Raw genomic sequence first — 92,169 nt, 5'->3', positions numbered from 1 at the left:
GTTGTGCTCGACGGCGGGCCAGAACTGCGGGTTGTTGGTGAACAGTTCCCGGAAGTTGTCCAGCCCCACCCAGTGGATGGAGTCGAAGCCGATGCCGTCCCAGGTGGTGAAGGCCAGCGCGATGGAGGCCAGGGCGGTGACCCAGACGAGGGTGACGTGCAGGATCGTCGGCAGGCCGGCCATCAGGGCGAGCGTGATCCGGTCGCGACGGGTCAGCAGGCGCTGGTGGCCCTGTGGAACCCGTCTTTTCGGCTTCGTGGCGCCCGGAGGCGGCGCCGCGGCCGCCTCCGGGGTCTTCGTGGTCGTTTCGGAGCTCATGGTGTCGGTGTTCATCCGCTTCGGAAGGGGGCGGTCTCAGCCGGACGCGAAGATCGTCTTCTTCTGCCGCTCGATCGAGGACAGCAGGCTGTCGATCCCCTTGGGGTCGCGGATGAACTTCTGGAGCGCGGGCTGCATGACCGTCGAGGTGAAGTCCGGGCGGCTGTCGCGGTCCATGAACTGGGTGAGATGCTTCGCCTGGCTGATCATCTCGAAGCCCTTCTTCTGAAGGGCGCTGTAGCCGGAGGTGTCGGCCTTCGTGGAGGCGGCGATCAGGCTCGGGTCGGCCTTGAGGTAGATCTCTTCGGCCTGGGCCGTACCCAGGAATTCGAGCAGCTTGACGGAACCGGCGTGGTTCTTGGGCTTCTTGCTGAGCATGATGCCGTCGGTCGGCGCCTCGACGGTGTCCTGCCCGAACTGCGGGTCGATCTCGGGGAAGGCGAAGAAGTCGAGGTCGTCCAGGTCCGCCTTGTTGGCGAACTGCTGGGCCACGAACATGCCGAGCATATACATGCCGGCCTTCTTGGCCACCAGCGTCTGAGCGGCGTCCTGCCAGGTGCGGCCGACCGCGCCTTCCTGGTGGTAGGGGAGGCTCTCGGCCCAGGTGTCGAAGACCTTGCGGACCTTCGCGTCGGTCCACGAAGCCTTGCCCGCCATCAGCTCGACGTGGAAGTCGTAGCCGTTGAGGCGGAAGTTGATCTGGTCGAAGGAGCCCATCGCCGGCCAGGCGTCCTTGTCGCCGTACGCGATCGGGACGAGGCCGTCCTTCTTCATCTGCTTGCACAGGGTGATGTACGCGTCCCAGGTGGTGGGGACCTCGTAGCCGTACTTCTGGAAGACGCTCTTGCGGTAGAAGACCGCCCATGGGGAGGTGGTGAGGGGCACCAGGTAGTACTTGCCGTCCTGACCCTTGCTCAGGTCATGCATGGCGCTGGGGAAGTTGGCGCCGATCGTCTTCCACACGTCGTCGATCGGGGAGGCGAGTCCCTTGGCCGCGAAGAACTGCATCCGGTAGCCGGCGAACCACTGGAACACGTCGTCCGGTGTGCCCTGCAGATAGGTGTTGATCTGCTCCTGGAACGTGTTGTGGTCCTTGGTGTTGATGTCGACCGCGATCCCGGACTGCTTCGTGAAGGCCGCGTACATGTCGCCGTATCCCTTCTTCGGGACGGCGTCGGACGCGTTGGAGCCCACGGTGACGGTCTTGGTGTCCGACGAGGCGGAACTGCCGGCGCAGGCACTCAGCAGGGGGATGCCGGCACCCAGCAGCGCGGCTCCGCCGAGTCCGCGCAGCACGGTGCGGCGGCTGGCGCCAGGCATGGGCAGATCGAGGGATGAATGGTGCATTTCGACTCCTGACAGAGCTGGCGGTACCCAGGGTTGGCACGTCAGCCGGAAGAGGGTTGGCGGAGAGGCGGCCGCCGAGTGACCAGAACCAAACACGATCAAACAAACACGATCGGTGGACGCCAGGAAGCGTGGACGCTCTGTGTGCTCGATGTCAAGACTCCGCGTCCGGCAATTCGTGATGGTTCAGGTTCGGTCAGGAACTCGGTGCGCGGGTAATCGGAGTCGGCGGACTGGGCTGGTTCGGCTGATCGTCGAGTTGCGCGGTACGGGAGAAAACACCACTTGACCTGCGTGAATTCACGCCGGTCGCGTTTCCTGGAGCGCCTGTGAAACCCCCTGCGCCCAGCTGCCGGCCCCGACCGTCCGCTCGCTCCGAAGCCAAGTGGCGCTGCGAGAACTCTTGACGAGCGCTCGGCGGATGCGTACACATTGACCGCGCGGTCAGACCGCGCGGTCATACAATTGACCTCGTTCGATGACGAACACACGGCCCTAGGGAGACTTCATGACGACAGGGGCGGAGCGCGGTGCCGGCTCCTCCACGCCGCGCAGTGAGGACGTGGCCAGGCTGGCCGGCGTCTCACGCAAGACGGTCTCCCGGGTCCTCAACAACGAGCCGTACGTCTCCGAGGACTCCCGCCGACGCGTCCTGGCGGCCGCCGAGGAACTCGGCTACCGGCTGAACAACGCCGCCAGGGCACTGGCCTCCGGCCGTACCCGGTCCATCGGTGTGGTCGCCCTGGCGACAGCCGGGTACGGAACCGCCTCCCTGCTGGTGGGCATCGAACAGGCCGTACGGGACGCCGGTTACGCGCTGCGTGTCGTCAACACCCCGGACGGCGACCCGCAGAGCATCACCGGCGCGGTGGAGTCACTCCTTGACCAGGGCGTGGACGGCATCGTCGTCTCCGTACCCATCGTCGAGGGTGAGGTCCCACTCGGAGTCGACGTACCGGTCCTCTTCGTCGGAGCGCCACCCTCCTTCGCCGCTGCCCGGGCACTGACTGTCGGCGTGGGCGCACATGAGCTGGCCCGCGCGGCCACCGAACACCTGCTGGACCTGGGGCACGCGACCGTCCACCACCTCGCCGGTCCGCGCCGGTGGTACGCCACCAAGGACCGCATCGAGGGATGGCGGGCGGCGCTGGCGGCCCGGGGCGCGCATGAGCCGCCCGTGCTCAACGGCGACTGGTCGGCGGCCTCCGGGTATGCCGCGGGCCTGGGGCTGGCCTCGGACCGCTCGGTGACCGCGGTGTTCGCCGCGGGCGACGAGATGGCCATCGGGCTGATCCACGGCCTGCGGGAAAGCGGCCGTCGTGTGCCCGAGGACGTCAGTGTCGTCGGTTTCGACGGCAACCCCGTCTTCGCCTACGTCTCCCCGACTCTGACCACCGTCCGTCAGCCCTTCGAGGAGGCGTCGAGCGAAGGGATCCGGCTTCTCCTCCACGCCATCGAGAAGCCCGACACCGAACTGCCGCCGGCGAACGACCCACCCGTCGAACTGATCGTCCGCGGTTCCACCGCGCCGCCGCCCTCCGTCTGATCCACCCCACACCTGTGGCACGGCCCCGGCGCACTCACCCGCCGGGGCGCCCCGCCCCAGTCTGCGGACGTCGCGCTCGCGACCCGCACCCGGCTGCGTCGCCCGGCCGTCCCCCGGGCGACGCGCCCAACGCACTCCGCCGCATCACTCTGGGCCGTTCCGAGTCGGCGGACATCGAAACACCCCTTCCCCTTTCCCCTGGGAGCCGCAATGTCCCCAACGCAGACAGGCGCCAGATCCGGCGCCGCTCCGCGTTCCCGTCCCCTCTCTCTGCTGTCCCTGGCCTTCGTCCTGCTCGTCGCGGCGATGGCCATGGTCCTGCCCGCCGATCGGGCGGACGCCCTGGCTCGTCCCGCGCAGACGATGTACACCCCGCCGTCGGGTGCGCCCTCGCCCGGATCGCTCTACCCGCGTGCCATGCGTATGCAGCACAACGGCTCGGCCAACGGCACGATGCTGGCGACGTTCGAGCAGTACACCTCCGGCACACCGGTCTTCCCGATCTACCGCAGCACGGACAACGGCGGCTCCTGGTCGAAGATCTCCGAGGTCGCCGACACTCAGAACGGCTGGGGCATGCGCTGGCAGCCCGAGCTGTTCGAACTGCCCACCGCCGTCGGTGACTTCCCGGCCGGCACCATCCTGGCCGCCGGCGCCTCGGTCCCCGCCGACCGCTCCGCCATCAAGATCGATGTCTACGCCAGCACCGACCGCGGCCAGACCTGGACGTTCGTCAGCAACATCGCCACCGGCGGCCCGGCGTACGACCAGAACGGCAACGGCAACACCCCCGTGTGGGAGCCCTTCTTCCTCTACGCCAACGGCAAGCTGATCGTCTACTACTCCGACCAGCGCGACCCCGACCACGGCCAGAAGCTCGTGCACCAGGTCACCACGGACCTCCACACCTGGGGTCCGGTCGTGGACGACGTGGCGATGCCCACCTACAGCCAGCGCCCGGGTATGGCCACCGTCGCGAAGCTCCCCAACGGCAACTACGTCATGACGTACGAGTACGGCGGCTCGCCCTCGGGCAACTTCGCCGTCTACTACAAGATCTCCGCCGACCCGGAGGCCTTCGACTCCGTCACGGGCATTCCCCTGCGGTCGACGGACGGCGCGGTCCCCACCAGCACCCCGTACATCACGTGGCTGCCCACCGGCGGCCCGAACGGCACGCTAGTCGTCGGCGCCTACAGCACCAGTGACTTGTTCCTCAACACCCAGAACGGCGCCGCGAACACCTGGACGCGGATCAACTCCAACGTGGCCAACGGCTACAGCCGGGGCATGGTGCCGCTGTCCGACGGGCACAGCCTGCTCGTGCTCAGCGGCGGCAACGGAGGCAGCAACCTCTCCAACCCCGTCACCTACAGCACCATCGACCTGGGCGGCGGCATCTCGGACGGTGCCACCTACACCCTGTCCAACGCGAACAGCGACCTGAAGCTCACCATCGCGGGCGGGTCCACCACCAACGGCACCAACGCGACCCAGCAGAACGCCGACAACGCCACCGACCAGCAGTGGCGCTTCGTGCAGCAGGCATCCGGCTACTTCAAGATCTTCAACGTCGCCAGCGGCAAGGTCCTCGGCGTGGAGAACCAGTCCACCGCCGACGGCGCCAAGATCCTCCAGTGGGACGACAACGGCACCCTCGACCACGAATGGGCCGTCTCCCCGCACCAGGCGGGCGGGTTCACCATCACCAACCGGGTGACCGGCAAGTATTTGGAGATACCGAACGCCTCCACCTCGGCCGGCACCGCCGCCGTCCAGTGGAGCGGCACCAGCTGCGCCTGCCAGCGCTGGAACCTCACCCAGACCGCCCTGCCACCGCTGGGCACCGGGCAGTACGTCCTCGTCAACAAGAACAGCGGCAGGTACCTGGACATCCCGCAGGGCTCGACCGCCACGAACACGGCAGCCCAGCAGTGGCAGAACTCGGCCTGCTTCTGCCAGCTGTTCACCTTCCAGGCCGCCGGCGGCGGAGCGTGGACCATCAAGAACGCCAACAGCAACCTGAACCTGGACATCCGTAACGGCTCCACCACCGCCGGAGCCGCGGTCGTCCAGAACACGCCGTCCAGCGCGAACTCGCAGAAGTGGACCCTCACCGACGCGGGCAACGGCTACTACGAACTCAAGAACGTGGGCAGCGGCTTCAACGCCGGCGTCGCCCAGTCCTCCACCAGCAACGGCGCGGCAGTCGTGCAGTGGAACGACCTGAACATCGACGACCAGTACTGGAAGATCGTCCGCATCAACTGAACGGTTTGACGAAGGGCCTCCTGCCGGCTCGGGATTCGCGATGCGGACCGAGTGGCAGGAGGCCCTGGCGGTTGACATCAGGCCGTGTGTTCAGGGTGCGGTGACACGGGCGTTGACCCGTCGCATCCAGTCCCGGTCGGAGTGCCACATGGGGTGGTGCGGGGCCGCGTTCGAGGTCAGGACGACGCCACGGAAGCCCGCGGCGAGACAGCGGTCGACGACGAACTCCGCGATGTCCTTGCCGACGGCGTCCTCCTCGAAGCGGGTGAGCAGCGGGGTGTATCCGACGACTCCTTCGCCGAGGACGGCGGGGATGCCGCGGCGGCCGGCGAACTCGGCCACGGAGTCGACCCACCCGGCCAGCGTCTCCCGCATGGCCTGCCGGTGCGCCGGATAGTTCTCGTAGAGCCACAGGTCCCAGCGGTCGGGGTCGACCCAGTCATGGGCGTAGAACAGTTCGCGCGGGATGCCGGTGGCGGCCAGTCGCCAGGGCTCGTCCGGCTGGTAGTCGGCGAAGGCGGGGGCGTCGGGGCGCAGCATGGCGGCCAGTTCGGGGGTGGGCCAGGCCGCCGTCTCGGGCGCCGCTTCGGTGCCGTGGCCGAGTCCGACCGCCTCGTACAGGGCGCCGAGCACGCCGTAGACGTAGAAGTGGAAGTGCGCGATCTGCGCCCCCTCCGGCAGGTCGTCGATCTCGCTCGGCCAGGGCTCGCCCAGCGAGTAGGTGACGGGGATGGCGGGGTGCCGGGCCCGCAGCAGCTTCACGGCGCGGTCGAGAGGGCCGTGCAGGTAGGCGTAGTGGGTGACGTTGTCGCGCGGTACCAGGGAGCAGTTGTCGACCTCGTTGTGCACTTCGACGTAGGCGACCTGGTCGGTCAGGCCGTGCTCGGTGAGGAAGTCGAGGAGGTTGGCGAGGGCTTCGGCCACCGCCTCGGCGCGGTCCGGTCCTGGGACCTCGGCGAGGGCGCGGTGCCAGGCGTCGGTGTCGGCGAAGCTGGGGGACTGCTGGTACTCCCAGGACGACACGATCACCTTGCAGTCGTGGCGGGCGGCTGCCTCGAACAGCTCGACGAGCCGTCGGCGGCCGTCCAGCGGATAGCCGCCGCGCACGTCGTACCAGCGGGTGCGTTGTCCGAACTCCTTGCCGAGGCCCCGGACCTGGATGGAGTCCGGGTCGGGGACGCGTCCGGAGAACAGCAGGAAGGGCATGGCGCAGACGCGCACGGTGTTGAAGCCCCGGTCCACCGCCTCGGCGAAGGCGCGGTCGAGGTCGGCGAAGGGCTCGCCGGGTCCTGCCTGTGTGTACCAGCTGAAGTCCCACAGGGTGATGGCCATTGCTTGCTGCTGTGTCGTCATGAGGGCACCGTAGCTCAATTCATTAATTATGAATAATGCTTGACAGGTGTCGTGGGACTGCCCAGGCTCATGTGCCATGACCGAACCCATCCACCTGTCCCGGCGCACCGTCGTCACGGCACTCGGAGCGGCCGCCGTCGTCGCCCTGCCCGCCTGGCCGGAGACGGCACGAGCGGCGGACGGCACAGCCGCGGCAGCCACCAACGGCCCGGTGCTCGACACCCACCCGGCCACCGAGCCCTCCGGCACCCATGTGCGCGACGTCGGCGGCACCAACGTCGTCTTCCAGTACGGCGGTGTGCTTCCCTCCTTCGACGGCTGGCGCACGCACGAGCCCACGCGCGACTACCTGTCCCTCGACAAACGGTGGCGTTTCCGCTTCGACCCCGCCGACCAGGGACTCGACAAGGGCTGGCACTCCCGGCACTTCGACGACAGCTCCTGGGGCCGCATCGACGTCCCGGCGGCCTGGGACCTGCTGGACACCCCCGACTTCGGCTCCGAGACCGGCCCCTTCGGCAAGGGCACGGCGTTCGACGACGGCTACGCCTGGTACCGCACCACCGTCACCGTGCCCGCGTCCTGGCGAGCCCGACACGTACGCATCGCCTTCCTGGCCGCCGGGTACAGCGCCGAGGTATGGCTCGACGGCACGCACCTGGGCAAGCACGAAGGCGCCAACTCGCCCTTCGCCCTGCCGGTGGCGGGGGCGCTCCGGCCGGGGACCCGCCAGATTCTCGCCGTGCGCGTCTTCCGCCGGGCGACCTACACCGACTACCTGGCAGCGCCACCGCAACCGGTCACCGACGACCACGAACTGCCGTACAAGCCCGTCGACTACTGGCCCTACGCGGGACTGACCCGATCCGCCTGGATCGAGGCGGTCCCGCAGGTCACCGTCGCCAAACTGCTCGTGTCCACCGTGAACGGGCGCCTGGAGGCACACGCGGTCGTCGAGAACCACGGCGCCACCGACTTCGACGGCCGGCTCACCCTGGACCCCGGCCGGGGGAGCGGCGGCCGGCCCGTCGTCGTCGCGGCCCGGATCGCGGCCCGGTCGGCAGGCGTCGTGCGCGCCTCGGTCCCGATACCCCACGCACCGCGCTGGAGCCCGGCCGCGCCGCACACGCTCACCGCCCGCGCCACCCTGAACGCCGGGAGGCATGCCGGCCCTCGGGTGGACACGCTGTCCACCGTCTACGGCGTACGCGAACTGGCCGTCGCCGAAGCCCAGTTGCGCCTGAACGGCAAGCCGCTGTTCCTCAAGGGCCTCAACTGGCACGAGGAGACGGCCGCCCACGGCAGGGCCATGACGCCGGCCGAGTACGACCGGGAACTGGGACACATCACGGCACTGGGCGCCAACCTCATCCGCAACTGCGTCTACAACCGCGACCCATACGTCTACGACTGGGCCGACGAACACGGTGTGCTGGTGATGGACGACATCGACACCATGTGGCTCAACACCGCCCAGGAGAAGCTCCAGACCGAGCGCTACGGCCTCGCCCGCGCCCTGGCCCTGACCATGGCGTGGAACCAGCACAATCACCCCTCGGTGATCCTGTGGGGCCTCCAGAACGAGTCGGAGATCGACGCCGGCGGCGCCCCCGTCTACCGGGCCTGGCTCGCCGACATGAAGGCGGCCGTGAAGTCGGTGGACCTCACCGCCCGCCCGGTGACCTGGGCCTCCAACACGAGCAACGACCCCGCGTTCGACCTCGCCGACGTCATCGGGTTCAACGAGTACTTCGGTTACTTCTACGGCAAGGACGCCGACCTCGGCCCCACGCTGGACGCGGTCCACGCGAAGTATCCCGACAAGCCGATCCTGATCACCGAGAACGGCACCTGGTCCGTGGCCGGCACCCACGGCCCCGCGACCACGCAGGGTACGGAGGAGTGGCAGGCGGCGAGCTTCACCGCGCACTGGGAGCAGGTGACCGCGCGCAGCGAGTTCGTCCTCGGGTTCACCTACTGGGTGCTCAAGGACTACAAGCAGCGGGCCGGATACAACCAGGACTACAACGGCATCTCCGTGATGGGTCTGGTCACCTTCGCCGAGGAACGGCCCAAGCTCGTCTACGACGTGTTTCGCAAAGCGGTGAATCCGCGAGGCAGGTGAACAACCATCGGTGCCCCGGCCGGAAGGTGAGAGTGAACCTTCTGGCCGGGGCCTTTTGGTGTCCTGACGGCCGGTCAGGCCTTGACGCTGCCCTCGGTCAGTCCGCTGCGCCAGAAGCGCTGCAGGGCGACCATGGCGATCATCAGAGGGACGACGGAGACGAAGGCGCCACCCACGGTCATCTGGTAGAGCTGCGGTTGGCGGTCGGCGAAGGACTGCCACGACGTCAGACCGAGGGTGATGGGGTACAGCTTGGAGTCGGACAGCATGACCAGCGGCAGGAAGTAGTTGTTCCAGATGCCGACGAACTGGAAAAGGAAGATCGTCACCAGGGCGGGGGACATGATGCGCAGCGCGACGACCCGGAAGATGCGGAACTCGCCCGCGCCGTCGATGCGGGCCGCCTCGAGCAACTCGTCCGGTATGGATGCCGCGGCGTAGATCCGGCACAGGTACACGCCGAAGGGGCTGACGAAGCTCGGCAGCAGGACGGCCCAGTAGGTGTTGGCCAGGCCCGCCTCGCTGAACAGCAGGTACATGGGCAGTGCCAGCGCCGTGGCGGGGATCAGGACACCACCGAGCACGATGTTGAAGATCGTGTCGCGGCCGGTGAAGGAGAACTTCGCCAGCGCGTAGCCGGACATCGCGGCCAGCAGCGTCGCCACGCCCGCGCCGACCCCCGCGTACAGCACGCTGTTGGCCGCCCAGCGCAGGTAGATCGCGTCGTCGTAGGTGACCACCCGGTGCAGGTTGCTCAGGAACTGCGGGTGGGAGAACCACAGTCCGAAGCTGCCGAACAGGTCGCCGGTGGACTTGGTGGACGCCACCACCAGCCAGTACACCGGGAGCAGGAAGTACCCGGCGGCCGCCACGAGCAGGCCGGTGACCAGGATGCGACTGCGTGTGGTGACGCCGGTGATGTCGCCGCGCGGCGTCGAGCCGTCGTCGTCGGAGGCAGGCTTCCCACCCTTCGGCGGGACCGTGCGGTCCGCTGTCTGGAGACTCACGCGTCCCCACCCTTCTTGTTGACCAGCCGCAGGAACCCGAAGGAGAGCACGAACGCGGCGAGGGCGAGCAGGACTGCCTCGGCGGCGGCGAGGTGGTAGTTGTCGTTGGTGAACGCCTCGTTGTAGGCGCTGAGGTTGGGCGTGTAGGAGCTGTCGATACTCGACGAGACGGGCTTGAGCACCAGTGGTTCGGCGAACAGTTGCAGCGTGCCGATGATGGTGAAGACCGTGGTGAGGATCAGCGCCGGGCGCAGCAGCGGCAGCTTGACATGCCGGACCGTCATCCACGCACTGGCGCCGTCGATGCGGGCCGCCTCGTACAACTCCGTGGGGATGGTGCGCAACTGGGCCACCAGGACCAGGACGTTGTAGCCGGCGAACTCCCAGGTGACGATGTTCGCGATGGACCACAGGACGGTGTCTCCGCCCAGCAGGTCCACCGATATTCCCAGGTGGCGCATGCCGTCCACGAGAGGGCTGACTCCCGGGACGTACAAGAAGCCCCACAGGATGGACGCGATGACCCCCGGAACGCCGTAGGGCAGGAAGTAGGCGGCGCGGAAGAACCGCACGCCTCTGGCCGAGGCGCTGTCCAGCAGCAGCGCGAGGCCGGCGGCCAGCACGACCATCAATGGCACCTGCACGACGGCGAACAACAGCACGCGACCGATGCTGCGCAGGAAGGCGTGATCGGACAACGCGTCGGAGTAGTTGCTCAGCGCCACGAAGACGGTACGGCTGCCGCCGAGCCCCAGCGGCCCGGTGTGCTCGACGTCCATGACGCTCTGGTAGACGGCGTAGCCGATGGGGACGACGAAGGTCAGCAGGAACAGCAGGAGGAAGGGCGCGACGAACGCGAGGGGCGCCAGTTTTCCGCGGCGGCGGGGTGCTCGGGTGCGGGTGGGCATCAGGGTGCTTTCTGGAGTCCGGAGGGGAGAACGGCGGCGGCCGTGTCGCGCCCTCCGGAGGCGGTCACTGGCCGGTGGAAACCTTCAGACCCTTCTTCTTCAGGTCCTCGACGGTCTGCTTCTGTGCCTGCTGGACCGCGGAGACGAACGAGCCCTTGCCCGCCACAGCGGCCTGGAAGCCGTCGTTGAGGTGCTGGTAGGTGGCGTCGATCGTCGGTATCCACTTCCACGAGGTGTCGATGTTCTTGTCCGCCTCGGCGAAGACCTCGTTGTACTTCTGGCCTCCGAAAAACTCCGACGGCTTGTCCAGCGAGGAGCCCTTGTACGCGTCGGCCCCCGCGGGCCAGCCGTATCCGCCCTGCAGCAGCAGGTCGACGCTCGCGGGGTCGGTGTTGAGCCACTCGGCGAACTGCAGGGCCTCGGGGATGTGCTTGGCACCCTTGAGGACAGCCGTGGAGGAGCCACCCCAGTTGGCGGAGACGTTCGCGCCCTCGGTCCACTGCGGCATGGGCGCCACCGACCACTTGCCGCTGGTCTTGGGGGCGTTTCCGCTGATGATGGCGTCGCCCCACTGGGCACTGACCCATGAGGTGATGGCACCGGACTGGAGGTCCTTGTACCAGCCGTTGGCGAAGTCGGGTTCGGTCTTGATCAGCTTCTTGGTGCGCAGTTCGTCCCAGTAGGCGGCGACCTTGAGGGTCTGGGGGGAGGCGATGTTCACCGACCAGGTGTCGCCGTCGACGCCGAACCACTTGGCGCCGGCCTGCCAGGCGAGCGCGGTGAACCAGGCCGAGTTGCCGGGCGGGAAGGTGCCGATGTAGGCCTTCGGGTCCGACTTGTGGATCTTCTCCGCGGCCTGGGCGTACTCGTCCCAGGTCTTGGGCGGAGCGATGCCCCACTTCTTGAACAGGTCGGAGCGGTAGAACAGGCCCATCGGACCGGACGCCTGGGGGATCGCGTAGACGGCCGAGCCGAAGACTCCCTGCTGCCACTGCCAGTCCACGAACTTCGACTTGTCCTTGTCCGCGCCGTACTCGGACAGGTTCACCAGGCCGTTCTCCAGCAGGAACGAGGGGATCTCCTGGTACTCGACCTGGGCCAGGTCGGGCGCGTTGCCGCTCTTGAGGGCGGCGCGCATCTTCGCGTAGCCGCCGCTGCTGCCCGACGGGATCTTCTCCAGTTTGACGTGGATGTCCGGGTGGGTGGCGTTCCACTTGTCGACGGCCTTGTCGACGCCGGGGACCCACGACCAGAAGCGCAGGTCGACCTTCTCGCCGGGCTTGGCGGGCGCCTGCGCCTTGTCCTGCGCATCGCTCGAACCACTGCAGGCGGAGATGAGCAGGGAGAGGGCGACAAAGGTCGTCGCGAGTGCGCCCCGGCTTCTGCGGCGGGGTGTGGTGCGGCTCATGGGAGGAGGTCCTTCCTGGCTTCGTGCTGAAGGTGCCTGTTGCGTGCCGGTCAGTCTCGGAGCGTCACCGTCGCGCCGTCAAGATATATTCATAATTAATTGAAACAGCTATGGTGGGCCCGTAGGCAGCAGCGAGGGAGGACGCACGTGATGACGGAATGCCGCAGGATGACGGGCCGCGTGGCGGTGATCACCGGGGCGGCGCACGGAATCGGCGCGGCCACGGCCCGCCGGCTCGCGGCCGAAGGGGCGGTGGTCGTGGTCACGGACGTGGACGACACGGCCGGCAAGGCCGTCGTGGCGGACATCGCGGACAGCGGCGGACACGCGGAGTACGTGCGCTGCGACGTGACCTCGGCCGCCGACTGGGAGAACCTGGCCCGCCACGTCGAGGAGCACCACGGCCGGCTGGACGTGCTGCACAGCAACGCCTTCGCCCAACTCAACAAAGCAGCACACGAGTTGACCGAGTCCGAGTGGGACGGCCAGATGGCCGTCCTGCTCAAGCCGGCCTGGCGCGGGATGAAGACCTTCGCCGCCCTGCTCCGCGAGTCGAAGGGCTCGGTCGTCCTCACCTCCTCGGTGCACGCCGTCATCGGCCTGCCCGGCCACGCCGCCTACGCCGCAGCGAAGGGCGCCCTGTGCTCACTGGGACGGCAGCTGGCCGTCGAGTACGGTCCCGACATCCGGGTCAACACGGTCCTGCCCGGACCGATCCTCACCGCCGCCTGGGAGGGCATCCCGGAGTCCGACCGGGCGCGCAGCGTGGCGGCCACCGCGGCCAAGCGCTTCGGGCAGCCGGAGGAGGTCGCCTCGGCCGTCGCCTTCCTGGCATCAGAGGATGCCTCCTATGTGACCGGTGCGAGCCTGGTGGTCGATGGAGGATGGAGTGTCATGAAGGAGTCCTCGTGAGGGACGCGCACCGCGCGGCAGTCGATGCACAAGGACCGATACGGAAACGGAGAACGTGGTGACCCATCCCGGTAGGGGGCTGCACGGCCAGGCGGTGGAGGAACTGGGCCGGCGCATCATCCGCGGCGACTACCCCCCGGGCACCGTCGTGGACCCGGTCAAGTTCGAGACCGAACTCGGCGTCAGCAAGACCGTCGTGCGCGAGGCCATGCGCGTGCTGGCCGCCAAGGGCCTGCTGGAGTCGAAGCAGAAACGCGGGACGACCATCCGGCCCCGCGCCGACTGGAACCTCCTCGACAGCGACCTGCTGCGCTGGCAGGGCAGCAGCGCTCCCACCGACGGGTTCCTGGACGACCTCGCCGAGGTCCGCGCGATCGTCGAACCCGCCGGAGCCCGGCTCGCCGCGGCCCGCCGCACCCCCGCCGACCTGGACGCCCTGCGCCAGACCCTCGACGCGATGGCGGCGGCCGGAACGGACGCGGACGCGATGGTCGAAGCGGACCTGGCCTTCCACCGCGCCCTGCTGGACGCCGCCCACAACGAACTGCTCAGCCGGATGGAAGTCGTCATCGAGGCCGGCCTGCGCGTGCGCGACCGCATCGTGCACGGCGCCCGGCACTTCTCCGACTCCATCCCCGTCCACCAGGAACTGCTCGACGCTGTCGAGGCGGGCGATCCGGACGCCGCGGTGGCAGCCGTCGAATCCCTGCTCGCCCAGGCGTCCCACGACCTGGCCGCCGTACAGGCCCAAGAAGACGACGACGACACCGCGACCGGCCCGCTCCCTGAGGAAACTCCTTGAAGATAACCGGACTTGAGACGTTCCTGGTGGCCCCGCGCTGGCTGTTCCTGCGCATCGCCACCGACGAGGGCGTCACCGGATGGGGCGAGCCCGTCATCGAGGGCCGCGCCGAGACCGTACGCGCCGCGGTGCACGAACTGGCCGACTACCTCGTCGGCCGCGACCCGCTACGCATCGAGGACCACTGGCAGGTGCTCACCAAGGGCGGCTTCTACCGCGGCGGCCCCATCCTCTCCAGCGCCGTCGCCGGCATCGACCAGGCCCTGTGGGACATCGCCGGCAAGACCTACGGCGTCCCGGTGCACCGCCTCCTCGGCGGCCCCGTCCGCGACCGCGTCCGGATGTACGCCTGGATCGGCGGCGACCGTCCCAGCGAGGTCGCCGAACTGGCCGAGGAACAGATGAAGGCGGGCTTCACCGCCGTCAAGATGAACGGCTCGGCCGAACTCGCCCCCATCGACACCCCGGCCCGCACCGCCGAGGTCGTCGCCCGCGTCGCGGCCGTCCGCGAAGTGCTGGGCGACGAGCGCGACATCGCCGTCGACTTCCACGGCCGGGCCTCCACCGCCATGTCACGCCGACTGCTGCCCCAACTGGAGGAGCTGCACCCGCTGTTCGTCGAGGAACCCGTCGCACCCGAACACTCCGGCAACCTGCGCAGCCTGGCGGAGTCCACCAGCATCCCCCTCGCCACCGGCGAACGCCTCTACTCCCGCTGGGACTTCCGCGAGGTCATGGCCAGCGGCATCGCCGTCGCCCAGCCCGACCTCTCACACGCAGGCGGGATCTCCGAGGTCCGCCGCATCGCCGCCATGGCCGAGACCTACGACGTCACCCTCGCCCCGCACTGCCCCCTGGGCCCGATCGCCCTGGCCGCAAGCCTTCAGATCGCCTTCTCCGTACCGAACTTCCTCATCCAGGAACAGAGCATGGGCATCCACTACAACCAGCAGTGCGACCTGCTGGACTACGTGATGGACCCCGAACCCTTCCGCTTCCAGGAGGGATACGCGGTCGCGAGCACCCGCCCCGGTCTCGGCGTGGACATCGACGAGAAGGCCGTACGCCGGGCCGCCGAGACCGGACACCGCTGGCGCAACCCCGTATGGCGGGGAGCGGACGGGGCGTTCACCGAGTGGTGAGCACCATAAGCACCATCAGGCCCCCCGCACCGCGAACCGAAGGAGAAACCGCACCCATGAACCTGGTGGAATCGCTGCGCGCCCACCGCCTGTTGGCGATCGTACGAGGCAAGGATCCCGCCGCCGCCCTGCGCACTGTACGCACCCTCACCGAGGAGGGCGTCGCGGCCATCGAGGTCTCCCTCACCACCGCCGACGCCCTGTCCGTCATCAGGCAGGCCCGCGCCGAACTCGGCCCCGACGCCCTCCTCGGCGCCGGAACCGTGCGCTCGGCGGCCGACGCGGCTCGCGCCGTGGAGGCCGGAGCGTCCTATCTCGTCACCCCGGCACTCGTCGACGGACTGGCGGCTTACGGCGTACCCGTGCTGATGGGCGCCCTGACCCCGACCGAGATCGAGACCGCCCTCGCCCGAGGCGCCGACGCGATCAAACTCTTCCCCGGCACGCTCGGCGGCCCCGGCTACCTGCGGGCCCTGCGCGACCCCTTCCCCGAGGTGCCCTTCGTGCCCGTCGGCGGAGTGGACGCGCAGGCGGCCCGCGACTACCTGGACCGGGGGGCCATCGCCGTCGGCGTCGGCTCACCCCTGGTGGGGGACGCGGCCGACGGCGGCGACCTCGACCAACTCCGGGTCCGCGCCGCCGAGTTCCGCAGGGTGGCCGCAGGGGAGACGTCGTGACGACAGCGGCCGCACCCGAGGTCGTCACCTTCGGCGAGACCATGGCGGCGCTGCGCGCCCAAGGCGCGCTGCGGCTCGGCGGCAACCTCGGCCTGTCCGTCGCGGGAGCCGAGTCCAACGTCGCCATCGGCCTCGCCCGGCTCGGACACCGGGTGCGCTGGGCCGGCCGGGTCGGCGCGGACGAACTCGGCGCACTGGTCCTGCGCACCCTGCGCGCCGAGGGCGTCGACATCGACCACGCGGTCACCGACGACACCGGCCGCCCCACGGGACTGCTGCTCACCGAACCCCGCCTGGGCACGCTCACCCGCGTCAGCTACTACCGCGCCGGTTCCGCGGGTTCGGCCGTCGCACCGGCCGACGTCCTGCCCGCGCTGGCTCCGGCACCCCGCGTCCTGCACCTGACCGGCATCACCCCGGCGCTGAGCCCGACAGCGGCCGACGCCGTCCTGGCCGCCGCCACCCACGCCCGCGAAGCCGGCATCACCGTATGCCTCGACGTCAACCACCGCTCCCGGCTGTGGACCGCAGACCGCGCCCGTACCGCGCTGCGGCCGCTGCTGGCCCACATCGACCTGCTCATCGCCTCCGAGGACGAACTGCCACTGGTGGCGGAACACCCGGGCACGGACGAACCGGAGTCGGTGCGCAGCGTTCTGGCGGAAGGGGTCGGCGAAGTGGTCGTCAAACGGGGTGCGCGCGGCGCGACCGCCTTCACCAAGGACGGGACTTGCGACCGTGCGGCGCGCGAGGTCGACGCCGTCGATCTGGTCGGCGCGGGCGACGCCTTCGTCGCCGGATACCTGTCCGGGCTCCTCGACGACGTGGACATCCCGGCCCGACTGCACCGGGCCGTCACCACCGCGGCCTTCGCCGTCGCCACCCGGGGCGACTGGGAGGGCCTTCCCACCCGGGACGAACTCGGCCTGTTCGACCAGCCCGACGGCACGACCATCCGCTGATCCAGGAGACGGAACATGACCTCAACGGCAGCGTCGGCGACGGTTGTCGTGGACGGAGCGTACGAACTCGCCGAGGGCGGCCGCTGGTTCGACGGCCGGTATGTGTACGTCGACATCCTCAGCGGCCGCCTCTTCGAACTGCGCGCCGACCGCGACGACGCCGGGCCGACCGAACTCGCCCGTCTCGACGTGCCGTTGGGCGCCGTGGCGCCGGTGTCCGGCCGGCCCGGCACCTGGATCGCCGCCGCGGGCACCGGCATCGCGCTGCTCACCCCCGACGGCGCCCTGCAATGGCTGGACCGACCCGAGGACCGCACCCCGGCCCCCAGCCGGATGAACGACGGCGTCGCCGACCCGGCTGGGCGCTTCTGGGCCGGCAGCATGGCCTACGACGCCACCCCCGGCGCGGGCTCCCTCTACCGCACGGACCCCGACGGCACGGTGGTCCGCGTCCTCGACGGACTGACCATCGCCAACGGCCCCGCCTTCACCGCCGACGGCACGACCATGTACCTCGCCGACACGGCGGTCGGCACCATTCTGCGCTGCCGGGTCGATCCCGTCTCGGGTGACCTCGTGGGCGGCCCGGAGGTCTTCCTCCGCCTGAGGGACGACGAAGGCAGCCCCGACGGCATGACCGTCGACGAGGAGGGCTGTCTGTGGGTCGCGCTGTGGGGCGCCGGCGCGGTCCGCCGCTACCACCCCGACGGCCGTCTGCTGCACACCCTGACCGTCCCCGCCCCGCACCCCACGTCGGTGTGCCTGCCCCCCGACACCAACCGCCTCCTCGTCACCACGGCCCGGTACGGAGTCACCGATCCGACCGCGACCTCCGGCGCGGTGCTCAGCCTCCCGGTGACGATCAGGGGAAAGGCAGCCTGCTCCTGGCAGGGACGGCTCTGAGCCACCCGCCGGCCTGGGCCTGCGCCAACAGAGCGGGAGGCCTGCGCCGGTATTGATAGGCCCGCCCTATACGGGGCATCGATTTTTGGTCGTGGACCCCTCATCCGCGGCCCGGTTCACTGTGGCGAAAGTCCGCGCGGACCGATCGGGCTCGGTGCCGCGCGATCAGGGAGGCTGCAATGACGCATACCCCGGGCAACGGACGAGCCGAACAGGCCGCGCGTATCGCGGCCAAGCCGTGGTACCGGCAGTTGTACGTCCAGGTGCTGGTGGCGATCGTGATCGGCATCGTGCTGGGCTGGCAGTGGCCGGATCTGGCCACCGACATGGAGCCGATCGGCACGACGTTCATCACCGCGATGAAGATGCTCATCGGCCCGATCGTCTTCCTGACGATCATCGGCGGCATCGCCGGCGTCGCGGACCTCAAGAAGGTCGGCCGTACCGGCATCAAGGCCCTGACCTACTTCCAGGTCGGCACGATCGTCGCCCTGCTGACGGGCCTGGTCGCGATCAACATCTTCCGGCTCGGCGACGGTGTGCACGCCGACCCGTCGACGCTGCAGACCTCGGGCGACGCGAGCCAGTACGTCGAGCAGGGCGAGCACCAGCACTGGTGGGAGTTCCTCACCAACATCGTGCCGGACAGTTTCTTCGGCCCGTTCGTCGAAGGGAAGATCCTTCAAGTGATCTTCCTGGCCGTGGTCTTCGGCATCGCGATCAAGCTGGTCGGGAAGACGGGCGAGCCGATCATCGCGGCCGTGGGACGGCTGACCGAGGTCGTCTTCAAGGTCCTGTCCTTCGTCATGAAGGCCGCCCCGCTGGGCGCCTTCGGCGCGATGTCGTACGCCATCGGAAAATTCGGCCTGTCCACCCTGACCAGCCTCGGCTCCCTGATCCTCCTCTTCTACGTCACCTCGGCCCTGTTCGTCGTGGTCGTGCTCGGCGGGGTGCTCGCCCTGTACGTACGGCTGAACATCTTCCAGCTCTTCCGCTACTTCAAGGAGGAGTTCTGGCTGATCCTCGGCACCTCGACCGCCGAGCCCGCGCTGCCCGGACTGATGCGCAAGCTCCAGTTCATGGGCGCGGAACGGCCCACGGTCGGCCTGGTGGTGCCGACCGGCTACAGCTTCAACCTCGACGGCGCGGCGATCTACCTCTCGCTCGCCACCCTCTACATCGCCCAGGCCACCGACACCTCCCTCTCCATCGGGCAGCAACTCGGTCTGCTGGCCGTCATGTTGCTGACGTCCAAGGGCGCGGCGGGCGTCGCGGGTGGCGGCTTTATCGCACTCACCGCGACCCTGTCGACGGTCGGTTCCGTCCCGGCAGCGGGCATCATGCTCATCTTCGGCATCGACAAGTTCATGTCGGAGTGCCGGGCCCTGGTGAACTTCTTCGGCAACGCCGTCGCCACCCTGTTCGTCGCCAAGTGGGAGAACGGCCTGGACCTGGAGCGGGCCCGGCTGGTGCTGGCCGGCAAGGCGGGCGAGCCGCCCCTGACCGCCGAGGCCGAGGACCTCACCGCCGAGGCGGAGGACGTACGGCCGCTCGCCAAGGCCCCTGCTCCGCAGACCGCTCCGGTGACGTCCTGATGGTGTCCGTACTGATCGCCCCGGACAAGTTCAAGGGCTCTCTCGACGCCGACGAGGTGGCCCGCGCCCTGGAGCGCGGGCTGCTCGAAGCCGCCCCGCAGGCCCGGGTCGAGCGACTTCCGCTCGCGGACGGGGGAGAGGGGAGCGTGGCAGCCGCCTGCGCGGGCCGGTTCAGCGCCGAGAAGATCACGGTGACCGGGCCGACGGGTCTGCCCGCCACAGCCGAGGTCGCGGTACACGGCCGTACCGTCCTCATCGAGGCGGCGGCCATCTGCGGACTCGGAGTGCTGCCGGGCGGGCACAAGGCACCGCTCACGGCCACCAGCCGGGGCATCGGCCAGGCCTTCCAGTACGCGCTGGCGGGCGGGGCGGACACGATCGTCCTCGCGCTCGGCGGGGTCGCCACCACCGACGGCGGCGCGGGCCTGCTGCACTCTCTCGGCGCGACGTTGGCGGCTGAGGACGGCACCCCGATCGGCCCGGGCGGCGCAGGACTCGCCGATCTCCGCACGGCCGACCTCGCCGAGGCCCGCGCGACCCTGGCGGGCGTCGACCTCGTCCTCGCCACCGACGTGGACAACCCGCTGCTCGGGGCGACGGGCGCGGCCGCCGTGTACGGCCCACAGAAGGGGGCGACCGCAGGCGAGGTGCGGCAACTGGACGACACGCTCGCCGACTTCGTACGGCGACTCGACGCGGCGGGCGTCGCCGACGCGGCAGCTCTCGCCGATGTCCCCGGCGCCGGGGCGGCAGGAGGGCTCGGGTATGCCGGGATGCTGCTGGGTGGCCGGGTGCGGTCGGGGGCGGACTACTTCCTCACCCTGCTCGGCGCCGACGAACTGCTGGCCCGGAGCGACTTCGTCATCACCGGCGAAGGCAGCCTCGACGAGCAGTCCCTGTCGGGCAAGCTGCCGGTCGCGCTCGCCCGTCGGGCCCGTCGCCATGACACTCCGGTCCACGCGGTGGCCGGCCGCTGCACTCTTCCCCCCGACACGACCGCCGCCCACTTCCACTCCGTCCAGGCCCTGACGGACCTCACCGACCAGGACTGCGCGCACGACAGGGCCCTGTCGGCCCGACTGCTCGCCCGGTGCGGGCGGACGGTCGCCGACCGCTGGATCCGAAGCGAGGGAACCGAAACCAGCAGGTAGGCTCGCCCCGCCTGTCGCACCAGCACACAGCGGGGAGACGCCGTGGACGCCCGGCAACTGGAGTACTTCCTCGCCATCGTCGAGCACGGCGGTTTCAGCAAGGCCGCCGCCGCCCTCCACGTGGCCCAGCCGTCCCTCTCGCAGGCCATGGCGAACCTGGAAGCGGACCTCGGGGTGGCGCTCTTCCACCGGGTGGGCCGGGGCGTCGTACTGAGCGAAGCCGGTGCGGAACTGCTGGAGCCGAGCCGGCGCGTGCTGCGGGACCTGACCGCCGTACGGGACACCGCGGCCGCGCTCGCCGGGCTGCACGGCGGCACCGTCGAGGTGGCCACCATGCCCTCGCCCGGCATCGAACCGCTCACCACCCTCATCCACCGCTTCGCCGAACTGCATCCGTCGGTGACGGTGAGCACCCAGGCCGCCTTCACCCCGGACGAGGTCGTCTCGCTGGTGCGCAGTGGTGCCTGCGAGCTGGGCCTGCTGGGCAGCGCCGCACCCGTGCACCCCTCCGGCCTCGACGTCCTGCATGTCGAGGACCAGCCGTTCGTCGTCGTCGCCGCCCCGGGCGGGACGATCCAGGACGACGTCGCGATCCGGCCCGAGGGCCTGGCCGGCCAGAAGCTCATCGCGTCCCGGACCGGCAGCCTGATGCGCAGCATCGTGGACGACATCACCGCGGGCGGCACCGGAACCGAGATCGTGACGGTCGTGGACCACCGCACCTCGATCCTGCCGCTGGTCCTCACCGGAGTGGGCGTGGCGGTCCTGCCCTCCTCCTGGACGAGGCTGGCCCGCCGCTGCGGTGCCGTCGTCGCACCCATCGAGCCGACCGCCCACCTGCACGTCGCGATGGTGAGCCTGCCCGCGCATCTCACCCCTGCCGCGCGAGCGTTCCTCGTCCTCACCAAGTCCCTGGCCGAACGCCGGACACGGTCTGCCTGACGCGCGACCGATCGGCCACGCCTATACGTCGTATCGAAAGCAGGTCTTGGACGCGCTGTGACGTCGCTGTGTTGACTCGAACCGACCGCACGACAGCGAGCCGGAGGCACCCCATGACAGCCGCACCCCGCACGTTCCGCATCGCCGCCATCCCCGCCGACGGGGTGGGCAAGGAAGTCGTCGCCGCCGGGCGAGCCGTACTGGACGCCCTGGCCGAGGACTCCGGCGGCGCCTTCGCCTTCCAGTGGGAGGAGTTCGGCTGGGGCTGCGAGTACTACGAGCGCACCGGGAAGATGATGGACGAGGACGGCCTCGACCAGCTGAAGGACTTCGACGCCATCTACTTCGGCGCCGTCGGCTGGCCCACCGTCCCCGACCACGTCAGCCTCTGGGGCCTGCGCCTGAAGATCTGCCAGAGCTTCGACCAGTGGGCCAACGTCCGCCCCGTGCACTTCCTGCCCGGCGTGCAGAGTCCCCTGCGCAAGGCCGACGACACCGAGCTCGACTGGGTCGTCGTCCGCGAGAACAGCGAGGGCGAGTACGCGGGCCTCGGCGGCCGCAACCTCGCCGGCCGCGGGCCCGGCGGTGAAGTCGCCGTCCAGTCGGCCCTGTTCACCGAGGTGGGCTGCGAACGGATCATGCGGTTCGCCTTCGACCTGGCCCGTAGGCGGGCCCACAAGAAGGTCTCCTCCGTCACCAAGAGCAACGCCCAGCAGTACGGCATGGTGCTGTGGGACGACGTCTTCAAGCGGGTCTCGTTGGACTATCCCGACGTGGAGACCGAGAGCGTCCTCGTGGACGCCATGTCCGCGAAGTTCGTCCTGCGCCCCGAGGACCTCTCGGTCGTCGTCGCCTCCAACCTCAACGCCGACATCCTCTCCGACCTCGGCAGCGCCCTGGCCGGCAGCCTGGGCCTGGCCGCCAGCGCCAATCTCAACCCCGAGCGCCGCTTCCCCAGCATGTTCGAGCCGGTCCACGGCTCCGCCCCGGACATCGCGGGCCAGGGCCTGGCCAACCCGATCGGTGCGATCGGCAGCGCCGCGCTGATGCTGGAACACTTCGGCCTGCCCGACCAGGCGGCCCGCCTTCAGAAGGCGATCGAGGCGACGACCGCGGCGGGCGTCCTCACCCGCGATGTGGGCGGCACGGCCACGACCGAGGATGTGACCAAAGCGCTGATCGACGCGCTCGGCGCCTGACGGTCCCAAGGCGTGCCCTTGAGCGTCATCGAGGGCCTCGTGAACGCCATGTCATGGGTGGCGAGCCTCGGAGGTGTGCACACGTCTCGGCCGGGAGCGCGCGGTTCCGTCTCGGGAACCGCGCGCCCGCCGACCGGGGTTGTTCAGGGTGCGGTGGTTGTGCGGCTACGCGGCACGGCCACCCTGGGCCTCGGTCGCGACGTCGGCCCATTCCTCCCAGGTCTTCATGCGCTCGGCGTAGACCTGCGGGACGAAGTGGAGCGGGAAGTCGCCGAAGAAGACCCGCAGCGGCGGATTCTCCGCGTCCACGACCCGCAGCAGAGCCGGTCCGGCAGCTGTCGGATCGCCGTTGGATACGTTGGCGAGATTGGCGACCACGGCCGCGTGCAACTCCTCGTAGGCAGGCATGTGTTCGGAGAAGGTGGCGGACGAGCCGCCCCAGTCGGTGGCGAAGCTGCCGGGCTCCACCAGGGTGACCTTGATCCCGAAGCCGGCCACTTCCTGTGCGAGGGAGTCGGTGAGCCCTTCCAGGGCCCACTTGGAGGCGTTGTAGCCGCCGACCAGGGGGAACGTGATGACGCCGCCGACGCTGGAGATCTGCACGATGTGGCCGCTGCCCTGTGCCCGCATGAGGGGCAGGACCGCCTGGGTGACCCACAGGGCGCCGAAGAAGTTGGTCTCCATCTGGTCGCGAACGCTGCGCTCGGTCAGCTCCTCGACGGCGCCGAACAGGCCGTAGCCGGCATTGTTGACGACGACGTCCAGGCGGCCGAAGCGCTCGTGCGCCCGCTGAACGGCGGCGAAGGCGGCGCCCTTGTCGGTGACGTCCAGGGGCAGCGGGAGGATCGCGTCGCCGTGCGCGGCCACCAGGTCGGCGAGGGCTTCGGTGTCGCGGGCGGTGGCTGCGACCTTGTCGCCCCGCTCCAGGGCCGCCTGGGCGAACTGGCGGCCGAAGCCGCGCGAGGAACCGGTGATGAACCAGATCTTGCTCATGAGAAACACTTTCGTTCGAGGCTGAATCTCTGCGGTACGCTGCATTTTTTTGGCGAGGCGCGTCAGTGGTCGGAGGACGGAAGATGTCTGATCGAACGACACCCGGACTTGACCGACGCACCGAGTTGAGGGACTTCCTGCGCTCGCGCAGGGCCCGGATCCGGCCCGAGGACGCCGGGGTGCCGTCGTACGGCCGGCGGCGCGTTCCCGGCCTGCGCCGCGAGGAGCTGGCGCAGTTGGCGGGAGTGTCGTACGCGTACTACGCGCGGCTGGAGCAGGGGTACGGCGAGACCATGTCGGCCGAGGTGCTGGACGCGGTGGCCCGTGCCCTGCGCCTGAACGCCGAGGAGCGTGGCCATCTGATCCGGCTGGCCCAGCCCGAGCGGCAGAGCACGATCCCTGCCGCGTCGGCATCGCTGCGGCCCAGTGTTCAGCACCTGCTCGACGCGCTCGGCGTGCCCGCCTACGTCGTCAGTCGGCGGCTGGACATCCTGGGGTGGAACCGGCTCGCCGCCGCCGTCTTCGGTGACTGGGGCAGGCTGGCGCCCGAGGAGCGCAACGTGGCCCGACTGATCTTCCTCTCGCCCGAGGCACGTGAGAGGTTCGCCGATCCGCACCGCACCGCCCTGGACATCGCCGGCGTTCTGCGGGTGAACGCCGCCAAAAGCCCGGAGGACCCCCACCTCTCCACGCTGATCCAGGATTTGTCGCAGCAGAGCGAGGACTTCCGGCAGTTGTGGGCGCAGCACGAGGTCATCTGCGGTGGCAGCGGCGACGTGGTGCGGATGCGGCACCCGGTGGTCGGGGAGTTCGACCTCGTCCACGAACCCATGGCGCTGCCGGGCGGTGCCCCCATGCGGCTGGCCACCTACCACGCCGAGCCGGGCTCCCAGTCGGAGAAAGCCCTGCGGATGCTGGCCGACCAGGAGACGCAGCCGCCGCGTTGAGACCCGGGTCCGGACCGGGACGGTGTCAGCGTCGATGGGCATGTGGGTTCCCTTCTCTGCCGGGTGTCGGACGGTGTCGGCTGGGCAGTCGGCGCATGACGACGCCTGCTGGGCGTGCGGGCGGTCAAGCGACCAGGACGGTGGCCGGTGACGTCCCGGCTGCGGGGATCCGCCTGTGGAGGGGACCGGGGACGCGGGACAGGGGCAGGCCGGTGCCGCCCTGGGTGTGGGCGATGATCTCGGCGGTGATGGAGACCGCCGTCTCCTCTGGGGTGTTCGAGCCGGTCAGCCCGAGGTGTTCGCGCAGCAGGTCCAGCAGCGAGGTGCGGTTGTCAACCGTGACGGTGTGCTGGACACCGTTGACGCTCAGGGAGACACGGCTGTCGGGCGGCGGCCGTGGTCGCGATGAACGTGCGCCGGGACGGGGCGGACGAAGACGCCTCGGGAGTCTCTTCGGGACTCTCCTCGGAGGTCTCTTCGGGTGGAGCGAGTGTCGACTCGGGGGGTTCTGTGGACATGCCCACTCTCTCGGATGGCGGGAGGCCGGGCGCGGTACCGATCTGTTCCGCGGGCCGGTGTGTCGATGTAGTTCGGGACGTGACTCGGTGATGGTGGGGGCTTGTTCGGGCGGGAGGGTCCGTCGGGCGACGGAAGCCGGGCCGGTGCCTCGTTGAGGTGGTCGAGGTGCGGCGAGGTGGTCGAGGTGCGGCCAAGGAAACCGCATTCCCAGGTGTCTCGCCCGGTCATCCGTGCGGTACGGCATCCACTCTGCAGGACGCGGCGGGTCTCAACGAGCAGACGTCGTTGGGACGACTGGGGTGCGTATCACTGCTGTTGGTACGTCTGGCGGTAGTTGGCAGAGCAGTAGGCAGGTGAGGGTACTTGCCGGGTCCCCACGCGATCGGGATGTGGTCGGCACTGTCGTCACCACCGCAGCGCCAAGGGTTCATTCCGGACGCACGCCGAGCCGCTCGGCCAGAAAGGCGATGATCTCGTTCCGGGCTTGCACGGTGGGATGGCCGTCCTGGTCGACCAGGTGTGCCGTGACGACGCTGTGGGCACAGCCGACGACGTCACGGAAGAAGGGCGGAGGGTTCGTGTTCGCCGTCTCGGCTTTGAGTACGCGGCCGTCGAATGCGTCCCCGAGCAGCGCTCGGTAGGCCGCGAACCGCTGACCGGTGCACCACCGGTCGTTGTCGAAGCGGTAGGCGAGAACCTTCAGTCCGTCTCGAGCTACCCGTTCAGCCACGGCAGCGGCGTCTTCGTCACTGATCTCCAGACCGCCGGGGTCGTCGAGAGGAAGGGAGGGATGGTTGACCACCGGCGCGATGACAGCGGGTTCGAGCGCCATGGTCAACGCGAAGTTGCCGGTGAAACAGAGACCGAGGGCGCCGACACCAGGACCGCCACACTCGGCGTGCGCCAGCCGGGCGAGGCCGCGCAGCCAGGCGACGACGGGGCTGGTGCCGCCACCGGCGAACGCCCGGAACTCGGCGCTGACACACGCGCGCCGAACGATGGCCTGGCCCGCCTCGGCGAGCGGATAGGCGCCGTCGACACCGAACAGTGAGGGCAGGTACACGGAGAATCCGGCATCGCGCACCCACCGCGCGAATCGCGCGACGTCGGGGCTGATACCCGGCATCTCCGGCATGAGGATGACCGCCGGTCCTGACCCGGAGACGTACACGGTCTTGTCGACGTCATCCACGCGGACGGTCCTCCGAGAGAAGTCGTCCAAGGGGTCGTCCTGGCCTCGCATGATTGTCATGACCGAGATGATGATGAGCGGGCGCCCTCGCTGAGAAGCGGCGGTATCGCCACGCCTCCCGGTAATATCGCCACCCTTCCAACGGCACCGGAGGGGTCGTATGAGTCCGCTGCGAGTTGGTGTGCTGGCCTACCCCGGCTGCTTCGCGTCGGAGGTGTTCGGAGTCCCCGATCTCCTGGCCATGGCAACTCATGTCGCCGCGGCGCAAGGGGCGGTTCAGCCGGCCTACGAGACGTCGGTCATCTCCCCCCGGCGGCGCGTGATCGCCTCCGGCGGTTCGGTACTCGATGTCTCGGCGATCCGTCCGGTAGATGTCTTGATCGTGCCGGGCTTCGAGCTCTCGCCCACGCTCGATCTCGACGCGACACTCGCACACCTGGGACCGGAAGCAGCGTCGATTCGATCGCAGGCGGCCTCGGGGACCGCTGTCGTGTCGATCTGCGTGGGCGCCTTCCTGGTCGCCGAAGCCGGGCTGCTCGGCGGGCGCGAGGCGACCACGTCCTGGTTGTTCGCGGATCGGTTCGCCCGCCGGTACACCGACGTGCGCCTCCGCCCGGAGCGCTTGGTGGTGACCGACAGGGGAGTGACGACCACAGCGGCATTCTCCGCCATGTACGACTTCGCCCTTCAGTTCATCCGCGAGCACGACGGCCCCCGCGTCGCCCGCAGCACCGCGCGTATCGCGCTTGTCGATGACGCGCGTTCCACGCAGGCCCCCTACGTGGACTCGGCGCTCATCCCCACCGTGGGCAGGGAGTTCACGCTCAGCGTCAAGCGGTGGCTCGACCAGAACCTCAGTGCCCGCTATGACCTGCCCACCCTTGCCCAGGAGTTCCACGTCAGCACCAGAACCATGCTCCGTCGCTTCGGCGACGAAGCCGGCGAGACGCCGCTCGCGTACTTGCAGACAGTCCGAGTGCGTCGAGCGAGGCACCTGCTCGAAACGACGGACCGGACCGTCGCCGGCATCGCCGCCGACGTCGGGTACCGCGACCCCGGGGCATTCAGCGGCATCTTCGCCAGACACACGGGCCGGCGGCCGGGGGAGTACCGCGCGATGTTCCGTCGTCGCGACATCCAACATGAGTCAACGCGACAAACGGAGACTGGCCTGCCGGGCCCCGCGTCCGAGCGCACCTCGTGAACGACCTGCTCACGCGCCGCACTTGGCCGGTCGTGCCGCCTCGGTCGTGTCTGTGTTCCGGGCACGCGCCGCGGTGGCTGAAGTGTCTCCGCGATAGACGATGGCGACGGCTGCGAGGCCGATGGCCAGTCCGAGGGCGGTCTGCGGACCGAAGGGTTCACCGAACATGAGGGCTCCCCAGACTGCCGTGACCGGCGCCATGAGGAACATGAGCGTATCGACCTTGGTGACTCCGGAGCGCCTCAGGATCAGCCAGTACAGCCCGTACCCGCCGAAGGTGGACAAGGCCACCAGCCAGCTGATCGCGGCCCAGAACGAGAGCTCGGCAGGCGGCTTCGCGGCGCCGACGCTCACGGCAAGTGCCGTGAAGACGACCGCGCTGGTGGTGCAGTGGACGGTCATCGACACCGCGGGCGCGACCCTCGTGCGCGAGCGGCTTTCTAGGAACGTGGCCGCCACCAGCGAACACATACCGAGGAACGGTATGAGATAGGCCCACCAAACTACGCCGGTACGGGCTGCGGCATCGGCCCTGGTGACGATGGCGACGCCGCCCACCCCCAGGCACAGGCCGAGCCACTGCTTGCGCGATACGTACTGACGCAACAACGGTCCGGCGAGCGCTCCGGCGACGAGAGGTTGCACGCCGTCGATCAGGGCCGTGGTGCCGCTGGAAACCCCGAGTTGGATCGCGTAGTAGACGGTGAGCAGATAGCCGCTCTGCGAGAGCACCCCGATCATGGCCTGCCTGGCCACGTCCCGCACAGTGAGGCCCCGCCAGGACGTTCTGGTGACAGTCACAGCGACGGCGACCAGGAGGACGGCCAGTGGCAGGACCGCCACATCAGGATCGTGACCGCGGACGCACTGCCCGCACCGAGCTTGGCCCCGATGAAGCCGGAACTCCAGCACAGCACAAAGGCGATCGAGAGCAGGAAGTTCACACCTCAGCCTCCACTAAACAGATCGGTATACCCATGGGTACCCACTATACAGATCGGTATACTTTCCGGCATGGGTGCAACGGAGAAGCCGCGACGGATCACGATGACGCCTGCCGCACGTCGCGCGTTGGAGGCCGCCGCGAGGCTGTTCTACGAACGCGGCATCCATGCCGTCGGCGTGGACCTGATCGCTGCCGAGGCCGGGGTGACCAAGAAGACCCTCTACGACCGGTTCGGCTCCAAGGAGCAGATCGTCGTCGAATACCTCGCGGACCGTGACGAGCGCTGGCGGGCCTTCCTCGCGGAACGCTTGGATGCCGCCCCTCCTGCACCCCCGGCACGCGTCCTGGCCGTCTTCGACGCCTCACGCGCATGGGCGGCGGAGAACAGTTCCAAGGGATGCAGCATGGTCAACGCCCACGCCGAGATCAGCGATCCGTCCCACCCGGCCCACCCGATCATCACCGGGCAAAAGGAGTGGATGCTCGACCTGTTCACCCGCCTCGCCGGGGACATCTCCCCAGACGAGGCCGACCACCTGGGCCGCACGCTCATGCTGCTGCACGAAGGAGCGCTCGTCGCCCACGGCCTGAACGTCTTCCCGGATCCCATCGCCCATGCCCGCGAACAGGCGCAAGCTCTCCTCGCCGTCAACGGAGGCACCTCAGAGGAGCGGTGAGGCGATGAGCGGTGCATCGATCGCCGCCGACCAAAGACTCCCTGCGTTTCACGCGTTGGCGGTTTTCTCCAGGCAGGAGCAGCGCCTCAGCCTTTGGCGGTGCCGCGCTGAGCGGTGAGCGCAACCTGGGTCAGGAGGTCTCGAAACTGGACCCGCTGTTCTTCGCTCAACTCCTCAAGCAGCCGTGCTTCAGCGGCCGCGACATCGGTCCGCATGCGCTTCAGTTGCGATCGGCCTTCGTCCGTCAGGATGACGTGGCGAGCCCGGCGGTCTCGCGGATTCGGGCGCCGCGACAGCAGACCCTGTCCCTCCAGGTCGTCGAGGAGGTAGGTCATCACTGTGCGGTCGAGACCGACCTGGCCGGCCAGTTCGAGTTGTGTGGGGGGCGTGTCCCCGGCCTCGGCCAACGCCACGAGCACCAAGTAGGCGCGTGACCCTCCGGGCAGCGTCTCCGAGGCATCGGCCGCAGCGCGCCGAAGCGCCCCCGAGATCATGCGAATAGCCCAGACCAGGTCGTTGTCCAAGGAGAGACACCTGGCGCTCTCGCTCGCTCGGCTGCGGGGTTCAGAGGGCATCCCGTCACCGTAACACCCTTCGGCGTCATGGCAGACGGCCTAGTTTGCAGAACATCTTCCTTGCAGAGTGTTCTGGCGGCGGGGCGCTCCTGTCGGTGGCGGCTTTGATGCCTGGAATGGTGCGCCGACAACACTGATCGATCGCCCTGAGCGGGTCGGTCTCGACGCGAACCCGGGTTGCGATCGGTGCCGTGTGCGGCGCCCCGCGTCAGATCGTAGTGATGACCGCCTCACTTTCTTGCCAGCAGATGTTCTGCTGTACATACTATCTGCATCACAGCAGAACTATGTGGAGGCACCGCACCATGAACCTGTTCCGTCTCGACGCGAGCATCCGTACCGAAGGATCGGTGAGCCGCGCCCTCGCCGACACCGCCGAGCAGGCGTGGCTCGCCGAACACCCCGGCGCCGTCGTGACCCGGCGCGACCTGGGGGTCCAGCCGCTGCCCGGGGATGCGTGGACCGCGCTCGCCCACGAAACCGTCAACCCGTCCGCACCGGCCCCGGACGAGGCGCACGAGCTCCTCGACCGTCTCGGCGCGGAACTGCTCGCCGCCGACGCGTTCCTGTTCGCGGTGCCGATGTACAACTGGAATGTCCCGGAACAGGTCAAGACGTGGATCGACCTGATCCTGAAGCACCCCGTGGTGGGGGTGCACGGTGACTGGCCGCTCAAGGGCAAGCCGGCGCTTCTGACGTTGAGCCGAGGCGGCGGCTACGGGCCCGGCACCCCGAAGGAGGGCTGGGACCACGCCACGCCCTACCTGCGCCTGATCCTGGCCGACGTCTTCGGCCTCGACCTGCAGATCGCCGAGGCGGAGCTGACCCACGCGTTCTGGAACCCGGAGATGGCGCACCTGCGGGCACTGGCCGAAGAGTCGATAAAGACGGGGCACGAGGATGCCGCCGAGCACGGGCTGCGGATCGCCAAGCTGAGCAGGGTCTGACCGGTTGTGCGCTGCGCGGCGTCGAGGATGACGGCTGCCTGCTCGTACGCCCGGGCGGACGGCTCGCGTGGCCGTCCGCTCCGGTCCCGATCCGGACGTCCCTCTCGATGCCGCGCCCGCACGCTCGGGATTCCCGCCTCCAAGACGGCCAGGCTGCCGGAAAGGCCCTGGCCGCCGCGGCTCACTGACGATCCCGACGCTCGCCCGCAGCCGAAGGGCCTCGCGCGCCGGTGGCGACAACTGCCCTTGCCCATCGGATGCTCCAGGCGCGTCACCGATCAGAGATACCGTTTCCACGGCGTCGGCAACCGTCTACGCCCAGGAGCGTCAATCCGGAGCGAGCATGCCGACCGAAGGCCCGGGCAGAACAGCGACGTGGGCGAAGGTCTTTGCTGCGTTCGTTCTCGCCCTCCTGCCCCTGGTGATCTACTTCTTGGTTTCTTTCCAAGGGTCGGGCGCGTTCCCCTGGTGAACGCGGGTTTCTCCTCGTCTTGTCGGACAGGTCCGCGGCAGGTAGCGGTTGGATGCGGTCCGCGTAGTGTCGCGGAATGCATTCTCATCGGAGCTTTGAGAATCCTCCCGCGCTCCCTCACGGGGTGGTGGTCGTGACGTTGGAGCGGGCTTTGCGTGACCGCTCGGCAGAGGGCGAGGCGGCGGGAGTCCTGGTCGGTACCGCGTTGAACGACCCCGACGCGGTGTTCGTCGAGCACTGGTGCGTGCAGGTCGGGACGCGGGCTGTGTCGGGTAGTCCGCTGCTCGGGCTGGCTGGGCTGTGCCTGGGCCACACCGCTCGACGTTTTGGGCATCTCAGCGATGAGGGCCGCGCCCTGGCGGAGTCGTTGGCGGCGCGGGCCGAGTCTGACCCGTCGGATGTGGACAGTCGGGCCCTCGACGGCTATGACGATGTCCGGAGCTTCCTTCACCTGTGGTGATGTGGCCTGTTGCCGCTGCTGTTGCAGGTCAGGCTGCGTTCGCCCTCCTCACGAGGGCTTTAAGGCGCTAGCTGACGGGGAGGGCCGCCTCTGCGGCACGGTGCGGTGGATCGGGCCCGTGCCCTGGGACAAGGGCAGGCCCGAACCTCCGTTGATGTGGGCGATGATCTCCGCGGTGATGGATACCGCCGTCTCCTCGGGTGTGCGCGCGCCGAGGTCCAGGCCGATCGGGGAGCACAGGCGGGCCAGTTGTTCTTCGCTCACGCCTTCTTGCCGCAGCAGGCGCAGGCGTTCGTCGTGGGTACGCCTGGATCCCATGGCGCCGATGTAGCCGGCGGGCAGGTTCAGTGCCAGACGCAGCAGGGGAACGTCGAACTTCGCGTCGTGAGTGAGGACGCACACGGCGGTACGAGAGTCCACGTCGGTGCGTTCCAGGTAACGGTGGGGCCAGTCGGTCACGACCTCGTCCGCGTAGGGAAAGCGCGCCGCGGTGGCGAAGACCGGCCGGGCATCGCAGACGGTGACCCGGTAGCCCACGAAGGCCCCGGCCTGGCTGAGAGCGGCGGCGAAGTCCACGGCGCCGAAGATCAACATGCGCGGGCGGGACGTGTGCACGTGCACGAGGACGGACAGTGGTCCTGCGCCGCCCTGTTCGGTCCCGCAGAGCGCGACGCGGGCAGTGCGTCCCGTGCGCAGCAGAGCAAGGGCCTCGTCCACCACCGCAGTGTCCACCGAGCCGTTGTCCAACGTTCCGGAGATGACCTGACCGTCCCCAAGAACGCTGAGCGTCGCCCCGAGGAGGCCGACCGGCCCGTCCACGACCTGTGCCACGGCGACGGGCAGGCCCTGCACCACCTCGTCGAGGGCAGCGCCGATGTGCGGTTGCGTCGTAGGGTCGACAGTCTGGACGAGGACATCGAGTTCGCCGCCGCACGTCAGGCCCACCGCGAAGGCGTCGTCGTCGGAATACCCGAACCGGGAACGGTGAGGGGCGCCCCTCTCGCGAAGCACTTGCCGGCACATGTCGTAGACCGCGCCCTCGACGCATCCGCCGGAGATGCTGCCGACCGCGTTGCCGTCCGCGTCCACCGCTACGGCTGTGCCGATGGGCAAGGGTGCGCTGCCGTGGACGTCGACGACGGTGGCCAGGGCGAAGGGGCGTGCGTCGCGGCACCAACTGAGCAGTGTCTGCGCGATGTTCAGCATGGGCCTGTCTCCGTGGAGGTGAGGGGGCGGTCCGCCGCGGCGCCGGGGGAGCGTCGCGCGGCGGCGGCCGAGGGAGGGCCGGCAGCCGGACGAGGAGACGGGGGCTGCCGGAGGGGCCGGCGCGCACGTCTCACCAGGGGGGCGTGACCGGCGGCTTCGGCGGCGACGAGGGCTCGTCCTTGCTCCATACCTTGGTGACGCCGTCGAAGGCGTCGCTGAGGAAGCGCACCAGACGCCGGAACCACTTCATCTCTCGACCCCCGATTCCGTTGGGCTCGCTGTCGATGCAGGCTGACCCGGCGCCAGACGAGAGTCCCGCTCGGCCATCGTGAGTACGACTCGGTCCGCGTCCAGGGGCAGGCGGTACGGCTGTACGCCCAGGAGGTCACGGAGCGCCGAGCCGATGGCCGCCGGCGGGAGGATCACCGGTGGCTCGCCCAGGCCCTTGGCTCCGAACGGTCCGGTGTGCGAGTGGTTGGTCTCGATGAAGACGGTCTCGATGTTCGGCGGTACGTCGGCGATGGTCGGAAGCCGATAGTCGTGGAAGTTGGCGTTGACGATGACTCCCAGGTCGTTTGTCCTGAGGTGCTCTGTGAGGGCGTAGCCGATGCCCTGCACAACGCCTCCCTCGACCTGTCCGCGTGCGCCGACGGGGTTGACGACCCTGCCGACGTCATGGACGGCGATGAAGTTGAGGACGTCGACGCGTCCGGTCTCCTCGTCCAGGGCGATCTCCACGCCGTGGCAGTGGAAGGTGGGCTCGCCCAGTCTGAGGAAGCGGGCGCCCCGCAGTTCGGAGCCTTCGACGGGAGCAAGCTCCGCTCGGTATCGACCGGTCGCGACCACGGGACCGGAATGCAGGTGAGCGGACGCGGACACTTCGTCGATCGTCATGCCGGACTCTGGATCGCCCTTGACCTCGACACGCCCTTCGCGGAGCACCAGGTCGGCCGGGTCGACCTCGAGCAGTCGTGATGCTTCGTTCCTGATCTGCTCGGCGACGGCGCGAGCGGCGAGGACCGTGGCGTTGCCGGTGGCGAACATGGTGCGGCTGCCGCGGGAGCCTGAGTCGTAGGGGGATTCCCGGGTGCTGCCGGACTTCAGGACGACGCGGTCGGGCCGGAGTCCGAGTTCTTCGGCGACCATGCTCGGCAAGGCGGTTGAGATGGCGCCGGTCCCGATCTCGGTTCCGCCGGAGGAGAGCGTCGCGGTGCCGTCCTCGTGCAGTTCGACGGTCGCGGCCGACGGGGTGCCGAGGGTGGACCACCATGCGCAGGCGAGCCCGTAGCCGCGGCGGCGGTGGTCGCCCGGGGCGACGTCGGCCTGCCGCCACTGCTGGAGACGGTTCTCGACAACCCGCATGCACTCGTCGGTCGTCCCGCGGAGGGTGATGAGCTCGCCTGTGGGGCCGCGGTCGCCTTCGCCGATGAAGTTGCGTCGCCGGACCTCTGCGGGGTCGAGCCCGAGCCGCTGGGCGATGTCCTCGATCTGGGCCTCGGCGGCGTAGACCATCTGCGGGCCCGAGGGGCCGCGGAACGAGCCGGTGGGGCAGGTGTTGGTGTAGACGGCACGCCCTCGGATGTCGAGGGTGTCGATGCGGTAGGGGCCGGTCGCGTAGAACGCCGCCATCGAGGTCAGGACCGGGGTGTCCATCGCGTACGCGCCGGCGTCGAGCACGACGTCGCACCTGCGGGCCAGGATGCGGCCCGACTCGTCGACCGCGCTGGACATCCGCACGATCGAGTTCTCGCGCGGGTTGCCGGTCGCCATGTCCTCCGCGCGAGAGCAGACGATCTGGACGGGACGACCGGTGGCCAGAGTCATCGCGGCTGCCTGGGGTGCGAACAGCAGGTGCAGCTTGCCGCCGAAGCCACCGCCGATGGCGGGCACCTTCACCTCGATGGCGCCGGTGGGGAGCTCGAACAACTCAGCGAGTTGGGCGCGTACGCCGAACGGCTGCTGGGTGCTCATGATCAGCGAGAACCCACCCGGTGCGGGCGCGGCGGTCACGGCTCGTGGTTCCAGGTAGGCCTGGTGCGCCCGGTGCGACTCGATCTCCGTGTGCACGACGGCGTGTGCCGTGGCGAAGACGGCGTCGACGTCACCGCGCGAGATGTGGACGTCCTCGATGACGTTCGTGTCCCGGTCGTGCACCAGCACCTCGGTGCTCGTCAGTGCCTCGTGGAGGTCGACGACGGGTGTGGTCGCCTCGATGTGTACCTCGACCATGGCTGCCGCTCGGCGGGCGAGGGCCAGGGAGGTGGCCGCGACCATCGCGACGGGTTCGCCCACGAACCTGACCCGTTCACGGGCGAAGATCGGCTGGTCCTTGACGTAGTTCCCGTAGCGGCGGTCCGTCACGTCCTCGGCGGTCAGGACCTTGACGACGCCGTCGAGTGCCACCGCCCGGTCGACGTTGATGCCGCGGAGCCGGCCGGCCGCGACGGGCGACTGCACGAGGACGCCGTAGAGCATCCCGGGGAGGCGGATGTCCTCGGTGTAGGTGGTGTGGCCGGTGAGGCGCTCGGCCGCGTCGCGGCGGATGAGCTGGGCGCCGATGTTCAGGTGGGGACCGTACTCTTCTGCGCTCATCGCGGTGCCCCGCTCGCCCGTCGGACCGCCTCGAGGATCGGCAGGTAGCCGGTGCAGCGGCACAGATTGCCGGCGAGCGCTTCCTTGATGTCCTCGTCGGTGGCCGCTCCTGGTTCGGTCCTGGCGAGCAGCGCGCAGGTCGACATGATGAACCCGGGGCTGCAGAAACCGCACTGGACGGCGTCGGCCTTCACGAACTCCTCGGCGACGACCGCGCCGATCCCGCTCGCGGTGGCGCCTTCGACCGTCTCGACCGAGTGTCCTTCGCATTCCAGCACATACACGAGGCAGCTGTTGACCGCTTCGCCGTCGACGGTGACGGTGCACGCACCGCAGTCACCGGTGCCGCATCCGAGCTTCGCGCCGGTGAGGCCGCACTCGTACCGGAGGGCGTCCAAGAGCAGTGTGTCGGGCGCGACCGCGATGTCGTGGTCCGCGCCGTTGACGCGCAGGGTCATGCGTGAAGTCATCGGTGGTGTCCTCCTCGCGCCCGCTCGAGCGCGATGCCGATCGCGCGCTTGGCGAGCACTGGTAGCACGGTGCGCCGGTGGGCACGTGAGCCCCGGCCGTCGTCGATGGGGGTGGCGGTGTTGAGCACCAACTGGGCGGCGGCCTCGATGGAGGGTTCGTCCAGCTCGGTCCCGACGAGCGCGTCGGCGGCGTCGGGGGCCGGCACAGGGGTGGCCGCGGCGGCGCCGAGCGCCACGCGGGCGGCTACGCAGCGTCCGTTCTCGATCTCCAGATGGGCTGCCACGCCGACCACGGCCAGGTCCATCGCGAGACGGTAGGTGAAGCGCAGATACGCGGAGGCACCACGGGACGCGGGAACGATGATCCGTGTGAGCAGCTCGTCGGGTTCGCGGACCGTCCGGCCCGGCCCGGTGAAGAAGTCGTGCCCTGACACCAGTCGTGTCCCGGTGGTGGAGGCGAGCTCCAGTCGAGCGCCTGACGCCAGAACCCCCGGGAGGGTGTCGCCTGCTGGTGAGGCCCGGCAGATGTTGCCCCCGATCGTTCCCCGCGCGCGGGTCTGCCAGCCGCCGACCAGCGCGGCTCCGTCAGTGATGGCGTTGGGCGGTACGACGGTCGTCTCGGCCAGCTCCCGCAGGGAGGTTGCGGCGCCGATGGTGAGCGTGCCGTAGGCGTCGAGACTGATTCCGCGCAGTTCGCAGACGCCCTTGATGTCGACGATGTCGTGGGCGCGGTCGACCATGCCGTCGGCACGCATCACGACGAGGTCGGTGCCGCCGGCGAGCACTGACGCCGGGCGGCGGCCCAGGAGAGTCAGGAGTTCGGAAAGGTTGTCGGGCCGCCTGTAGCTGCCGACGTCGGGCTCGGACATCCCGGTCCTCGTTGTCATGGCTTCATGGCCGGCGCGCGGACCGAGGCCGCCAGTGCGACGACCGCTCCCAGGTAGCCGTGGTGGCGCAGACCCATGACGGTGGCGTCGCAGGACTGGGTGAACGTGGAGAGGTGTCCGGTCGCGAAGATGTTGGCGAAGTGCACCTCGACGAACGGCTTGCCGGTTTCCTCCAGGGCGATGCGAGTGGGGTCGCCGAATGCCCAGAGCCCGCCGGGGTTGATGATGTAGCCGTCCATGTCCGGGTTGGCCTCGAGGAAGTCGACGAGGTCGCCTTCGTGGTTGGAGTGGAAGGCGGTCACGTCGGCACCGACGGTGTCGCCGACCTCGGTGACCAGGTCCTCGAGCGCCTGGAGGGAGGCGATGCTCCCGTAGATGTTCCTGTCGCGCCGGCCGAGATTGGTCATGTTCAGGCCGTTGAGCAGTGCGAAACGGAGCCGCCTGCCGGTGTCGGTGCCTGCGGTGTCCGCGGTGTCCGCGGTGTCCGCGGTGTCCGTGGTGTCGGTGGCGCCGACGGTGTCTGCGTTGGTCATCTGAAGCCTCCGGGTCAGCCGTAGAGAGAGCGGGGGTTGCCGTGCGAGCGGTTGATCTCGCTCGTTCCCTCGGGGTTGAGGAAGTCGAGGTCGTCGAGCGCGAGGGAGAGCGCCACCAGGGCTCCCAGCACCGCGTGTCGGCCGGGCCCGGCGAAGATTCCGGTGACGCTGGGGGCGAAGATCGACTCGCCTCGGAGCTCCTGCTGGCTCAGGTGCAGCTCGATGGCGGGCTTCTTGGCGTCCTTGAGGACGTGCCGCAGGGACTCGCCGACGCGCACCAGGCCGCCCGGGTTCACGAGGAACCCGTTGACCTGGCCGGCGTTCGCGTGGACGTATTCGAGCAGCTTGCCCTCGTGGTTGGACTGGAAGTGCCGAACCGCGATCCCGAGGCTGTCGCCCCACGTCCGCAGCTCACGCTCGAACTCGTCGGCGGGCTGGAGTTGGCCGGCGGTGTTGGGGCCGCTCAGGAGGGCGATCTCCCACCGCTGGTCGGTCGTACGGAGTGTCTTCAGGTCCACGGCGTGTCCTTTACGCATCGGGAAGAGTCAGGACCGTTGGGTCGCGAGCCGGGCGGGTGCGGGGGTGTTGCGGGAACGCAGCGCTCGGACCTCGCCGTCGATGACGACGCCGGCGATGCCGGGGATGTCCCCGCGTTCGATGGCGGACAGCGCGTCCGTGGCGACGCCTCCGCTGGGAGGCTGCAGGAGTACGAAGTCGGCGGGGCGGCCGATCGCGATGATGCCCTCGGGGCGGCGAAGCACCCGGCCGCCGTTCCCGGTGGCGAGCGCGAGGGCGTCCGTGGCGCTGAGGCCACCGAGGGAGGAGAACTCGGCGACCGTCTTGATCATGCCGAGCGGCATCACGCCGGTGCCCGTGGGGGAGTCGGTGGCGATCAGGATGCGGTCGAGTTCGTCGCGCTCCTTGGCGATCTCGAGCATCAGCAGGCTGGAGCGCAGGTTGCCGGCCTGAACCAGCTGGAGAGCTCCGGGAGCCTCGAACACGGCCTTGAGATGATCGTCGGGAAGGGACGTCGTGCCGCCGTTCGCGTGGCCGACGATGTCGCAGCCGAGCGTGATGACGTCGTCGAGCGAGACGGCCGCGGACCCGGGAACGGACGCGCCGCCTGTGTGGTTCATGACGATGAACCCGGCGGCCTGGGCCGCGCGTACGAGCGGGGCTGCCTCCGACTGGCTCTCGAAGGCACCGAATCCCACCTTCGCCAAGCCGACGCGTTCGGCGGCGAGTTCGGCGAAGTCCTCTTCCTTGAGGGAGGGGCTGATGATGACCGAGCCGCCGAGCACCTTGACGCCGCCCGGACGGATGTTCTCCCAGGACCGCTGCGCCGCGATCGCGAGGCCCTTGAGGCCGGCGCGGTCGCTGGGCCGCCCGGGGACGTGGATCTCGGAGGCCGACATCATCAGGGTCGTGCCGCCGTGCATGTAGCTCTCGATCCAGCCGACGGTCTGCTGTCGGGGAGTCCAGTCGCCGAAGGTGACGTGCACGTGGGTGTCGATGAGGCCCGGGGCGAGGATCGCGCCGTTGGCGTCGAGGGTGACGTCGGCGTCACCGGCTTCACCGTCGGCGCCGAGCGCCGCGATCTCCCCGTCGACGCAGCGGACCGATTCGATCGGTATGAGCGGGTCGCCGAGGCGGCCGCTGACGGCGCCGGCGAGATTGATGATGTCGAGGGTGCTCACGGTGCCTCCTGGTTCTCTACGTCCTCGACCGTCATGCCGCCGACGCGGTCGTTGAGTCGGCCACGGGAGGAGACGGCCACGATGACGGCCACCTCGTCCGCGAGCGGTGCGTCGGGCACGAACAGGGTGAAGGCGTCGTAGTGCGAGCGGACCCAGATCTCGTCCTTGTAGGCGAGGGGTACGTCGACCTGTACGCCGGGGCCGCAGCGCTTGCTGACCGAGGAGATCCACGCCTCGCCGCCCACCGCGTCGCGGACGCCCTTGCCGAACTCGCCGATCTTGTGCGCGACGCCGTGCTCGATCTCACCGTTGACGCCCACGAGGGACGCCTTTCCGTAACCCTCGACCTCGAGTCCGAGGGTCTGGGCAGCGGTGGAGGCCAAGAGGTGCCCGAGCTCGTAGTTGTCGTCGGTGATGGCTGTGAGGTCGTGGGAGTAGGGCCGGCCGGCGTAGGGGTTGCTCAGCACCGCGATCGCGGCCGCTTTGACGAGAGGCCGGTCCGCGTCCTGGCCGCCCTCGGACCGGGTCTCTTCCCGGACGGTAAGGATCTTGCGGATCCGCATGCTCATCGCTCTTCCTCCAACAGTTCTGCCGACTTGAACCACTGAGTGGGGTCCAGGTCGCGAAAGATCACGTGGACCGTGTCCGGACGCGCGTTGCCGATCTCCACGAAGGCCTCGCAGATCGCGCGCGCGAGCTCTTCCTTCTGCTCTTGCGAGCGCCCCTCGTACCACGTCACATCCACCAGCGGCATGGCGCGCTTCTCCGTTCGTAGGGTTCTGTTCGACGAGCACTGATCGTGATCGCGGGTGGGCGGCCAACGCCCGGTAGAAGATCGCGACGCTTCATGCCGCGACCACGGCGAATGTTCCAACCGAATGGGATACGGGGGCCTGGGAGCGCCGGTGCAACACAGAATGCCGCGCCAATTGGTTCATGAATAGCGCGGAAACTTGGCTGATACCGTTCAGGATTTCTTCATGGTAAATTCCGGGCGTGAAGTTCGATCTCCACCGCATGCGGTTGCTTCGAGAGCTGGCGCAACGCGGCACCGTCACCTCGGTCGCCGCCGCGCTGGCCTACAGCCCGTCAGCGGTCTCCCAGCAACTCGCCGTGCTCGAGGAGGAGATCGGGACGAAGCTTTTCGAGCCGGACGGCCGGCGCATCAGACTCACCGAGCAGGCGCACATCCTCGTCGCTCACACAGCCACCGTGCTGGAGCAGCTGGAGCGTGCCGAAACGGACATCCTCGCTTCGCTGGACACGGTCGTGGGCACGATCAGACTCGCCACGGTCCAGACCGCCGCGCTCGCACTCGTGCCCGCGATGCTGACCTCCCTGGCGGGGGACTACCCCGGACTGCAGGTTCAGCTCACCCAGGCCGAGCCCGAGGTCGCCCTGCCCGGTCTCCTGGCGCGCGAGTTCGATCTGGTCTGCGGCGAGAACTACGTCGACTATCCGACCAGCCGCTCGAGCGAGATGAACTTCGATGTGGTTGCCGAAGATCCCATCCGCGTCGCGTTCTTGCGGCCGCCCGAAGGACGCGAACCGAGCGAGGTGGCTCTCATCGACCTTGCCGGCAGTCCCTGGGTTCTCGAACCAGAGGGCAGCCCGGGACGGGACTGGGCCATGGCCGCCTGCCGCCAAGCCGGCTTCGAGCCGAGAGTGGCTCACGAAACCCCTGACGTACTGGTGCAGACGCAACTGGTCGCGAGCGGCCACGCGGTGGCGTTCCTGCCGGACCTGACATGGTTCGACCGCGAACCGCGGTTCCACCTGCGCCAGATGGCGGCCTCGCACGTACGGCAAATTGTCACGACCTGCCGGGCCGGCTCTCACCGCAACCCCGCGCTCGTCGCCGTGCGCGGCGCACTCCGACAGGCCTACCAGCGCAGCAAGCCCACCATCACCAACCGTTAGATGATCACGACAGCCCCGCCAGGAAGACCTGGCGGGGCTCTTTCAGTTCCGCCCGGCGGAATGAGAAGCATTTCTTAACGGTTCCATCCATCTTTCCCCGCTTTACCTGGAGAGCGGGACGTGCGTCACTTGGCCCCACGCTGATTGACGGCCGGGGACTCGATGTCCGCAAAGCGCGTGAAGAACCGCATCGGCCGTCCTGTGCCCACGGTGCGCGACCGCTGTCCGTCACGTCGGCGTACCGGGATCGCGAGCCACCTCAGCCCCACCTCACCACGAGCGACCAGGAGACAGCGTGAGTGCGAGTACCGACGTAGCCGACCATGGCCTCAAGCGCCAACTGTCCCGCATGAACATCCTTCAGATCACGATCAACTCGATCATCGGAACGGGGTGGCTGTTCAGTGCGATGAACGCCGCCGCCATTGCCGGCCCAGCGGCGCTGCTCGCTTGGTTCGTCGCGATCGCGATTCTCATACTCATCGCCTTCAACCACGCCGAGCTGGGCGCGATGTTCTCCGTGGCCGGAGGCTCGGCCCGGTTCGTGCACTACTCCCACGGGACCCTCGCCGGATTCGGTATCGGCTGGATGGCCTGGATCTACGGAGCGGCGACCGCCCCCATCGAGGTTCAGGGAGTCCTCAGCTACGCCGAGGGTTACACGCACCTGAACCTGTTCGACGTCGACGGAACCCTGACCTCGCTCGGCTATGTAGTCGCCATCTCACTGTTGGCGTTCTTCGTCGTGGTCAACCTGTTCGCGATCAAGGCCCTGGGCCGAGTTCACAACGCGATCACCTGGTGGAAGATCGGCACCATCGCGCTGGTCATCGTGGCCATCCTGTTCGCCCGCTTCCAGCCGTCGAACTTCCACTCCCACGGCTTCGCGCCGTACGGCTTCCATGGCGTGCTGGCCGCCGTTGCCATCGGCGGCATCGTCTTCGCCTACACCGGCTTCGAGCAGGCCGTTCAGCTCGGCGCCGAGACCAAGAACCCTGGCCGGAACATCCCGTTCGCGCTCCTCGGATCCCTGGTGGTCTGCTCGATCCTCTACATCGGACTTCAGATCGCGTACATCGGCGCGCTCTCGCCCGCGAAACTGGCGCACGGCTGGGAAGGAACCAGCGTCGACGTCACCACTGGTCCGTTCGCGGCCTTGGCCACGTCCCTCGGCCTGGGCCTCATCGCCGCGATCGTCTACATCGACTCCGTCGTCTCCCCGTCCGGCAACGGAATCGCCTACGTCACCTCGACCGCGCGAGTCACCTACGGCATGGGCCGGAACGGCTACATCCCCGAAGTCGTCACTCGCGTCGACAAGCGCGGCGTCCCCGTCATCGGCGTGACCATCAGCTTCGTGGTCGGTCTGCTGTGCCTGCTGCCGTTCCCGAGCTGGCAGTCCCTCCTCGGATTCCTCACGTCCGCGACGGCCATGCTGTGGGCAGGCGTTCCCATCGCGCTCGGGTCGCTCCGGCGCTCGTTCCCCGACGCGGTCCGCCCCTTCAGACTCAGACCGGCTGGTCTCTGGGCGCCTCTGGGCTTCGCCGCGGCCAACCTGCTCGTGTACTGGACCGGTTGGGAAACGGACTGGAAGGTCTTCGTCGCCATCGGCATCGGCTACGCGGTGTTCTTCATCAACCGCGCCTTCCAGCAAACCGAGGACCGACCCGACCTCGACTTCCGCTCTTCCTGGTGGGTGTGGGTCTGGATCCTGGGGACAGCCGCCATCAGCTACATGGGCACCTTCGGCCAAGCCTCCCACCCCAGCGGCCTGGGCTACCTGTCGTTCCCCTACTGGGACACCGCAGTCATGGTCGCTTTCAGCCTCGCCGTCTACTACCTGGCGATCGCGACGCGACTGCCGGCCGAGACGGCGCAGCGGTACGCCCCGAGCGACGGCGAACTCAACCTCGAGTCCCGCGAGATGGGAGCGGCCAACCTTGGATAGCCGGTCCAGCAGCACACCCGCCACTCCTCCCCGCGCACAAGACCCAGGACTCTGACATGACGGACTTCCCGAACCTCTTCAACCCGATTCAGGTAGGTCCATACACCCTGAAAAACCGGATCATGAACACCGGTCACGCCGCACACTTCCAACTGGGGGACGGCACCCCGACCGACGCGTACGCCTACTACGTCCGCGAACGAGCCAAGGGCGGCGCCGGCGCCATCGTCACCGGGCACACGGTTCCCGTCTATGACGGCGACGCGTCACTCTCGCTGGCCACCTACAGCGACGCGACCATGGACGCGTTCAGCAAGATGGCACAGGGGTGCCACGAGTTCGACGTCCCCCTCATCGCGCAGCTCGGTCACCGCGGACGCCGGCTCATGGACCACGCTGGATTCCTGCGCCGCGACATCGTCGCCCCGTCGCCGGTTCCTACCCCCGACTATTCGGTGCCGCTGTTCATGCCCCACGAGCTGTCGACCGGCGAAGTGGAAGGGATCGTCGAGTCGTTCGGCGCCGCCGCGCACCGCATGCGGCGCTGCGACTTCGACGGGATCGAGCTCGCCATCGGCATGGACTACCTGTTCGCGAACTTCCTGCATCCGCACGGCAACCGCCGCGACGACAAGTACGGCGGCACTGACCTGCGTGAACGGATGACGTTCCTCAACGAAGTGCTCGAGGTGACGCGTCAAGGCATCGGCAAGGACCGCATTCTCGGCGTCCGGCTCTACGACGACGGTGTGGACTACAGCATGAGTCTGCCCGAGCACGTCGAGCTGGCGAAGATCCTCGAAGCAGAACAACTCGTCGACTACATCAGCATCTGGCAGGCCATCACCTCCATCCCCCGAAGCGGCCGCGCACACTGGCCCAGCCACTACTTCGAGACCGGGGCCTTCATCCACCTGTCCGAGGCCATGAAGGACGCCGGCATCGAACTCCCGATCATCGGAGCGGGTCGTCAGGACTCACCGGCCTTCGCGGAGCAGAGCATCGCCGAGGGAAAGCTCGACATCGTCGGAATGGCGAAGACCCTCATCGCCGACCCCCACTTCCCGAACAAGGCGCGGGAAGGCCGCACCGACGACATCCGCACCTGCATCGCCTGCACCCAGTCCTGCGTCGGCCATGTCGACAAGGGCCTTGGCGTCGGATGCATCTACAACCCCGTCACCGGCCGGGAGCAGGCGTGGGGAGAGCTGGAGCCGGTCGACGAACCGAAGCGGGTCGTCATCGTCGGCGCCGGGCCGGCGGGCATGGAGGCCGCCCGCACAGCCGCCATGCGGGGACACCACGTGGTCCTCTTCGAACGCGACCAGCGCATGGGCGGCCAGGTCAACCTCGTCATGACGACACCGAAACGCGGCAACTTCGAGGAGGTCATCCTCTGGTTCGAACGCCAGCTGCCGAAGCTCGGGGTGGACGTTCGACTCGGCGTGGAGGCCGACGCGAAGACCGTCCTGGCCGAGTCTCCCGACGTCATCCTCGTCGCCACCGGGTCCACCCCCTTCGTTCCGGAGGTGACCGGTGCGGACCTCCCGCATGTGCACACCGCGCGAGAAGTCCTCGCCGACCACACCGTGGCCGGCAGGAACGTGCTCGTGTTCGACGTCGGCGGCCGGGCAGAAGGGGCCACCACAGCCGACCACCTCGCCGCCAAGCGACACAACGTCAGGTTCGTGACCGGGATGGAGACCGTGGCCCCCGAAATGCCGTCCCCGGCGCGACACCACCTGCTCGAAGTGCTCATGAACAGCCCACGAGTCGAGCTGCAGACCCACACCTCGATCCACGAGATCGAAGAAGACTCGATCACCACGTTCAACGTCGTCACCTGGGAGCCCGACAGCATCGAAGGCATCGACACCGTCGTCGTGGCCGCCGGCGGCATCGCCGACGACTCGCTCTACCGCCAACTGGCGAAGCAGCACCCGCACGTCCAAGCGATCGGTGACTGCTACCAGCCGCGCGATATCGAGATCGCCATCGTCCAGGGGCACCAGGCCGGTCGCGAGATCTGACCGATGCAGGGCAGGAATCCAGCTCCGAGGCACGCAGCCGCCGGAACCCAGGTGATTGCGCGTCACATCGCCCCTCGCACCGTGGCCACGCGCGCGATGCGAAGACCACGAACATCAGGAAGCAGGACCCATGAAGATCGCTGTCTGTGTGAAGTACGTGCCCGACGCCACCGGGAACCGGCACTTCCAGCACGACAGGACCGTCGACCGCGTGGGAGTGGACGGACTCCTGTCCGAGCTCGACGAGTACGCCGTGGAGCAGGCGCTCCAGCTCAAGGAGAAGGCCGGGAGCCCCGACGACGTCGAGGTGACCGTGCTGTGCGTGGGCCCCGAGGACGCCGTCGATGCGGTCCGCAAGGCGCTGCAGATGGGCGCCGACAACGGCGTGCACGTCCAGGACGACGCGATCGCGGGCTCCGACGCGATCGCCACGTCGCTGGTACTGGCAAAAGCAGTGCAATGGGGCGGCGGCGCTGACGGCGTCGGCATCCCGTACGACCTGGTGATGTGCGGCATGGCGTCCACCGACGGTGCGATGAGCGTAGTGCCGGCGATGCTCGCCCAGCGGCTGTCGCTGCCTCAGCTCACCTTGGCCTCGAAGATCGAGACACAAGGCGCCCAGGTGCGGATCCAGCGCGACGGCGACGCCGCGACCCAGGTAGTGGTCGGGGAGATGCCGCTGGTGCTGTCCGTGACCGACCAGTCCGGTGAGGCGCGATACCCCTCGTTCAAGGGGATCATGGCAGCCAAGAAGAAGCCGGTGGAGACCCTGGCGCTGTCCGACATCGGAGTAGACGCCGGCGACGTGGGTCTGTCCGCGGCGCGGACCGTGGTCGAGGAGACGACCGCGCGTCCGCCGCGTGAGGCCGGCGAGATCGTCAAGGACGAAGGGGGCTCGGGCGCCAGAGCGCTGGCTGACTTCCTCGCCACCCAGAAGTTCATCTAGGCAAGTCCGTCCGAGTCATCCGACCCATAGATTGCGGAGAGCGATTCAATGTCCGAGATCCTGGTGGTCGTCGACCACGTCGACGTTCCTGAGGGCGTGGAGATCAAGAAGTCAACGTACGAGATGCTCACCCTTGCGGCGCGCATAGGCGTGCCGTCGGCGGTGTTCATCGGTCCGAAGGCCAAGGGCGCGGACGTCGCCGAAGCCGTCAAGAGATACGGCGCGCAGAGGCTGTACGTCGTCGACGACGAGGATCTGAAGGGCTATCTGGTGGCATCGAGGGCCGAGGCGCTCCAGCAGCTCGTGGAGAAGACCTCGCAGTCCGGTGGCGTGGGCGCGGTACTGATCGCCTCATCCGCCGAGGGCAAGGAGGTCGCGGGCCGGCTCGCGATCACAATCGGCTCCGGGCTGATCACCGACGGCATCGACATCGAGGCCGGCGACGACGGCCCGGTGACCACCCAGTCCGTGTTCGCCGGCAGTTACACGGTCAAGGCCAGGGTCACCCGGGGCACCCCGATCATCACCGTCAAACCCAACTCCGCGGTGCCGGTGGAGGTCGAAGGCGCCGGCCAGGTCGAGGAAGTGGCCGTCACCGTGTCCGAGGCCGCCCGGGGTGCCCGGATCGTGGGCTCCCAGCCTCGCGCCGCCACCGGACGCCCCGAACTGACCGAGGCCGCGATCGTGGTCTCCGGCGGCCGCGGCACCGACGGCGACTTCGATCCGGTCGAGGACCTCGCCGACGCCCTCGGCGCGGCCGTCGGCGCCTCGCGAGCCGCGGTCGACTCGGGCTGGAAGCCGCACAGCTACCAGATCGGGCAGACCGGAAAGACCGTCGCCCCCCAGCTCTACTTCGCGGCCGGGATCTCCGGCGCCATCCAGCACCGCGCCGGCATGCAGACCTCGAAGACCATCGTCGCGGTGAACAAAGACGAGGAGGCCCCGATCTTCGAACTCGTCGACTTCGGTGTCGTGGGCAACCTCCACACCGTCCTCCCCGCCGTGACCGAGGAGGTCAAGCAACGCAGAGGCTGACCCATTCACAGGATGCGGTTCCGGTACGCATCCTGGCGATCGACAGGCGCAGGTCCCTGGCTGACGGTGCGAACTCCCGCCGCACCAGCGTGCGCTGGTCGGGCCGGTGTATCTGCGCCGTCATCACCCCACTCGCCGACCGCGTACCCGGGGTCCCGCGGAGCCCGCGCGAAGCCGAGGCTCAGGAACCGCCGCGCTCGAGGGGAATCTTCTGGCCGGCCTCGATCGCCACCGGCAGCCGGTTCTCGGCCGGGGGCAGCGGGCAGGTGGCCAGGTCCGTGTAGGCGCACGGCAGGTTCGCGGCGCGGTTGAAGTCCAGGACGACCGTGCCGTCGGCGCCGGGTGGGTCGAGGGCCAGGGACCGGTTGGCGGCGTAGGTGGTGGCCCCGGAGGTCGCGTCGGTGAACAGCACCGTCAGCCGGCCCGCACCATGTCCGGGGAACGCGGTCAGCGACAGCGGGTGCCCTTCCAGCTCGAACTCGATCCGGCCCGGCGCCTCGTACACATGCTCAAGGCCCTCGACGGCGGCGCCCACGGTGGTCGGCCGCGGAGTGTCGAAGGGGACGTAGCGGCCCGTCACGGCCCAGCGCGGGTCGGGGGCGTAGGCGGGTGTTCCGGTGAAGGCGGTGCGCAGCGGTGCGTCCGGATGCCGGGGGCGCACGATGTCCTGACCGCCGCGCTTGGCGACCTCGATGACGGCGTCGTTCCAGACGGCGTCGACGCCGCCGCGCTCCGGAATCACGCCGAAACGGTGCCTGCCACGCACCGGCGTCCCGTCGACGACCAGCTCCTCGCCCTCGTCGAGGTCTACGACGACACCCTCGGGGCCGGTGTGCCACGCGCCGGGCGCGTCCGGGAAGCGCTGGGGTCGGTCGTCGAGCCAGTGCAGGCCAGTGATCGCCAGGAACCCGTGCGGGGCGGCGAGCCGGGCCTCCTGGGCGCGGTACCACTCCAGCCAGGCCTCGGTGAAGGCATGGAGGTCCGTGGTGGTGGCCTCGGTGCTCATGGGGAATCTCCTTTGTGCCGGGGTGCGTTGGGGTGTGTTGGGGGAGGGGTTGCACGGGGTTGTCGAGCCGACGCGTGTGTTCAGCCGGCCAGTTCGCCGAGGAGACGCCAGGTGCGTCGGCGGTCGGCTTCTCCGGCGATCTCGGTGCCCGAGAACACGACCTCGGTGGCGCCGGCGTCGCGGTAGCGGCGTACCTCGGCCTCGACTGTCTTCTCGTCGCCGATCACGGCCAGGTCGGCGGCCCGTCGGCCGCCGGAGAGTTCGATGACCCGGGCGTAGGACGGGATCTGTTCGTAGAACGCGAGGTTTTTGGTGGCCTTGGCCCGCACAGCGTCGACGTCGTCCGTGACCACGCCGGGCACCAGGGCCACGACCCTGGGGGCCGGGCGGCCCGCGGCCTCGGCCGCGGCGGTCAGGGCTGGCACGATGTGCTCCGCCAGGGCGCGCGGCCCCGCCAGATAGGGCAGGATCCCGTCGGCCAGCTCGCCGCTGACCCGCAGCGCCTGCGGCCCCATCGCGGCGACGAGCAGCGGGACACCACTCTCGGCACCCGGCACCCGCGCCGGGATCGGGGTGGTGGCGGTGAGCAGCTCGCCATGGAAGTCGGCCGTGCCGATCTCGGTCAACTGCCGTAGAACGGTGAGGAATTCGCGCAGCCGGGCGATGGGGCGTTCGAAGGGCAGGCCGAAGCCCGTCTCGGTCAGCAGTTTCGTGCCCAGGGCCAGACCGAGGTGATAGCGGCCGTGGGTCGCGGCCTGGGCGGTCTGGGCCTGGCTGGAGACCAGTAGAGGGTGGCGGCCGAAGACGGGGATCGCGGAGGTGCCGACCTGTAGTGCGGGGACCGACCGCCCGACGATCGCCGCGAGCTGGGGTGAGTCCGCGCCGAAGGTCTGCCCGAACCAGGCCGACGTGAGACCGAACTCCGCGGCCTCCTGGGCCAGTTGGACGGTCGCGTCGACCTGGTTCGGCGCGTCGGAAGCGTTGAGCGCAACACCGACAGTCATGTCACTCAGAACGGGCATCGGTCGGACCCGCATTCCGGTCCGCGTGTGACAGCTTCTTGTCAGTCATGTGTACGCGGTCATGAGTGGAAGGACCGACCCGAGACCTCAGCCCGCCTGTCGCCGGTCCGGTCCGGCGCGGTGGGTGAGGGGTGCGCGCAGGCAGAGGTACGGCGTGACGTTGCAGCCGTCGATTTCGTCGAGCGGTTCGACGACGAGGCGGTCGTGCAGGTGCAGGTCGTGCGGCCGGTCGGCCGCGATGCCGGTCACACGTCCGGTAGAAGAAGCCAGACTTCGGAGACGGCGAGGCCGTGCTCACGGGTCACCACTCCACACGGGCAGCCCAACGAGATCAGGTGCCAGTCGCAGGTCACCGTCCACGGGCCGTCCTTGCCCCCGCACGCCGGGCAGGCGACGGTCTCGGCCGTCCACACTCCGGATGTGGGTCTGCCGTAGCGGCGGAAGCGGCCCGCATAGCGGATCTCCCAGGGCTCGACCGGGGGTGTGAGCGGGATTGGGACGGCGCCGGGCGGTCTCGTCGAGGCCAATACGGCGAACAGTGCGATCAGATCAGGGAGCAGGGCCTCGCCCGCCTCTGTCGGTGGCCCGGCCGGGCCGTCCGCCGTTCCCGCCAGGGTCCCGTATCTCGGGGCCGCCGCTGCGCCCGGCGGGTTCGGGGTGGCGTGCCAAGGCAGGAAGGCGCGGGCGACGGCGGCCAGGAGGGCGGCCGCGGGCGGGCTGACGGCGCCTGCGTCGAGGTGGTGGAGAGTTGTGCGCAGGATGCGCTGGAGTCGCCGGTCCCGGTCCGTGGCGAGCGTCCGAGCGGCCGCTGCCCGCCGGGCCGGGAGCGGGGCCGCGAGGCGTTCCAGGACGGCCGCTGCAGCTTCGGAGTCCGCCGCGGCGGGACGCCACTGACCGGCGGCCAGGAGCCGCCGCGCCTGGCGAGCCTCACGGGTCAGGGCGCGTGTCTGCAGCGATCGCGGGCCGAAGGCTGCCCCGTGAGTCTCGTGCCCGCTCGTCATGGTCGCCTCTCCTTCTTCCTTCGGTCCTGCGGCTGTCGCGACGTACCCGCGTGTCCGCTGCGAGCACCGGTGGCATCCCATCACATACGCGAATGTGGGCTACTTGGAGCCGCAGGGCTCGTGTCGGGTTGCGTACCCCTCCTGTGACACTCACCCCAGCGAACCACCTTCGATGCTTGGCGAACTGGGCACGCACCAGACGCATCGGTCAGCCTTTCGTAGGAGGTGCTCAGGCGATGACGAAGCTGGGGCGCAACAACCCGGCGGGGTCGTACTTACGGGCCAGCCGCAGCAATCGGTCACGGCGCTCGGCGTCGAACAGTTCTGCGGCGGCGCGTCGGTCGGGTCGTCCGAGAGTGAAGTTCGGCGAGCTGCCTAGGGCGGTCCCGGACCAGCCGGCCAACAGGTCATCCTGCATTGCCCGCGCACTTGCCGCGTCGGTGGTCGGGGACACCACGCACAGCAGGTACTTCGCCTCGCGGTGGCTGACCGCGTTCGGCACTCTCGGCGGAGTGGACAGCGCCCCACCGAGATGACGAACCGAAATGATGCAGTGAACCGACCGGCCCGGCGCCGACAGGGCGATGGCGTCGCGGAGGCGTTCCTCATCGATCGCCCGCAACAAGACATTGTCGGCGACGTACGCATGCGGCTGATCTGGTTCGCTGAAGACGGTGTCGGATCGCCGGTACGGGATCTCCCGCAAGCCGTCGTAGGCGGGTTTCAACGCCCGCAACGGGGCCACCAACTCGTCTGCCTCCGCTGCTGAACCCAGGTAGGCGATCTGGACATGGGCCATGTGCCGCTCGGCAACTTCAAGCGTGGTCATTGCCGAGGTCATCTCCGGGGGCATGGTAGCCGTCCAGCGCAACCAGGTGGAGACCACCTCCGGCGTCTCGCCCAGGTCGAACATCAGACCGCCCCCGACCAGTCTGGCGACCGGCAGCAAAGCCATCTCCAGCCCGGTCACGATGCCGAAGCTCCCGCCACCGCCGCGGAGCGCCCAGAACAGGTCCGGCTCCTCGTGTTCCGAAACCGTCAGCAGGGAGCCGTCGACGGTGACCAGCTCCAAGCGCGTGACATGGTCCGCGGCGAAACCGTAGCGACGTGCCATCAGCCCGATGCCGCCACCGAGTGTGTAGGAGACGGCGCCGACACCCGGCATGCTCCCGGACAGCGGTGCCAGGTCGTAGCGTGCGGCGGCCTCGATCACGTCGCGCCACCGAGCTCCAGCGCCCACCCATGCGGTGCCGGCGTCAGGGTCGACATCGACACCGTCCATCCTTCGCGTCGACACCAACAGACCTTCACCGGCGAGCGGGTCGGCGAGTCCATGTCCCGTGGCCTGGACCGCGATCGGCATCCATGACTCCGCGGCGTGCCGGACGGCCGCCACGACATCGCACGCGGCCCGTGCCGCCACCACTCGGGCCGGCTGATGCTGCTCCCGCAACTGGAAGCCGGCACGGTGCTCGTCGTACTCGGCAGACCCTGGCTGGTACGCCACCGGCGATTCGGCATCGGTCGTGTTGGCACTCATCGTGAACACCTTTCTGGATCGGGGGTGCGTGCGCGCCCAACGGCGAACAGGCAGCTCGCAGAGGCGCATCCACCAGCCTCACCGAGATATGCGCCGCATCGTGTCGCAATTTCCTGAAAAACTCAGGGCGTGACGCCAGACCGCTTCTTCTCCCTGATGCTGCTCCTCGAATCGAGGGATGCAGTGACCACGCAGGAGCTTGCCTCGGCGCTCGGGGTGTCCCTGCGGACCATCAACCGGGACCTGAACTGGCTCCGCGACGCCGGTCTGCCGGTGACTGCACAACGGGGCCGCGTCGGGGGTGTGACCTTGCTGCCCGGGTCCGGGCTCGACCTCACGCGGCTCACGCCGGGCGAGCGTGATCATCTCTCGCTCACCGGGCTGGACGAGAAGCAGCGTGCGGAGCTCGACGCAGCGGGCGAAAGCCGGCACGCGCTCTCCAAGATCGCCGCTACCCAGTCACGTCGAGGTCATGAACTCCTGCCGCTCACCGACGTCGTACACGTGGACAGCCGCCCCTGGCTCCGGACACGGCCTTCCGGCACGACTCCGGCTTCACTGATCGGCACAGTGCGGCGAGGCCGCCGACTACGGATCGAGTACGACAGCCCACGCGAGCCAGGCCCACGCAACCTGGTCGTGGATCCCTACGGACTGTTCGCCAAGGCCGGCATCTGGTATCTCGTCGCCGACCGTGCCCAAGTACCGCGGATGTACCGACTCGAACGGATCACGGCATGGAAAGAAGTCGACCAGCCACGACGGATCCGCGAGAACCAGACCCTGGCCACAGTCGCCGCAGCGCTCGTCGATCAGTGGGAACACGACCATGCGATAGAGGTCAGCGCCACCATCCACCGAACCCAGATCGAGCGAGCGCAACGGATCTTCGGCCAACGACTCGTCCCGCTCGACCATGAAGCATCCGCCACCGGCCACAAGGTGACGATCCGCTTCCCGCATCTGGAAGACGTGCGAGCACTACTGCCGTTCGGAAGCACCATCACCGTGCACGGCCCCACGGAAGCCAGGGCCCACCTCTGCGCCCTCGCTACGGACCTGGCCCACCACTATGCGCCGTCACCAACGTCCTGACCCGCAAGGCAAGGACGGTTATCCGTCGTCACCGCCGGCTACGGGCCAGAGGCCGGAATATCGGCCTCGGCCAAGCGCAATCGGGCCAACGTAGCTATGAGAGCGTCTAGTTGGGACAGGCTACCGAGTGAGGCATCGTAAGGGCGCAGTGCGGCGGGCGTGGCATCGCTCCGTAGGGCGCTCAACGGCAGAGGGAAGAGACGCGAAACAGCACACTTGCCGGAGCCGGTGCGCGGCGGGCCCGCACCGTCGGCGACGCTCAACCGTTCACCGTGATCGGCGAGTCCGGTGGGCCGTCCTTCAGCAAGGACGCCATCAGTTCCGGCAGTTCGGTAGGCCGCACCACATCCGAGGTCGTGGCCAGTTCGGCCGCGGTCCACCAGCGGTGCCCTGTGATCGCGGCCTTCTCGATCTCCTCGAATGCCGACGTGTCGACCTCGAACGCAGGTACCCGGGCCATGTAGTAACGCTGGCGAACCTCGTAGGCGATGCCGTCCCGGACCGTAGTCCACGGACGTCCTCGCCATATCTCAGGACCCAGCGAGACATTCGTCAGCCCGGTCTCCTCCCGCAACTCCCGCAGGGCTGCCTGTTCATGGCTTTCGCCTGGTGCAAGTCCGCCTCCAGGGGTGAACCAGCGGACGGAACCGTCCTCTTTGTTCCTGGCGGAGAACAGCAGCAGCCGATCGGCGTCGTCCAGCAACACCACGCGCGCACTTGGGCGCGGCACCAGCCTTCCCTCCGGCATCACCACCTCGTCAGGTTAGAGGCACGCTCCGCGACTGCCGACCGCAGGGGCGCCCGGGTCGGCCGTCACGCAACTGTGGGCAGAGCCAACATCGCGTCGTGCGCAGCGTGCCCTGGGGCGTTGCGTGTTGAGGCGGGACATCGGTTCGCGGTTGGTCGCTCGAAGCTCCTCGGTGTCGGTAGGTGTGCAGTCCGGGTTATTGACGTGTCAGCGACAACGGTGGCTTGATGGACAGTACGCAGATGTGGGAGCGCTCCCATAGGCGCGTGCCGCACTCACACTCCGTCCGCTTCGGGAAGGACCCCCGTGCGCAGCAGACATCGTCCGCTCTTCGCCACGCTCGTGGCCGCCCTGTTCGTCCTCACCGCCGGTCTCGGCCTGGCCGGCGCCCCGCCCGCCGCAGCCGCGAGCCCCGTACGGATCATGCCGCTCGGGGACTCCATCACCGGCTCACCGGGCTGCTGGCGCTCCCTCCTGTGGAACCAGCTGCAGAACGCCGGTTACACCGACATCGACTTCGTCGGCACACTGAACGCCCAGCACTGCGCCCTCACGCACGACGCCGACAACGAAGGCCACGGCGGCTTCCAGGCCACCGCCACCGCCGACCAGAACCTGCTGCCTGGATGGCTGGCGACGACCAAGCCGGACATCGTTGTCATGCACTTCGGCACCAACGACGTCTGGAGCAGCATCGCGCCGGACACCATTCTCGCCGCGTACACCAAGCTGGTCGGCCAGATGCGGGCCAGCAACCCGGCGATGAAGGTGCTGGTCGCCCAGCTCATCCCGATCAACCCGAGCAGCTGTGCCGAGTGCGCCGCTCGTACGGTCGCCTTCAACCAGCGCATCCCGGCCTGGGCGCAGGGCATCACCACCGCGCAGTCGCCGGTCACCGTCGTCGACCAGTGGACGGGCTTCGACTCGGCCACCGACACCAACGACGGCGTCCACCCCAACGCCTCCGGCGACGCCAAGATCGCGGCCCGGTGGTACCCGGCACTGTCCGCCCTGCTCACCCCGGGCGACCCGGGGGATCCAGGGGACCCCGGGAGTGGCGGCTGCTCGGCGGCCTTCCGGGCGGTGTCGGTGTGGCAGGGCGGCTACCAGGGTGAGGTGACGGTCACCAACACCTCGTCCACGGCGATCTCTTCCTGGGCGGTGGCCCTCGCACTGCCGACGGGCACCCAGCTCACCCAGGTCTGGAACGGCGCGCTGACCGGGACGACGGTACGCAACGCCGGATGGAACGGCACGGTGCCAGGGGGGCAGAGCACCACCTTCGGCTTCCTCGCGAGTACGTCGGCGGCGGGAACGCCATCGGCGACGGCCACGTGTTCAGCGTCTTAGAGGTCATCGAAGGCTGCCTGGCAGGCGCGGGCCTGACCTCGTCGGCGTGATCGTCAGAAGAAGCCGAAGAAGCGTGCCCACCAGGTGGGCCGCTGAACATGGGAGGGCAGTCGGCTCGGCCCGTCGTAGTCGCTTTCCAGCAGTTCCTCGGCAACCACTACATAACCGAGTTCGACCAACGCCCGGTTGACCTTGGCAAGGTCGGCTTCGTCCAGCTCACCCTCGGCCTGAGCGTCTTCCGTTCCGAGGAAGGCGCCCGGGTTGTCCGCGCAGACCAGCGCCAGTGAGCCGAACTTGCTCAGGCTGACGACGATCCGGGTTCCGCATCGGGTCGCGTCAGCCGGCACGACGACGCGTCCGTACTCGCTGGAGTCCTGGGTGTCCTGCTCATCCGCGCAGCGAGCTGCGAAGTCGCCTTCGAGACGGCTCAGCAGAGCACCGAAGCGGGCTGCGGTCGCGTCACGGTCGTAGTGCTGCGGCCATTCCAGCCACTCGGGATCATCGAGGTCGCGCAGTAACGCCAGCAGATCCGCTTCGCTCTTGGTCATACGCTCATCTTGCCGAGCCGGCGACAAGTGGGGCGGCTCGGGGTACCGCCATGCTCCAAAGGGCGGGTGCGGTGGCGACCGCGTCAATCAGGGCCTGTAGGCGTGCACGCGAACGTACTTCAATGAGTACGCAGACAGAACGGGTTGGTGGGCCCCTTCAGGCCGGGCGACGGCGGCTGGCCTCTTCTGAGTTGCCGTCGGCCACGGCCGCGCCCCGCCCGGCCGTTGGCGCGAGCCGCTCGGCCGCGCCCTCGACCAGCCCCAGGTCGGCCTTGGTGTGGCCGATGGCCGCGTCGAGGAGGAGGGAGACCAGCGGGTCGCCGGTGTGGGTGCGGCGCAGCCGGGTCAGCCCGGCGAGTTCGGAGAGGTAGGTCTGGCGCTGCGCCGCGACGAACTCCTCCAGCGCTTCGGCGCCGAGCGCGCGGGCGCCGAACAACTTGAGGAAGAGCTCGTCGCGGAATCCGCCCGTGCGCACCCACGCACTGGTGGCCCAGTCCCGCACCTCCTGCTGCCCGGCCGGGGTCAGTTGGTAGAGGGTCTTGTCGGGCCGGTCCGGCTGGGCCACCTGGGACCGGGTGACGAAGCCGTCGCGGACCAGCCGGTCGAGGATCTGGTACAGGTGGCCGATGTTGAGGCCGCCCCACTGAGGGCCGATGGCCTCCTCGAAGCGGCCCTTGAGCTCGTACCCATGACTCTTCCCCTCGGTCAGCAGGGCGAGCACGGCGTGGTGCAGCGGCAATTTACACACCTCCTGGATTGTGACAATGTACCGCTGCATTGTCGCAATGTAGGAGGACGGTCAGTGGGCGTGAGGTTGAGGGGCGTGACCCGCCGGTATCCGGGGCTGTTAGCCCTGGATGGCGTCGATCTGGAGATCGGCGACGGTGAGGCGGTCGCGGTCACCGGCCCGTCGGGTTCGGGGAAGTCCACCGTGCTGCACCTGGTCGGCGGCATGGATCGGCCGGACGAGGGGACGATCGAGGTCGACGGCGCCGAACTGACGGTCCGTCAACTCGATGGGCACCGTCGCCGGATCGGGTTCGTCTTCCAGCGTTTCCACCTGCTGCCCGCGCTCACCGTGCTGGACAACGTCCTCGCGCCCGTGCTGCCACGCAAGGTGGACTTCGACCGGCGGGCCCGCGCCATGGAACTCCTGGAGGCCGTCGGCCTCGCCTCCCGCGCCGACGCCCTGCCCTCCGAACTCTCCGGCGGCCAGCAACAACGCGTCGCGACGGCAAGGGCGTTGATCAACCGCCCGGGCCTGCTCCTCGCGGACGAGCCGACCGGCAACCTCGACAGCGCGACCGGCCGGGAGATCATCGATCTCCTGCTTTCCCTGCGCGAGCGCTACGGCATGACGCTGCTGCTCACCACCCATGACCCCGAGGTCGCCGTGAGCTGCGACCGGATCGTCCGGCTGCACGACGGCCGGATCGTCGCTGACGAGCAACTCGCCCCCGATGACGACGTGTTCGACCGGCTCGGAGGCCTGCGCCCTTGATCACCATGATCCTGTCCCAGCTGTGGCGCCGCCGCTCACGCGCCCTGGCGCTCGCCTCGGGCATCCTGGTCGCCGCCACCAGCTTCACCCTGCTGACCGCGACGGTCACCACCAGCCAGGCCCGCACCACCGGCCTCGTCGAGGACAGCTCCCGCTCCGCCTACGACATCCTGGTCCGACCGCCAGGCACCGGCAACGCCGTCGAGCAGGAACAAGGCCTGGTCGAGGCCAACTTCCTGTCCGGCGTCTTCGGCGGCATCACCCTCGGCCAGTACGACCACATCAAGTCCCTCGCCGGGATCGAGACCGCCGCACCGGTCGCCAACATCGGCTACCTCATGGTGCAGAGCACGGTCCCGGTCGACGTATCCGCCTTCCGCGACAGCGACGCGCCCGCCCAACTCCTGCGCCTCACACCGACGCTGAACGCAGGGCTGCGCAACTACCCGGTGGCCGACCAGTACATCTACCTCACCCGCAAACCGATCGTCACGTACGAGAAGTGGAACGAGGCCGACAACACCTGGCCCGGCCTCCAGCACGAGATCGCCGGCGACAAGAAGTACGCGGTGTGCTGGTTCTACAACGAGGACAAGAGGGGAGACACCTTCGACATCCTCGGTGAGCGGCTGCCCCAGCCGCTGTTCGTGTGGAACCCCGTGCCCGAGACGGCCTTCACCCCCGATGCCCGCTCCCGGATGACCTGCGTACCGGGCGACGGCAAGGCCACGGCGCAGATCCCGGTCGCCTACCCGGTACTCCTGTCGGCGATCGACCCGGCCGCCGAGGATCAGTTGGTCGGCCTGGGCGGCGCGGTCACCTCAGGCCGGATGCTCACCGACAAGGACAAGCCCTTCTGGGGGCCCGACGCCTTCGACCTGAACCCCGTGGAGTCCGAACGGCAGCACGACTACCAAATCCCCGTCATCCTCAGCAGCCGAACCCTCACGGCCGGCGCCCTGAAGGCCACCGTCCAGCGGCTCGACGTCGACGACCCCGCCGCCCTGCCCGCCAAGCTGGCCAGCCCCCAGGCCCACGACTACGTCAACGGCCTGCACGGCAGCGCCGCAGGCGAGGTGAGCGCCGACCTCGACGCCGGCTTCCGCACCATCACCAGCGGCGACGACTTCGAGGTCCCCCTGTACTGGACCACCGGCCCCGTCGAATACCGCGCCACCGAGGACGGTCTCACCGCGCGGACCCGCGCCGCCCAGCCGCGCGACCTGTGGCGGACCAACGTAGAGGACGACCTCGTACCGAACGTCCCGGAGGAGAACACCGGCACCCAGTTCCGTGAGATCACCGCCCACGCGGCCACCGACTGCATGGCCTTCAAGACCTGTGTGGGCAAGGACTCCGGGCGCGGCCCCACACCGATCCTGAACATCGTCGGCCGCTACGACACCGACAAACTGCGCGGCTTCTCCGCCCTCTCCCAGGTCCCCCTGGAGACCTACCGATCCCCGCAGGTCACCGGCGCCGACGCGGCCTCCCGCGCCGCCCTCGGCAACCAGCCGCTGCGCCCCGACCGCAACCTCGGCGGCTACCTCAGCCCGCCGCCCACCCTGCTCACCACGCTCGACTCGCTCTCCGTCATCACCCACAGCCGCAGAAAGCCCACCGCGCAGGAGAAGGCACCCGTCAGCGCCATCCGCATCCGGGTGGCCGGAGTGACCGGTGTCGACCCCGCCTCCCGCGCCCGCGTCAACTCCGTCGCCGGACAGATCCGCACCGCCTACCCCAAGCTCCAGGTGGACGTCACCGTCGGCAGCTCGCCCGCCCCGCAGACCGTGGCACTGCCGGGAGGCGTCAAGGTCACCGAGTACTGGGTCGCCAAAGGCGTCGCCCTGAGGATCCTGCGAGCCGTGGACACCAAGAGCGCGGTGCTCTTCGGACTGGTCCTGGTGGTCTGCGGACTCTTCCTCGCCCAGGCCGCCCTGGCCTCCGTACGCTCACGCCGCACCGAGATCGGCACCCTGCGCTGCGTCGGCTGGAGCGCGCCGGAGATCCTCCGCCTCATCCTCGGCGAACTCGCGGTGATCGGACTCGCCGCAGGCATGCTCGGCGCCCTCCTCGCCTACGGCCTGGGCGCCCTGCTCGGCCTGCCCACCTCGGCGGCCAAGGCCTCGCTCGTACTGCCGGTCGCCCTGCTGCTCGCACTGACCGCGGGCGCGCTGCCCGCCTGGCGGGCGACCCGAGTGCAGCCGCTGGACGCCGTCACACCCCCGGTCACCGGCACCCGCCGGGCAGTCGCCGTCAGGTCGGTGGCCGGCCTCGCGCTGCGCAACCTGCTCCGCGCCCCCGGCCGGACCGTGCTCGGCGCGGCCGGCCTGGCCCTCGGCGTCGCCGCGTTCACCGTGCTGCTCTCCCTCACCCTCGCCTTCCGCGGCGAAGTGGCCGGCTCGCTGCTGGGCAACGCCGTCGTCGCCCAGGCCCGTACCGCCGACTACCTCAGCGTCGCCCTGTCCCTGGTGCTCGGCGCGGCCGGCGCCGTGGACGTGCTGGTCCTCTCCCAACGAGAGCGCGCCGCCGACCTCGCCTTACTGAGCGCCACCGGCTGGTCCAGGCGCGAACTCGGCCGCCTCGCTCTGTACGAGGGCGCCGGCCTTGCCCTGCTGGGCGGCATCACCGGAGCCGTCGCCGGACTGGCCACGGTCCTGATGATCGGTCAGGGGCTCTGGGAGGGACGGCTGTTGACGATGAGCGGTGCAGCACTTCTGGCGGCCCTCGCCGGGGTCGGCCTGGTCTGCGGCGTACTCTCCATCCCGATCCGGGCCATGTCCCGTATCGCCCCGGCCCAACTGCTGGCGAGCGAGTGAACGCCGGTCAACCGGCCTTGTGCCACACCCCGAGTCATGGTCGCCGAAAACACGCGAACGTGGCGCCGGGGCGAACTCCACCAGCAACCCCGATCTCAGTGCTTGCAACGGGCGCTTGGCGCGCGACTACGAAATCCGGCTCCCACCGCTCGCGCCGAGGCAATGATCAGCCTCGCCATGACCGACCTCATGTCCCGCTGCCTCATGCGCGCGAGCCGGCCTGGCCTGACGCAGAAATCGAGGAGACTACCGGCGGTCGGTGAACCAAGATTTGAGAATGGAGATGTCGGACGTTACGCGTGCGATAGCGGCTGCGACTTCGGTTGCCGCATCGCTCGGCCTGCCGGTCAGCGGCGCAATCGTGCTCCACAACTCGAACAAGCTGGCACTGCGGTTGACGCCATACGACGTCTTCGCCCGGGTCGCCCCCGTGGGACACGAGGTTGCACAGTTCGAAGTCGAGCTCGCTCAGCGGCTCGTTGAAGTCGGATGCCCGGTATGCCCCTTGGAGCCTCGGACCGACCAGCGTGTGCACACGCGCGATGGCTTCACCGTGACGCTGTGGACCTACTACGAGCCCGTGACACCTCACGTCTCACCAGTCGACTGCGCCAAGGCGCTGGAACTGCTGCACGTCGGCATGCGCAAGGTTGATGTGCCGAGTCCACGGTTCACGGACCGGATCACGGAGGCGGAAGAAGTCGTTGCCGACCCGGATCGCTCGCCGGAACTCGCCGACGCAGACCGCGTCTTCCTCGGCAGCAGACTGGCAAGCCTGCGACGAGCGATCGAGGAGCGCGGCGCCGTGGAGCAACTGCTCCACGGCGAGCCGCATCCAGGCAATGTGCTCAGCACGAAAAACGGCCCGTTGTTCATCGACCTTGAGACGTGCTGCCGTGGCCCCATTGAGTTCGACCTCGCCCACGTACCCGAGGCGGTCTGCGAGCACTACCCGAACATCGACGAAGGGCTGCTCGACGACTGCCGACAGCTTGTCCTCGCGATGGTCGCAGCGTGGCGTTGGGAACTTGGCGACGAGTTTCCGAATGGGAGGCTGTTCGGAGAAGAACTCCTGCGCGCGCTGCACCAGGGCCCTCCCTGGCCGACACTCGACACGATGAACAAGAAGCTGATCAGATCCGGTGATCTGTGACGTTCGGTGAGCCGCCGCGGCCCAGATGATCCAAACGCTTGTTTCGTGTGGCAGATCGAAGTGGTCGGCCGGCATTCGGTTCGCGACTGCCCGACACTCTCTGACCCGCGACGGGGACGACTGCGAATTGCAGGGTGACTTGGGCGCGATCCCTGCTTGGCGCGGGGGTCGTGCAGGATCGCGTTGGGGCGGGGACGTCGCGCCGCGGCGATCCCCGGGTTACTCCTGTGCGTGTCGGATGGCGTCCAGCACGATGTGGGCGACGTGGTCGTCAGTGAGGGCGTACTGGATCTCGCGAGCCTGGCGGTGTGCCGTCACGATCCGGGACGTTCGCAGGACGCGCAGATGCTGTGAGACGAGCGGTTGGCTCACCCCCAGGGCTGCCACCAGTTCATGGACGTACTTCCCGCCCTCCGACAGCTCGCGGACGATGCCGATGCGTACGGGTGAGGCCAGTGCTCGCAGGAGGTCGCTGGCCGGCTGCAGTGCGCGTATCGGTTCGTCCGTCGAGGCTGCCGGGGAGGGCGGAGTCGTCACATGCAAACATTAGCATGTGACGATGATTTTCGGTTCGTGAAGTCGCGGAGCGGGGTCCGGATCAGTGGTCGTCCCAGTGTCCCTCGTGGGCGGCGTGGCGGTGGCCGTCGTGCACGTAGTCGACGTGGTCCTCGTGCGGGACGGCGACGTGGCCGCATCCCTCGCTGTGCTCGTGGTCGTGCCCCTCGTGGGTGGCGTGGCCGGCGGTTGCGCACTCGTCGACGTGGCCGTCATGGGCCTTGTGGACGTGACCGTCGTGCGCGTAGTCGGTGTGGTCGCCGTGCGGGATGGCGACGTGTCCGCAGCCCACGCCGTGGGTGTGGGTGTGGTCGTTGTGGGTGCGGTGTTCGGTGGCCGTGGTCATGTCCGTGCTCCTGGGCGTGCTGTTCGGCGGCCTGGGCGCGGTGCTGCCGCAGGCCGTTCATGGCGAAGTTAATATATAGCAATCCTTGCATGTGTAAGGTGAGGGGAGGGTAAGGCGAGGGTCGGAAGGCGTCGTCAGTGACGGTCGCGGATTCCGAGGCGCAGGCGGTTCGCCTGGTCGAGGAGCTCGGCCACGTGGTCGTCGTAGGGAAGTTGAAGACGATGCGGTGGCTGGTGACCATGCCGCGGGCTCGCAGCGCGCGCAACTGGTGGATGGGGCGGACCGACGCCGTCCCGGCTGCTGATCCTCACCACGCCGCGGCAATGCTCGTATACGCGGTCGGTGAACTCGCCACTGTCGTCGGCATGGAGCATTCCAACAACTCCACGGCGGGCTATGTCTCTTGACCTGGAGAAACGCCGGGTCGAGGCGAGCGCGGAACAGGTTGACCAGGCCCTGGCGCGATATGCGGGACGGCGGCACACCCGGATGACGGTCCTCCGGCAGCCGGGCCGTAGGAGAAGTGACGCGCGCGTCCGTGCCTGCCACTGCGGAAGATGCAGACGAGCGCCCGGGACGCGATTCCGGATCTGGTCTGCACAGTCGTTGTGGATGGTCGATGGCGCAGACCCAGCCGAGGCTGTGGCGCTGAAGTCGTTCTCGCTGCAAATTGCGGTGCGAGAAGAACTCGCTTGCTTGCTGCCGCATGGCCGGACGGTGCCTCCCGACGGGAGTCGGCCGGGCTGACGCTGGGGCCCGTTGCCAGCCGGGCCCCCGGCTTGTCAGCGTGTCACTCGCGGCCCAGGGCGCGGCCCTACCCCACTTCCCCCAGCACACCGTCCGCGTCCATGACCCAGCTTCCGCTCTCCACGCCGTACACCTTCTTGCCATCGAGCCACTTGACGCACATGTGCTGCAGGTCCTGGGCGGGCTTGCGTTCCCAGACCGGGTTGTGGTCCCAGCCCTCGACGCGGATCATCAACTTCTTGGTGCCCGGGATCGCCTGGTAGAGCTTGGGAACGGAGAAGTGCAGCACCGGCCCCAGCTCCTCAGGTGTGTTGGCCGTTCGGTCCTGGTCTCCGTAGACGATGCACACCGGTACGGTGCTGCCGAGCGTGGGGCCGTGCGGGACGGTTTTCGTGTTCCAGCCCCACCAGTAGGTGTTGCGCCACCGCATGACGCCCTCGGGTGCCCCCGCCGTCGTCCCGCCCCACTTCTGGCCGAGGCTGTCACTGTCCATGATGGACTGCCACACGTGGTCGGCCAGCTTCTTGTCGCTGATGGTGCCTTGGAGTCCCGCCTTGCTGGTCAGGTTCATCGGGAAGCCGAGGACCGCGGCCGGCTTGGACTCGGGCTGCGTGGGCAGGCCCGTTCCGGGAGGTGCAGCGAAGGGCGCGGCGGGGTTCGTCGACCATCGACCGTTCGGGGGGAACACGGGTGCGAGAAGGAACAAGCTCGCCACGTCCCCGGGGTGCTGCAGTGTGTACGGACCCATTACGAACGCTGCTGCGGACCAGCCGACGAACGCGATCTTCTCGTTGTTGCACCGCGCCCTGATGAACTTCACGACGGTGGTCAACTCGTCCCAGTCGCTCTTGGAGTTGCCCAGCTGGTAGGCGTAGGTCGCGGTCGGGGAGCAGTTCTGTGTACCGGGATTGGTCTCCAGGAGAGAGCGCTGGGCCGGGTTGGCGTTGCACGGCTCGTCCATCACCTTCGGCCGGTGGGAGCGCCCGGATCCTTGGAGGTCCATGATGTACACGTCGTAGCCCTTGCGAGCCAGGGCCTGCGCCCAGCTGTAGCTGGTGTCCTGGTGCGTGGAGCCGCCGGGCGGAGGGAGCACGAGGTCGCAGCCGGGGAGGGCCGGCACACTCCTGCCGTGGAGCATGAGGACCGGCTTGGGGGTTCCGCCGGATGCGGTGCCTTTGTATTCCCGTACGAAGAGTTCGATCTCCTCGCCGGAATTCGCCGGGACAGTCGATGTGTGCTTGACCTTGTGGTCGTCGGGAGTCAGGTGTGCCATGGCCGCCTCCGATGTCTGTTCGTCCTGGGGAACGGTTGTTCCCGGAGTGGGCAGCATCTCCGCGGCAGCCGAGCGGTTAGGGGAGCTGGAACGGCGGCGCGCACGGACAGTAACTGATCGGGTGGGCGGGCTCCTCCGGTCGGCGGAGAGTGCATCGGCGACTACGCCGACAGCGTCCTGCGGTACGACGATGACGTCGGCGTCGCGGATGGTGGAGAGCCGATGGGTGATCACGAGGCATGTGCGGCATCTCGGCTGTCGCTCGCCCTCGTTGAGCAGGCACGGCGCATCAGGCCTCGGCCGGCCGGCGGTGCTGTGGTTGCCGGAACCGCATCGACGAACACGGGCGGGGCGGCGTTCCTCCGAGCCACTCCGCACGGGACGAACTGCCCCGTTGCCCTGACGGCTCCTCCCAGGCTGTGATCGGCAAGGGGTGCTGATGGACTGACACCGGGGACCCGGTGTGGCGGGTGTCACGTCGACAGAGAAATATCTGATGAGTCAGTTATTGTACTCTCAAGTAAATCGTTCGCGTGAAGCCATCTCCGTCAACTCGACGTCGGGGACGAGGGTGGCGTGCAGGTACTGGTGGCGTACGACGTCGGCGGGGGCGGTGGAGATGGCGAAGTCTCGTCGACGGCGAGAACGTCGTCGTGCTGGCCCACTACACCGCGACCGCCACGGCAAGGCGCTCGACATCCGCGTTGCCCACCACTTCATCGTCCGCTCGAACAGTTCGTGGACACCGCCCTCGTCCGCGACGCCATGACCGACTGAGCCGTACCGAACCCACTGGCAGACAGGAGACACGCATGTCCGCTGCGGACAACAAGGCGCTCGTGATCGCGTTCTACGAGCAGGCCTTCAACGACTACCAGCCCGAGGCGGCCGCCACCGCCCACCTAGGTGAGAGCTACACCCAGCACAACCCCGAGGCGCAGGACGGCCCGCAGGCTTTCGTCGGCTACGTGCACTGGCTGCGCGGGCAGTTCCCCGACCTGCGCCTGGACATCAAGCGCGCGATCGCTGACGGGGACCTGGTGGTCACCCACAGCAATCTGCACCTCAAGCCGGGCGACCGCGGATTGGCCGTCGCCGACTTCTGGCGCGTCGCCGACGGGAAGATCGTCGAGCACTGGGACGTGATCCAGGAAGTGCCCGAGAAGAGCGCCAACGACAACACCATGTTCTGACCCCACGGCAGCAGCACGTCACCCGTGCCATCCCTCGGGTGACGTGCTGTTCCGCTGCGGTGGTCGAGGCTCTCACCCCCCACCATGAACAGCCTTCCCCGCCGACGTGGCCTGCTCGCCGCCGGAGCGGGTGCCGCTTCTCGGACATACGTGCTGGCGACGGCTTCAAGAGCCCTAGAATGACTGACCGGTGTCACGGCAGGCCAGGAGAACAGCAGGCTGCTTCGGCACGTTGGTACTCTCCGCGTCTACGACGAGGAGGGGGCGATAGCCGTGGGAGCAGAACCGTCGAGTCCGCCGAGTCGCTGGTTCAGGGGCACTGGCTTTGGGGTCCTCTTCGGTGGACTGACTGCACTGGTGTCGACCGCTGCGATTGGCAGGGCATGGGCTGCCTGTGACATCGGCAACGGCGTAACCAACGGCATGGCTCTGCTGATTCTGGCGCCTCTCATATGGATCGCCGCTGTGGTTCCGTGGGTGATCCTTCACGGCACCCTCGGAAGACGTCATTACCGGACAGCCCGTACTGCAGGGCTCATCTTCACCCTGTGGTTCACCTGGTTCCTTGTCACATGGCTTGGCATGCCGGATTCCTACCCTGCCCCGTTGTGTCCGGGCAACGTCCCGCCTTGGTGGCCGAGCTTTGTCCCGGCATGAATCCGGCGAAGCCCGTGAACCTTGGCACCGGAAGCGGCACCCAACTCAACAGAACCCACGGCCCGTCGCTGCACGCCAGTAGGATCGTTACAAGTTTTAAGAAGAACCGCTGCCTGCTGATGACTCCATGGAGGTGAGGACCGAAGGTGTCGTCGGCGGGAATTTGTCGCCGGTCGTGCCCCGGATTCAGACCACTATTCTGTGTCGATCCATGAGTGTTTGAGCGGTGGCATCGGTACGGGCACCTGGCGGGGATGTCACGGGAAGACCGGACGCGGTCCCAGCAGGAGAGCCCCGAGTTGAAGGTAGGCCCGGTATGCCTCGGGAGTCAGCCAGGACAGTTCCACGGTGCTGCCCATGGCCAGGTGGCCGTCTCGCGGGACGCTGACGAGGCCGCGGCAGCGGGAACTCAGGGCACGTTTGGCGGCGGAGTCCAGAGCCCACCCCGCGGCGGGACGACTGTGGTTGAGCACCACGACCGCCTCCTGAACCAGGTCAGGGCGGTTGGCGGTCACCAGTCGGTCCATGGTCTGTTGGGCCTGGGTGAGCCCTGCCGGGTCCGCCCGGGAGACGATCACAACGCGGTCGGCGTACTGAAGGACCACAGGCACAGGCGTGTCCGCGTCGACCAGGGTCAGGGGGAAGAACGTCTGCGATGCGAGGGCCACACGGGCGAAGTCCGGGTCGGTGTACTGCGGCCCTGTCACCGGATGGGACAGGGAGTCGTTGGCCAGGACCATGAGACCCGACCGGTGCGGGGACAGAAACAGCCGCAGGTCTTCGAGACTGTGCACGGCGTGGACTGAACCGGCCAGGTCGGACAGCCCTTCCAACGTGTCTCGGAAGAGGCGACGGACCAGGCGAATGTGGCCGCCCGCATGCCGGTCGGCGTCGATGGCCAGCACGGGTTCCTGCCGCTGGTCAGCCAGGACCGCACCGAGTCCCATGGTCGTCGTGGTGCACCCCGCGCCGTCCTTGACCCCCATCACCGCGATGCGCAGTGGCCGTGGCAGGGGCGCGCGTACCGTCCGCGCCCAGGCCTCACCCCTGACCTCGGCGCTCTCTACCTCTTCCGGTTCGGACCGCGTACCGCTCTCGCCCTTGCTCCAGGGCTCCTCTTCGACGTCCACCCAGTCCTGGCCTCCGGACAGACGCATGCCGAGCGCCTCGCTCACCTCCTCGGCGGTCGGCCTGTCCTCTGGCCTGGTAGAGACCGACCGCAGCAACAGCTCCTTGAGCTCGGCGTCGAGGTCCGCGAACTCCCGGCAGCGTTCCAGCGCACCTCGCTCATGACCGTGCCACACGCGGCCGGTTACTGCCTGCAGCAGGATGGCGCCCATGGAGTACACATCGCCGGCCGCGATCCGAGACTCACCCCAGTAGGTGACCTCGGGGGCCCGGTAGGGAGAGTTGGCCGGCACCGACGCCGTGGAGGCGCTCCACGCGCCGTCGATCCGAGCCGAAGTCCAGCTGATGATGTGCAGCGTCGACTCCGTGATCAGGATGACGCCCGGGGTCAGCGAACCATGGACGATGCCCCGTCGATGGCAGCGCGCCACCGCACGTGCCAGATGCCAGCCCAACCAGGTGAACAGCGGCGTACCGGACAGCGGTCCGGCCGATTCCATTACGGCCCGCAGCGTGGGAGCCGGTCGGTTGTCAGCGAGGGTGTCGAGCCGCAGAGCCAGCCAGGGCGTGGGGGCGTCGCCCAGGTCGCTGCCGACGACGAGGGGTGCGTAGACCCCGTCCATCCGAACCAGCGCACGGCGCTCGACCTCCAGCAGCTCCTGGCCGACAGGGGATGCGAATGACGCGGACACCCGCAGCAGCACCTGGCGCCCGTGCTCGTCCTCGCCGATGTAGGCCGTGGGTCTGCCGCCCGAGCCGTCGCGTTGCAGGAGCACGTACGGGCCGAGCTCATGCAGATCCTGCAATCGCAGCGGCAGCCACGCCCTCGACATCTGCAGACCGGTCGGCAGACGTATCGGCTCGTACTCGGCCAATCGCTCGGGTGCGGGGGCCATGGGACGGGCACCCAGGTGCGTCAGGAGCCGGTCTTCGAGCCACGCGAACGGGCGTGTCCCGGGCAGGAGTTCGGCGGTGCCCGCGGGGTGTGCGAGCCACGCCGGGAAGTCGGGCGAGTGACCCACCAGGGTGCGCAGTCGGTCGGTCACGGCACGGGTCGTGCGCAGCAGATCCATCGGGGAGGCCGTGTCGAGCAGGATCTCCTGCGCGTCCTGCGCGAATCCGAACCGCCGGTGCGGCGCCGGCAACCGTTCGTCGGCCCGGTCGATCTGCCGCATCAGACCGCCGAGGAAGACCTCGGCGAGTTGGGCGGTGTCGGCACGCCAGGGCACGGCCGCCTGGACCAGTCGCATGACGGGCACGGTGAGGGGCGACACCGCGGCGAGATGGGCTGCCAGCCGGTACGCCTCCGGCGACGCCGCGTCCCGGAACCGCAGGACGGCGCTGGGCGCATCGGTGCCACGGGTGTCGGCACCACCCCGCGGTGCCCGCGCGTTCGAGGGCCGCAGCAGGGGCAGCTCCACACTCGCGCCCGGCGATGCCACCAGACGCGCCCAGGTCGCGATCGCCGGGGGGTACGGCTCGAGCACGGGAACCGGCACACCCGCGAAGTCCTCGCCGAGCCCGGGCGGCAGCAGCGGGTCGGTCACCTCCCAGGAGTCGTTCGCCGCGCCCCGTCGCCTGCTGGTCACCAGCCACGACTCGGAGCGGATCCCTGAGCCGTCCCACAGATGCGCGGGCAGAGTGTGCATGATCGCGGTCGGTCCCTGACGGGCCCAACGCTCCAGGGCCTTCGTCATCCGCCCGTCGCGCCAGCAACTGCCGACTCCGTCGCTGATGACCAGCACCAGGGTGCGGCCCGACGGGTCGACGACCGCGGCCGGCGACAGCGTCGCGGCGTGCGGGTCGAAGGGCCTGGTCCGCAGCAGCGGCGCCCGCGCCGATCGGGTGTCTACGCCGTGCACACGGATGTCATGGAAGGCTCCCAGCCGTTCCAACAAGGCGCGTAGCTCCGTGGCCAGGCGCCGCCACAGCAGCATCGAGATGCCGTCGTCGATCAGTAGGACCAGGCTCAGCCAGCGCCTGCGCGCGGGCCGGGTCACCATGTCCGGCAGCCCCGTCTCTGCCAGGGCGGCGGCGGTGGCCTCCTCGTCGAACTCGGTCTTGTAGGGATCCGGTTGTGGCTGCTTCAGCGAGCGCAGTGCCCGCCCGAACCGCAGTTCGTCCTCGCCCAACGCCTTCTCCTCGGGCACCCGGACAGGCATCGCGCCTTCCCGTCCGCCCGCACCGCGATCCGGGCCGACGCCGTCCGAGCCGAGTTCGGCGAATTCGGGCGCACTGCGTGTGGCCGCGGCCGCGTGCAGGGCACCGAGCAGCTGGTCGGGAGGAGCCGGCTGGGCCGGAGCGGGTGGTGTGGGAAACGGGGCCCGAGAGGACTCGGCGCCCTCGGGACCGCCGAGTCCTCCGGTGCGGCCCTGCGCCCCCGGCCGCGCACGGCCCGCGGTGGCTCCGCGCAGGGACCGGGCCAGCGGTGCCGCGGAGTCCGCGGGAAGCCGCGACGCCAGCCAGACGGCGTCGAGCAGCTCGTGGATGGACAGCTCGCGCCCGGTCAGCCGCGCGAGAGCGGAGAGCCTCGGCGGCAGCGGTCCGGCACCGCCGTCCGACTCCGCGGGGCGTTCGGCGGTCATCTAGACCGCCCCACCCAGCCGGTGCAGTACGGCGTCGAGCAGGCCGTCGGCGTCCAGGTCGAGGCCGCCCTTGCGCAGGAAGACCGCGTTGAGCAGCTGATCCGTCGCCAGCTCGCCGGGGGCCCGGCGGTTGAGGAAGGCGTGCAGCAGGTCCTCCACACCGTGCAGGGCTTCCTCGCCGAGGTGCGCGGCGACGATGTCACGCAGCCGCTCCTCGTCCGGGTCGGGCAGGTCCAGTCGGACACAGCGGCGCATGAAGGCCGGCGGGAAGTCCCGTTCTCCGTTGCTGGTGATCACTACCGCCGGGAACTCACGGCAGCGGACCAGTCCGCGGCGTACGGTGACCCGTTCGGCGTCCGAGCCGTGGGTGAGGACCGACACCTCCGACTGCGTCTCCGGCAGCCTGGACAGTTCCGGGATCTCGAACTCGCCCTCCTCGAAGACCGTCAGCAGATCGTTGGGCAGGTCGACGTCGCCCTTGTCCAGCTCGTCCACGAGCAGCACCCGGGGCTGATCGCGCGGCACGAGAGCGGTGCCCAGAGGGCCGAGCCTGACGAACGTGCCGATGTCGGGCTCGGCGTCGCCCTGCTCCTTGCGCAGGTGGGTCTCCCGGAGCCGGCCGATGGCGTCGTACCCGTAAAGGGCGTCCTTGAGCACCGAGCGGCTGTTGACGGGCCACTGGAGCACCGGTCCCAGGCTGAGTTCGTGGGCTATGGCGTGTGCCAGGGAGGACTTGCCCGTCCCCGGGTGCCCAGTGACCAGCAGCGGTCGGCGCAGGTGGAGCGCGGCGCTCACGACGTCGGCCTCGGTGCGGCCGATGAGGTACGGGCGCTGTCGGGTGGGTGCGTTCGAGGCGTCGGTGAACTGCCGCCATGGAGGGGCTTCGGGAAAGGTCACCTGCCGGGCCAGGCGGTCGCCGCGAAACAGCCGCCACCCGTCGCTGTGCGTCATGTCTGCTGCTCCGTTCCTTCTGCGGGGTCAGCGAGTTGGAGCTCGTCGGGCAGGGGCAGCTCGGCGTCCTCCCACACCAGGGCCGGCCGTTCGGCTCCCGCACTCCGGGCGTGCGCACCGACCCGGAAGTGGCGCAGCCGTTCGGGGAGTTCGTCCAAGGAGCCGCCGGCCGCCATGTTCTCGAGAAGCTGCCCTGCGGCGCCGTCGGCCTCACGGACGGTGTGTCGCCCGCTGTCCGCCCGGTCCCACAAGACGATCGGGACGCCCATCACCAGGCAAACGGGCAGGAGTTCACCGCGGCGTTCGACGTCCCCCTGGAGATGGACGCGCGCGCTGTCCCGATGGGTTGTCTTCAGCAGCCCGATCAGTCCCGCCCGACCGCCGACGGTATGATCCGCCAGGAGCGGAGGACTCTGGGCGCGTGCTTTCCAGCGGCGTTTGAGGTCGGTGAGGCCGGTTCGCGATCGCATCCGCAGTTTGGGACAGCGCAGAACCAGGTGGAAGTCCTCCCCGAGCGGCGCGGGGATCACCTCGTCGATGCCCGCGCCGTCCCATTCGTCCACCGGGAGCTCCAGCCCGTCCGGGGGTACGGACACGGCGACGAGTGCCACTCCGTCCCCCACACTGTCGGTGCCGCCGGCAACCTCGCGGATCAGCCGGGCGATCTCCACTCCGGTGCGGGGCCGTTCGGTGCCGGTCACCGCGCGTGCGGCCGTGCCGTCCGGGCGCAACCGCCAGATCTGGCAGCGGTAGTGATCGGTGGGGTCCTTGGCGTATCGCTCGAGTTCCACCAGGACCCGGGCCCCCGCCGGAGCGGTGCGTCTCGACCACCGCTCGGCGTCGGCGCGCCGCTCGTGGAGCGCTGAGGGATGAACACCGAGTCGAGTGGCGACCCGCCGGCTCCACTCCTGAAGCGCCTGGCAGGCCATGCCTCCGGTCTCGGCGGCCATGTACTCCACCACCCGCAGCAGCGCGGGCAGCCGTGGCGTCTCTTCGGGCACCGGTGAGCCGTCGCCGTGCCAGGTCTCCAGCTCGCGGAGTACGCCGGGCACCGCGGAAGGCAGGAGGCGTGCCGCTTGGAGGGATGGGGGCAGATCGAGGTAGGGCAGCGCGGCGTTCGCCGCGCGGTGCAGCAGTCCTGGATCGCCCTGGACGAGGTGTTCGGTCTTGCCCAGCAGAACGCGGTGTTCGGCGACAGACAGCAGCCGGGCCGCGTCGGTCAGTCGGCCCAGGGCAAGCAGCCGGTCCAGTTCGGCACGACCGCGCGGGTCGTCCGCCACTTTGGGCGCCAGGGATTCGGCCAGCGTGGGCAGCGCCCGCTCGGCGCCGCTGACCAGCTGCGTCAGTTCTTCCACGGTGGGCGTGGACCGGTTCTCCGGCACCCGTAGGCCCAACTGGGCGGCGAGCACTCCCGCGTGTGCGGCGCGCGTGTCGGGGTCTCCCAGAAGGAGGTGCAACGGGCCGACCATCATGTCGCGCACCGACTCGTCCACGTCGAGAACCGCGGGTCTCGCCCACAAAGCACGCAGGTGCTCGTCGGGCACCCCGCCGACCCGGCGCAACTCCGCCAGCACCGACTGCCAGCCAAGGCCCCAGCTGCGCCGTACGGTGTGCTGGGCTGTGAACGCCTTGTCCGGTGCCGTGATCCGCCCCATGACCAGGCCCACCACGGCGCCGTCCATCCTCGACCACAGCGGTCCGCCGCTGTAGCCCTCGTCGATCGCGGCGCCCGACAGCTGGCCGTCGAGATAGCCGACACCGTCCTCATAGGCGGCGACCCGGACGTCGGCGTACGAGAACGCCTGGCCCCCTCCGTACCAGGCTCTGACCTCCTGGCCGCTGGTCATCTCCACCCAGCGGACGGGCGCGACCGGTGCCGGGGGCTCTTGGTCCAGCTCGAGCACGGCCAGGTCGCCGTCCCACTTCAACGTCTCGGCTGCGGCCGCCCCGTACTGCCGGGAACGCGGCGGAATCCAAGTGACCAGTCGAGCCCGCCACGTGTGACCGCCCGACAGCACCGGGAACGAGACGTCGAGCTCGACGCTTCCCGGATCCTGAGGGTTGAGCGCGCGCAGGCCGAGAGCCGCGTTGACGACGTGCGCGCAGGTCAGCAGTGATCGGCCGGCGAGGTAGACGCCCGCGCCGGCGGTCCGCGCCCGGTCCTTGGCCAGCACCTGGACCAGCGCGCCGCGGGCATCCGCGGCCCGGTCGTCCTTCGCGATCGACAACCAGGTCACGCGCCGGTCCCGCGCTGTAGGTGCCATGTGGCCGAAATCGTCATGCTGGCCTGGCCGTTGGCTCCGACGATGCCGATCTTCAGGTCCTGGCCGATCTGGACGCCGAAGTCGACGGAGAGCTCCTGCGGAGGGTCGGGAATACTCCGTACGGCATCATGGACCTGCTGGAGCACTGGGCCCAGCGGGCTCAGTACCGTCCGTAACGCGTTGGTGGCCAACGTTCCGACACGCGCTCCTTGTCCTGTAGGGGTGACGCCCGCGATGCCCTCCGGCAGATCGGCATCGTCCGGCGAAGACGGCGCGCCGCCTCCAGCTCCCGACAGCTCAAGACGGACGCACGTACCGTCGTCGAGGGCGAACTCCATGTAGTCGTAGTGCGGCACAACAAGCATTGTGCCGATCAAACACCCAGCCAGACAGGGAAGTTGCGGAAAACAGGCCCGCGAGACGAGTGCTCGAGTTGCGTGGAGGCGGACAGCGCGCTTCGTGTACAAGTACTTCAGTGAATCCCTGACGCCTGTCACAACAAGTAAGAGAGGGAAGCCCGTTGGACGGACGGAGACTGCGACAGTGCTGATCAGCAAATGGGCGTGGGCGGTAACTGTCGGAGTCGTCGGAGCGCTGTTCATGTCAGCGTGCACCTACCCTGGGCCCGACCCTGCGGAGTTCGGATACAAGAAGACGGCCGACGGCAGCATTGTCATCGCGTACCCGCTGTGTCCGGGGTACACGGTGTCCGGCGCCGCAATCTATGTGCAGGCTGACGACGGAGAGGACGTCGACTTCAAGACTCTCTGGCAGGCCAACCGGCCGGCCTCGAAGTCTGTGGAAGCCGGAGTGTTCACCCTGGGGGAGCCCGGAAGCTTCCGGACCGAGAAGCGTGGGTTGAAGGGTGACCTGCCCAACGGTTTCTACGTCGAGGTCAGCGAGACCTTTGAGGGAGAGCCGGAGGACGGCAGGGATGGCTGGATCGACTTGAAGCGTCTGACGTCCGCGGATCTCGAGTCCGACGAGTTCATGACGCATGAGGGCGAAGTGCGGACACGGGCCCAGATATCTGACCAACTCGGCTGCAGGAGCGCCAGCTCGACACCGTAGGGGAGGGGCGCTTCAGGAGCGTGGTCGTAGGTGGGTGGTGAACGGCCTTGACCGCGGTGACGGTTGCTGGTTCTGGTTCAGTGCAGTTCGCGGAGCATGCAAGTCGTACAGCGGTGCGTCGTCCCAGGATCCGCCACCTTCTGCCGCGCACTCCGAAGCCGCGGGCGAAACCTGCTGACGGGCCACGGCGTATGACTGGGCGTCGGGGCGGCCGGCCTGATGGCCGGTTTCCGCTCCGTACACACCTTTGCGTCAGCCGTCACAGGGCCGTCGCAGTTGGCGCCGGTGTGGGCCCTGAGACGTTCAGGTGGGGCGGCGGATGGCCTGTACGGCGGTGTCGTAGAGGTCGAACATGTCGGTCTGTCCGCCCAGGCGTACCCATTCCTCGTTGGCTGCCTGCAGGCAGATGATCGCTGCGGCTGCGATCGCGCGGGCTTGCAGGGTGCGGTGGTCGGAGTCGGGCAGTCGCGGCTCGATCAGCGGGGCGAACAGGTCCTGCCAGCGGCCTTGTTTCTCGGCGTGTCCCGCGCGCAGGGAATCGTTGCCGAACAGGAGCGTGATGAACTCCAGGCGCCCCTCGGCTGTTATGTCGATCTCCTCGAGCACCTGGAACGCCGCGCGCAGCGCGGTCCAGGCGTCCTCGTCGGCCGGGCGCTCGGCGAGGCGCGCGGCGATCAGTTCGCCCTGTTCGTCCAGGCCGCTGAGCGCGAGGTCTTCCTTGTTGCGGAAGTAGTTGAACAGGGTCCGCCGGGAGACGCCCGCGGCGGCGGCGACCTCGTCGAGGGTCGTGTTGTCGAAGCCCTTGGCGGCGAACAGCTCGATGGCGGTCCGGGCCAGCAGTGATCGGACCACGGAGCGGGTCTGCTGCCTGATGGGGGCCGGTTTCTGAGTCATGCACCGATGGTACTTCGTCTCACACGATGCATCTACTTGCACTGAGTGCAAAAGCGTGCGTAGAGTGAACGTCAAGGGTGGTCGACTCCGTCCCTGCCGCTCTCCCCAACAGCCAAGGAACGCGATCATGACCATCAGCGACGTCATCGCACAGCCCACCGACGCGGAGCGTTTCCAGCACATCCTCGAGATCCAGCGCGCCGCCCAGCTCCGCGACGGAGCGCCCTCCCTGGAGGTGCGGCGCAGCGATCTGGCCCGGTTCAGGGCGGCGCTCATCGCCCGGCGTGGCGACATCGAGGAGGCGATCAGCGCCGATTTCGGGCATCGCTCGCGACATGAGAGTGCGCTGATGGAGGTCGTGGGGGTCGTGCAGGGCATCGACTACCTGCGGAGCAACCTTCGCCGGTTCATGCGCCCGACCCGCCGCCACATCGAGTTGCTGCTGCGTCTCGGCAGCAATCGCATCGAGTATCAGCCGCTCGGCGTGGTCGGTGTCATCTCGCCGTGGAACTATCCGGTCAACCTGTCGCTGATGCCCGTCGTCACCGCGATCGCCGCCGGCAACCGCGTGATGCTCAAGCCGTCGAAGCTGACCCCGGCGACGAACGCGGTGCTCGCGTCGATGCTCGGCGAACTCTTCTCGCCGGAGCAGGTCACGATGGTCAGCGGCGACGGCGCCGCGTTCTCCTCACTGCCGTTCGACCATCTCGTCTTCACCGGGAGCACCGAGGTCGGACGGGCCGTGATGAAGGCGGCCAGCGACCACCTCGTCCCCGTCACGCTGGAACTCGGCGGCAAGTCCCCGACCATCGTGGCCAAGGGACACGTCCGGGACCAGGTGGTGTCCGACATAGTCTTCGGCAAGCTTCTCAGCGGCGGGCAGACCTGCATTGCGCCCGACTACGCCTTGGTCCACGAATCCGAGATCGACGCCTTCATCGCGGCCTACGACAGACTGGTGAAGACCGCCTACCCCGACGGCCCCACCAGCGACGACTACACCTCGATCATCGACGACAAGCAGTACAAGATCCTCACCGGTCTGATAGAAGACGCCCGCGCTCACGGCGCGCGGATCATCGAGGTCGGACACCGCCCGGGCGACGCGGCCCGCCGTCCGCACACCCTCGCACCGACCGTCGTCCTCGGCGTCACCGACGACATGCGCATCGCCCACGAGGAGATCTTCGGGCCCATCCTGCCGATCTTCGGTTACCGCGACATCGACGACGCCATCAGCTACATCAACGCACGGCCCCGTCCGCTCGCGCTCTACTACTTCGGCGACAACGGCCCCGAGCGGCGCAAGGTGCTCGACCGTACGACCTCCGGCAACGTCACCGTCAACGGCACCATCATGCACGTCGCGCAGGACGACCTCCCCTTCGGCGGCGTCGGCGCCAGCGGGATGGGCAAGTACCACGGCATCGAAGGCTTCCGCACCCTCAGCCACCCCAAGGGCATCTACGTACAGGGACGCTGGAACGCCACCCGCCTGCTGCGCGCCCCCTTCAACAAGCGCACCGAGACTCTCCTCGGCTTCCTCCTCCGATAAGGAGCCGTCCCCGGCACCGGCCGACGCTGAGCACCGTTCTCCACACACAAGTGCGGCCGGCCGTTCGTCGAAATCGATCGGCGGATCCGGCCGCAAGGGTCTCCACCCCGAGCGGCAACGTCGAGCACCAGGCCGCACGGGGCCATCTCAGACGTCAAGACCAACCCCGAGGCGGGCTTTCGGTCCTGCCTTGGCACCAGATGAGCATCGGATGACGGTCGCCGACCGTCGCAAGGATTGAAAGGAGTGGGGGAGAAGGTGTCCGTACGGACACTGCGTCCCTGACCGCCATGAACAAGATCGACTACCGCAGCCAGACCACGCTGATCACTGGGGCGAGTGCCGGACTCGGTGCGGAGTTCGCCCGTCAGTTCGCCGAGCGCGGCTCGGATCTCGTGCTGGTCGCCCGCCGCGCGGACCGGCTCGAGGCTCTGGCCGACGAGCTGTCCGCGAAGTACCAGATCACCGCCACGGTGGTGCCGTTCGACCTCACCGTGCCGGCCGCGGGCGAAGCACTGGCCAAGGAGGTGGCCCGGCGCGGTATCACCGTCACCAGCCTCGTCAACAACGCCGGCTTCGGCACCCACAGCCCGTTCCGCCAGGAGGACCCGGCACGCGTCCAGCAGGAGATCGGGTTGAACGTGGCCAGCCTGGTCGATGTCACCAGGGCGTTCATCGGCCAGCTGACCGGCGTCCTGGTCAACATGGCCAGCTCCCTCGGCTATCAGCCGTGGCCCAACGCCGCCGTCTACGGGGCGACCAAGGCCTTCGTGCTGAGCTTCACCGAGGCGCTGTGGCAGGAATCGCGGGGGACCGGCCTGCGCGTGCTCGCCCTCTCCCCGGGCCCGACCCGCACCGAGTTCTTCGACGCGGCCGGCTCCGATGACATGGCCCGCGGCGTCCGGCTGCAGACCCCGCGCCAGGTGGTCACCACCGCACTGCGCACGCTGGACCGGCGCAACCCGCCGCCCAGCGTCGTCTCCGGCACCTTCAACTGGGTGATGACCCTGACCTCGCGCTTCACCACCCGCCGAGCCAACGTTCTGGCCTTCGGCGCGGTGACCCAGTGGCAGATGCGCTCGCGGCCCGGCCACTGACACCCTCCAGACCGCCGTCAATGCGAGGGCCCCGGCTTCTGCGGCGTCGGCGAACTCTCGCCTTGACCACAGTCGATGCCGACCGGTCGACAAGCGGTGCAAGGGGCCCGTCGACAAGCCGGGCACATCCTCGCTCGGCCAACGCGATGCCGGTCCACCATTGTCAGTGGTCCTCGCTACTGTCACCGCGTCGAGATCAAGGAGGACCGGGTGCTTGAAGGTGTGCTGATCGCGGAGAGTCTGCGGATCGGAACCGAGTTGGGTGGAATCCCACTGCACATCACCAAGATCGCGAGAGTGGAGGTGAACAGCGCGGCAGCCGGGCAGCCACAGCAGTGGACTCTCCTGGACTTCGCTGCCAAGGAGGCCGACGCAGAGCGTCTGGCTGAGCAGCTGGCTGGCTGCCTGGCCCCGACCGGGGGCTGGTATGTCAACTACAACACCACGGCGGAGGCGTTCGTGGTCTTCGCCGACAAGGTCTTCCGCTATCCACGCAAGCAGGCGGAAGGCCGGCGGCAGGCGCAGGACTACGCACGCTCCATCGGAATCCCCGAGCCACAGCTGGACTGGCAGGACTGACCTACCGGTCCCCGCGTCACCAGCGGGGCCCGACTGCTACCCCGCTCACAATCTGACTGACCGCCGGCAGGCGACCCCAGGTCTCGGACCGGTGAGTGACGCCCCAGCCGGCGTGCGGTGACGCAGTGGATCAGCAGGAAGCGGCCCAGCCTCTCGCCCAGTGCGCAGGATCTTGGAGAACGCGCCGGGCCGCGTGACCAGGTGGACGCCGGGATCGGCGTTCTGGGCGAAGGCATGCCGAGGCGTACGTGGCGAAGACGCCGACCGGCCCGGACCCGGCCCGCGGCGCGAGCCGGATCGGGTCGGCGGTGGTCCACGCCCATCTCGTTCGGCGCCGGGTTGTTCTCCAGCGCCGCCGGCGAGTCCTACGCCCGAGCCGCGCGCCACAAGCAAGGGACTGAGCCCCGGTGCACTGGCGAGACGACCCGTCCGATGCCCAATCCGGGGCGCGAAGCCGTCCCCGGATCTGGCATGCTGCCCCCGTGAACAACAAGCTCAGAAAGGACGATGTCGCGTAATCGGCCGTCCCAAGTCCGTGCCTCCGGACGTCACTCGAGGCGGCGGACGCATGATGCACCAACACCCGGGTTGCCGCGTGGTTCCGGCAAGCTGGCCGGAGCGGTCTCCCGACTTGAACATGATCGGCTCTGGCCTGGGGCGATAGCCCAGGCCTTGCAGCAGTGGTCACGAACAGCCCACCGCCCCAGTCGTGTTCTCTCCGGTGGTTGCGGTTGCCCTATGTGCAACCCCTTCTACACAACCGACGAGCGGGAAGTTCTGGAAGCGGCAATGCACGCTCTTCCGCCCCAGGCGGCGCGTGAACTGCGGCGCCTGGTGAAACCGCTCGACGACCTCTACATCGCCAAAACTTGGCCCGACCCTTTCGCCCCGCCCGACGACGGATGGTGGGCAAGACGCTGTTGGGGATAGACCTGCGTCGATCGTTGCCCCAGCACCGTCGCCTGCCCAGCGGGGCGTTGAACGGCAGGCTCACGCTTGCGCCAGGCGGTGGCCTGACTCCGTTTCCCGAAAGCTGTCCTCTCGACGAGCGGACAGCTGCGACAGGAGGCTCGACTGCGCCAGAGGGCAGGTCGGTCCTCTCCAGAAGAGGCCGACTGGACCGCTTCGATGATCACCGCCACAATGGGCGGCGAAATGCCCGCTGCGCGCGGAAGGCGCTGGCCCGCACGCCCTTCTCGATCGACTCGTGGACCCGGCGCGCTGCGGCGGAGCGGGGAGACGCCCGCCGGTCCCGACGCGCGGGCGCAGGGTGCACGGCCCGTAGCCACAGCAATAGTCCAGCGGCGTCGGGCGGGCTCCGCACGCCTGGAGGCGTTTTCTGCTGGTCCGGACGGCCGTCTTGCACAGCCAGGTGCCCGGCCGACGCTCCTGGGGGGCGGCCCGATGACCTCCTGTCTTCTGGGGCGGGTGAGGCTGTGATGTGAGTGGCACCGCACAGCACTGGTGACAGGGGGATGAGGGTCCGGTGGAGCCTTGCGATCGCTGGGGGATTCGCTGGGTGTCCGCCATTGACAACCAGATGTCCGCAACCGACTGACCGATTCGCTGGATGCCGACAGAGGATCGAGAGGTGCCGCGGCGACCGCTTCGCGGCGGACCCCGGCGTTGGCGGCTCTACGGGGGTTGTACTCGATCAGTTAAGGAACCGGCATGGACAAGCGTGCAGCGTCCGAAGGCGCCGCCTCTGCGACGATGCGAGCGGTCGTCGTCTCTGAGCCCGGTGGCCTGGGTGCCCTGCAGGTCACCACAGTGCCGATGCCCGAGCCGCAGCCCGGATGGGTGCGCATCAAGGTGAAGGCGTTCGGTGTCAACGAGTCCGAAGTCACCACGCGCAAGGGCGAGTCGGACCCGGAGGTCACCTACCCGCGGATCCCCGGCATCGAGGGCGTCGGTGTGGTCGATCAGGCCGACGAGGACAGTGCTCTGCGCCCGGGGCAGCAGGTGGCGACCATGATGGGCGGCATGGGCCGGACCTTCGACGGCTCGTACGCCCAGTACGTGACCGTCCCCGCGGGACAGGTGATCCCGTTCGAGTCCGACCTGCCGTGGGAAGTCACCGGCGCGCTGCCGGAGATGTTCCAGACCGCCTACGGCTCCCTCGTCACGGGCCTCGGCCTGCGGGCGGGTCAGACGCTGCTGATCCGCGGCGGCACCTCCACGGTCGGGCTGAGCGCGGCCACGATCGCGAAGGACCTCGGAGCCACCGTGCTGTCCACCACCCGCAGCCCGGAGAGGGCGGGGGAACTGCGGGCCGTGGGCGTCGACCATCCGCTCGTCGACAACGGCACCATCGCCGACCAGGTGCGCGAGCTGATGCCGGAGGGTGTCGACGCCGTACTGGAACTGGTGGGCTGCTCGGTCCTCGCCGACACCTTCCGCACCGTTCGCCGGCACGGCACGGTCTGCTTCACCGGAGCTCTGGCGGGCCAGTGGACGATCCCCGGCTTCACCCCGTTCATGATCCCCAACGGGGTACGGCTGACCAGCTATGCGGGTGAGGCCACCGACCTGCCCGCGCGGGTGTTCCAGCAGCAACTGCAAGCCATCGCCGACGGACGGCTCAAGGCCCCGGTCGCGAAGGTCCACCGCGGCCTGGAGCAGGTCCGCGATGCCCAGGCCGCCATCGAGGCCGGCACGACGCCGGGCAAGCACGTGGTGCTGCTCGACGACTGAGAAAACACACCACTCCGCTGAGAAACACACCACCCCGCGCCGGTCAGGTCAGAGTCGGCCCGGCGCGGCATGCACGAAAGGAAGCGGCATGGGCGTCAACAAGGAAGAAATCAGCACGACCATCATCGAGCTGGAGAAGTCCTTCAACGAGCGGTGGAGCGCCGGCGACAACCGCGGCTACCTCGACGCGTTCGCCGACGAGGTCAGCTACTTCGACCCGATCCTCAAGAACATCTTGGTCGGCCGGGACAAGGTCATCGCATGGATCGATTCCATCTACTCCGACCCGCACATCGTGCGCAGCGAGTACCTCAACCCACTGGTCCACGTCAGCGACAACGGTGACCTCGCTGTCCTGGCCTACAACCTGAACACCTACGTGCTCGACGAGAACGGCGAGGAGGAGCAGCTGCGCGCCTGGAACGCCTCCCACGGCTACAAGCTCATCGACGGTCAGTGGCGGATCGTGCACTCCAACTGGGCGTTCTCCGAGACCGTTACAGAGAAGATCGCTTCCTGACCGGGAGGCCCGTGAAAGGACCAGTCAGTGGGCAAGCCTGCGAAGCAGAGGACGAAAGACTCCGTGTCGACCGCTGCGCCGGACGCGATCACCGTGCACGGGGCCCGCGTGCACAACCTCAAGGACATCGACGTCACGGTGCCGCTGGGCAAGCTCGTCGCGATCGCCGGCGTCTCCGGCTCGGGCAAGTCCTCGCTTGCCCTCGGTGTGCTGTACGCCGAAGGATCGCGCCGCTACCTGGAGGCTCTGTCCACATACACCCGGCGCCGCCTGACCCAGGCGGCGCGGGCGGCCGTCGACAGCGTGGAGCACGTGCCCGCCGCGCTCGCCCTGCGGCAACGGCCGGCCGTTCCCGGGGTGCGCAGCACGTTCGGCACCTCCACCGAACTCCTCAACAGCCTGCGCCTGATCTTCTCCCGTCTCGGCCACCACCAGTGCCCCAACGGGCACCGCCTGGAGCCGACGATGGACGTTGCTCTCGACCTGCCGCTGACGTGCCCGGAGTGCGGGGTGGTGTTCGGGCCGCCGAGCGCGGAGGCGTACGCGTTCAACAGCGAGGGAGCCTGCGCGCGCTGCGCCGGTACCGGGACCGTGCGGGAGGTCGACGAGGGCGCCCTCGTGCCCGATCCCTCACGCACCATCGACCAGGGCGCGGTCGTGCCGTGGTCGATGTTCGGCCTCGCGGCCGTGCCGAAGGTGGCCGCCGAACTCGGCGTACGTACCGACATCCCGTTCGCGAAGCTGACGAAGAAGGAACGGAACATTGTCTTCGAGGGGGAGCCGGTCAAACGCGTCATCCTGTACCCGGCCAAGAACGGCAAGCTCTTCGAGCTGAACGCCACCTACCGCAACGCCCGCCAGGCGGTCGAGGAGGCCCTGAAGAAGGCCACCACCAAGAAGGGGCTCGACCGTGTCGACAGGTTCCTGTCCGTCCAGACCTGCCCGGACTGCCGCGGCACCCGCCTGAACGAGCAGGCCCGCTCGAGCATCGTCGACGGCATCAACCTCGCCGGCGCCACCGCCAAAACCCTCGACGACGTCACCGCCTGGGTACGCACAATCCCCGCCATGGTGCCGAAGCCGATGGCCCCCATGGCGCACGCCGTCGTCGACCAGATGGTGGAGACCGCCCAGCGGCTCATCGAACTCGGTCTCGGCTACCTGACCCTCGACCGCGCCTCAGCCACCCTGTCCACAGGCGAACGCCAACGCGTGGCACTGTCCCGCGCGGTGCGCAACCGCACCACAGGCGTCCTGTACGTCCTGGACGAGCCCTCGATCGGCCTGCACCCCGCCAACGTCGAGGGGCTGCTCGGTGTCATCCGCAGCCTGCTCGCCGACGGCAACTCGGTGGTCGTGGTCGACCACGACACCCAGGTCCTGCGCCAGGCCGACTGGTTCATCGAGATCGGGCCCGGCTCCGGACGCGACGGCGGCACCGTCATCGCCGAGGGCACCCTGGACGGCATCGGCGGTGACAAGAACTCCCGCATCGGCGGCTTCCTCACCGGCCGCGAGGACATCCTCGTGCGCGCCCGCCCCGACGCGGACGACGTTTTCAAGACGGGCCGCATCCAGATGAGGACGGCCCCGCTGCACACCGTGCACGCCCTGGACCTCGACATCCCTCGCGGACGGCTCACCGCCGTCAGCGGCGCCTCCGGCTCGGGCAAGACCACCCTCGTACTGGAAAGCCTCGTCCCGGCCCTGAAGGCCCACGCGGCACGCGCTGAACTTCCCGCCCACGTACGTAAGTTGATTGCCGACGGCATCACCCGCGTCAACGTCGTCGATGCCTCCCCGATCGGTGTCAACGTCCGCTCCACCGTGGCCACTTACAGCGGTGTGCTTGACGATCTGCGCCGTGCGTACGCCGCCACACCGGCAGCCAGGGACCGTGGCCTGAAGGCGGGCGACTTCTCGTACAACACCGGCAGCCTGCGCTGCCCCACCTGCGAGGGAACCGGCCAGATCGAACTAGACGTCCAGTTCCTGCCCGACGTGGACATCGTCTGCCCCGACTGCGAGGGGCGCCGCTATGCCCCCGAGGCCGACGCGATCCGCCGTACCCCGCACGGGACTGACGGCGACCCCGGACCGACCCTGCCGGAGCTGCTCGCCTGCACCGTCTCCCAGGCCGTCGAGCACGCCGGCGATCTGAAGAAGGTCCGCTCCCGCCTGGAGACCCTGCAGGACCTCGGGCTCGGATATCTCACGCTCGGCGAAGCCACCCCGGCCCTGTCGGGCGGTGAGGCCCAGCGGCTCAAGCTCGCCTCCGAACTCGACCGCGACCAGCACGACGCCCTGTTCGTCCTGGACGAACCCAGCGTCGGCCTGCACCCCCTCGATGTGCGTGTCCTGCTGACCGTCCTGGAACGTCTGGTCGGCAACGGCGCCACTGTCGTCTTCATCGAGCACGACCTCGACATGATCGCCAACGCCGACCACGTCGTCGACCTCGGGCCCGGCGGCGGCGTCGATGGCGGGCGCATCGTCGCCACCGGCACCCCGGAACAGGTCGCCCACAGCGCGGAGAGTGTGACCGGCCGGTACCTGCGCGATGTGGTCAACAGGCCCCCGGCCCGCCGGAGTCGTCCGTGACCGGACGGTCCGTCACCTCGCGGGCCGCGTAGGCGGCGGGGGCGAGGCCGGTGTGGCGGCGGAAGAAGCGGCCGAAGTTGGAGGTGTCGCCGAAGCCGAGATGCGCGGCCACCGCGCGGGCGCTCCAGCCGGCGTTGCCAAGGAGCCGACGCGCTTCGAGGAGGCGTCGTTCGTCGATGAGGTCGCGTACTCCCTTGCCGGTCGCCTGCCGGGCCGCGCGACTGAGGGTGCGTACCGAACAGCCCAGGAGTTGGGCGTACTCCGAGGCCCGATGCTTCTCGCGGAAGTGAAGTTCCAGGAGGTCCAGGAAACGCCTGTGTGTGTTTGGGGCGGCGGGAGGAGTGGCCTGGGGGACGCCCGGCGAGTACGCGAGGCGCAGGAGCAGGGATTCGAGCAGGCTGCGCCGTAGCGCGTGGTGGGCGCCCAGCGGGCGGCGGCCCAACGCGCGGTGCTCGTCCAGGAGTTGGAGCGCGGTCTGCTGTAGCCATGCTGCGTCGTCGGGGTGCGGGGTGAGCACGGGCGGGGCGTCGTGCGCGGTGAGCGGGGCCAGGAGGCGGGCGATGTCGGGCCGCAGCACCTCCGGTTCGAACAGGATGAACGGGCCGCGCGCGTCGCCGGGCGGGTGCCAGCACTGCGTGTGCCCGGGGCGTACCCACAGCCACTGGCCGGGGGCCGCGGTCCGCGTGACGTGGTCGACGTCGTGCGACAACTCGCCCTCGGTGACCGCGATGAGGTAGTGGAACGTGGCCCGGCCCGGGACCGGCGGGTTCCACGGCCAGTCGTCGTGCTGGGCGAAGAAGGTTTCGACGGTGGTCACCTCGAGGCCGAAGGGCGTACCGACCGGGGGCTGGAAGCCGTACAGGGGCACGCGGTCCTCTTCGGGCTGTCGCCTGTTGACCATCATGTGTCCGCAGCCTACCGCCCGTTTTGCCAGATTCCGGGCGACGATGGGAAACCGCGCCGCACACACACGCACCACCCGCCCCGCCAGGGTCCCCGCCCGGCGTTACCACCGTGACTGGCTTCGTCGCCGTGAGGCCCGCCGTACACCGAGCGGACGACATTCCCGGGAGCCCGCAGCCGACGCCCGGCACGCAACCCTGTGACCTCGCCCCACGACCCGGAAGACCGATGGAACCGACCGAACCGACCCTGCCGCTGTTCGACGACGAGCCGCCCCGCCCACTGGCCGACCGCCTACGCCCCCACCGCCTCGCGGACGTCGTCGGACAGGACCACCTCTTGGCCCCGGACGCCCCACTGGGCCGCTTGCTCGCACAGCGCCGCCTCAGCTCCGCAATCCTGTGGGGGCCACCTGGCGTCGGCAAGACGACCATCGCCCGGCTCCTCGCCGACGCCGCGGACCTCGCCTTCGCACCGGTGTCGGCCACCTTCTCCGGCGTGGCCGAACTGCGCAAGGTATTCGCCGCCGCCCGCAGTCGACGCACCGTCGGGCAGGGCACGCTGCTGTTCGTCGACGAGATCCACCGCTTCAACCGGGCCCAGCAGGACAGCTTCCTGCCCTACGTCGAGGACGGCACGATCACCCTGATCGGCGCCACCACCGAGAACCCGAGCTTCGAACTCAACGGTGCCCTGCTCTCGCGCACCCAGGTCCTCATCCTCAAACGCCTCGACGAGAGAGCCCTGTCCACCCTGCTCGACCGCGCCGAAAACCTCATCGGCCACCCACTGCCCCTGGGCGACGACGCCCGCAACGCCCTGATCGCCATGGCTGACGGCGACGGCCGCTATCTCCTCAACATGGCCGAACAGCTCCAGGCCCTCCCCACCCCCGAAACCCCCCTGAACACCACCGCGCTCGCCCACCACATCCAGCAGCGCGCCCCGTTGTACGACAAGGCACAGGAAGGCCACTACAACCTGATCTCCGCGCTCCACAAGTCGATGCGCGGCTCCGACCCGGACGCGGCCCTGTACTGGCTGGCCCGCATGCTCGACGGCGGCGAGGATCCGTTGTTCATTGCCCGCCGCTTGACCCGGTTTGCCAACGAGGACATCGGCATGGCCGACCCGCACGCCGTCCAGCAGACGCTTGCCGCCTGGGACGTGTACGAGCGACTCGGCTCCCCCGAGGGCGAGTTGGCGATCGCCCAAGCGGTCGTCTACCTCGCCACCGCCCCCAAATCCATCGCCGTCCACCGCGGCTTCAACGCCGCCCACCGCTCCGCCCGACGCACCGGCTCGCTCATGCCGCCCGCCCACATCCTCAACGCGCCGACAAGGCTGATGAAGGACCTCGACTACGGCAAGGGCTATCAGTACGACCCCGACACCGCTGACGGCTTCTCCGGCGCCGACCACTTCCCCGAGACCATGAGCCGCGAGACGTACTACGAACCCACCCGCAACGGCTACGAAGCGCAGATCGCCGAGCGTCTACGCCAGTGGGCCGCTCTGCGGGCTCGTAGGCAGAGGTGAGGGACAAGGGCGGCCGGCGCTGTTCGGGGAAGGATCGGACAAGGCGGTCGCCGGTCCGGGGTGTCTCAGCGCGCTCGGGGGAAAAGCTGTTCGGCAGCGGTCACCGCCGCGGCGCGGCGGTCGGCGAGGGTGGGGTCCACGGCGTGTCCGTCTTCGCCCGCAGCCCGGTGAACGGGGGTATCCAGGAGGGTTCGTTGCCGTGATCACTCCAGCCACAGATGGCTCTTCTCGGGGCGGACCATGCGTGACCGCCCACATGGCCAGCGCGGATTGCCCCGTCGACGTGACGCTCACGTCGTATCGCGCTGTGCTGCTGACGGAGGGGGTGGTTGCTCGTCGCGGCTTTCCGAGGTGAAGGCGTCGCGGCGGGCGAGGGTCACCGACAGCGGCAGGCCCAGCCGCTCGGCTGCGCGGCGCCGGACACGCACCTGAGCTCGGGTCCGGGGCCGGAAGGAGGGCAGTCGCGAGCAGCCGCAGCCAGGGCGGTGATCGTAGGTCAGGCCCTCCGCAAGCACCGTTGCAACGACGGACCATGCCTTCGTGTCGCGTCGCCGGGGCGCGGCGAAGTCGTAACCGGCGAAGACGAGTTGCTCACGACAGCCAGGACAGATGCGCTTCCGGATCGGCCACGTGCTGCCTTTGAAGGAAAGCCGACACGCGACGCACACGTAGTGCCGGAAGGCGCCGTTGAACGCGTGGTAGCACATGGCTCGACAGGGTACGCATCGTCCATGGGCGGCCCAACCGGATTCCTGGTGCCGGACCTGGCCAGTCGGCCGCCCGGTCAGTGTCGCTGGACCACACGAAAGGTGTGGACGAGCGAATTCCGCGACAGCCCCCTTTGCACACCACCATGCTCCCTACGTGGAGCCGACGTGGCCGACCGGTGCTCTGGATGTCAGGGCGGGGGGCATAGCCATGGCCCGGCACCCGGCTCAGGTTCCGGGGAGGATGCGGCGTGTTTCGTAGGCCCACATTGCGATCTCGACCCGGTTGCGGGCGCCGAGTTTGGCCATGAGGCTGGCCAGATGTGTCTTCACCGTGCTGAGGCTGATGTGTAGTGCGTCGGCGATCTCGGTGTTGGTCAGTCCGCGAGCGACGGCGATGAGTACCTGCTCCTCGCGGGCGGTGACGGGTGAGACAGGCTGGGCTACGGGCCGGCCGGCGGGTAGGTCCGCGAACGTCTGGAGCAGACGGACGGTGACGCTGGGCGCGATGAGTGCCTCACCGTCGGACGCCGATCGCACGGCTTGGGCGAGAAGGTCTGGTCCGGTGTCCTTGAGGAGGAAGCCGCGGGCGCCGGCACGCAGTGAGCCGTAGACATACTCGTCGAGGTCGAACGTGGTGATGACGACCACGGCCAGCGGGTCGGCGACGCCCGGGCCGGCGAGCAGCCGGGTGGCCTCCAGCCCGTCGAGTTCGGGCATGCGGATGTCGAACAGGCAGACATCGGGGCGAAGTTCGCGGGCCAGACGTACCGCTTCCCGCCCGTCGGCGGCCTCGCCGACCACCTCGATGCCGGGCTGGGCGTTGAGTATGATCCGCAACCCGGTGCGGATGATGGTCTGGTCGTCAGCGACGAGGACGCGAATGGACACCGCTCTCGCTCCTCGCTCTCGGCAGCTCGGCTTCGACGTGCCAGCCCCGGTCGGTACCCGGGCCGGCTCGTAGTGTGCCGCCGAGCAGGGTCGCGCGCTCGCGTAGTCCGGTAAGTCCGTATCCGTCGCGACCCCGGCCGGTGCGGCGGCCGTTGTCGCGCACGCTCACCCGTACCGTGTGCCGTTCCGCGGCGACCCGGACGACGAGCTCGGTCGCGTCGGCCGCGTGGCGCAGCGAGTTGGTCACCGACTCCTGCACGATCCGGTAGACGGCCGCGTCCACGGCCGGGGGCAGCGCGTCCAGTTCGCCGTCGAGCCCCAGGTCGACCTTGAGGCGACCACCTGGGGTGCGCACCAGGCGCTCCAGATCCGCGACTCCGGCGGGAGGTGCCAGCTCGGCGCCGACGCCGCGGTCGCGCAGCGCGGCGACCATGGCGCGCATTTCCTCCAGCGTGCGCGCCCCTTCCTCCTCGACCCCCTCCAGCGCCTCGACGGCGGCGGACGGGTCGGCGCCCGCGAGTACCCGGCCCGCCTGAGCGATGATCACCATGGCCGATACATGGTGGGCCACTGTGTCGTGCAGTTCCCGGGCGAGTTGCTCGCGCTCGCGGGAGCGCAACTGGTCCAACTGCCGCTCCTGAGCGGTCACCCGGAACCGTACGGCGGCACCGAGCACGCCGGGCAGCAGCAGGAAGACCAAGCCCACGACCTTTTCGACGACCGGGGTGTCGTCCATGAGGACACACAGCGTGCCGGCCGCGAGGCTCACCGAGCCGCCCAGCACGATCTCGCGTCCCGATCCCCACCGGGGCAGCGCGTACACCAGCACGAGCACGATCACGCCGGTGTACAGGCCGACGGACTCGCGCTGTGCGGCGACGAGCGAGGCCACCTGAAGCAGGGTCACCGAGCCGAACGCCAGCGTCACCACCGCCAGCGGGCGGGTCCGGCGCCACAGGGGCAGCAGGCACAGCCATACGGCGAACACCACCGCCACCGGTCGCCACACGACGTGCTCGCGCAGAGTGGCCTCCAGCGCCACACCGGCAAGGCCCGCGGCGAGCAGTGCCCAGTCCCGCCACACCCGGGCGGGCGCGTCGGGCGGCCGGGGTTCGGTCCACAGGGTTCGCAGGTCGTCTCGGAGCACGGTTCTCAGCCTAGGGACTACGGCGTGGCGCGCATCGGCCGAAAGGACGGGTCGTCTCTCCGCCTCGGGGCCGACGGATCCGCGGCCCGCGGGCCGATGCCGCGAAGCGCCGTGGCGGCGAGCCTCGGCATCGGTGGCCGTACAAGGACGGCCGGCGAGGTGGTTGGAGGACCCGATGCTCTCGAAAGTCCTGTTGCGGCTGGGCGTAAGCGCCGCCCGCCATCCCTGGCGGGTGATCGCAGCATGGGTGATCGCCGCCACGCTCGCCGTCCTTGCCGCCGTCGCCTTGGGCGGGCGTACGGCGGACTCGATGACCGCTCCGGGACTGGACTCCGGGCGGGCCGCGGAGCTGATCGAGCGGGCAGGCACCGGGCAGGAGGGGATGACCGCCCAAGTGGTCGTCACCCCCCTCGACGACGGTGCGACGTTCTTCGACGACGACGGCGCGCGCACCGCTCTCACGCGGCTGCGGGCCGAGGTGAAGCGGCTGCCGCACGTGCTCGCCGCGAGCGACCCGGCGGGGGCACTGGACACGGGCAGGGACACCGCCGTGCGCGGCGGCCTCGTTTCGGCCGACGGGCGGATCGCGGTCGTCCGGGTGCAGTACCCCGACCAGAGCCGGCTGTCGGCCGAAGACCTTGACGCCCTCGTCGATCTCGGCGACCGGCTGCGCGCCGAACTGCCGCTGCGCATCGAAATGGGCGGGAGCCTCTTTTACGCCTTCTCCGACCCCAACGGCGGCGTGAGCGAGCTGATCGGCCTCCTCGCCGCGGCCGCGATCCTGTTCCTGGCGTTCGGTTCGCTCGTCGCCGCCGCGCTGCCGATCGGCATGGCGGTCTTCGGGCTGACCGTCGGGGTCGCCACGATGACGGTGCTGGCGGGGGTGACAGAGGTCCCCACCTTCGCACCGGTCCTGGGCAGCATGGTCGGGCTCGGAGTGGGCATCGACTACGCGCTGTTCGTGCTCGCCAGGCACCGCGAGTACCTCGCGTGCGGGCTCGACCCACAGGCGGCGGCCGGACGAGCGGTGGCAACGGCGGGGCGGCCGGTGGTCTTCGCCGGCGGCACCGTCGTCGTATCGATCCTCGGCCTGGCGGTCGCGAACGTGCCGTTCATGACGGTGGGCGGGATTGCCGTCTCGATCGTCGTCCTGACGATGGTGCTCGCGTCGGTGACGCTGCTGCCGGCCTTCCTCGGCGCGGCGGGCCCGCGGCTGGGCCGGGCCGGCCGGATCGGTCGGGCTCTGCAGACCCGGATGGCGGGCCGACGCGCACGGCGGCGGGACCCGGCGGCGGGCTCCGCTCCCGCCACCGGTTGGCGGCCTTGGATCGGGCATGTCAGTCGGCACCCGGTGCTGTACGCGGTCGGCGCGGCGGGGCTGCTACTGACCGCGACGCTCCCCGTGTTCGGCCTGCGCGTCGGCCTGCCCGACGACGGCTCACTGCCGCAGAACCGTACCGAGCGGCGCGCCTACGACCTCGTCGCCGAGGGGTTCCGCCCGGGCACCAACGGTCCCCTCGTCATCGCCGCGGACCCCACCGGTGAACCGGGCGTGCTGGACCGACTCGTCGGGGCGGTCTCGGCGGATCCGGGCATCGCATCCGTGGCGCCGACGCACATCGATCGGGCCACCGGCATCGCGACCGTCGTGGTGTTCCCGACCAGCAGCCCTCAGGACAAGGCCACGGCCGACACCATCGCCCGGCTGCGCACCGACGTGCTGCCCACGGCGATCGGGCACGGCCCGGCCAGGGCCCACGTCGGCGGCGCCGCCGCGAGCCTGTCCGATGTGGGCCAACGCACCAGCCAACGCCTGCCGTTGTTCGTCGCCGCCGTGCTGGCGATGTCGTTCCTGCTGCTGATGCTGGTCTTCCGCTCGGTACTCGTACCGCTCAAGGCGGTACTGCTGAATCTGCTGAGTATCGGCGCGGCCTACGGCATCATGGTCGCGGTCTTCCAGTGGGGCTGGGGAGGCGCACTCATCGGGCTGGAAGCGACGGTTCCGATCGTGTCGTTCATCCCGATGTTCCTCTTCGCCATCCTGTTCGGCCTGTCGATGGACTACGAGGTGTTCCTCCTCTCCCGCGTACGCGAGGAGTACCTGCGCACCGGCGACAACGGCACGGCGATCGTCGAGGGCGTCTCGCGCACCGCCCGGATCATCACCTCGGCCGCCCTCATCATGGTGGCGGTCTTCCTGTCCTTCGCCGTCGCCGACGACCCCTCCACCAAGATGTTCGGGCTCGGCCTGGCCACCGCGATCTTCATCGACGCCACGGTCGTACGCATGGTGCTGGTGCCGGCGACCATGACACTCCTGGGCAAGACCAACTGGTGGCTGCCGAAGTGGCTGGACCGGATGCTTCCCCGCGGCCCGGTCCATACCGACGACGCCGACGCGGAGTTCACGAGCGAGGCCCCGCGTCCAGGGCTGGTTGGCCGTTGAGTCAGGCGAATGGTGCGCTGTTCGTATGGTGACCGCGCTGGGAGCGGCAACTGACCGGGGGTGGGAAGAGGTTGAGCTGGCGGCCCGGATGTGAGCTGGCAGTTGGCGGGTGCGGAACGTTCCTGCACAGTGGCCTGCGCCAGAAGACGGGTTGGTCGCGTGCGAGGTCCAGGGGCGCGAGGTGCTGGCGCAAGGGTGCTGATCCTGTCCAGGCGGGGTTGTGGCCACCGTCCGTGGCGGGCCAGGGGGGGCGGTCCCCGCGCGGAGCATCGACGATGCCAGCCCGTGCCCGAGAGCGATGCCCACCCACCTGAGCTGCCGCCCCTCGGACTGGTACCCCCTCCGGGGTCAGGTTCCGCGCCAGTTCGGGGTGGCTTCGCCGGTGTGTGCGCGGGCCATGAGGCCGATCATGGCGAGATGGATCGTGGTTTCGGAGCGTTGCGGCTGGCGTTCGTAGTCGCGGACGAGGCGTCGGTGGTGCATGGCCCAGCCGAGGCTGCGCTCGATCGTCCACCGTCTCGGGGTGATCGTGAACCCCCGGGTGCCGGGCGGGCGGTGTACGGGGTGGACATCAAGGCTGAGACGGGCGCCGTTGTCGATGGCGGTGGTGTGGTAGCCGCCTCCTCGCCACCGGCGAGGCATACGGCCGGCCCGCTCGCCAGAAAAAGGGCACCGAGCCCAGGCGAACCGAAACAGAGCTACCAGGATCAGACGACTAGGGGCGAGTAGCTGCAGCAGCGATGCCGGACTCCCGAAGGGCGCGGGCCAGACGCTCCATTTCGGGAAGCGTTCCTTCGTGATCACCGTCCAACACCCGGCGCAGCACAGTCTTGGCGTTCATCAGATCAATGCCGAGCTCAGCCCGAAGCACGCGCATGATGGCGACGCTCCTGGCCGGCGGGCGGCTCACCTGCAACGTCGGGGTCCATGCTCGGAGAGCATCTGATCCCGCTGTTCAGCAGGCATGTCGCTGCCGCACGCGGCTGCCGAGAATCCACATGCGGAACAAGATGACTCAACGTCCCAACGCAAGCGGCCGTCCACCAGGGCCTGGACTCCCCAGCACTCCAGCTCCGCACCGCAGTCCTGGCACACAGCGGAGTATCTGACGGATTCGAAAACCACTTGCTCCATCACCACCCCCAACGGAGACGAGGTTACTGACTTCTGCGTTTCGGGGTCTGGATTTATGTCGGGACCGGTGACACGGTCCGCCAGGGTTGCTACGCCGGAGGCATGCGGTATCCGGACGGCGGCGGGCTGACCGCCGAGCAGCGCA

77 protein-coding genes and 3 pseudogenes are annotated in these 92,169 nt (G+C 69.0%); 39 read left to right on the top strand and 41 right to left on the bottom strand.

The window, feature by feature from the left end; translation table 11 throughout:
• Together ABKA17_RS47060 and ABKA17_RS47055 are read right to left on the bottom strand one after the other, a co-directional pair.
• A pseudogene (locus ABKA17_RS47060) lies at positions 1-318 on the bottom strand (sugar ABC transporter permease); the annotation flags it as partial.
• A 36-nt stretch (positions 319-354) separates the two neighbouring features.
• A complete protein-coding gene (locus tag ABKA17_RS47055) occupies positions 355-1,665 on the bottom strand; it encodes an ABC transporter substrate-binding protein (protein ID WP_353698627.1) in 1,311 nt (436 codons plus the stop codon).
• A gap of 508 nt (positions 1,666-2,173) precedes the next feature.
• On the opposite strand from ABKA17_RS47055, the gene ABKA17_RS47050 reads away from it, so the two are divergent.
• Together ABKA17_RS47050 and ABKA17_RS47045 are read left to right on the top strand one after the other, a co-directional pair.
• Positions 2,174-3,211 carry a LacI family DNA-binding transcriptional regulator gene (locus tag ABKA17_RS47050; protein WP_353698626.1) on the top strand — a complete coding sequence of 346 codons (1,038 nt, stop codon included), beginning with the start codon at positions 2,174-2,176 and terminating at the stop codon, positions 3,209-3,211.
• Positions 3,212-3,421: 210 nt separating this feature from the next.
• Positions 3,422-5,482, top strand: a complete 2,061-nt coding sequence (locus ABKA17_RS47045) for an RICIN domain-containing protein (RefSeq protein ID WP_353698625.1) — start codon at positions 3,422-3,424, stop codon at positions 5,480-5,482.
• Between the two features lie 90 nt (positions 5,483-5,572).
• Here the strand turns inward: ABKA17_RS47045 and ABKA17_RS47040 are convergent, their stop codons facing one another.
• Positions 5,573-6,835 carry a cellulase-like family protein gene (locus ABKA17_RS47040; RefSeq protein WP_353698624.1) on the bottom strand — a complete coding sequence of 421 codons (1,263 nt, stop codon included), beginning with the start codon at positions 6,833-6,835 and terminating at the stop codon, positions 5,573-5,575.
• A gap of 76 nt (positions 6,836-6,911) precedes the next feature.
• On the opposite strand from ABKA17_RS47040, the gene ABKA17_RS47035 reads away from it, so the two are divergent.
• Positions 6,912-8,960 carry a glycoside hydrolase family 2 protein gene (locus ABKA17_RS47035; RefSeq protein ID WP_353698623.1) on the top strand — a complete coding sequence of 683 codons (2,049 nt, stop codon included), beginning with the start codon at positions 6,912-6,914 and terminating at the stop codon, positions 8,958-8,960.
• A gap of 74 nt (positions 8,961-9,034) precedes the next feature.
• Here the strand turns inward: ABKA17_RS47035 and ABKA17_RS47030 are convergent, their stop codons facing one another.
• The 3 genes from ABKA17_RS47030 to ABKA17_RS47020 form a co-directional block, all read right to left on the bottom strand.
• Positions 9,035-9,967, bottom strand: coding sequence for a carbohydrate ABC transporter permease (locus ABKA17_RS47030; protein WP_353698622.1), 933 nt, complete (start codon positions 9,965-9,967; stop codon positions 9,035-9,037).
• Positions 9,964-10,875, bottom strand: a complete 912-nt coding sequence (locus tag ABKA17_RS47025) for a carbohydrate ABC transporter permease (RefSeq protein ID WP_353698621.1) — start codon at positions 10,873-10,875, stop codon at positions 9,964-9,966. The genes ABKA17_RS47030 and ABKA17_RS47025 overlap by 4 nt, the downstream gene beginning before the upstream one ends.
• A 64-nt stretch (positions 10,876-10,939) precedes the next feature.
• Positions 10,940-12,283: an ABC transporter substrate-binding protein gene (locus ABKA17_RS47020; protein WP_353698620.1), complete on the bottom strand. Its 1,344-nt coding sequence runs from the start codon at positions 12,281-12,283 to the stop codon at positions 10,940-10,942.
• Positions 12,284-12,433: 150 nt separating this feature from the next.
• Here ABKA17_RS47020 and ABKA17_RS47015 point away from each other — a divergent pair, with 150 nt between their 5' ends.
• The 10 genes from ABKA17_RS47015 to ABKA17_RS46970 all read left to right on the top strand — a co-directional run bounded on the left by ABKA17_RS47015 (position 12,434) and on the right by ABKA17_RS46970 (position 22,568).
• Positions 12,434-13,195, top strand: coding sequence for an SDR family NAD(P)-dependent oxidoreductase (locus tag ABKA17_RS47015; protein ID WP_353698619.1), 762 nt, complete (start codon positions 12,434-12,436; stop codon positions 13,193-13,195).
• 55 nt (positions 13,196-13,250) lie between these two features.
• Positions 13,251-13,997, top strand: a complete 747-nt coding sequence (locus ABKA17_RS47010) for a FadR/GntR family transcriptional regulator (RefSeq protein WP_353698618.1) — start codon at positions 13,251-13,253, stop codon at positions 13,995-13,997.
• The gene (dgoD, locus tag ABKA17_RS47005) at positions 13,994-15,139 is read left to right on the top strand and encodes a galactonate dehydratase (protein WP_353698617.1); all 1,146 of its coding nucleotides are present in this window, start codon (positions 13,994-13,996) and stop codon (positions 15,137-15,139) included. Before ABKA17_RS47010 ends, dgoD begins: the two co-directional genes overlap by 4 nt.
• A 56-nt stretch (positions 15,140-15,195) precedes the next feature.
• Positions 15,196-15,816 carry a bifunctional 4-hydroxy-2-oxoglutarate aldolase/2-dehydro-3-deoxy-phosphogluconate aldolase gene (locus tag ABKA17_RS47000; RefSeq protein WP_353698616.1) on the top strand — a complete coding sequence of 207 codons (621 nt, stop codon included), beginning with the start codon at positions 15,196-15,198 and terminating at the stop codon, positions 15,814-15,816.
• Between the two features lie 41 nt (positions 15,817-15,857).
• Positions 15,858-16,778 (top strand): sugar kinase, encoded by a 921-nt coding sequence (locus ABKA17_RS46995; protein WP_353698633.1) that lies wholly within the window; start codon positions 15,858-15,860, stop codon positions 16,776-16,778.
• A gap of 15 nt (positions 16,779-16,793) precedes the next feature.
• Positions 16,794-17,681 (top strand): SMP-30/gluconolactonase/LRE family protein, encoded by an 888-nt coding sequence (locus ABKA17_RS46990; RefSeq protein ID WP_353698615.1) that lies wholly within the window; start codon positions 16,794-16,796, stop codon positions 17,679-17,681.
• A 179-nt stretch (positions 17,682-17,860) separates the two neighbouring features.
• Positions 17,861-19,276 (top strand): C4-dicarboxylate transporter DctA, encoded by a 1,416-nt coding sequence (dctA, locus tag ABKA17_RS46985; protein WP_353698614.1) that lies wholly within the window; start codon positions 17,861-17,863, stop codon positions 19,274-19,276.
• The gene (locus ABKA17_RS46980; RefSeq protein WP_353698613.1) at positions 19,276-20,427 is read left to right on the top strand and encodes a glycerate kinase; all 1,152 of its coding nucleotides are present in this window, start codon (positions 19,276-19,278) and stop codon (positions 20,425-20,427) included. Before dctA ends, ABKA17_RS46980 begins: the two co-directional genes overlap by 1 nt.
• A 42-nt stretch (positions 20,428-20,469) precedes the next feature.
• Complete coding sequence (locus ABKA17_RS46975; RefSeq protein ID WP_353698612.1) at positions 20,470-21,369, top strand: LysR family transcriptional regulator; 900 nt, start codon at positions 20,470-20,472, stop codon at positions 21,367-21,369.
• 113 nt (positions 21,370-21,482) lie between these two features.
• Positions 21,483-22,568: a tartrate dehydrogenase gene (locus ABKA17_RS46970; RefSeq protein WP_353698611.1), complete on the top strand. Its 1,086-nt coding sequence runs from the start codon at positions 21,483-21,485 to the stop codon at positions 22,566-22,568.
• Between the two features lie 165 nt (positions 22,569-22,733).
• On the opposite strand, the gene ABKA17_RS46965 is transcribed toward ABKA17_RS46970, so the two are convergent.
• Positions 22,734-23,561, bottom strand: a complete 828-nt coding sequence (locus ABKA17_RS46965) for an SDR family oxidoreductase (protein ID WP_353698610.1) — start codon at positions 23,559-23,561, stop codon at positions 22,734-22,736.
• Positions 23,562-23,644: 83 nt separating this feature from the next.
• Here ABKA17_RS46965 and ABKA17_RS46960 point away from each other — a divergent pair, with 83 nt between their 5' ends.
• Entirely contained in the window at positions 23,645-24,508 is an 864-nt protein-coding gene (locus tag ABKA17_RS46960; protein WP_353698609.1) for a helix-turn-helix domain-containing protein, read from the top strand.
• A 277-nt stretch (positions 24,509-24,785) separates the two neighbouring features.
• Here ABKA17_RS46960 and ABKA17_RS46950 read toward each other — a convergent pair.
• Together ABKA17_RS46950 and ABKA17_RS46945 are read right to left on the bottom strand one after the other, a co-directional pair.
• Positions 24,786-25,026: pseudogene (locus ABKA17_RS46950) on the bottom strand (carbon monoxide dehydrogenase); the annotation flags it as partial.
• A 428-nt stretch (positions 25,027-25,454) separates the two neighbouring features.
• A complete protein-coding gene (locus ABKA17_RS46945; RefSeq protein WP_353698632.1) occupies positions 25,455-26,270 on the bottom strand; it encodes a dienelactone hydrolase family protein in 816 nt (271 codons plus the stop codon).
• A gap of 109 nt (positions 26,271-26,379) precedes the next feature.
• Between ABKA17_RS46945 and ABKA17_RS46940 the strand changes: the two genes are divergently transcribed.
• Positions 26,380-27,423, top strand: a complete 1,044-nt coding sequence (locus ABKA17_RS46940) for a GlxA family transcriptional regulator (protein ID WP_353698608.1) — start codon at positions 26,380-26,382, stop codon at positions 27,421-27,423.
• Positions 27,424-27,432: 9 nt separating this feature from the next.
• Here ABKA17_RS46940 and ABKA17_RS46935 read toward each other — a convergent pair.
• Positions 27,433-28,367, bottom strand: a pseudogene (locus tag ABKA17_RS46935) (DMT family transporter).
• Positions 28,368-28,437: 70 nt separating this feature from the next.
• Here ABKA17_RS46935 and ABKA17_RS46930 point away from each other — a divergent pair.
• Entirely contained in the window at positions 28,438-29,046 is a 609-nt protein-coding gene (locus tag ABKA17_RS46930; RefSeq protein WP_353698607.1) for a TetR/AcrR family transcriptional regulator, read from the top strand.
• Between the two features lie 86 nt (positions 29,047-29,132).
• Here ABKA17_RS46930 and ABKA17_RS46925 read toward each other — a convergent pair whose 3' ends face one another.
• Complete coding sequence (locus ABKA17_RS46925; protein ID WP_353698606.1) at positions 29,133-29,570, bottom strand: MarR family winged helix-turn-helix transcriptional regulator; 438 nt, start codon at positions 29,568-29,570, stop codon at positions 29,133-29,135.
• Positions 29,571-29,926: 356 nt separating this feature from the next.
• On the opposite strand from ABKA17_RS46925, the gene ABKA17_RS46920 reads away from it, so the two are divergent.
• Positions 29,927-30,568 (top strand): FMN-dependent NADH-azoreductase, encoded by a 642-nt coding sequence (locus tag ABKA17_RS46920; protein WP_353698605.1) that lies wholly within the window; start codon positions 29,927-29,929, stop codon positions 30,566-30,568.
• Between the two features lie 605 nt (positions 30,569-31,173).
• Positions 31,174-31,500 (top strand): hypothetical protein, encoded by a 327-nt coding sequence (locus ABKA17_RS46915; RefSeq protein ID WP_353698604.1) that lies wholly within the window; start codon positions 31,174-31,176, stop codon positions 31,498-31,500.
• A 48-nt stretch (positions 31,501-31,548) separates the two neighbouring features.
• Here ABKA17_RS46915 and ABKA17_RS46910 read toward each other — a convergent pair whose 3' ends face one another.
• The 9 genes from ABKA17_RS46910 to ABKA17_RS46870 all read right to left on the bottom strand — a co-directional run bounded on the left by ABKA17_RS46910 (position 31,549) and on the right by ABKA17_RS46870 (position 39,639).
• Entirely contained in the window at positions 31,549-32,706 is a 1,158-nt protein-coding gene (locus ABKA17_RS46910) for an XdhC family protein (protein WP_353698603.1), read from the bottom strand.
• 246 nt (positions 32,707-32,952) lie between these two features.
• Positions 32,953-35,298: a xanthine dehydrogenase family protein molybdopterin-binding subunit gene (locus ABKA17_RS46905; RefSeq protein WP_353698602.1), complete on the bottom strand. Its 2,346-nt coding sequence runs from the start codon at positions 35,296-35,298 to the stop codon at positions 32,953-32,955.
• Entirely contained in the window at positions 35,295-35,768 is a 474-nt protein-coding gene (locus ABKA17_RS46900) for a (2Fe-2S)-binding protein (protein WP_353698601.1), read from the bottom strand. The genes ABKA17_RS46905 and ABKA17_RS46900 overlap by 4 nt, the downstream gene beginning before the upstream one ends.
• A complete protein-coding gene (locus ABKA17_RS46895; protein WP_353698600.1) occupies positions 35,765-36,637 on the bottom strand; it encodes an FAD binding domain-containing protein in 873 nt (290 codons plus the stop codon). Before ABKA17_RS46895 ends, ABKA17_RS46900 begins: the two co-directional genes overlap by 4 nt.
• 14 nt (positions 36,638-36,651) lie before the next feature.
• Positions 36,652-37,188: a type II 3-dehydroquinate dehydratase gene (locus tag ABKA17_RS46890; RefSeq protein WP_353698599.1), complete on the bottom strand. Its 537-nt coding sequence runs from the start codon at positions 37,186-37,188 to the stop codon at positions 36,652-36,654.
• Between the two features lie 14 nt (positions 37,189-37,202).
• Complete coding sequence (locus tag ABKA17_RS46885) at positions 37,203-37,706, bottom strand: type II 3-dehydroquinate dehydratase (RefSeq protein WP_353698598.1); 504 nt, start codon at positions 37,704-37,706, stop codon at positions 37,203-37,205.
• 27 nt (positions 37,707-37,733) lie between these two features.
• Positions 37,734-38,885 (bottom strand): amidohydrolase family protein, encoded by a 1,152-nt coding sequence (locus ABKA17_RS46880; protein ID WP_353698597.1) that lies wholly within the window; start codon positions 38,883-38,885, stop codon positions 37,734-37,736.
• Positions 38,882-39,454, bottom strand: coding sequence for an amino acid synthesis family protein (locus ABKA17_RS46875; RefSeq protein WP_353698596.1), 573 nt, complete (start codon positions 39,452-39,454; stop codon positions 38,882-38,884). Before ABKA17_RS46875 ends, ABKA17_RS46880 begins: the two co-directional genes overlap by 4 nt.
• The gene (locus ABKA17_RS46870; protein ID WP_353698595.1) at positions 39,451-39,639 is read right to left on the bottom strand and encodes a tautomerase family protein; all 189 of its coding nucleotides are present in this window, start codon (positions 39,637-39,639) and stop codon (positions 39,451-39,453) included. Before ABKA17_RS46870 ends, ABKA17_RS46875 begins: the two co-directional genes overlap by 4 nt.
• 242 nt (positions 39,640-39,881) lie before the next feature.
• Between ABKA17_RS46870 and ABKA17_RS46865 the strand changes: the two genes are divergently transcribed.
• From ABKA17_RS46865 to ABKA17_RS46845, 5 genes are all read left to right on the top strand, one after another.
• Positions 39,882-40,805: a LysR family transcriptional regulator gene (locus tag ABKA17_RS46865; protein ID WP_353698594.1), complete on the top strand. Its 924-nt coding sequence runs from the start codon at positions 39,882-39,884 to the stop codon at positions 40,803-40,805.
• A gap of 295 nt (positions 40,806-41,100) precedes the next feature.
• On the top strand, positions 41,101-42,753 hold the full coding sequence (locus ABKA17_RS46860; RefSeq protein WP_353698593.1) for an APC family permease: 1,653 nt from the start codon (positions 41,101-41,103) through the stop codon (positions 42,751-42,753).
• 56 nt (positions 42,754-42,809) lie between these two features.
• Positions 42,810-44,783: an oxidoreductase gene (locus tag ABKA17_RS46855; protein WP_353698592.1), complete on the top strand. Its 1,974-nt coding sequence runs from the start codon at positions 42,810-42,812 to the stop codon at positions 44,781-44,783.
• Positions 44,784-44,913: 130 nt separating this feature from the next.
• Positions 44,914-45,729 (top strand): electron transfer flavoprotein subunit beta/FixA family protein, encoded by an 816-nt coding sequence (locus ABKA17_RS46850; RefSeq protein WP_353698591.1) that lies wholly within the window; start codon positions 44,914-44,916, stop codon positions 45,727-45,729.
• Positions 45,730-45,777: 48 nt separating this feature from the next.
• Complete coding sequence (locus ABKA17_RS46845; RefSeq protein WP_353698590.1) at positions 45,778-46,764, top strand: electron transfer flavoprotein subunit alpha/FixB family protein; 987 nt, start codon at positions 45,778-45,780, stop codon at positions 46,762-46,764.
• A gap of 181 nt (positions 46,765-46,945) precedes the next feature.
• Here the strand turns inward: ABKA17_RS46845 and ABKA17_RS46840 are convergent, their stop codons facing one another.
• From ABKA17_RS46840 to ABKA17_RS46820, 5 genes are all read right to left on the bottom strand, one after another.
• On the bottom strand, positions 46,946-47,770 hold the full coding sequence (locus ABKA17_RS46840) for a DUF1684 domain-containing protein (RefSeq protein WP_353698589.1): 825 nt from the start codon (positions 47,768-47,770) through the stop codon (positions 46,946-46,948).
• Positions 47,771-47,850: 80 nt separating this feature from the next.
• On the bottom strand, positions 47,851-48,774 hold the full coding sequence (locus ABKA17_RS46835) for an LLM class F420-dependent oxidoreductase (protein ID WP_353698588.1): 924 nt from the start codon (positions 48,772-48,774) through the stop codon (positions 47,851-47,853).
• A gap of 105 nt (positions 48,775-48,879) precedes the next feature.
• Entirely contained in the window at positions 48,880-49,041 is a 162-nt protein-coding gene (locus tag ABKA17_RS46830) for a hypothetical protein (RefSeq protein ID WP_353698587.1), read from the bottom strand.
• On the bottom strand, positions 49,038-49,793 hold the full coding sequence (locus tag ABKA17_RS46825; RefSeq protein WP_353698586.1) for a hypothetical protein: 756 nt from the start codon (positions 49,791-49,793) through the stop codon (positions 49,038-49,040). The genes ABKA17_RS46830 and ABKA17_RS46825 overlap by 4 nt, the downstream gene beginning before the upstream one ends.
• 229 nt (positions 49,794-50,022) lie before the next feature.
• Complete coding sequence (locus tag ABKA17_RS46820) at positions 50,023-51,333, bottom strand: FAD-binding oxidoreductase (RefSeq protein WP_353698585.1); 1,311 nt, start codon at positions 51,331-51,333, stop codon at positions 50,023-50,025.
• Positions 51,334-51,462: 129 nt separating this feature from the next.
• On the opposite strand from ABKA17_RS46820, the gene ABKA17_RS46815 reads away from it, so the two are divergent.
• On the top strand, positions 51,463-52,428 hold the full coding sequence (locus ABKA17_RS46815; RefSeq protein ID WP_353698584.1) for a helix-turn-helix transcriptional regulator: 966 nt from the start codon (positions 51,463-51,465) through the stop codon (positions 52,426-52,428).
• Between the two features lie 259 nt (positions 52,429-52,687).
• Here the strand turns inward: ABKA17_RS46815 and ABKA17_RS46810 are convergent, their stop codons facing one another.
• Positions 52,688-53,176: an NUDIX hydrolase gene (locus ABKA17_RS46810; RefSeq protein ID WP_353698631.1), complete on the bottom strand. Its 489-nt coding sequence runs from the start codon at positions 53,174-53,176 to the stop codon at positions 52,688-52,690.
• 306 nt (positions 53,177-53,482) lie between these two features.
• Between ABKA17_RS46810 and ABKA17_RS46805 the strand changes: the two genes are divergently transcribed.
• Positions 53,483-54,526: a GDSL-type esterase/lipase family protein gene (locus tag ABKA17_RS46805; protein WP_502994555.1), complete on the top strand. Its 1,044-nt coding sequence runs from the start codon at positions 53,483-53,485 to the stop codon at positions 54,524-54,526.
• A gap of 53 nt (positions 54,527-54,579) precedes the next feature.
• On the opposite strand, the gene ABKA17_RS46800 is transcribed toward ABKA17_RS46805, so the two are convergent.
• Positions 54,580-55,074 (bottom strand): hypothetical protein, encoded by a 495-nt coding sequence (locus ABKA17_RS46800; protein WP_353698583.1) that lies wholly within the window; start codon positions 55,072-55,074, stop codon positions 54,580-54,582.
• A 157-nt stretch (positions 55,075-55,231) separates the two neighbouring features.
• Positions 55,232-55,813 carry a PadR family transcriptional regulator gene (locus ABKA17_RS46795; protein ID WP_353698582.1) on the bottom strand — a complete coding sequence of 194 codons (582 nt, stop codon included), beginning with the start codon at positions 55,811-55,813 and terminating at the stop codon, positions 55,232-55,234.
• A gap of 84 nt (positions 55,814-55,897) precedes the next feature.
• On the opposite strand from ABKA17_RS46795, the gene ABKA17_RS46790 reads away from it, so the two are divergent.
• The 3 genes from ABKA17_RS46790 (at position 55,898) to ABKA17_RS46780 (ending at position 60,547) form a co-directional block, all read left to right on the top strand.
• Positions 55,898-56,575 carry an ABC transporter ATP-binding protein gene (locus ABKA17_RS46790; protein WP_353698581.1) on the top strand — a complete coding sequence of 226 codons (678 nt, stop codon included), beginning with the start codon at positions 55,898-55,900 and terminating at the stop codon, positions 56,573-56,575.
• A 5-nt stretch (positions 56,576-56,580) separates the two neighbouring features.
• Positions 56,581-59,394 carry an FtsX-like permease family protein gene (locus ABKA17_RS46785; RefSeq protein ID WP_353698629.1) on the top strand — a complete coding sequence of 938 codons (2,814 nt, stop codon included), beginning with the start codon at positions 56,581-56,583 and terminating at the stop codon, positions 59,392-59,394.
• Between the two features lie 277 nt (positions 59,395-59,671).
• Positions 59,672-60,547 (top strand): phosphotransferase, encoded by an 876-nt coding sequence (locus tag ABKA17_RS46780; RefSeq protein WP_353698580.1) that lies wholly within the window; start codon positions 59,672-59,674, stop codon positions 60,545-60,547.
• A gap of 219 nt (positions 60,548-60,766) precedes the next feature.
• Here the strand turns inward: ABKA17_RS46780 and ABKA17_RS46775 are convergent, their stop codons facing one another.
• Positions 60,767-61,084: an ArsR/SmtB family transcription factor gene (locus ABKA17_RS46775; RefSeq protein WP_353698579.1), complete on the bottom strand. Its 318-nt coding sequence runs from the start codon at positions 61,082-61,084 to the stop codon at positions 60,767-60,769.
• Between the two features lie 61 nt (positions 61,085-61,145).
• Positions 61,146-61,448: a hypothetical protein gene (locus tag ABKA17_RS46770; protein WP_353698578.1), complete on the bottom strand. Its 303-nt coding sequence runs from the start codon at positions 61,446-61,448 to the stop codon at positions 61,146-61,148.
• Positions 61,449-61,585: 137 nt separating this feature from the next.
• Here ABKA17_RS46770 and ABKA17_RS46765 point away from each other — a divergent pair, with 137 nt between their 5' ends.
• On the top strand, positions 61,586-61,855 hold the full coding sequence (locus ABKA17_RS46765) for a hypothetical protein (RefSeq protein WP_353698577.1): 270 nt from the start codon (positions 61,586-61,588) through the stop codon (positions 61,853-61,855).
• A gap of 407 nt (positions 61,856-62,262) precedes the next feature.
• Here the strand turns inward: ABKA17_RS46765 and ABKA17_RS46760 are convergent, their stop codons facing one another.
• The gene (locus ABKA17_RS46760) at positions 62,263-63,468 is read right to left on the bottom strand and encodes an alpha/beta fold hydrolase (protein ID WP_353698576.1); all 1,206 of its coding nucleotides are present in this window, start codon (positions 63,466-63,468) and stop codon (positions 62,263-62,265) included.
• A gap of 812 nt (positions 63,469-64,280) precedes the next feature.
• Here ABKA17_RS46760 and ABKA17_RS46755 point away from each other — a divergent pair.
• Positions 64,281-64,661: a nuclear transport factor 2 family protein gene (locus ABKA17_RS46755; protein ID WP_353698575.1), complete on the top strand. Its 381-nt coding sequence runs from the start codon at positions 64,281-64,283 to the stop codon at positions 64,659-64,661.
• A gap of 914 nt (positions 64,662-65,575) precedes the next feature.
• Here ABKA17_RS46755 and ABKA17_RS46750 read toward each other — a convergent pair.
• From ABKA17_RS46750 to ABKA17_RS46735, 4 genes are read right to left on the bottom strand one after another with little or no spacing between them, the layout of a single operon-like run.
• A complete protein-coding gene (locus ABKA17_RS46750; protein WP_353698574.1) occupies positions 65,576-69,031 on the bottom strand; it encodes an SAV_2336 N-terminal domain-related protein in 3,456 nt (1,151 codons plus the stop codon).
• Complete coding sequence (locus ABKA17_RS46745; RefSeq protein WP_353698573.1) at positions 69,032-69,982, bottom strand: AAA family ATPase; 951 nt, start codon at positions 69,980-69,982, stop codon at positions 69,032-69,034.
• Positions 69,979-72,219: a VMAP-C domain-containing protein gene (locus tag ABKA17_RS46740; RefSeq protein WP_353698572.1), complete on the bottom strand. Its 2,241-nt coding sequence runs from the start codon at positions 72,217-72,219 to the stop codon at positions 69,979-69,981. The genes ABKA17_RS46745 and ABKA17_RS46740 overlap by 4 nt, the downstream gene beginning before the upstream one ends.
• On the bottom strand, positions 72,216-72,611 hold the full coding sequence (locus tag ABKA17_RS46735) for a CU044_2847 family protein (protein WP_353698571.1): 396 nt from the start codon (positions 72,609-72,611) through the stop codon (positions 72,216-72,218). Before ABKA17_RS46735 ends, ABKA17_RS46740 begins: the two co-directional genes overlap by 4 nt.
• A gap of 94 nt (positions 72,612-72,705) precedes the next feature.
• Between ABKA17_RS46735 and ABKA17_RS46730 the strand changes: the two genes are divergently transcribed.
• A complete protein-coding gene (locus ABKA17_RS46730; protein WP_353698570.1) occupies positions 72,706-73,317 on the top strand; it encodes a hypothetical protein in 612 nt (203 codons plus the stop codon).
• Between the two features lie 303 nt (positions 73,318-73,620).
• Here the strand turns inward: ABKA17_RS46730 and ABKA17_RS46725 are convergent, their stop codons facing one another.
• Positions 73,621-74,211 (bottom strand): TetR/AcrR family transcriptional regulator, encoded by a 591-nt coding sequence (locus ABKA17_RS46725; protein ID WP_353698569.1) that lies wholly within the window; start codon positions 74,209-74,211, stop codon positions 73,621-73,623.
• 127 nt (positions 74,212-74,338) lie between these two features.
• Between ABKA17_RS46725 and ABKA17_RS46720 the strand changes: the two genes are divergently transcribed.
• The 6 genes from ABKA17_RS46720 to ABKA17_RS46695 all read left to right on the top strand — a co-directional run bounded on the left by ABKA17_RS46720 (position 74,339) and on the right by ABKA17_RS46695 (position 83,257).
• Positions 74,339-75,766: a coniferyl aldehyde dehydrogenase gene (locus tag ABKA17_RS46720; protein WP_353698568.1), complete on the top strand. Its 1,428-nt coding sequence runs from the start codon at positions 74,339-74,341 to the stop codon at positions 75,764-75,766.
• 290 nt (positions 75,767-76,056) lie between these two features.
• Positions 76,057-76,863, top strand: a complete 807-nt coding sequence (locus ABKA17_RS46715) for an SDR family NAD(P)-dependent oxidoreductase (protein WP_353698567.1) — start codon at positions 76,057-76,059, stop codon at positions 76,861-76,863.
• Between the two features lie 210 nt (positions 76,864-77,073).
• Entirely contained in the window at positions 77,074-77,442 is a 369-nt protein-coding gene (locus tag ABKA17_RS46710; protein ID WP_353698566.1) for a hypothetical protein, read from the top strand.
• A gap of 1,713 nt (positions 77,443-79,155) precedes the next feature.
• Positions 79,156-80,136: an alcohol dehydrogenase catalytic domain-containing protein gene (locus ABKA17_RS46705; protein WP_353698628.1), complete on the top strand. Its 981-nt coding sequence runs from the start codon at positions 79,156-79,158 to the stop codon at positions 80,134-80,136.
• 88 nt (positions 80,137-80,224) lie between these two features.
• The gene (locus tag ABKA17_RS46700) at positions 80,225-80,656 is read left to right on the top strand and encodes a YybH family protein (RefSeq protein ID WP_353698565.1); all 432 of its coding nucleotides are present in this window, start codon (positions 80,225-80,227) and stop codon (positions 80,654-80,656) included.
• A gap of 63 nt (positions 80,657-80,719) precedes the next feature.
• Entirely contained in the window at positions 80,720-83,257 is a 2,538-nt protein-coding gene (locus ABKA17_RS46695; protein ID WP_353698564.1) for an excinuclease ABC subunit UvrA, read from the top strand.
• Here the strand turns inward: ABKA17_RS46695 and ABKA17_RS46690 are convergent.
• Complete coding sequence (locus ABKA17_RS46690) at positions 83,223-84,161, bottom strand: AraC family transcriptional regulator (protein ID WP_353698563.1); 939 nt, start codon at positions 84,159-84,161, stop codon at positions 83,223-83,225. The genes ABKA17_RS46695 and ABKA17_RS46690 overlap by 35 nt on opposite strands.
• 227 nt (positions 84,162-84,388) lie before the next feature.
• Between ABKA17_RS46690 and ABKA17_RS46685 the strand changes: the two genes are divergently transcribed.
• Entirely contained in the window at positions 84,389-85,699 is a 1,311-nt protein-coding gene (locus ABKA17_RS46685) for a replication-associated recombination protein A (RefSeq protein WP_353698562.1), read from the top strand.
• 290 nt (positions 85,700-85,989) lie between these two features.
• Here the strand turns inward: ABKA17_RS46685 and ABKA17_RS46680 are convergent, their stop codons facing one another.
• The 3 genes from ABKA17_RS46680 to ABKA17_RS46670 all read right to left on the bottom strand — a co-directional run bounded on the left by ABKA17_RS46680 (position 85,990) and on the right by ABKA17_RS46670 (position 88,444).
• Positions 85,990-86,406 (bottom strand): hypothetical protein, encoded by a 417-nt coding sequence (locus ABKA17_RS46680; protein WP_353698561.1) that lies wholly within the window; start codon positions 86,404-86,406, stop codon positions 85,990-85,992.
• A gap of 228 nt (positions 86,407-86,634) precedes the next feature.
• Complete coding sequence (locus ABKA17_RS46675; RefSeq protein ID WP_353698560.1) at positions 86,635-87,297, bottom strand: response regulator; 663 nt, start codon at positions 87,295-87,297, stop codon at positions 86,635-86,637.
• Complete coding sequence (locus tag ABKA17_RS46670) at positions 87,272-88,444, bottom strand: sensor histidine kinase (RefSeq protein WP_353698559.1); 1,173 nt, start codon at positions 88,442-88,444, stop codon at positions 87,272-87,274. The genes ABKA17_RS46675 and ABKA17_RS46670 overlap by 26 nt, the downstream gene beginning before the upstream one ends.
• A gap of 175 nt (positions 88,445-88,619) precedes the next feature.
• On the opposite strand from ABKA17_RS46670, the gene ABKA17_RS46665 reads away from it, so the two are divergent.
• Positions 88,620-90,890, top strand: a complete 2,271-nt coding sequence (locus ABKA17_RS46665; RefSeq protein WP_353698558.1) for an MMPL family transporter — start codon at positions 88,620-88,622, stop codon at positions 90,888-90,890.
• 348 nt (positions 90,891-91,238) lie between these two features.
• Here ABKA17_RS46665 and ABKA17_RS46660 read toward each other — a convergent pair whose 3' ends face one another.
• A complete protein-coding gene (locus tag ABKA17_RS46660) occupies positions 91,239-91,532 on the bottom strand; it encodes a transposase (RefSeq protein WP_353698557.1) in 294 nt (97 codons plus the stop codon).
• Positions 91,533-92,169: the final 637 nt, after the last annotated feature.

The sequence above is a fragment of the Streptomyces sp. RG80 genome, assembly GCF_040446465.1.
Taxonomy (GTDB): domain Bacteria; phylum Actinomycetota; class Actinomycetes; order Streptomycetales; family Streptomycetaceae; genus Streptomyces.
The sequence above is the reverse complement of the archived record's forward strand: the minus strand, read 5'-3'. Positions and strand labels throughout refer to the sequence as shown.

Excerpts from the sequence above, each read along its gene's own strand:
- ABKA17_RS47055 (WP_353698627.1), bottom strand. The coding sequence starts at position 1,665 with ATGCACCATTCATCCCTCGATCTGCCCATGCCTGGCGCCAGCCGCCGC.
- ABKA17_RS47050 (WP_353698626.1), top strand. The coding sequence starts at position 2,174 with ATGACGACAGGGGCGGAGCGCGGTGCCGGCTCCTCCACGCCGCGCAGT.
- ABKA17_RS47045 (WP_353698625.1), top strand. The coding sequence starts at position 3,422 with ATGTCCCCAACGCAGACAGGCGCCAGATCCGGCGCCGCTCCGCGTTCC.
- ABKA17_RS47040 (WP_353698624.1), bottom strand. The coding sequence starts at position 6,835 with ATGACGACACAGCAGCAAGCAATGGCCATCACCCTGTGGGACTTCAGC.
- ABKA17_RS47035 (WP_353698623.1), top strand. The coding sequence starts at position 6,912 with ATGACCGAACCCATCCACCTGTCCCGGCGCACCGTCGTCACGGCACTC.
- ABKA17_RS47025 (WP_353698621.1), bottom strand. The coding sequence starts at position 10,875 with ATGCCCACCCGCACCCGAGCACCCCGCCGCCGCGGAAAACTGGCGCCC.
- ABKA17_RS47020 (WP_353698620.1), bottom strand. The coding sequence starts at position 12,283 with ATGAGCCGCACCACACCCCGCCGCAGAAGCCGGGGCGCACTCGCGACG.
- ABKA17_RS47015 (WP_353698619.1), top strand. The coding sequence starts at position 12,434 with ATGACGGAATGCCGCAGGATGACGGGCCGCGTGGCGGTGATCACCGGG.
- ABKA17_RS47000 (WP_353698616.1), top strand. The coding sequence starts at position 15,196 with ATGAACCTGGTGGAATCGCTGCGCGCCCACCGCCTGTTGGCGATCGTA.
- ABKA17_RS46995 (WP_353698633.1), top strand. The coding sequence starts at position 15,858 with ATGGCGGCGCTGCGCGCCCAAGGCGCGCTGCGGCTCGGCGGCAACCTC.
- ABKA17_RS46990 (WP_353698615.1), top strand. The coding sequence starts at position 16,794 with ATGACCTCAACGGCAGCGTCGGCGACGGTTGTCGTGGACGGAGCGTAC.
- dctA (WP_353698614.1), top strand. The coding sequence starts at position 17,861 with ATGACGCATACCCCGGGCAACGGACGAGCCGAACAGGCCGCGCGTATC.
- ABKA17_RS46980 (WP_353698613.1), top strand. The coding sequence starts at position 19,276 with ATGGTGTCCGTACTGATCGCCCCGGACAAGTTCAAGGGCTCTCTCGAC.
- ABKA17_RS46970 (WP_353698611.1), top strand. The coding sequence starts at position 21,483 with ATGACAGCCGCACCCCGCACGTTCCGCATCGCCGCCATCCCCGCCGAC.
- ABKA17_RS46965 (WP_353698610.1), bottom strand. The coding sequence starts at position 23,561 with ATGAGCAAGATCTGGTTCATCACCGGTTCCTCGCGCGGCTTCGGCCGC.
- ABKA17_RS46960 (WP_353698609.1), top strand. The coding sequence starts at position 23,645 with ATGTCTGATCGAACGACACCCGGACTTGACCGACGCACCGAGTTGAGG.
- ABKA17_RS46945 (WP_353698632.1), bottom strand. The coding sequence starts at position 26,270 with ATGCGAGGCCAGGACGACCCCTTGGACGACTTCTCTCGGAGGACCGTC.
- ABKA17_RS46940 (WP_353698608.1), top strand. The coding sequence starts at position 26,380 with ATGAGTCCGCTGCGAGTTGGTGTGCTGGCCTACCCCGGCTGCTTCGCG.
- ABKA17_RS46930 (WP_353698607.1), top strand. The coding sequence starts at position 28,438 with ATGGGTGCAACGGAGAAGCCGCGACGGATCACGATGACGCCTGCCGCA.
- ABKA17_RS46920 (WP_353698605.1), top strand. The coding sequence starts at position 29,927 with ATGAACCTGTTCCGTCTCGACGCGAGCATCCGTACCGAAGGATCGGTG.
- ABKA17_RS46910 (WP_353698603.1), bottom strand. The coding sequence starts at position 32,706 with ATGCTGAACATCGCGCAGACACTGCTCAGTTGGTGCCGCGACGCACGC.
- ABKA17_RS46905 (WP_353698602.1), bottom strand. The coding sequence starts at position 35,298 with ATGAGCGCAGAAGAGTACGGTCCCCACCTGAACATCGGCGCCCAGCTC.
- ABKA17_RS46900 (WP_353698601.1), bottom strand. The coding sequence starts at position 35,768 with ATGACTTCACGCATGACCCTGCGCGTCAACGGCGCGGACCACGACATC.
- ABKA17_RS46895 (WP_353698600.1), bottom strand. The coding sequence starts at position 36,637 with ATGTCCGAGCCCGACGTCGGCAGCTACAGGCGGCCCGACAACCTTTCC.
- ABKA17_RS46890 (WP_353698599.1), bottom strand. The coding sequence starts at position 37,188 with ATGACCAACGCAGACACCGTCGGCGCCACCGACACCACGGACACCGCG.
- ABKA17_RS46875 (WP_353698596.1), bottom strand. The coding sequence starts at position 39,454 with ATGAGCATGCGGATCCGCAAGATCCTTACCGTCCGGGAAGAGACCCGG.
- ABKA17_RS46870 (WP_353698595.1), bottom strand. The coding sequence starts at position 39,639 with ATGCCGCTGGTGGATGTGACGTGGTACGAGGGGCGCTCGCAAGAGCAG.
- ABKA17_RS46855 (WP_353698592.1), top strand. The coding sequence starts at position 42,810 with ATGACGGACTTCCCGAACCTCTTCAACCCGATTCAGGTAGGTCCATAC.
- ABKA17_RS46850 (WP_353698591.1), top strand. The coding sequence starts at position 44,914 with ATGAAGATCGCTGTCTGTGTGAAGTACGTGCCCGACGCCACCGGGAAC.
- ABKA17_RS46845 (WP_353698590.1), top strand. The coding sequence starts at position 45,778 with ATGTCCGAGATCCTGGTGGTCGTCGACCACGTCGACGTTCCTGAGGGC.
- ABKA17_RS46840 (WP_353698589.1), bottom strand. The coding sequence starts at position 47,770 with ATGAGCACCGAGGCCACCACCACGGACCTCCATGCCTTCACCGAGGCC.
- ABKA17_RS46835 (WP_353698588.1), bottom strand. The coding sequence starts at position 48,774 with ATGACTGTCGGTGTTGCGCTCAACGCTTCCGACGCGCCGAACCAGGTC.
- ABKA17_RS46825 (WP_353698586.1), bottom strand. The coding sequence starts at position 49,793 with ATGACGAGCGGGCACGAGACTCACGGGGCAGCCTTCGGCCCGCGATCG.
- ABKA17_RS46820 (WP_353698585.1), bottom strand. The coding sequence starts at position 51,333 with ATGAGTGCCAACACGACCGATGCCGAATCGCCGGTGGCGTACCAGCCA.
- ABKA17_RS46810 (WP_353698631.1), bottom strand. The coding sequence starts at position 53,176 with ATGCCGGAGGGAAGGCTGGTGCCGCGCCCAAGTGCGCGCGTGGTGTTG.
- ABKA17_RS46800 (WP_353698583.1), bottom strand. The coding sequence starts at position 55,074 with ATGACCAAGAGCGAAGCGGATCTGCTGGCGTTACTGCGCGACCTCGAT.
- ABKA17_RS46785 (WP_353698629.1), top strand. The coding sequence starts at position 56,581 with ATGATCCTGTCCCAGCTGTGGCGCCGCCGCTCACGCGCCCTGGCGCTC.
- ABKA17_RS46780 (WP_353698580.1), top strand. The coding sequence starts at position 59,672 with ATGGAGATGTCGGACGTTACGCGTGCGATAGCGGCTGCGACTTCGGTT.
- ABKA17_RS46770 (WP_353698578.1), bottom strand. The coding sequence starts at position 61,448 with ATGACCACGGCCACCGAACACCGCACCCACAACGACCACACCCACACC.
- ABKA17_RS46760 (WP_353698576.1), bottom strand. The coding sequence starts at position 63,468 with ATGGCACACCTGACTCCCGACGACCACAAGGTCAAGCACACATCGACT.
- ABKA17_RS46755 (WP_353698575.1), top strand. The coding sequence starts at position 64,281 with ATGTCCGCTGCGGACAACAAGGCGCTCGTGATCGCGTTCTACGAGCAG.
- ABKA17_RS46750 (WP_353698574.1), bottom strand. The coding sequence starts at position 69,031 with ATGACCGCCGAACGCCCCGCGGAGTCGGACGGCGGTGCCGGACCGCTG.
- ABKA17_RS46745 (WP_353698573.1), bottom strand. The coding sequence starts at position 69,982 with ATGACGCACAGCGACGGGTGGCGGCTGTTTCGCGGCGACCGCCTGGCC.
- ABKA17_RS46735 (WP_353698571.1), bottom strand. The coding sequence starts at position 72,611 with ATGCTTGTTGTGCCGCACTACGACTACATGGAGTTCGCCCTCGACGAC.
- ABKA17_RS46725 (WP_353698569.1), bottom strand. The coding sequence starts at position 74,211 with ATGACTCAGAAACCGGCCCCCATCAGGCAGCAGACCCGCTCCGTGGTC.
- ABKA17_RS46720 (WP_353698568.1), top strand. The coding sequence starts at position 74,339 with ATGACCATCAGCGACGTCATCGCACAGCCCACCGACGCGGAGCGTTTC.
- ABKA17_RS46715 (WP_353698567.1), top strand. The coding sequence starts at position 76,057 with ATGAACAAGATCGACTACCGCAGCCAGACCACGCTGATCACTGGGGCG.
- ABKA17_RS46705 (WP_353698628.1), top strand. The coding sequence starts at position 79,156 with ATGCGAGCGGTCGTCGTCTCTGAGCCCGGTGGCCTGGGTGCCCTGCAG.
- ABKA17_RS46700 (WP_353698565.1), top strand. The coding sequence starts at position 80,225 with ATGGGCGTCAACAAGGAAGAAATCAGCACGACCATCATCGAGCTGGAG.
- ABKA17_RS46690 (WP_353698563.1), bottom strand. The coding sequence starts at position 84,161 with ATGATGGTCAACAGGCGACAGCCCGAAGAGGACCGCGTGCCCCTGTAC.
- ABKA17_RS46685 (WP_353698562.1), top strand. The coding sequence starts at position 84,389 with ATGGAACCGACCGAACCGACCCTGCCGCTGTTCGACGACGAGCCGCCC.
- ABKA17_RS46680 (WP_353698561.1), bottom strand. The coding sequence starts at position 86,406 with ATGTGCTACCACGCGTTCAACGGCGCCTTCCGGCACTACGTGTGCGTC.
- ABKA17_RS46665 (WP_353698558.1), top strand. The coding sequence starts at position 88,620 with ATGCTCTCGAAAGTCCTGTTGCGGCTGGGCGTAAGCGCCGCCCGCCAT.
- ABKA17_RS46660 (WP_353698557.1), bottom strand. The coding sequence starts at position 91,532 with ATGCCTCGCCGGTGGCGAGGAGGCGGCTACCACACCACCGCCATCGAC.